We start from the raw sequence: 115,343 nt of genomic DNA, 5'->3' as shown, positions 1-115,343 counted from the left end.
TGAACTTGCCAAAGAAGCGGGTGCCCATCAGCTGCTGCTGACTCATTTTAGTTCCCGTTACAGCAACCCGGAAGCGCTCATTCCACTGCTTGAGGAAGCGCAAATGATCTTTCCTGAGACGTTGCTCGCTGAGGAATTTTGTGCCTTTCCCGTATATAGGAGAGTGCTGAGAAATTAATTATTTTCCGGGAAAGCGCAGGAAATGACAGTCTTATGCCAAAAAAAGCCTTCCCACACAGTAGTTCGATGAAGTTCGACGAAGTATGTTAAATTTAAAGGATTAGCTTGCTGAAATAGCTCCGAACAAATAGAGAATTTGCCGAAATGCAGTATACTTACGAGGAAGATCATCGTATGCGGCTTCAACATGAGGAGAAACATTAATATAGTTCATAGTATTATTAATTCATGATATTAATTAAAATCGGTTGAATTTTTGAGGTGAATTGCAATAGACACAATCAAAGGATTATTGATTGATCTGGACGGAACCTTATACCACGGACATCAAATGATTCCAGGTGCTGATCTGCTAATCAAGGCTCTACGCAAGGCGGGCATTCCCTTTTTGTTTGTCACTAACAACTCCTCGCGGACAGCGGGCGGTGTAGCGGAACATTTACAAGGAATGGGTATCGAAGCGAAAGCGGAGGAAGTATGCACCTCATCGCTGGCGGCTGCACGTTACATTGCGGAGGAATCACCAGGGGCGACGGTGGCGATACTTGGAGAAGCGGGACTGCATGAAGCCTGTGCTGACGCAGGCCTTACACTAGTAACAGAGTTCCCGCAGTATGTGGTACAGGGTATAGACCGCTCTTTTACATACGCTGCACTTACACAGGCATCTCGCTGGATTCGTGGCGGTGCAAAGTTTGTACTCACGAATCCAGATCTGATGCTCCCATCCGATGATGGTATTCTGCCGGGTGCGGGGACGATCGGCGCAGCGATTGAAGCGGCTAGCGGGGTAGCTCCCATCGTCATTGGCAAGCCCGAGTCTCATCTGATCACCTATGCAGCGTCTATACTCGGAATAGATTCCAACCAGGCTGTTATGGTTGGAGACAACATGCGTACAGACATTGCAGCAGGAGCAGGTGCTGGCTGTCAGACCATACTGGTGCTTACTGGATTGACCACAAAGGACAATCTTGATTACTATAAAAAAGTTACTGGAGTTACACCGGATAAAATTTGTAGTGATTTAACTGAACTAATGACGCTGCTCGGTGTATAATGGCAGAGGCTTAAATATAGATCAACTTAGAAGGGACGATTGTATATGCCGGAACTTCCGGAAATGGAGAATTACAGAAGGCTGCTAAGTCAGCATCTTATAAATGTGCCAATTACGGGTGTAACCGTAAATAGAGAGAAAACCATTAATATGGACACCGAGGCTTTTGCCAAAGCATTAATCGGCGCCCGTATTGTTTTTATTGAGCGGCGTGCCAAGCATATTTTGTTTCACTTACATGACGGGCGCAGGTTGTTGCTGCATTTAATGTTGGGTGGAATACTGTTCTACGGAACCGAAGAGGAACGTCCAGATCGTACGACACAAGTCGAACTCGCGTTTGGAGAACGGATTCTGTATTTTATGGGACTTCGACTGGGATATCTGCATTTGTTATCCGTGAAGGAAGCCGAGGCTGCGATGGGCAAGCTGGGACCAGAACTGTTGGATCACCGGATGAACCTAGAACGGTTCACTGGACTGCTTAAGGGACGTCGTGGAGCGCTCAAAAGTCTACTCGTTAACCAGCATGTGATTGCTGGAATCGGAAATTGTTACGCCGATGAAATTGCCTATGATGCCCGGTTGCTGCCTTCGACGCTTGTGCAGAATTTGACGCAGGAATCTATAGCAAGGCTGTATGAAAGTATTCGTAGGGTATTGACTGAAGCGACAGAAATTGGCGGTTATATGGAAATGCCATTTATGACTGGCGACACCATTACGGGTTCCTATAATGATCAGTGTAAAGTGTATGACCGTGAGGGAGAGCCTTGTCTACGCGGTGGGGGAACCATTGTCAAAATTGAGCTGACCGGACGCAAGGTGTTCTATTGTCCTGACTGTCAGCATGAGCAATAGTCCCAGAATTGGGGCTCATGTCAGTACTCGCGGTGGATACGGGAGAGCTGCCCGTTTCGCCTGGGAGAGCGGTGCGGCATGTTTTCAATATTTTCCAAAGAACCCGCGCAGTCTGAAGCTTAAACCAGTGGATGTCCAGGGCACCCTAGACTGTGCCTCCTTTTGTCGGGAGAAAGATATGGTGTCTATCGCGCATACTCCCTATCCAACCAATATGGCGGCGGGAGTCGATGATACTACCCCTAGGAAGGTTATTGTGGCATCACTGCGTAACGATCTGGAAATAGCAGAGGCTTGTGGCTCGCTGGGCATTGTGGTTCATTTTGGACAATTTGCTGGTATGGAGCCGTTACAAGGTTATCAAAATATTATACAATGTATGAATGAAACGCTGCTGAACTGGGAAGGTCAGGCCAAACTTCTGATCGAGAATCAGGCTGGCAATCATGGCAGTGCAGGTATGACACTCGAAGAATTGGTCAAGGTACGTGAATTGAGTCAGTTTCCGGAAAGAATAGGCTTTTGTTTGGACACCTGCCATGCATTCGCTGCGGGCATTTGGAATCCTGAACAGACAGTGGAGCTTCTGTTGCGGGGACAAGCACTGGACTACTGGCCTCATCTCGTTGCTATTCATCTGAATGATTCCAAATATCCGTATAATTCACGCCGGGACAGGCATGCCAGAATTGGGCAGGGTCACATTGGAGGTAAAGCATTAAGAGACCTGCTGACCTCGGAGCTGCTGTCAGGAGCGGCCGTCGTCATGGAAACGGAAAAAGGACCGGATGGCAGCCATCGGGAAGATATTGCAACCGTTCTTACTTGGTGGGAGACGAAACGTTATGAAGGAAATGAATGAACGGGAACTGCTTGATGTGCTGCAGAGTACAGGTGAACCTCTAGCCGTGTTATTTTATACACCGCTTTGTGGTACTTGCAAGGTTGCCCGGCGAATGCTGGAGGTGGCAGAACATTTGCTGCCTGCTGAGCTTGTGATTGCAACCGGAGATGTGAATAGGATGCAGGGCATTGTGAACCAGTACCGTATTTCGAGTGTGCCCGCACTGTTAGTGGCTACTGCGGATCGTATTGCTGAACCGGCCATTTATTATTCTATGGGCTCTGTAGAACGGATGCTGGATTACATAAGGAGTGTGACCTCATAATGATATCTTTACAACATCTTACCCTACGCAGGGAAGAAAGTTTAATTCTTGATGACGTCTCGCTTGAGATGAAGGATGGAGAGAATTGGGCCATTCTGGGGCGTAATGGTTCTGGCAAAACAACACTGTTAGAGATGATGACTGGTTACCTATTTCCTAGTAGTGGATCTGTTGAGGTACTGGGGTATAAATACGGCCAATGTGATTTGCGCGAGGTGCGTAAGGAGATTGGTTATATCGGTCCCTCTCTGATGGAAAAAATGTCGCTGACAGATCCCGTGTGGGAGGTTGTGGCAACCGGCGCTTATGCTTATCTGCGCTTCTACCAGGACATTCCGGCTAAAGTGAAGAAACAAGCAATAAACCTTCTTGAAGACATGAATCTGGGTTCCATGGCATACCATCCCTTTGGAACACTGTCGCAGGGTGAACGTAAAAAAGCAATGCTGGCCCGTTGTCTGATCGCCAATCCTAAACTGCTGATTATGGATGAGCCATGTGCGGGTCTTGATCTGTTCGAACGGGAAAAGATGCTGGCCGAAGTAGACAAGCTGAGACAGCGTAATGTTTCCGTCGTTTATGTTACTCATCATGTTGAGGAAATTGTGCCATTGTTCACACATGTGGCGCTAATCCGCGGTGGTAAGTTGGCCGGAGCTGGACCCAAAGCAGAGATATTGACCAAAGAAATGATCTTGGCTACCTATGATATTCCTGTTGATGTAGAATGGGATAGTGGTCGTCCCTGGATTAAAATAAGACCTGGAGGCAAATGATTTGAACGAAATTAGACAAGAAACCGCAGAGCAGACTCCTGCTCCGGAAGAAATAGTGTATTCACGATATATATGTACGGCTAATCACGGGTTTGCTCCGTATGCACAGGAGGAGCTCTTCCGCCTGTTTGGAGCCGTGAAGAGCACACAACTGCTGCCAGGTGAAGTGTTTATTGCAACGCTGCAGGTGGAGCCAGCAGAGGTATCACGGGCATTACTACAGAATCTGCCGATCTTTCTACGGCATATTCAGCCTATTCAGTTCCAAGATGAAGGTGACATGCCTGCGCTGCAGCGCTTGGCTGAGTATTTAAGCCAGCAAAGTGAGCTTGAAGGCAAGAAGGTCGCCCTGCATCTACGTAAGAGCGGGGATTACTTTTGGCAGGAGAGTGCAGGCGAACTGCGTGAGTGGCTGCAAGATCAGCTGCAATCTCTAAATGCTGAATTTACCGTGCAGGACCCGGACTGGGTCATTTCTGTCTATGCAGACGGTGAGGCTTTGTATGCCGGTGTATCCCTTCCTGAGGATAACCTATCCAGCTGGAACGGTGGGGCTATTCGCTTCCGTAAAGATGATGGACAGATCTCGCGTGCGAAGTTCAAGCTTATGGAGGCGGAAAAGGAATTTGATATTCCGTTTTCCAGTTTCCGGAATGCGGTCGATATTGGCGCGTCACCTGGCGGTTGGACTTCCTTTTTGCTGGAACGTGGAATGAAAGTAACGGCGGTTGACCCGGCGCTGATGCACGAGTCACTTCGGAACGCTCCTGGACTTAAAGTGCTCCGCAAAAATGCCGGAGAAGTCAAATTCAAGAATAATGAATTTGATCTGCTTGTCTGTGATATGAGCTGGAGTCCCAAGCTGATGGCCAAGCTGGTAACAGGCCTGTTGTACAGCCTTGCTCCTGGAGGAACGGCCATCGTAACCGTTAAGCTGATGCACAAGAAGCCACTGGCCATGATTAAGGAAATTGTGGGTATGTTCGAAGAAGAGCGGATGCAGATTCAGCGGGCTAAGCAGTTAGTTCATAACCGTGATGAAATCACGCTTTATATGATTAAGTACTGAGTAACTAACTACAGAATATTTTAAGGGAAAGCATCCCGTTATTAACACTTGCCGGCTCATTGCTGGTTGGTATGTTAATCGCGGGGCTTTCCCTTTTTTCATGCTGAAAAGGAGAGAATAATATGCAATTCATATCTAAGCTGGCTAAAGGACAGATCATCGGCGATCGGTATAGAATTATAGAATTGCTGGGAACAGGCGGGATGAGTTATGTGTATTTGGCTGAGGATTTGCGGCTGCCAGGTCAGCGCTGGGCGGTTAAAGAAAACGTGATTTCAGGAGAATTGTATCGAGATGTGATCGCAGAGGCAGAGCTGCTCATCTCATTGAACCATCACCGACTGCCGCGAATCGTTGATTTCTATCGTCCGGACGAGGACGGTTATGCTTATCTTATAATGGATTACATTGAGGGTGTAACCTTAAGCCAACTTATGACGGTTAATTCAGGACCTCCGCCAGCTGAACTAATCTTGTCTTTAGCTAGACAATTGCTAGAGGTGCTGCAATACCTGCATGGGCAGCATCCGCCGATTGTTTACCGTGATCTGAAGCCTGCCAACGTTATGCTGACCTATGAGGATGAGTTGGTATTGATCGATTTTGGGATTGCCCGCAGTTATCGGAAGGGAGCTAGTGAGGATACAGTCAAACTTGGAACGGTTGGTTTCGCGGCTCCGGAGCAATATGGCAGTGGACAAAGTCAGCCGGCTTCTGATTTATATGCGCTCGGAGCCTTACTGCTCTACATGGCTACCGGAGGCCAATGCAGCAGATGGGAGGCGGGAATGGAAGGCAGGTTGCGCGGGCATATTCCGGATAGATTGATTCCTGTTCTCCGACGGCTGTTGCGTCATCACCCCGAAGAACGATATCAGGATGCAGACACCGTTCAGCAGGTGCTTGAGCCTATAGCAGCTGAATTTGCAGCCAAAGGTAAAGACAAAGCTCAAGTTAAAGTTAAGACGAAACATATTGCGAAGACTAACATAAGTACTGGTGAAGCTGGAAGATCCTTTTTCTCAGATTCAGTTATACAAGCAAAAGGGTGTAACCCAGCAGTAGTTGCCCTGCTCGGAGTAGCTGCGGGTCTTGGAACAACACATACTTCGTTTGCTATTGCCCGTTACCTTTCACAGTTTGGTTCTACAGTGTGGCTGGACCTAAGACCAGATTCACCTATCTATGACCGGATTCGGAGTATGCTTGAGCTCCCTGAAGAAACAGGTTATGACGTTGAAAGCGAAAGTGGTATGCCCTTAATATGGAACGGGGTTCATTATTGGAAACGCCCCGCTCAAGGGAATATTGCAGAGATACTGAAGGGTGATTATCGATATATAGTATTGGATCTGGGTATAGGGGATTATGAGGGAGCCCTAGAGGCATTCGCGAGTAGTGCTGTGCCGATATTGGTGGCTTCAGGTGCTGACTGGAGGCTTGAAGAGACACTGCTCTGGATGCGCCGCAGCGGACTAGCACCCCACCCCAATTGGCGAATAGTTTTACCGATGTCTGGCCGCGCTGCGGTAACCCTTTTGCAGCTCCATTTCGGTGTGGGCAAGGTTTATGCACTTCCACTACAACGAGATCCATTTCTGCCTAAGGGAAAGCTTATTGAGGTTCTGCACGAACTACTGGGTGATATCACTGGATTGCAGATTCGCGGAAAAAGAAGACATTTTTTTCAGAAAAGAACATAATAAAGCTTTCATTGCTTGCAAAAGCCGACTATTCCGCTAAATACCTGTTCTGTGTTGAGCTCACTTGTGATAAAATAGATAATTGTATGTATAATATAATCTCGAAGATTTTAAATATAGATAGGAGCTTGCGGAGAATTTATGAGTTTACTTACAGTAGAAGACGTTTCCCATGATTTTGGGGGCCGTACGTTGTTCAAAGATGTAACCTTTCGTTTGCTGGCCGGCGAGCATGTAGGACTAGTGGGTGCAAATGGGGTCGGCAAGTCAACATTGATGAATATTTTAACAGGAACTCTGTTGAAAGATAGCGGTAAAGTAGAATGGACACCAAGAGTGCGTTTCGGATATCTTGATCAGCATACGTTGCTTACTCCAGGCAAAACCGTACGCGATGTACTTAAGGATGCGTTCTTGCCACTGCTGGACTTGGAGCAGGAAATGCTAGAAATCACGGAGAAAATGGGCGATGCTACGCCTGACGAGCTGGATTTACTGCTGGAGCAAATGGGTGATATTCAGGAACAGCTGGATATCGGCGATTTCTATATGATCGATGTCAAAGTAGAGGATATGGGCAACGGTCTGGGCCTCTCGGCTATAGGTTTGGATCGCGATGTATCTACACTCAGTGGTGGACAACGGACTAAGGTTCTGCTTGCGAAGCTGCTGCTGGAGAAACCAACAGTACTGCTGCTCGATGAGCCTACCAACTATTTGGATGTGGAGCATATCGATTGGCTGACCAACTATTTGAGACAGTACCCGTACGCGTTCATGCTGATCTCCCATGATACTGAATTCATGAATAAAGTTGTGGATATCATTTATCATTTGGAGTTTACGAAGCTGACACGCTACTCAGCCAACTATGAGAAATTCTTGGAAATGGCAGGAATGAACAAATCCGCGCACATTGATGCTTATGAGAAGCAGCAGGAATTTATTAAAAAGCAAGAGGACTTCATTCAGCGGAATAAAGCGCGTCTGTCCACTTCAAGCCGGGCGAAGAGCCGTGAGAAGCAGCTTGACCGGATGGAGCGGATCGATCGTCCTGAGGAAGCTGCGAAGCCGACATTCCAGTTCAAGGAAAGCCGGGCTAGTGCGAAAATGGTCTTCGAAGGCGTGGATTTCGAGATTGGGTATGACCGTCCGCTGCTGCCGAAGCTGAATATGACGATTGAACGCGGCGAGAAGATTGCCATCGTAGGCTGTAATGGTGTGGGTAAATCGACACTGCTGAAATCTATTCTGGGTGTAATTCCAGTTTACAGTGGTAAGACTTATCTCGGTGATTTACTGAATGCTTCGTACTTCGAGCAAGAGGTTAAGGCAGCCAATATTACACCTATTGATGATGTCTGGAATGAATTCTCCAGTCTAACACAGAATGAAGTGCGCTCTCACCTGGCACGCTGCGGACTGAAGAACGATCATATTACACGTCCACTAAGCATGCTCAGTGGGGGGGAACAGGCGAAGGTTCGTCTGTGTAAGCTGTTGATGCGCGAGAGCAACTGGGTTCTGTTTGATGAGCCGACGAATCACCTTGATATCGTGGCCAAGGCAGAGTTGAAACGAGCGTTGAAGGAGTATAAGGGCACGATTCTACTGGTATCCCATGAACCGGAATTTTATGAAGATTGGGTAACCAAAATTTGGGATGTTGAGCAGTGGTCACAACAGTCTGTATAAGTTAATCAGAATCCGGAGAGGAGCAGGTATTACTGCTGCTCTCCGGCTTTTACATATAGGGGGCCTCCAGAATGATCCATAATGAAGAAGGTAAAAAGGCAGCGCCAGCATCCGCAGAAGGACGGGATGGCCGCTATTCGCGGCAGGTTCGGTTTACACCGTTTGGTGCAGAAGGCCAGCTTGGGCTTGCTCGATCCAGTGTGCTAGTGGTAGGCGCTGGTGCGCTGGGCACAGGAATTGCTGAGACGTTGGCCCGTTGTGGTGTTGGGCGTATCATTATTGCGGACCGTGATTATGTGGAGTGGAGCAACTTGCAGCGTCAGCAGCTGTATACGGAGGAAGATGCCAGACAGCGTATGCCGAAGGCTGCTGCAGCCAAGGCAAGACTTCAGCAGATTAACTCTGATATAACGATAGAGGCCCATGTTCTGGATGTGCGTGCAGAAGAGCTGGAGAGCTTGCTGCCGGGAGTGGATCTCATTATGGATGGCACGGATAATTTTGATACCCGATTGATTATCAATGACATGGCCCAGAAGTACAAAATCCCTTGGATTTATGGAGCTTGTGTAGGCAGCTATGGCATCACTTACACGATTCTTCCAGGTGAGACTCCCTGCCTGAATTGTCTGCTCGGTACTGTGCCACTGGGTGGAGATACTTGTGACACGGTCGGCATCCTCCCGCAGGCTGTACAACTGGTCACAGCAAATGGTACGGCCGAGGCGCTTAAACTGTTAGGCGGACGCAGGGAACAGTTGAGAGGCAAACTGCTTACGTTCGACGTATGGCGCAACGAACATCAGGAGATCGGTGTGGGTGCAGCCAAGAAGGAGCATTGTCCTTCATGCGGTAGCCAGCCTATTTATCCGTACCTTACTGCGGCCAATACGGAGCGGAGCGATGTGCTCTGCGGGAGAGATACTGTACAGATCCGTCCAGCCCGGCGTCAGCAGATTAATCTGGAGGAGACGGCCAGCCGTTTATCCCGGATCGAAAATGCTAAGGTAGATAGTAATCCCTATCTGGTATCCTTTAGAGAAGGCGACTATCGTATGGTAATTTTCGCCGACGGTAGGGCATTAATTCATGGAACCAGTGATATTGCGGCTGCGCGCAGCTTTTATCACCGTTATTTTGGGTAATTGAAATCGAGGAGGAGAACAGTATGAACAACGGAACGATCAGACATATAGCTCTATTTACATTAAAATATTCGGCAGGTGCACCGGAGATCCAAGATTTCCTGAAGGATGGAGCAGACATTTTGAGTGTTATCCCGGTTGTGCAGAATTTCGAGGTGCTGCGTCAAGTAAGTGCGAAGTGTGAATATGATTTTGGCTTTTCGATGGAATTCGAGAATCAGGGAGCTTACGAGACATATAATAACCATCCCAGTCATCAGGCTTTTGTGAAGGGACGTTGGGATACAGAGGTTGTGAAATTTCAAGAGATCGATTTAACAAAGTAAATCTAGAGAATGTCTTGTCAGCATTGGGGGAATCCTAGCCTATCTGCGACGGTTTTGCCGGCGCAAGGCTGATCTGGATGCGGGGGATATCCGTGAATGAACGAGTGGTATGGTATGTGTCTGAGCACCGAGAGGAGGAGCATGTTGCTCTTGAACGGGTCTTAGAGGAGCTTGGACTGGAGGCAACAATGAGCGAAGATCTCGAGGATCTTCGCTCATTGCTATCCAGAGTAGAGCCTGTTTTACTGCTAACAGAGCTGCATAATGCAGGTGGATGGGAAGGATGGGACATCATATCCGCTATAAGAGAGGAAGGGATAGTGCTGCCGGTCATAGTTATTTCCGATAACCGTTCCGGTGAAGGGGCTGTGGCGGCTTTTGAAGCGGGAGGTAATGACTATCTGGCGAAACCTGTGCATCTTGGTGAATTCAAATGTAGAATTCTTAATGTATTAGGGCTCACCCGTCGAAGACTTGGACTTCATAATCTACTCAAAATCGATGGATTGATACTCGATCCCAGCCGCCGGCTTGTAAGCCGGGAGGGGAAAGAGATGACCATGACTCCCAAAGAATTTGATCTGCTCTATTATCTCGCAGAAAATCTTGAAGTAGTATGTCCACGGGATGAAATATTGAGGCATATATGGGGATATCACTTCCAAGCAGATACTAATGTTGTCGATGTCTATATCAGGCACCTTCGTCTGAAGGTTGATAAGGGCTACCGTAATAAACTGATTCATACGGTACGCGGGACCGGGTATGTAATGAGGGCGCCAGTAAGCAGCACCACATGCTGATCCCAAATCTCTAATATAGACATAACTCTATGATTAAGAGCTGTTACAGAACGCGGCGGGCCTTCAGGTATGTTCTTTTCCAATTGCCTGAGTTGAGGTCAGAGATAGTTACACCTGGAGATCCGTAGGTGTGCAGAATCTTACCATTGCCAGCATAAACGGCTACGTGCGTTACATTCTTGCCGTTTGCTCTGCTGCCACTGGAGAAAAAGACCAGATCGCCAACGCGAAGACTAGCTTTCGATACAGCTTTGCCAACTTTTGATTGTGCTACAGAAGAACGGGGCAGATTAACACCATATTTACTAAAAATATATTTCATGAACGAAGAGCAATCGAAAGATCGGGTTGTTGAAGTAGATGCCCCGAATACGTAGCGGACTCCCATATATTTTTTGCCGAGATTAACAATTGCTTGTCCTGTTGAAGAAGTAACGGATGCTGCTGCAACGGGTGCTGTGCCAGCTCCAGTTGCCATCAGAGTACTCATTCCAATCGTAGTACACATTCCTACTACAATTGCTTTTTTAAACCATTGGTGCTTTATCATGCTGTAATACCTCCCAGGTTTGTTAGTATGATTATCTGTCTATCTTGCTAGCTTGCCTGATTCGTAGTATAGCAGGTTCTCTATGCCCTAAATATTGGTTAAGAGGCTCCAAATGCAGGCTGAGCCTAGGTTGTAAGCGTTATATTAAAATTTCATTAAAAGTTACAAAATTTTAATATTTACATGATTCCGAAAAAAATAAAGCCGATAAATCCTTCAACAGCAAAGGATTACCGACTTTTTGAATTTTAAACAAAGGTTACAACGATGTATCCGAATGATTATGTACTTAGTCCTTACTCTGAATAATAAGCAGCAATCCACTCTCAATGGTGACTGTACCCACTGGCGCTGCTAGCTTATTGCTTACTCCGAGCGATTGTCCAAGTTTCAGGGTGGCGTCAGTCAGCGGATATTGAAAACCCTGAAGCGTAATTCCAGTCACTTCTGGAGTTAAGGGCAGTAGAGATACATAAGTATATCCCCGCTCTTCAACGAGGGCCTGTGAGCCTGTAAGGGTTACATAGTTATGGGAATCCATTACAGAGCAGCTAACTTGCCGTTGAAGTGCACGCGTCATCATTTGAATGCTCGCTAGCGTATGGTCAATTCTTGTCCCTGTTACACCCAACATTAATATGAATTCAGGCTGGGTATTCAACGCCAGATCAAGCGCCATCTCACTATCTGTTAAATCTTTGTTTACTGCATCGCAAGTAATGGTCTCTCTACTTCCAGATTGAATCTCTTCAAACGTACCCGGCGGGATGGAGTCAAAATCACCAACTGAAATATCAGGGGTATATCCGTGGGTAATCAGGAACAAGGCTCCCCGATCCGCACCGATAATAAAATCTTCTTCATCTAATAGGGTCAAATACTCCGGAGACAGTTCTCCGCCAGCAAAAATAACGACTCGTTTGGACGGCATAACAATCCTCTCCTTTACTTAGATCTATAGTTTGTCATCCTGTCCAAGTATAATGCAGATTGAAAAGTTGTACAATTGACTTAGACAGCGCTAAAATGATTAGTGTAAGAAAGTTATTGTAGAATATTGTAATCTTAATAGGGAAAAACGGCCTGGAGGTGAAAGAGATCGTAAGAGTGCTTTTTGTATGTCTCGGCAATATTTGTCGTTCGCCCATGGCTGAAGCTGTTCTGCGTCACAAAATTAATGAACGCGATCTATCGCAGGCAATTATCGTTGACTCTGCTGGGACTGGAGACTGGCATATTGGCAAAGTGCCACATGAGGGGACTCGGCATATCCTTGATCAAAATGGGATCGGATATAAAGATATGACGGCCCGCCTAGTGATTAGTGATGACTTTCAAAAGTTTGATTATATTGTCTGCATGGACAGATCAAATGGGGATAATGTACGCAAGCTCCCCGGCGGAGAGCAAGCCAAGCTGTTGTTCTTTATGGACTTGCTGCCCGAGGAAGAACTGCGGGAAGTACCGGACCCTTATTTTACAGGAAATTTCGAGCAAGTATATGATTTGATTAATGCTGGCTGTGATGTGCTTTTGGAGAAAATAATCAAAGAGAATTTGAAAGCGTGATCACTGGGAATAACGTACATACTGTTCTTAAGATGTTCACTTTTTCCTTCTATCAATGAGCCTTTAAGTGTTTAAGAAATAGAGTAATGATTCTGAGAGTTCATTCTGCCAGAAACCCCAGAGGTGGCGTCCGTCCTTTTCTCGGTAAGAAACAGTCGCTCCGCGTGACTCCAGCAAAGCCTTGGTTTCGCGGTTCATTTCAACAAAATTGTAGATTCCGGTATCGGTCTTGTAATCCGTTTCCTGCAATCCAACTACCATGTTGATGTTAAGCCAGGAGAGATCCTCTTCCTGAGCCAACATTTCACGGGATTCAGGATAAAATGCACCGGAAAGGCTCAGTATGCGATTGAAAATGGACGGATAAGCCAAGGCGAGATGAAGTGAAACACTGCCTCCGAGCGAATCTCCGGCAAGGATGCGTTCAGCAGGGGTGCGGCGCACTGGATAATTGTGTTCAATGTAGGGAATAATCTCTTCGCCAAAGCAAGAGAGGTACTGCTTGAACCGGCTGCCAAAAGGAGCATATTCTTGCGTCCTAACTGCAACGTCTACTTCAACACCTACAATAATAAAGGGTTCGATGTCTTCTTCGAGAATCAGGCGTCCTGCCAGCGTGGCTATACGGCCAAAGTTGAAGAACTCCTCACCGTCCTGGCAATAGACAACAGGATAACTAAGAACTTCGTTGTAGCCAGGCGGGAGGTAGATGCGTAGCTTTCGGTCCTCTTGTAGGTGTTCGCTCCAGATGGTTTGCTTAACAATTGTACGTTTCAGAAAAACAGGTTCGCTCATAGTTGTTTCCTCAGCTTTCTTGTCGATTTTTGCAATAGTTCTAGCATTACGTTAAAATTATTCCAGCGTCAAGTGTGTCATATGTCATTTACTCGTCGAGAAAAATGTTATCTGTTATACAATAATCATTCATCTGTTATACATACAAAATATATGGAAACATAAATTTTATACGTATTCCTTTGACGAAATGGACAAAACAGGTGTATAATAATATTATAACAGAGGCAGCTGATATTCAAATATTTTTATTGAGGTGAAGATAATGAGCAAAGTTCCTTATGAAGTGTATACAGAGGATGTGGAGGCTCTTTCGGTGCTTTCTCCGGAAGGTGAAATTATCAATAAAGATAAAATGCCTACACTTACTGACGATCAATTGAAAGAAATTATGTTCAGAATGGTGTTTACCCGTACTTGGGATGATCGCGCAGTTAATCTGGGTCGTCAAGGCCGTCTGGGTTTCTATGCACCGGTATCCGGTCAGGAAGCAACGATGGTGGGTAGTGAATTCGCTTTGGAGAAAGAAGATTTCGTCTGCCCGGGTTACCGCGACATTCCGCAGCTCGTCTGGCACGGACTTCCATTATACCAAGCTTTCTTGTATTCTCGCGGCCACCAGCATGGTGGAGAAATTCCTGAAGGTGTAAATGTGCTGATGCCTCAGATTATCATTGGTGCGCAGATTTTGCACGCTACAGGGATCGCAATGGGCTTCAAACTGAAGAAACAGAAGAGTGTTGCAATTGCCTATACAGGTGATGGCGGTTCCTCCGAAGGTGATTTCTATGAAGGTATGAACTTTGCAGGACGCTTCAAACTGCCAGTTATCTTCTTTGTTCAAAATAATGGTTATGCGATTACGACACCGTTTGCTAAACAAACGGCTGCCAAATCGATCGCTCACAAAGCTATTGCAGCGGGTATTCCCGGTGTCAAAGTTGATGGTATGGACATCTTTGCAGTTATCAGTGCAGTACAAGACGCTGCAGTACGCGCTCGTAATGGCGAAGGCGCAACACTGATTGAAGCTGTGACTTACCGTTTCCGCCCACATTCCCTTTCTGACGATGCCAGTAAATATCGTTCTAAAGAAGAAGAAGGACAATGGAACGAGAAGGACCCAATCGCCCGTCTTGCCAAGTACTTGGAGAAGAAAGGCCTTTGGACTGATGAAGATACAGCACGTGTGAGAGAAGAAGCAAAAGCAACTGTAAATGAGCAGATTAAAAAAGCAGAGCAAACACCGAAAATGACCATTTCCGGTCTGATTGATACGATGTACGAAACAACTCCACAGTATCTGGAAGAGCAAAAAGCCGATTTTGAATAAGGGGGATAACAGGCAATGGCACAAATGAATATGAAAGAAGCGATCCGCGACGCAATGCGCGTTGAACTGAATCGTGACCCTAACGTTCTTATCTTCGGAGAGGATGTAGGTAATGTAGGTGGCGTATTCCGTGTAACGGAAGGGCTGCAGAAGGAATTTGGCGAAGATCGTGTATTTGATACACCGCTGGCAGAATCCGCAATCGGCGGTTTGGCCGTGGGTCTTGGTATACAGGGTTTCCGTCCGATCGCCGAGATTCAGTTCGTAGGTTTCATTTTTGAAGCTCTTGATCAGATCGTCATCCAGGCCGCGCGCTTGCGCTGGCGTTCAGGCGGTAAATATAACGCACCAATCGTTTTCCGCACACCTTTTGGCGGTGGGGTTAAGGCTGCTGAACTACACACCGATTCCCTGGAAGGTTTGATTGCTCAAAGTCCAGGTATCAAAGTAGTCATTCCGTCCAATCCTTATGATGCAAAAGGACTGTTGATCGCGGCTATCCGTGACAATGATCCTGTATTCTTCATGGAGCATTTGAACTTGTACCATGCATTCCGCGCTGAAGTGCCGGAAGGCGAATATACCATTGAGCTTGGTAAAGCGAACATTGTTCGTGAAGGCACTGACGTCACCATTGTTACCTACGGCCTGATGGTACATACATCTACCAAAGCGGCCGAGCAGCTTGAAAAAGAGGGCATCAGTGTTGAGATCATTGATCTGCGCACGGTTAGTCCTATCGATATCGATACGATCATGACTTCTGTAAAGAAAACCAATCGTGTCATTGTTGTACAGGAAGCACAGAAGAGTGCAGGCGTAGCTGCTGAAGTTATCGCACAAATTAATGAAAAAGGCATACTCCATCTGGAAGCTCCAGTCCTTCGTATTGCAGGTCCTGATACCGTGTATCCGTTCGCGCAAATCGAAGATACCTGGCTCCCTAACCCTGCACGTATTATTGCAGGCGTGAAGAAAGTTATGGAATTTTAATAAACTATTAACATGAAGTGAATGCTTACAAAATTTTTGGGAGGTTTTCGAGTTGGCAAAATTTGAGTACCGGTTCCCTGAACTAGGTGAAGGCCTGCATGAAGGCGAAATCATCAAAATGCACATCAAGGCCGGAGATAAAGTAACTGACGATGATATTGTTATGGAAGTTCAGAATGATAAAGCAGTAGTAGAAGTACCTTGTCCGGTAAACGGCACGGTGCTAGAAGTATTGACTAAGGATGGACAGGTTTGCCGTGTTGGTGACGTAGTGGCTATTATTGATGCTGAGGGCGATGTTCCTGAACAGGAAGCTCCGGCTGGAGACCACGGTTCCCAAGAAGCGGATGCCGCAAAAGGAAGCGCAGATACCACTTCTTCCCCAGCAGCAACGAGTCCTGCAGACGCTAAAGAAGGCGGAGCAGCAGTTTCAGCCGTACCGGCGCCTGACCGTGATGTTCTGGCAACGCCAAGTGTCCGTAAATTTGCCCGCGATCAAAGTGTAGACATTTCGAAAGTGAATGGCAGCGGCAAAAATGGCAAAATCACTCACGAAGATGTTGAAGCCTTCTTGAGCGGTGGTTCAGCACCTGCTGCAGCAGTTACAGCAACTGAAGCAGCAGCTCCTAAAACAGAAACAAAAGCAGCAGTATCTGCACCAGCCGCTGGCAATGTGAGTCTTGAAGAAGAACGTGTACCGTTCAAGGGCATTCGCAAAGCTATCGCTAATGCTATGGTTAAATCGGCTTACACAGCACCACATGTTACCATCATGGATGAAGTAGACGTAACTGAACTGGTTGCTTTCCGTACCCGTATGAAACCAGTTGCTGAGAAAAAAGGCGTCAAGGTAACCTACCTTCCGTTTATCGTCAAAGCACTCGTGGCAGCTTCCCGTCAATTCCCTGCGCTTAATGCCATGATTGATGAAGAATCCAATGAAATTGTCTATAAGAAATATTACAATATCGGTATCGCTACCGATACAGATAACGGCTTGATTGTTCCAGTTATCAAGGATGCTGACCGTAAGAGCATCTGGATGATCGCCAGCAGCATCAGCGACCTGGCTTTGCGTGGACGCGATGGCAAGCTTGCTTCGCATGAAATGAAAGGCAGTACGATCTCGATCAGCAACATCGGCTCTGCCGGCGGTATGTTCTTCACCCCAATCATTAATTTCCCGGAAGTGGCTATCCTCGGAACCGGCCGCATCACGGAGAAACCAGTTGTGAAGAATGGCGAAATCGTAGCGGCTCCTGTAATGGCCTTGTCCCTGAGCTTTGATCACCGTATTATTGATGGCGCAACAGCACAGAACTTCATGAACTACATCAAAATGCTGCTTGCTAATCCTGATATGCTAGTTATGGAGGTGTAACATATGGTAGTTGGAGATGCTTCACTCGATATTGATACTTTGATTATTGGTGCAGGTCCTGGTGGGTATGTGGCAGCTATTCGTGCCGCACAGCTCGGTCAGAAAGTTATAATCGTGGATAAATCGGAAGTCGGCGGCGTGTGCTTAAACCGTGGTTGTATTCCTTCCAAAGCGCTGATTGCTGCAGCACATCAATACGAATCTGCTCAACATGGTGTAGTGTTCGGTGTTACTGCTGAGAACGTTAAGGTGGATTTCGCCAAGACTCAAGAATTTAAGAACAGCGTTGTCAAAAGAATGACCAGCGGTGTGTCCAGCCTCTTAAAAGGCAACAAAATAGAAGTGTTCAACGGTGAGTGCATGTTCATCAGCGACACGGAAGCACGTGTATTCAATGAACATGAATCCCCACGTTACCGTTTCAAGAACTGTATCATTGCGACCGGATCACGCCCGATCGAGCTTAAGCCTTTTCCATTCGGGGGCCGTATTCTTTCCTCGACCGAAGCGCTTGAACTTCCGGAAATTCCGAAGAGCATGATCGTTATCGGCGGCGGATATATCGGCGCTGAACTTGGCCAAATGTACTCCAAATTCGGCACTAAAGTAACAATTATTGAAGGTCTGGATACTGTTCTGCCAGGCTTCGATAAGGATATGACTCGTCTGGTTGCCAAGAACATGGCTAAGACTGGCATCGAAATCGTCACTAATGCCAAAGCTGAAAGTGCTGTACAGAATGACAAGGAAGTAACCGTGAAATACTCCGTTGGCGGCGAAGCCAAAGAAGTTACTGCGGAATACCTGCTTGTTACTGTCGGCCGTCGTCCGAATACAGATGGCGAGCTGGGTCTGGATTTGATCGGTCTGGAACTTGACGAACGTGGATTGATTAAGGTTGACCATCAGGGTCGCACTAGCATTCCACATATCTATGCTATCGGGGATATTGTTCCTGGTCTGGCATTGGCTCACAAAGCTTCTTACGAAGGTAAAATCGCTGCAGAAGCGATCTCTGGACACAAATCTGTGGTTGACTACAAAGTTATCCCGGCTGTCGTGTTCACCGATCCTGAATGCTCTAGCGTAGGCCTGACTGAGAAAGAAGCGAAGGACAAAGGCTTTAAAGTGAAGAGTGGCAAGTTCCCGTTCGCTGGTAACGGCCGCGCAGTTTCTTTAAACGCTCCTGATGGCTTTATCAGACTTGTAGCTAACGAAGAGAACAATCTGGTTCTCGGCGCGCAAATCGTCGGTATTGAAGCTTCCAATCTGATTGCTGAGCTGGGTCTGGCGATTGAAATGGGCGCAACGCTTGAAGATATCGCTTTGACTATCCATGCCCATCCAACCCTTGGCGAAATTGTCATGGAAGCAGCTGAGCTGGTAGAAGGCCATCCAATTCATGTGATGAAATAAATGCTTTAGTAAACTTTATGAGGTTGTCCCGATGCCAGTAGTGGCTAGGGGCAGCCTTTTTTTAAATATAAGAGTTTATAGGTTGCACACGACAATTTATCCTTATATTTCTCGAAGAAACGGATACCGTCTATTTAAAGGACGGCGATTCCGTTTCTTCTTAAGTGACTTACTGAGAGTTGATTCCTAATATTGTGATTGATATACTGTAAAGCAGCAATAAATGATCCTTAAACGCAAATTACATTTCTAAGGAAGGGGTGATATTGTGTTTATAATTCGTGCTACACAGAAGCTGCTTAAAGAACTAAATGTTGAACCGACAAAGGTGGATATCTCGGCACCTTTTAATAGTTGGCATGCGAATATCTTTCTGCATAAACGCAAGAAGAATATAGTTTTTATGAATGATCTCTCGCGAGTCAGTCTCTCTATATTTGGAATTAAAAAGGTGCAGTATAAGCACCTTCATGATATCTTTAGGCAAGAATTAAGGCTCTATTTATTAAGTGAAGGTATTAAAGCACAATGGATAGATTCCTATCTAGAAGAAGCGGAGAAGCTTGTTTATTCGACTACCAATAATCGAAGCGTAATAGGAACAATGGTTGAAATTACTTTTATAATATGTGGAGATTATAGTGATTTCTCTGATACTTTGGAACAAAATCAATGGAATAATCGCTTTATCTATAAAGCAAATGATTATCAACATCCTATAGAAGTATTTAAGGCGGAAATTGCGAGAAAGTACCAATGATGCTGTATAGGCTAAGCATCTTTTATAGATAATCTGCAATACATAGATTATATTAACAATATGGAATAGCGGCGTACAGAACAGAAGATGGAATTAAGCCAAACCACATAACATCAATAATAAATTAATGAAATGGAGTGTGCTGTTATGGGATCATGGGGTTATGGGATTTTTGAGAACGATGATGTATTGGATTGGAAAGCGGAATTATTGGAAACGAAGGGCTTAGATTTTATTGAAGCAACGCTTGATAATGTGATTAAAGCAGATTATATAGAAGCGGATTTATCATCAAATGGTCTAGGTGCAATCGAGATTGTCGCAGCTTTACAGGGTAAACCGGGCGTGGAAATCAGGAATAAAAACATATATGTGGAAGGTTTGGATGGATGGATTAAATTGTATGCAGGTCAAGGTGAGGGTCTAATCGAAGCCGCCAAAATAGCGGTTAAAAGAATTAAAACAGACTCTGAGTTAAAGGAATTATGGGAAGATTCGGATGAATTTGCTGAGTGGCTAAAAGTGGTTAGAGAACTGGAAGGTCGCCTGTCGACCATTTAAAGGAGGCCTAGTAATGTCTTCTATGTCACGAGAAAAAGTTCTAAGCTATGCCAAATATCGCTTGCCGTACTCGTCAAGTGCCTGTAAATACATTATTGATGCAACCGATGTCAGTCAAGGAGTTGTTGCTGATATTGGGGAGCGAATAATTCTGGTATGGAATCGCCTGAAGAGAATGAGGAATGGTTCGAATCTTTCCGCGATAAGCATAAAGAACGATTTGCTCTTCTGGAAAATAACGGTCTGATAACGGTAAAATACGCTACCGAAGTATGGTTGGGTCAGCCTAAGTATAATTGAGTACATTAGCCAACTTATGAATCAGCAGTATGCAGCACAAATGCATGCTGCTGATTTTTTGCGGATATGCTGAGTGTAAGGTTACACAGACTGCAAGGTCATGGTAAACTGATAAAAGAAAATAGGATAGAGGAGCGTTGCCCGTTGCGTAAATATTTAGAGTTACTTCAGGATATATTGGATCATGGCAGTGCAAAAAGTGACCGGACAGGAACTGGTACTTACTCTGTCTTTGGTCGCCAGCTTCGGTTTGATCTGGCTGAGGGTTTTCCACTAATGACTACTAAACGTATTCATCTGAAATCAGTTGTGCATGAGCTACTGTGGTTCCTGAAGGGTGAGACGAATACTGCTTATTTAAAGGCAAATGGTGTATCCATCTGGGATGAATGGGCTGACGAGAACGGTGAACTGGGACCGGTATACGGATCACAGTGGCGAGCTTGGGAGAGTGCCGACGGTCGCCATATCGACCAAATTACGAATGTGATCGAAGCCATCAAGAACAATCCGGATTCGCGGCGTCATATCGTCAGTGCCTGGAATGTTGGCGAGATTGACCAGATGAAGCTACCGCCTTGCCATTTTGTATTTCAGTTCTATGTAGCAGACGGCAAACTTTCCTGTATGCTGACAATGCGCTCCGTGGACTCCTTTTTGGGGTTGCCTTTCAACATTGCCAGTTATGCCCTACTGACCCATATGGTCGCGCAGCAAACCGGACTTGAGGTAGGTGAATTCATCTGGTCGGGTGGAGATGTGCACATTTATACCAATCATCTCGAGCAGGTGGCAACTCAATTAACGAGAGAGCCTTATGAACTGCCAAAGCTGGTTATAAGCCGAAAGCCTGATTCTATTTTTGACTACAACTTCGATGATTTTGCATTTACAGATTACGTCTATCATCCGGCGATCAAAGCGCCAGTAGCGATATAGTAAGACAGGATTATCTCTTGTGAAATGTGTATGGATAAATTTCGGAGAGAGTGGGCAATGAGATGAGTATAAGCTTGATTTGGGCGATGGGCTCTAATGGTGTGATTGGTAAAGATAATGATATGCCTTGGCATTTGCCTCGGGATTTTGCCTTCTTTAAAGCGGAGACATTAGGTAAAAGAATGCTGATGGGTCGCAAAACCTGGGACTCTCTCGGTGGGAAGCCCCTTAAGGGCAGGACGAGCCTGGTTATGACGCGGGATACGAGCTTTGCTCCTGAGGGTGCGGAGGTTATACACACGCTGCAGGAGGCTCTCAGTGAGGGGCAGAAAGCTGATGAACTGATGGTTATCGGTGGCGCGGAGATCTACAGGATGATGCTGCCTTATGCAGATAAGCTGATCGTGACTCAGATCGAGCAGGATTTTGCTGGAGATACGCTATTTCCTAATATTGACTGGAGTCAATGGCAGGAGATTTCCAATAAGATGGGGATTCGCGACGATAAAAACCCGTATGATTACCGTTTTCTCGTGTATAATCGTACGGAAAAGAGAACTTCTGACACAACATGTTAAATAGTACAAAAAATCAGTAGATTAATCCATTACTGTGCAAAAGTGATGAATGCTAATATAATTAAAATTAGAAATGATAATGCATTTAAAAGTATAGAATGTACAGGTACTTAATTGCGCTGTTCACGACATGATCCTGCCGCATTATGTTACAATGTACTATACATCACATGAAGAGAACGGATGGGGGATACGTAAATATGTCTACACCTACTGGATTTATGGAGTATAAACGACAGCTCCCAGGTGATCGGGATCCTGAGCAGCGCGTTAAGGATTGGGAAGAGTTCCACCATCACTTATCCGAAGAAGAGCTTCAAACACAGGGTGCGCGTTGTATGGATTGCGGAACTCCTTATTGCCATACCGGTATCGATATGGAAGGGGGCACCTCTGGCTGCCCGGTGCACAATCTGATCCCGGAATGGAACAATCTGGTTTATCGCGGATTGTGGAAGGAAGCGCTGGAGCGTCTGCATAAGACGAATAATTTTCCCGAATTCACGGGCAGTATCTGCCCAGCACCTTGTGAAGGCTCATGTACAGTGGGACTGATCGGTCAGCCAGTTACAATCAAGACGATTGAATTGGCTATCATAGATAAAGGTTTCGAAGAAGGTTGGGTCGTACCTGCACCGCCTGAGAAACGTACTGGCAAGACTATTGCGATTGTGGGTTCAGGTCCTGCAGGATTGGCAGCTGCAGCGCAATTGAACAAGGCTGGACATACTGTGACTGTATATGAACGCAGCGACCGTCTCGGCGGTTTATTGACTTACGGCATTCCAACTATGAAGCTGGACAAGAGAGTTGTGCAGCGGCGTGTGGATCTGCTGGCTGCAGAAGGTGTTAACTTTGTAGTGAACACGGAAATCGGCAAAGACATACCGGCTCAACAGCTGGTAGATCAATTCGATGCTGTCGTTCTGTGTGGTGGAGCAACGAAGGCGCGCCGCTTCAATGTAGAGGGTAGTGAACTTAAAGGTGTAACGTATGCTATGGACTACTTGACCGATACGATCAAGAGCTATCTGAATTCGAACCTTGAAGATGGAAACTATATAAATGCAGCAGGCAAGGATGTTATCGTTCTTGGTGGCGGAGATACGGGTTCTGACTGTGTGGCTACGGCGCTTCGTCATGGTTGCAGCAGCATCACACAGTTCGGGACACATGATAAAGCCCCCCTTGAGCGTGATCCTATTGCTAATCCTTGGCCGCAATTCCCTAATGTATACACGCTTGATTATGCACAACAAGAAGCCAAAGCTCTTTTTGGCGACGACCCGCGTGAATTCTCTATCATGACTACCAAGTTTGTCGGTGATGATGAGGGCAATTTGAAGGAGCTGCATACTGTGCAAATCCGTCGTATCGTGGATGAGACAGGCCGTAAGATCTATCAGCCCGTCCCTGGAACTGAAGCTGTGTACCCAGCCCAGTTGGCGCTGATCGCAATTGGCTTCGACGGACCGGAACAGGAAATTATTCAAGAGTTAAAGCTGGATACAAATCGTCGTACGAATGTGAAGGCGCGCTATGGCAAATTCAACACTAACGTAGACAAGGTATTTGCAGCTGGTGATATGCGGCGTGGACAAAGCCTTGTAGTGTGGGCAATCAATGAAGGACGCGAAGCTGCTCGTGAAGTGGACAAATTCCTGATGGGTTCGACTGTACTCATTTAGGTGTAGCTATAAATATAACCAAAAAATCCGTCTCAACAGCTGCTGCTGGTGAAACGGATTTTTTGTTTTTTAGATCTTGAACTTGGATAGTTTATCAAGCAGCTCTTGAACCATATGAGAAAGTGATTCCGAAGAGGAAGAAATCTCTTCCATGGTGGCCAACTGTTCTTCTGCTGCTGCGGCGACACTACTCGAGTTCTCCATCGCATCACTAGCGATTACGGTTAGTTGTTCAACGGATGTAGAGACCTGCTGAGAGCTAGCTGACATCTGCTCTGAAGCTGAGGATACTTCTTGAATTTGATCATTAACACGTTCAATTTCAACCATTATGGACTGAAATAGCTGTCCACTTTCTACAACGATATTCACACCTTTGTTCATTTCTTCGGTACCGACGCTCATATTGCGGATGGCATTGCCCGTTCCATCCTTAATTTCACTAATGAGCTCGGCTATTTGAGTGGCTGCTTGTTTCGTCTGATCTGCCAACTTCCGTACCTCGTCTGCAACCACACCGAAACCTCTGCCGTGTTCTCCAACCCGCGCTGCCTCAATGGCTGCATTGAGGGCCAACAGGTTTGTTTGTTGACTGATGGTTGTAATTAAGCCAACGATTCCACCGATTTCTTCCGACTTGGTTCCAAGTATGCGAAGCGCTTGTTCAGAATGGTCAGCGGCTTGCTTCATCGAGCCCATTTGAGTAATAGCTTGCTGAACCTTTACACTCCCTGTTCTTGTCTGACTCGAAGCGACATTTGCTGAAGCTGAAGCGGTCAGCGATGATTCAGCAATCCGTTTTATGCCTAATGTCATCTCCATGATTTCCTTAACAGTTTCACCGGAGTGTCGATATTGCGTTTCTGCACCCTGTGCAACATCTTGAATGGCTTCAGCAATCGACTCAGAGGCTTTGCCCGTCTGCTCCGAACTGGAGGTAAGCTGCTGGGAAGTTGCCCCAACGGTCAGTGCCAATTCATTTATGGAATGGAACATGGATTTCAATTTGGTGGTCATTTCATTGAAATGGCCTGCTAATTGGCTGAACTCATCTCTTCCTTTGACCTGTATGGTCTGTGTTAAGTCGCCATCAGCCATCAGCTTCATCTTCTCACCGAATTTTGCAAGTGGCCGCACTACCCACAAGCGGATTACTAGTGTGATTAATGCACTTAGCAGTAGTAACGCTCCAAGGGTGATCAGCAATGAGATCAAGCGGCTATCATTGTATGTTTGATTGATAAAACTTTCAGGAATGACAGTTTCTACATACCAATGTTCTCCGTTTGCTTCTAAGTCGAATGGTCTGATGGAGCGCATTACACGTTCACCATCTGGTTCCTGAGTATAAGCGCTGACTGGGTTCCCTACTTGAAGATCAGCCCAAAGTGCAGTTTTTTCAGGAGTGTCAACATAAGGTTTCGCTAACAAATCTGGATTAGCGGCGTTAGCAGCGTAGCTTCCATCTTGAGCAATTAGTGTTACATAACCGGCTTCCATCTTAAAGGCTTCTGCCTGTGTCTGCAAATCAGCTAATGGGAGCCCGGTGCCTATAATCCCTAGGAAATTCCCGTCCTTGTCCAGGATTGGAAATGTGACTGAGGAGAATAGAGATGGCGCATCTGCAGTTCCGTAGTTGGTCGGTTTAATGACATTGAACTTTTTGGTTTCTTTAGGTTTTAGATAGTAATCTGCTAACCCTGGCGTACTTAGATCACCAAGTGCTGTGATGGTGAACTGGTCTTTATCGATGTTAACTGATGCAATGAATCTTCCTGTGGCATCCGTGTAGGCATTACTTTTTGCCAAAGCCTTATCGTTTCCGTCAAATGCGTTAGGTTCCCAAGCCATATATAGTCCAGAGAGGTTAGTGTTTACCTTTAATGTACTCTGTAGTAAACCAACGACTTCATCTCGAGTTAGTGAATGTTGTGCTTGGACTTCCTGAAGTGTAGTTGAGAGTGTTTGCAAGGTGCCTCTTAAATTGACTAGTTTGTTCTGGAGACTTTCGGAATATTCATCACCAGCTGACCAGGATTGCAGCCCACTATTCTCGATACTAACTGACCGTAGTTGCTTTAAATTAAACAAGATGATAGAAGTGAACGTAACAATAAGCAACAGAACGACTATGGACACTAGTTTAGCGGATAAGGAAAGATTAGTTAGCTTTTTCATTAAGATCTACCTCCGATAGGGTATGTAGTGAGTTTTCACTTGTTATAGAGAAGCACCCAGCAAGTAGGCCAAACGGGATGGGCATCATTGATGAGATAATCAACAGTGGTTTCTGTGGTATTCGAAAGGATACGTGGTAGGCAGTAGTTTTTTTTAGATGGTTCATTTAAAGGTTCCCCCTAGTTGGCAATTCATTTCTTTTCTTTCTATATTCACAATAGTAAAATAGAAATATGGAAAAATTATATACATCATTAGCTTTAAATCTATAAAAATGAATACATTTTATATAGATTTGATAATTATCACGATCTAATCATGCCTTGACGTAATCAACAGAATCATATAGATTAAATACATTATTTATATTCAAAAAGCATTGACTAAGGATTTACCGTTCAAGAATCGCTAGGACAGAGAAGGGGCTCACCGGCTGAAAGGTCCCTCAGGAGCGAGTGAAGGGTACCCTGCCTTGGAAGCTGTAGCGCAAGAGAGTATAACCGCTACCGGTATCGGCCGTTATTCGATTGAGGACTGCCAATAATTATATTGGTGGTTGAACTAGGGTGGTATCACGACACATTCGTCCCTGACGAATGTGTCTTTTTGTGTTTTGAGTAATGGGTATGGATTCGTTGAAGGTTATGAACATAGGGGAGGTCGCTAATGATGCGCCAAAGTAAACTGTTGTTAAACACACTGCGTGAGGCTCCTGCGGAGGCAGAGACGATAAATCACCAGTTGCTGCTGCGAGCAGGGTATATCCGTCAGCTGGCTGCTGGAGTTTATACATACCTGCCGCTCGGTCGGCGTGTTCTACGGAAGATCGAAAGCCTTGTACGGGAGGAAATGGACAGGGCAGGGGCGCAGGAGATTCTCATGCCCACAATGCAGCCTGCTGAGCTGTGGAAAGAGTCGGGTCGCTATGAGGTATATGGCAAGGAGCTGATGAGCTTTCAAGACCGGCATGATCGGGAATTTATACTAGGGCCTACCCATGAAGAAGTAGTAACTTCTTTAGTGCGGGATGAGATAACCTCGTATCGAAAGTTGCCAGTTACTCTGTACCAAATTCAAACCAAGTTCCGCGACGAGCGGCGTCCACGTTCAGGACTGCTGCGGGGCAGAGAATTTTTGATGAAGGATGCCTATTCATTCGATACGTCCTGGGAAGGTCTTGATGAATCTTATTGGACAATGTTCAATGCCTATCGGCGGATATTCAGCCGTTGCGATTTGCAGTTTCGGTCCGTGTATGCGGACTCCGGGGCCATAGGGGGGGAAGGGGGAAGCCATGAATTTATGGCTCTAGCCGATATTGGAGAGGATACGATTGTTGCCTGTACCTCATGTGACTATGCGGCTAATTTGGAGCAGGCGGAGGCATTGGCCTATAGTACACAGGAGCCTAACCTTGAGCTGTTGCCAATCACTAAATTTCATACTCCAGGCCTGCGTACCATTGATCAACTGAAGCAGGAGTTACAGATTCAACCAGAGCAAGTGATCAAAACGTTAATTTATCAGGGTGGCGAGAAAATCTTTGCTGTTCTGGTTAGAGGGGATCATGAGGTAAATGAGCTTAAGGTGGGAAAATATCTTGGGGTTGCCGATATTAGCTTAGCCGATTATGAGTCAGTGAAACAGATGTCAGGGGTAGAGAGTGGATTTGTTGGTCCTGTCGGACTGGCACTAACGGTACTGGTAGATGCTGCAGTTGCGGCTTTGCCACACGGCATAGCCGGAGCCGGACAGAAAGATTATCATATCCGCAATGTTGTGCCTGGTCGGGATTTTGAGCTTTCGCATATAGGTGATTTTCGGAATGTAACAAAGGGTGAAGCCTGTCTACACTGTGGAGAAGGCCGTCTTGAATTCCATCTTGGCATTGAAATCGGGCATGTATTTAAACTAGGTACAAAATATAGTGAGAAGCTCGGAGCAACTTATTTGGATACCTCAGGTAAAAGCCAGCCAATGATTATGGGTTGTTATGGTATCGGCATCTCACGCCTGCTGGCGGCAGTTGTCGAACAGAACCATGATGATCATGGCATCATCTGGCCGGTGGCACTGGCACCTTATCAGGTGCACATTTTGCTTATGTCCACTAAGGACCTTGTTCAAGTAGAACTCGCGGAAGCTCTGTATCATCAGCTTAATGAATTGGGGATTGAGACGCTGCTTGATGATAGAGATGAACGAGCAGGGGTTAAATTTAAAGACTCTAGCCTGATTGGTATCCCATTATCTGTCATTGTAGGCAAGGACGCTGGAGAAGGCCGGGTTGAATATATTGAACGGAGGACCAACAATAAGGAGAATCTCGAACTTTCAGAAGCTATTTCGCGAATTGAGGGATATATTATGTAGTAGTCGATTCATTCAGCATAAAAAGAAGCTTTATCAACAGTTACTTTGCTGTTGATGAAGCTTCTTTTTATGGGTTGAATAGAAGTCAGTTTTTTAGTGAAATCCATTATTCCAGAATAAAGTGTTCAATCTTATGCTGTAGGTCTCCTGCCAACTGAGATAGCTCTGTAGAAGATGTGGAGATCTCTTCCATAGAGGCTAATTGCTGTTCGGTTGCCGCAGTTACACTTTGGAAGGATTCGGATGTGGCTTGTGAGATACTAGATATTTCTATTACCGAAGCAGCGATCTCTTCAGCGCCAGCTGACATTTGTTCTGTAACGGCAGAGATGTCATGGATCTGACCATTGATTTTGGTAGTCGAATGCTCAATTCTAATGAACGCTTCTTTGGCTTCGTCGGTCACTTTGATACCGAGTATCACATCTGCAGAAACCCCGTTATGGATAGCGTCATAGCTCTGATTAATTAGCGCTGTCATCTCCTCGATAGTATCTTGGATATTGCCGACAGTCTTCTTTGACTGATCGGCCAGCTTCCGGACTTCGCTTGCTACAACTGCAAATCCTTTACCATGCTCACCTGCACGTGCGGCCTCAATCCCTGCATTTAGGGATAATAGGTTAGTCTGTACAGCTATATTAGAAATAGATGTGCTCATTTGAGAAACTTTGGAGTTCAATGCATTTAATTGTCCAATCAGCTCTGATGAGTGAAGGGTGGATTTTTGAATAGCCTCCATTTGTTGACTGACAAGCTCTACCTTGCGGCTTCCGGACTTCACATCCAGCTCGGTCGCACCTGAAGACTCTACGATCATAGCAGCAGCTTCGGCAATTTTTTGGATTCCTGTGGACATTTCCTCCATAGCCCGTGATGTTTCGACCATGGCCGCCGTTTGGGTTTCGGCTCCATTTGAAGAATCTTGAACGAGCTCAGTAACGTAAACAACTGCGTTTGAGTTTTCTTCGGTTATAGAAGATAACTCCTGGCTTGAGGATGCGAGCATACTGGAGGTGTTTGAGATATCTACAACGATTTCACGGAGTGAATTCACCATGAGATTATAGTTCTCAGCTAGCTGTCCGATTTCATCGGTGCGGTTAATTTGTATGTGTTCATTCAGGAAGCCCTCAGTGACGCGGCGAGCGGAACGATTCAAGCTAATAATGGGTCTGGTAATGCCACGGATGTAGAAGAACATCAGAATCAGGGCCAATACAAGTGAAATACCTAGTACAACTAATCCATTAACCAAAATTGGAGCAGAGGCATCTGAGAATTCCTGTACAGAGAGGATTCCCACAATAGTAAATCCGCTAATAGCATCGGTGGTATAATACCCACGCATACTTTTGCCTGTATCAGGATCAGTATAGGAAACAGGACCATTTGTGCTAGTGCCAAGTGCGGAAATCACACTTCCAGGTACATCAACACCAGCTTTTTTATTAGGGTGAGAAACGTAATCGTGGTTTCGGTCTACTATAAATATATATCCGTCTTTACCTAATTTGATATTATTGATCGTTACTGCTAATTTGCTGAGATTTAAGCTGGTATTCATCGCACCGTTATTATCTGAAAATCTCTCGGAAATATACAAGTTGTAATTTCCAGTGGTGGTTGCTATATAGGGATCAATTACTGTGCCTTCTTTAGTATTGCTGAGGGAGGATATATACCAATCTCTTTTACGTGGATCATAGTCTTGTTTACCTGGATCGGGTGACTTCATCCATGCTCCATTCTCATTTCCTAAGGTAATAACTTCAAGCTCTGGATGCTCTTTCATGAATAAGTCAATAAGGTGCCTAGTCGCAGGATTTTTGGCGTCTATGTCTCCTGATGTTATTTGCTGGGTAAGCTGTTGTACATTACGAGCTGCCGCAGAAACTGTCTGATCAATGGTTATGCGTAGCAATTCGACACTTGAACGGGTAGACTCCTGCATTTTAAGTTCCAATTGCTTTTTGGAGCTGGAATAGGAAAAATAGCTCACTAGGACGACTGGAATGATGAGCATGATGGAGAAGATGATCATCATTTTTTTCTGCAGTGATTGAGATGCTAGAGCTTGAGTAAGGCGTTTGAATTTGTTATTCATGTTGATTTCCCCCTTGGTTGCATTAATTACTGAAAAATGTAATTGGATTATATTTCATTAATCTATTAGGTCAATCTGCTTATTTCAAATGATAATCTACAAAAATGAAGAAAATATATATAAAAAACGCTATAAATATATAAGAGTAATCATTTGTTTCTCATGCCAAACAGGCGATCATACAGTAACATGACTAGAAATTGAGCTTGCCTCTCTTGAGGAATACATTAGAAAATACAGAGGTTGATGGTATAATAGACTACTGGACGTATTTTGGACTTGAGAACGAAAAGGTAAGGAGCGATTGTTTTTGAAGATACTCATTATTGCGGAAAAGCCGGATATGGGGCGGAATATCGCCGCCGCAATAGAACCGCAGGCCAAGAATTACCGTTCCTATCTCGAAGGGGAGCAATACATTATCACCTGGGCTATCGGGCATCTGATCGGCCTGGCGGAGCCGGAAGCTTACGATGTTAAATACAAAAAGTGGAATATTAATGATCTGCCAATCATTCCCGAGACGTTCAAGCTGGTGCCTAATGCAAGGACAATAGACCAGCTTAAGGTCATCGGTGAGCTAGCTAAACGCAGTGATCTGCTGGTGAATTCCTGCGATGCCGGGCGGGAAGGACAACATATCTTTTCGCTCATTCAGCGGCATTTGCAGCTGGACCAGCCTGTGAAGCGGCTGTGGATCTCCGACTTGACGCCGGAGACGATCCGCAAAGGGTTTCAGGAACTGAAGGATGGGGCAGAGTACGAGAACCTGACCAAGGCCGCCAAAGCGCGTAGCGAAGCAGACTGGCTGATCGGAATGAATGGTTCACGTGCCTTCACCACGAAGCATAATGTGCTGCTGTCGGTGGGTAGAGTGCAGACCCCGGTGCTTGCCCTGATCTATGACCGCCAGAAGATCATTGAGGCGTTCTCGTCACTGAAATTTTTTGAAGTGGAAGGTCATTTCACGCAGAATGACATTACCTATAAAGGGATGTGGCAGGGAGATCGATTAACTGATGGGGCGAAGGCGGAGGCTGTAGCTGCTAAGGTAAAGGGGAAACCGGGGCGGATAGCCTCTTATGAGGTCAAAGAAACTAAGGAATATCCGAACAAGCTCTACGATTTGACGTTGCTGCAGCGGGAGGCGAATGGCAAGTACGCTTTTTCCGCCAAAAAAACGTTGGATATTGCGCAGGCGCTCTATGAGAAGCATAAGGCCATCTCGTACCCGCGGACGAACTCCAACTATGTGACGGAAGCCAATATTCCGGAAATGCACAAAACACTTTCGGCGCTGCAAGGAACGACTTATGACGAATGGGTGAAGGGCGCGAACCGGAATCTGGTCCATAAAGGCAACAAATTCATCTGCAACCCCACCAAGGTTGAGGATCACCATGCCATCATGCCTACGAACCGGAGACCTTCAGGCTTAAGTTCAGATGAACAAAAGCTGTACGATTTAATCGTGCGCCGCTTTCTGTCGCAGTTCTATCCAGCCGCAGAATATAAGGTGCATACCGTTATTACCGACGTAGAGGATGAGAAGTTCAAAACTACAGTGAAAGAATTGTTAAGCCTGGGCTGGAAAGTTATCTATGCGGACCAGAAGAAGGACAAGGTAAAGCCTGCTAAGGGGAAGTCGAAGGATGATGAAGAGGATGAGGAAATAGAGGTCAACGAGCCATTCTCCATCGCGCCGACGGAAGAAATCTTTTGTAGTGATGCTGTAGTCAAAGAGAAGGATACTCAACCTCCCAAACATTTTAATGAGGGAACCTTGCTAAAAGCGATGGAAAGTGCGGGCAAGCAGATTGAGGATGAAGAACTGCGCGATGCCATGAAGGACTCAGGACTGGGCACTCCTGCTACACGTGCAGCTACGATTGAACGGCTCAAAAATGTCGGTTACATCGAAATGCAGGGCAAAAAAATCGCGCTTACTCAAAAAGGCAGGATGGTTATCGAACTTATTCGCGGGGCCGGTATTGAGCTCCTGACTTCACCGGAGATGACCGGACAATGGGAGCGCCGCTTGAATGAAATTTCTAGAGGGACGGCCTCGGACGGACAATTTATGGAGAATGTCAAAAGGTTTGCCTCCATGATTGTAGATAAGGTCCGAGTGCAATCCCGAGCGGCCAAAACCTCCTTTGAAGGAGAAACACCCTCTACGAAAACCACTGCTAAAGGTGGAAGCAGTAGTGCTTCCCCCCGTAAAGCAGCGGATAAACCGGTAGCGCCGCGAAAGCGCAAAGTGGATGGGGAAGTTGGCACAGCTGCCCCATACCAAGGCCCAACCATCATCGGAAATTGTCCACGACCCGGCTGTGGCGGGATGATCTTTATGGGTCGCAAAGGCTACGGCTGCTCACATTATAAAGAAGGCTGTAAGTTTGTGATTTGGAAAGAGAATCATGGACGAATTCTTAGTGACACGCAGGTTAAAGCGTTAATTGAGAAAGGTCGTACGGGGAAACTTAAGCTTGCTGCTGAAGATGGATCGCCTCTGGAGGGCAAGCTTGTGCTGAACAATAAGGATACGGGCCAACTGATAGTTGAGTAAGTATAAACAAGCATAGCAACAAAAAAAGCAAGTCTCCAGTGTAGTGGAGACTTGCTTTTTACATGTGGGGTTCATCGCGAAAAAACAATTAATTTGCCGCCGCAGCCAGTTGGGCATCAATAGCCGCAGTCAAACCCTCGTAGGAGGAGTCCGGCAGCAAAACACCATTGACCATAAATTTAGGCGTACCATTGACGCCATAGGAACCAGCGATTTTGAAATCTTCTTTAACATCATACATATAGGTCTGGTTCTTGAGGTCTGTCTCGAACTGGTTATAATTAATGCCATCAATATTATTTTTAACGAATTTTAGAATGAACTTCTGCGTTGCCCAAATTTTGGTCTCATCACCCTGATTGGCGTACAGCTTGTGCATATATTCCCAGAACTTCTCATTGCTTTGCGTATAAATAGCCTCACCCGCACTTGCAGCAAGATAGGAGTCCCGGTCAATGAAGGCGAAGTTCATGAAGAAGAACTCAACCTTACCAGTGTCTACATAATCCTTAATAAAGGTGTCTTGATACTGCTCAGTCCATTTTTTGCAGGCAGGACATTTGAAATCTGCGAATTCGATAATCTTTACCTTGGCCTCAGTGTTGCCCAGATGGGGTTGCTTCTCATATTTCAGCCCATCCACAACAATAGTGCCCTTTACATCCGTGTAGTTAGGTAAACTATCCAGGTCGGAAGAATCGCTGTTTTTGGTGGGTGTGTTGGTGATGTTGAAGTAGAAAAATACCGCAATCAAGATAACAACAACGACTGCTGAAAGCATGAGCATCAAATTCTTGTTGTTCGAAACTCCCTTGGAATTTCTGTTCCGGTTCACATTCTTATTTGCTTTCTTATTCATTTGCATTCCTCCTGCGCCATATGAAAACTACTCAAATAGTATAAACATACCGGCGGCAGAAAGCCTATGTCATTTGTAACACTAAGCTTTGAATGCTTTATCCGTGACTTTTATTCTGCTGTTGAATGGCTGTACGTATAACTGGTGGAACCTCGTTGATGGATGAAATGGTCAAAATAGCTTGCTGTACTTCATGCTGCAGCTCAATTAGATTGTACAGCCATTCTTTTTGCTGCTTCAAATAGATGCTATTGATGCCGGCAGTCACTGCAGGCAGGATGTCCGTCCGCAAGGAGTTGCCAATCATCCAGGTCCGTTTACGGTCGAAACTGCGGGAGGAAAGTATGCTCTCAAGCGACTCCACATTTTTATGCTTGCGGATATAGATCCGATCATCGAAATAAATATCAAGTTTCATCTGTTCAATCTTGCGCTGCTGGATGGTATCGTCCCCGCCGGTATATAAATACAAGTCATGACCGTCTTGTTTCAAGGTATCGAGTGTTTCCACCATGCCTGGATAGGCTTCGATTTCCTGATCATAGACGCTAAGACCAAGCTTCATTAATTGCTGCTCCTGAAAAGATTCGGCCGGCCGGCCATATTTAGCGCAGAAATATCGGTAGGTAGCAATCAGGGATTTAGGGAAATTGTCGCTGGCCAATCCACTGGAGCTGACCGTTTCAACATCAATTTCGGTCTGTTTACTCCTGATCTCACTGGTGGTGGGTTCAAAGTCTTGAAACCAGTCAGTCATCATTTCTAAATATTGCCCCAGAATGAGATCGAAATATTTGTTGCAATGGACTAGGGTATCATCCAGATCAAAGATAACTTGTTGTGTTAAATATTTCATGTTGCTCACTCCTCCAATCTATATCTCTAAGTGCGTCTTTAGTTATTATAAACGAATATAGGATTCTAAGAACATCTGGAGCTCTGAAGCTCCGTCTGGACGGATACTGAAGCGTTCGTTATATTCTCCTCGCACATGGATGCGCAGCAGGCCGGCCACCCGCAGGATCATAAGGTGGTGCATCAGCATTTCCCTGGACTGGTTCAGATCGGACTGCATCTCCGATAACGTTTTGGGTTCGTGGGCGACATAACGCAGCAGCCTGAGCCGTGTTGGATCTGACAGTGCTTTGGTCATACGCAGCAGCATTGTAGGAGGCTCATCCTCGTTATCTAAAGGAACATCTACGGGGTACTGAACCATCACTAGTGTTTTGTAGAAGCAATAAGTATTAATGGGTCGATTATGTACCGTGGGCAGCAGTACAATGGTCTTAAGATCTGGAATATCTTCATAGATAACACCATTAGAGGCGTACTCGATTAAAGCCTCGGGGTCCATCTTGCTCTCAAGCATCTTCTTCTCTGAGGCATCGGCAATTAATAACGGCAGAATCTTGTTCTCCACATGACGGAAATATTGATCATGCCATAGTCGCAGGAGCGGAATATAGCCGGATTTAATTCGGTGGCATTCTTCAAGTGTGAAGTTAGGAAGAAACGGCAAAGTCTGCTGATAGCAATCTTCCAATGAGGCCGCATCCAGTTCGTCCAAGAATTGCAGCACCTTTATAGCTGGACCCCGGCTGTAAGTCCAAGCGTATAGCACATCATAATCGTCAAAAGGCCACTCGGATGCCTGCAGCAGTTCTGTTACTTTCTGGGGTGGGATTCGACTTTCCAGATCGCGTATCCAGTCTGGACCGAGATCCAGGTTCGACATCCATTTCTTGGTTACATATAACATGAAACTGTCCAGCAGTTCATAGACCGGTGATACATCAATTTTTAATTCATAGTTCATGTAAGCTTGCACCCCCTGAGAAATCCGTCACTTCTATATATTATCTCTTGTTTTGAAGAGGGTTGTCCACTATAATGTTCCGTGTTTGCCAATTGCGTAACTTATTATAACCATTGTAGATCATAGGGGGATTCATCCGTGTCAGACAGGCATTCAACATCAGTTCATCTCAATAGCAAACGGAATTACATGATTCTTATTACCGTAATTATCGCTGCAGGACTCAGCCAAGGGCTGCTGCTTCCTGTGTTGTCCATTCTTTTGGAGCAAAAAGGGGTCACTTCGTCCATCAACGGGCTGAATGCTGCAGCCTTATATATTGGCTCATTTGGCATGACTTTGGTCGCTGAGCGGACGCTTGGTGCCATCGGTTTCAAAAAACTGATTGCCGCGGGACTTAGCCTGGTATTCGTTAGTTTGCTTCTGTTTCCGCTGCTTCCGGGCGTTAAGGCATGGTTCTTGCTGCGCCTGCTAGTAGGGATCGGCGATGCTGCTATTAATTATGCTGCTCAGTTATGGGTGCTGCTTATGACACCATCCGAGCACCGCGGACGTAATATTTCTTTGTACGGGATGTCCTATGGTCTAGGCTTTAGCTTGGGGCCACTTGGAATCAGCCTGTTGCGTTTCGGCCAAGCGGCACCGTTTCTTGTGATTGCCTTTCTATTTCTGCTTGTACTGCTGCTAGTTGCCGCGAAGCTGCCAGATTCCCATCCGGAGAAAGTGGCAGGTGGAGAAGGGCAAGCCCGCCGATTTGGTCGCAGCTATAGTCTCGCATGGTATGCCTTAATTCCGGCACTTTTATACGGCTATATGGAGGCAAGTCTGAACAGTAATTTTCCGGTATATGGTCTGCGCATCGGCTATACTGCTGATCAGATTGCTGCATTGCTGCCTTTTGCAGGCATTGGAGGGCTGCTGCTGCAGCTTCCGCTCGGGATATGGAGTGATCGGTATGGGCGCCAAAAGATTCTGATTCTCTCCGGGGTCGGTGGAGGGTTGGCGTTTGCCCTGCTGCCGCTCGCAGCTGACAGATTCCTGCCGACATTAGTGCTGCTTATGTTCGCAGGTGGACTGGTAGGGTCGTTTTTCTCATTGGGTCTCAGCTTTGCTGCAGATATCTTACCGCGTAACTTGCTTCCTGCCGCCAATGTGGTATCCTCCTTTCATTATAGTATAGGCAGCATTCTAGGTCCGGGCGTCGGCGGCTTATTGCTGGAATATGGCTGGGGGAGTGGTGTATTTGCTTTAATGGGCCTTTTATATATCATGTTCGGACTAATGGGGTTATTATTCTCGCCACGGCAGCAAATTTGAGGTAAGATAAGAACGAATGATCGCATGGAATTTGATCTCGCTTTCAGAGTACACTATAGAAGTAACGATGAGGACAGGAGAGGCTGATAAATGATTACAGTTGAACATTTAGCCAAAGCAGTAGGGGAAGAAAAGAACCCGGTTCTGCAAGATATTGGCTTTCAATTAGAAACAGGTGAGCTTGTAGCCCTACTTGGAGGTAGCGGAAGCGGCAAAACCACGCTGCTGCGTTGTCTTGCACTGCGAGAGAAATGGGACAGAGGGAATTTCAGGGTTGATGGTACCAATATTCTGGGGAATATGTTCGGGGGTAAACGCAAGATTCGTCGGGAGTGGGCTTATCTGGAGCAGAATGCGGAGCTGAACCCCAACCGAACGGCATTGAAGAATGTGTTGATCGGCCAATCTGCTCAGACCCCATTGTGGCGTATGGTTACGGGTAGGGTGCGCTCAGACAATTATATGGGCGCGATGGATGAACTGGATGCGCTTGGTCTGCTCGATAAAGCGAAGATGAAGACGAGCCAGCTCAGCGGCGGAGAACGCCAGCGTGTAGCGATAGCTCGTGCATTGACTCATGGTGCCAAGGTGATATTGGCAGATGAGCCGGTAACAGGGCTTGATCCGAAATCAGCGGATAGCGTTATGGAAACCTTGCGCAAGCTATGTAAGGAGACAGGCCTTACCATAGTGACGGTATTGCCTATAGAATTGGCTGAACGTTATGCAACGCGTCTGTGGGTGCTGGAGGACGGCCGTATCAAACATGATGTTAAAGGACGTCGCCTAACCTCTCAGGAGCGTATCAATCTGTGAATTACGAACATGGAAAGAGTGATGAAATTGAATATACGAAGTCTGAGGCGCCTTGCGGTCGTATCCTTGACGCTAACCGTCCTGTCGGGTTGTACTTTCATCAGTGATCCTGTTTCCAAGATGAAATTGCCGCAGCTGTCTGCAGATAAAGCTACGCTTATGGCTGCTATTAATTCATTTAATCCACCAGGCTCTACACTGATCCGTCCGGCCAATGACGACGACAGTTCAATCTTCACTGAAGATCTGAATAAGGATGGAGTTATGGAGACTATAGTCTTTTACGAGACGCCGGACGAAGCTGTACAGATACATGGAATGATACTGGAGAAGAAAGGGGATTCCTGGGTAAAGAAGCTTGTCTTCGATGGTGACGGAACGGTACTGGAATCGGTTGATTTGAAAGATGTCACGGGCGATGGCAAGCTGGATATTATTACGGGGTATTCCCGCGGTGAAGAAAAAGGACTGGTAGTCTACAGTTATTCCAGCGGATCACTGGAAGAAGTGCTGACACTGCCTTATACGAAATATATAATGGATGATTTAAATGAAGACGGCATTGAAGATATTACGGTGGTCTCTTTTAAACGTAATGAATTTGCAACTATAACGACATATCAATATAACGATGGTTTCAATGTACTGGATAAGCTGGACGATCTAGACCCTTATTTTAATAATTATTACAATATTGTCGCAGGAAAAGTTGCCGAGGACAAAGAAGGTATCGTACTGGATGCCGCAGTAGATTCCCATTCTGCTTATACTTATATGGTAGTTATGGAGAATAACATGCTGCGTGTAGTAATCCCTGGTGATGCCCGTACCTTTAAGGATCAGCGTATCGACAGTGAAGATATTGATGGGGATGGCATCATTGAGATTGGCCTGCTTGAGCCACCGAAGGGTTGGGAGTATTTTGACCCAGAGACGATCCCTTATTTCAATTCCTATTACAAGTGGGATGGAAAAGACGGTCTGGTCTTTACATCGCAGCAATATCGTGATCCTGCGGACCGCTTCATTATCAAGTTCTCTCCGGAATGGCATGGGAATCTGACGGTGGATACCAAGTCCGTTCAGAATAAATCACTCAAGTTCATCATGTCAGATACTGGAGAGACGGTTGCTGAGGTTTCATTCTTTTCATCGCTGGAGTGGGAGCGGGTCAAAGGTGCAGGCTGGGAGATGTTGGGTCGTGACGCCGATAAAATCATTGGGTACCGCGGGAAGCTGGAACAGAGTACAAATGGGGGAAGCAGCAACAAGATTGCTTCACCTATCGAGAGGAAGGGAATAGATGAGTAAAGTTCTGATCCTAGAGGATGAGGAGTCCATCCGCAGTTTTATTGTAATTAACCTGAAACGAAATGGCTTTGAAGTATTAGAGGCGGCTGACGGCAATGAAGCATTGCACAAGCTGACCACAATCCCTGATATTGATATTGCTCTGCTGGATGTAATGGTTCCAGGTATTGACGGGTTTGAAGTGTGTCGACGGATACGGGAGACCAACGAACGGTTGGGTATTATTTTTCTAACGGCCAAGGTTCAGGAGCAAGATAAGGTCTATGCCTTGTCCGTAGGTGCTGATGACCACATCAGCAAACCTTTCAGTCCAACGGAACTGATCGCTCGTATTCAGTCACTGCTGCGCCGGGTTAATGTGCATCGGGAGCAGTCGGCCAAAGTTTCTTTTCATTCGGGACCCTTTACACTAGATCTTATTTCCAAGCAATTTAAACGCAACGGTGACGCGATCGAACTTACGCCTACTGAATTCTCACTTATCCAATTTTTCCTTGAAAAAGAAAACACACCGCTTAGCCGCGATCTGCTGCTTGATCATGTGTGGGGCAAGGAGTATATGGGCGATCCTAAGATTGTGGATGTTAACATCCGCCGTCTTCGCCAGAAGATAGAGAATAATCCGTCAGAGCCCGAATTCTTACAAACGGTATGGGGGCACGGTTACAAATGGAAAGGGCAAGGACAATGATAAAGAAGGGGATGCGCAGACAGATCGTACTGCACTATATACTTGTAGTCTCTTTAGCGCTTCTCCTGGTGGAAGTTATCTTTTTGCTTGCCATTCGAACGAATTATTATGACAGTGTATATAACAAAATCACGACACATATCAGTACGGCTGAATATTTCCAGAAATATCAGATTTTGGGTGAGCATGCGCCGTTTCAGCTGCAGGACCTGCTGGACAGGTTTTCGCTGAGCAATACGGAGCTGGAAGTGCTGACGTTAAAAGGTGATATGGTCACCAGTTCTACCGGTTTTCAACCAGACCGCACCATTACAACCAGCGATGTACCGGAAGCAGCAGGTGGCAGCATCGGTCGTTGGGTAGGCAAACAGCCTGGAACCAATGAGAGTGTGATGGCGGTTTCCAAAATACTGCAAATCCACGGCCGTGATGCTTATATCCTTCGGTACCTCACTTCAGTTGAAGGTATTAACGAAGACCTGCTGAATCTTACACTGCTGTCCATAGGTATCGGTGTTGCTGTACTGGCCATAGTTGTTCTTTTCAGTTTTGGACTGGCTAACTCTATAGTGAAGCCGCTCAATAATATTACGGCGGTTTCGGCGCAAATGGCAAAGGGCAGATTTAATACACGTATTAAAGGTAATTACAAATATGAGATCGCTGATTTGGCGGCTACGCTGAATTATATGGCCGAGGAAATTGTGCGAAGCAATCAGACTAAGGATGATTTTATTTCCTCGATCTCTCATGAACTTCGAACACCACTGACCAGTATCAAAGGCTGGAGTGAGACCTTAATCTCAGGTGGTTATGATCCGGAAGAAACTAAGCTTGGTATGGGAATTATCTCCAGAGAAAGCGATCGGTTGATTGGTCTGGTAGAAGAGATACTGGATTTCTCCAAGCTGCAACAGAATGAGATGAAGCTTTCAATCGGCATTGTGAATGTTAAGGTATTGCTGCAAGAGACGATACTTAACATTTGGGCCAAAGCAGAGAAAAAGCGGATTGTCTTGCTGCTTGAATGCGACGAAGCGATCTATGTCAAAGGTGATGCCAATCGACTGAAACAAGTATTTTTAAATCTGGTTGATAATGCTGTGAAGTTTTCCCACGAAGATTCCAGCATTGTACTTACCGCACAGCGCTTTTCAGCTAGCGAGACTGCCATTATTGTCCGTGATAGCGGAATTGGCATCAGTGACGATCATATTTCCAGAGTAAGAGACCGCTTTTTTCAAGTGGATGCTTTAAATGGGGGGACCGGACTTGGACTGGCGATCTCTCAGCAGCTTGTAGAGCTTCATCACGGCAAAATTGAGATGAACAGTGAGCTTGGCAAAGGAACGCAGGTCACTGTCATCTTGCCTCTAACGGATGAACTTCCCAGTTCAATGATAGTCACTGAAGGCCAATTATAACGTGAATTTTGTGAGGGAATTAGGAGGCGAAGAAATGAATGTGCAGGCTTCCGGAGACAGTCATTCTCCGCATAGCTCAATTAGCATAATTCGCGCAGATATCGATCGAGCGGGAGATGTCCTGAAGCTACTGCGAGAAGCAGCAATGTGGATGGAGAGCAAGGGGATTAAGCAATGGTCACCCACTCAATTTAATGAGCTGGATATTGCCGGATACTTTATGGATAGACATGTTTATATGGCTTTGGATGGTGAGAATGTAGCTGGAATGTTCACCTTGCAGTTCAGTGATCCACAGTACTGGGGCCCTAGAAATGATGAAGCATATGCCTATTTACACCGTTTGGCCGTAGCTGAGCCCTATCGTGGAGCAGGGCTTGGGCGGCAATTGCTGATGTATGCTGCGGATCTAGCTCAGGAGCTAGGGTATAAGTCGCTTCGATTTGATACCTTAGCTAGTAATATAAAGCTCAACCGTTTTTATCAGGGTCTGGGTTTTCACTATATGGGGATAAATGATGTTGGCGGGGGCCGTTTAGTTAATCTGTATGAGCATTTTAAAAAATCAGCTGATTCAGATGAACTACTTCTGCGCTATTTTGCTGAGGCTGATTTTGATTCTGTGAAAAGCTGGAGCATTTCGCCAGAGTTTCTCAAGCAGTGGGCAGGCCCTTCACTTTCGTTTCCTTTGGTCGATAAGCAGCTTAAAGAATATATGAATGGTGCTAACGATACCGGGCAATCCACTATATTAATCTACAGTGCAGTGCACAAAGAAACACAGCAAGTGGTCGGTCATTTAAGTCTTGCTGGAATTGATCGGGTTAATGGTTCCGCCCGGATCGGCCGGGTGGTGGTAGATCCACAGTATCAAGGGCGAGGATTTGGACAGCGTATGATTCAAGAAGTCCTGCGGATTGGCTTTGACAGCTTAGGTCTTCACCGCCTGTCGCTTGGTGCCTTCGCCTTTAATACCGCAGCATTGAAATGCTACGAAGCATCGGGTTTTGTGCGTGAAGGGATACAACGAGAAGCAGCATTGTTCGGCGAGCAATATGTGGATTGCATTGAGATGAGCCTGTTGGATCGAGAGTGGAGAGGTATATAGATAAACGAAGGGGCTACTGCATAGGTCTGGTACGACCGTTGCAGCAGCCCCTTTATATTTTTTGGAACTCAGATGTGTTGTGATTATTTATGATGGAAGGCCTTCGGCCCGCAGTCGTCCAGTTTTCTCATATACATCCTGAAGCAGACGGGAAGGTTGGGTACGGATGACCGGTTTAGCAGCTACGATCTCATGAGGCCCTACAACAACAATGTTGTCTGAACTGCCTTTGATAATGGCTCCATCTTTGATGACGGCGCCTTCGCCGATAATGGCATTTTCGATCTGTACACCACGGCCTATACGTACACCAGGCATAATCACGCTCTGTTTAATCTGGGACAGTTTACCAATCTCCACACCTCCGAAGATGACCGAACGGAATAGGCTGCCTTCCATGGTGCTGAATTCATTCACAAGGCAATCTGTAGCTGGAAGTTGAACACGTGCTTTATGAACGGCAAGCTTGGGACGGCGGGCCCGGCTATACATTGGCCAGCGTGTATTATCGATCTGAAAGCCGTTATCAGCCTGTAACAGATCCATGTGGGCCTCCCAGAGACTGCTCACAGTTCCTACATCTCTCCAGTAGCCTTCGAAGCGGTAGGCGAACAAGTCGTCATTACTGTCAAGCATACTTGGGATGATGTCTTTACCAAAATCATGGCTGGAAGCTGGATTTGCAGCATCGCGCAGCAAATATTCCTTCAGATAGTCCCAACGAAACAGATAGATGCCCATTGAAGCTAAATTGCTCTTTGGAACCTTTGGTTTTTCCGCAAATTCAGAGATTTTCAGTTCATCATTCACGTTCATTACACCAAAGCGGCTGGCTTCCTCCCATGGAACCTCCATGACGGAGATCGTAGCCTTCGCGCCTTTACTGTGATGATAATCAAGCATTGTGCGGTAATCCATATGGTAAATATGATCTGCCGACAGGATTAATACATGTTCTGGATTATGACTGTCGATAAATTCAAGGTTTTTATAAATGGCATCGGCGGTTCCCAAATAGTTCTCTCTACCTTCAATACCTGAAGGAAGCAAGGTGACTCCATGGTCTACATTGGAGTTGAGCCCCCACGGCTCACCTTCTCCAATATGTTGATGCAGGGATTCGGCTGCGTACTGTGTCAGTACGCCGACAGTATCAATATTGGAATTCACACAATTGCTTAGGGGAAAATCAATGATTCTATACTGTCCACCGAAAGGGACTGCAGGCTTAGCCATATTGGCGGTTAAAGGTGCCAATCTGCGACCCTCTCCACCTGCCAATAACATGGCGATACATTGTTTTTTACTCATTTGTTATCCCTCCCATTTTTTTGTCAATGCTTGTAATATAAACTTTCGACAAGCGCTTGAAACGGCATAGGTGAAATATATTGCTATGAATCAGAAAAAATTACAGGAACCTTTTTTTCAACCATAAAACATAGCTTTTCACCAGCAAATCATTTTCAAATGGATTAGATTCGGGTAATGTAATAGGTGCATCCTATATGAAAAGGTGGTGATGAATTGGCTGAGACACCAACAACAGAAACCCTCCCGTCATCTGATGATATTTTCTTGTTTCATGAAGGCACGAATTATCGCAGCTATTCAATGCTGGGCGCGCACACTGCCGCTGAAGAAGGCATTTCCGGCGTACGCTTTACCGTGTGGGCTCCTCATGCGACATATGTAGGACTAGCGGGCAACCATAATGGCTGGGACGGAACGCAGAACATGGACTCGTTATATAAGATACCCGATTCAGGATTTTGGAGTCGTTTTTTTCCGGGGATTGAGCCGGGAACTTTTTACAAATACAGGATTACGACCGCAGAGGGTACAAGCTTCCTAAAAGCTGATCCATTTGCCTTCAAAGCTGAGGTCCGTCCAGCTACTGCATCCGTTGTTGCAGAGCTTGGTGGCTACCAGTGGGGAGACGCAGCTTGGCGGCGCAAGAATAAGTCCCCGTACAATCAACCAGTGAATATTTACGAAATGCATTTTGGAACCTGGCGTCAGAAGGAAGACGGTGAATTCTACACTTATCAGGAACTTGCTGGACTGTTAATCCCCTATTTGGTGGAAATGGGCTATACCCACGTAGAATTCATGCCGCTCGCAGAGCATCCATACGACTTATCATGGGGCTATCAGGGAACAGGTTATTTTGCAGCAACAAGCCGTTATGGTGAGCCGCATGAACTAATGTATTTGATTGATCATCTTCATCAGGCAGGCATAGGTGTGATATTGGATTGGGTTCCGGCCCATTTTGCCAAGGACGCTCATGGTCTGCGAATGTTTGACGGTTCCGCGCTTTATGAATATGCCGATCCGATGTTAGCTGAGAAGCCAGGCTGGGGGACCCTTTCCTTTGATTTCAGCAAGCCTGAAATATCCTCATTTCTGATCTCCAATGCGCTATTTTGGTTTGATCTATACCATATTGACGGAATGCGTGTGGATGCTGTCACGAGTATGTTGCGCCTTGACTTTGAGAAGAAGAGCCATCAATATCGTCATAATGCGAATGGCGGTTTGGAGAATCTTGAAGCCATCAGCTTTATTCAGCGCCTGAACAAGGCTATCTTTCATTATTATCCTAAAGCATTGATGATGGCTGAGGAATCAAGTGCTTGGCCTGGGGTTACTGCCCCTGTTCATGAGGGTGGGTTAGGCTTTAACTACAAATGGAATATGGGCTGGATGAATGACACACTGGGTTACATAGAACATGAATTCAGCGCGCGTCCGCATCATCATAATCTGCTGACATTCCCGATTTGTTATGCGTACGCGGAGAATTATACCTTGCCTTTATCGCATGATGAGGTTGTGCATGGCAAGAAGTCTTTGTTGGACAAGATGCCAGGTTCCTATGAACAGAAATTCGCTGGATTACGGCAACTGCTTGGTTATCAGATGTCCCATCCCGGCAAAAAGCTGCTGTTCATGGGTAGTGAATTCGGCCAATTTATCGAGTGGAAGGATCAGGAGCAGTTGGATTGGCTGCTGCTTGAATATGAGAGCCATCAACGTATGCTAGCCTATACTAAAGAACTCAACAAGCTCTACCTCTCTGAAAAAGCATTATGGGAGCTGGATCATGATCTGGAGGGGTATCAGTGGATTGACGCGGACGATAGCGGACAAAGTATTGTCTCGTACATCCGTAGGGGCAAGAAGCCTGTGGATACGCTGATATTTATTATTAACTTCCAACCGATGCAACGTCTCAACTACCGTATTGGTGTTCCCCGTCCAGGGGCTTACGAAGAGATCTTCAGCTCTGAGAATACAGAGTTCGGCGGTTCAGGAGTGCATAATGCTCCAATACAGAGCAGCAAGCTGGAATGGCATAATCAGTTGAATAGTATCGAGCTAACACTACCGGCGTTAAGCTTTCTGGTGTTAAAGAAAGTTGGACGTAAAGGTAAATCATAGCTAGTTATTGACTTAGTTCAGAAACTGTAAATTTTAGGGGGATAACAAATGAAAGTGTTATTTGCTGCAGCTGAAGCACATCCATTTATCAAAACGGGCGGGCTGGCCGATGTCATTGGTGCCTTACCCAAGGCGCTGAAGAGCGCCGGAGTAGATGTACGGGTGATAATACCTAAATATCGTGGCATTCCAGAAAAATTCACCTCACAAATGGAGCATATCACTGAAGTCTATGTTCCCTTGGGCTGGCGCAATCAATACTGTGGTATCGAGCGTTTAGTGTATGAGGGTATACCGGTATATTTTGTTGACAATGAGTATTATTTCGGAAGAGATGGAATTTATGGCTATATGGACGATGGAGAACGTTTTGCGTTCTATAACCGGGCGGTGCTGGAATGCCTGGAGGCCATCGATTTCCAGCCTGATGTGCTCCACTGTCATGACTGGCATGCCGCGGTAATTCCAATGCTGCTGCAAGGACATTATCGCCACAATCCTTTTTACAGCAATATACGCACTGTATTCACTATACACAACCTGTTATACCAAGGGGTGTTCCCCTATGAGGTGCTGGGTGAGCTGCTTGGACTAAACAGCAGCTACTTTGGCGGAGTGGAATATTATGGGGGCATTAACTTCATGAAGGGTGGTATCGTGTATAGCGATCACGTAACCACAGTTAGTCCAACCTATGCGGAAGAAATCCGTACCCCGTATTATGGGTATGGACTGGAGGGGTTGCTGACCTCACGTGCGGATCATCTGACGGGTATTGTTAACGGCATCGATACTAAGAGCTATAACCCGGCAACGGACCCGCAAATCTTCTCACGCTACCGCTCCAATCTGGCGAAGAAGACAGAAAACAAATTGGGTCTGCAGCAAGAATTGGGCTTGCCTGTAGCTCCATATATACCAATGGTTGCGATGGTGACTCGACTGGTTGATTCCAAGGGACTCGATCTATTGACTCGCGTCTTGGATGAACTTCTGTACTATGATGATGTTCAGTTCGTGATGCTCGGAACAGGAGACGAAGTGTATGAGCGTTGGTTCCGTGAGGCCGCGTTGCGTTATCCAACAAAGCTGTCGGCACAAATCCTGTTTAACGATGCATTATCCCGCAAAATATATGCAGCCAGCGATCTGTTCCTGATGCCCTCGAAGTTCGAGCCTTGCGGCATCAGCCAGCTGCTTGCCCTGCGTTATGGCAGCATTCCGGTCGTGCGGGAGACGGGTGGACTTAATGATACCGTGCACGCGTACGATGAGGAGACGGGTACAGGCAACGGCTTTACGTTCAAAGACTACAACGCTCATGATATGATGTTCACACTTCGCCGTGCTCTATCTTTTTACAGCAAACCTGAACATTGGAAAAAGGTCACCAAAAATGCCTTCTCCGGTGATTACAGCTGGAACGTATCCGCACAGCAGTACATTGATATTTACGAGGATATTACGGAATGACGACAAATTTCAGAAAGTTCTGAATTATAGCTCAAAAAACAGCAAGCTTCCGAGAAATGGAAGCTTGCTGTTTGCTGTTTCGTTGCGAGTGTGAATCTACTCAAGAGAACGGCATAATATCTGGTAACCATACGGATCAAGGGATATATTCATCATTCCGTCTTGAGGGACAACAGGGTGACCCGTCATTGCATCCAGCCAATCATCTGTCTCCATCGGATGGCTAAGTGTGCGGGGCTCCGATCCATTGTTCATCCAGATCGTAAAATGACTGACTGTATCGGCCCGTTCATACACGATGCAGGAGTTGCTCTCATGGGCCTGCAGGATGCGGAAGCGACCTTCCCGCAGGGCTTTGTTCTTTTTGCGCAGAGCAATCATCCCCCGGTAGAAGTTATACAGCTCACGGTCCTGCTTCTCTTCCTCCCATTCCATACATTTACGGCAATCGGGATCTTGGTTCCCACTCAGGCCAATTTCATCGCCATAATAAATGCAGGGTGTTCCCATAAAGGTGAAGAGGAAGACAACAGCCAGCTTCAGACGGCGTTTATCTTCACCTACGCAGGTGAGCAGGCGAGGCGTATCATGGCTGCCCAGTAGATTAAAGACGACTTCATTCGTCTGTTGCGGGTATCGCATCAGCAGAGCCCCAATCCGGTGACCGAACGTAACTCCGTTCATGCCGCCGTTGAAGAACTCCAGCACCGTTCCAGAGAATGGATAATTCATCACGGAATCAAATTGGTCTCCGAGCAGCCAGGTCAAGGAATCACTCCAAACCTCGCCGACAATATAGGCTTCCGGATTGGCATTCTTCACGACTTTGCGGAAATCGCGCCAGAAATGATGGTCCACTTCATTAGCCACATCCAGCCGCCAGCCGTCCACTTTAATTTCCTTAATCCAATATTCGGCGACCTCCAGCAAATAAGATTTAACCTCGGGATTAGCGGTATTGAACTTGGGCATATTACCAAAAAAACCAAACGTGTCATACGTAGGAATACCGTCGATAATCTCGGCCGGAAAAGAGTTCATGTGAAACCAATCCTTATAAACGGAATATTCACCCTTCTCCAAAACATCCTGAAACGGCGGGAATTTATCGCTGCAATGATTGAATACGGCGTCCAGCATGACGCGGATTCCTTTTTTGTGGCACTCCGCTACAAGCTGCTTCAATAGTTGATTGCTCCCGAAGTGAGGGTCAACTTTTTTATAGTCTACGATGTCGTATTTGTGATTGGAGGGGGAGAGGAACAGGGGGGTGAAATAAATAGCGTTGATACCAAGCTCCTGCAGATCGTCCAGGTGGTTCAGAACTCCCAGCAGATCCCCGCCAAAAAAGTTATCCAGCTTTGGTATGCCACCCCACTCCTCCGTACCCTCCGGGTCAATAGTAGGATCACCTTTAGCGAACCGCTCAGTCATAATCTGATAAAAGACGGCGTCCTTAGCCCAATCAGGCACCGTGAACAAATCAATACTGTGTATGTAAGGGAATTCGTAGTAATGATTCGGCGGTTGTGGACATTCCTGGTGGACACCATTATCCAGTAAATAAATATTCTCAGAACCGGCGCTGATGCGAAAGGTATAGCACAAACGTTTGTATTTCGGACGGACCGCTGCTTCCCAATAATCGAACATATCGTCTGAAGCCGCTTTTTCCATCATAATCTCATAATAAGTAGGGTCCCAATCATATTTATCCCCAGTCAAGGCCACAACACAGTCTACATCATTCCGTTTGGTGCGAACGCGCAGGTGTATAGTTTCTGTATCGTAGGCGTAAGCCCACTTGTCACGGGGAACATGGTACAAAGCTTCCAAAAGCATGACAGCACCTCCAAAATGAATGTACGGAAAAGACATAAGGGGCTTAAGATGGCGTCCCGGCAACTGTCGCATTAGCAAGTTAATACCCTGGAGAGTCGCAGTATGAACCAAATGCGGATACTTCAATGAGGAATAAAAGGTTATGAAATCAGTATATACTTCTTTTAATAGTGTGTGCAAAATAGCTGTTTCAGCACAATTAAATTCCTTTCTCTGAATTTTTACTCAAAAACTGACAGAGGTTGTCACAAAAATGCCTTTGCATATTCATGCGTTGTGATTTATAATAAATCGGTCAATGCGACAACATAGAGAACTTAAGAGAATAGGGGAGATATAGAAATGAACAAATGGGGTAAACTATCATTAGGAATGTTATTGGCGGTAGGCCTGCTTTCCGGCTGTGGTTCTAATAAGAATGATAATGATTCTGCTGCAACTGGCAATACTAACACTGGAGCGACCAAGACGCTTACGATGGGTACAAGCGCAGATTTTCCACCCTATGAATTTCACAAAGTAGTAGATGGCAAGGATACAATCGTTGGTTTTGATATTGATATCGCCAAGGATATCGCTAAGGATATGGGTGCTGAGCTGGTAATCAAGGATTTGCCGTTTGATTCACTGTTGAATGAACTGTCGAGTGGACGAGTGGATATTGTTATTTCTGGACTGAGTCCAACCGAAGATCGTAGAAAAGCCGTTGAGCTTTCAGATATTTATTATAAAGCCGATCAAGCAGTTGTGGTGCGGGAAGCGGATAAAGATAAATTTGCGACGATGGATTCCTTGAAGAACGCCAAAATCGGTATTCAGACCGGTTCAATCCAGGAAGATATCGCCAAAGGGATTGAAGGTGCCAAACTGACATCTCTAGGCAAAATTTCCGAGATCATTCTGCAGCTCCAGTCTAACCGTGTAGATGCTTCTATTATGGAAGGACCTGTAGCAAAGGCTTTTGTGAAGAATGTTCCAGGACTTGTGATTACAGACGCTGTACCTGTCGTTGAAGACAACGGTTATGTTATTGGGATTAAGAAAGGCAATACAGAGTTGCTTGATAAAGTAAATGGGACGTTGACCCACCTGATATCGGAAGGTAAGATTGAGCAATATGTAACGGCAGCAAGCGAACTTTCTGTAAGCAAATAATTTGAGTTCAAATGATAGCAGCTTGCAGATAAGGGTTATACCATACAGAAAATAGCGGTGATCCGCTGTTTTCTATTTTTTTGGAGATAGGAGGTCACGCTGAAATCATGAATATATTTAATCTTGCTTATGAATACCGGAATTTCTTCTTATCCGGTCTGCAGTACACGCTGCTGCTGGCAGTCATTGGTGTCTTTTGTGGATTTGTATTGGGAATTGCTGTCGCTCTGTTGAGAATGTCACGTTTCTGGCCACTACGGTTCATAGCCACCGCCTGGGTGGAATTCCTGCGCGGTACACCAATGCTGGTGCAGCTGTTTCTCATTCACTACGGTTTGCCGGTGTTTGGTATTGAATTCTCCCCAATAGAATCCGGGGCCATTACTTTATCGATCAACAGCTCCGCTTATCTGGCTGAGACCTTTCGGGCAGGAATACAAGGGGTTGACCGTGGTCAAATGGAAGCCGCCCGTTCGCTCGGAATGAGACAAGGCATGACCATGCGTTATATTATCCTGCCACAAGCGCTGAAAAACGTCCTGCCAGCGATTGGCAACGAGTTTATTACCATTATTAAAGAATCATCCATCGTCTCCATGATTGGAGTGGCCGATCTGTTATTCCAGTCGAGAACGGTCACAACCATTACTTATGAAGCATTAACACCCTTACTCATTATCGCATTTATGTATTTTGTGATGACTTTTACTTTGTCCAAGATATTAGGCAGACTGGAAAGGAGGCTGAATACGGATGATCGCCGTTAAGAACCTGCATAAGTATTTCGGAAAGCTAGAAATATTGAAAGGTATTGATCTGGAGGTTAAAAAGGGTGAGGTTGTCGTAGTTATCGGCCCCAGTGGCTCTGGAAAGAGCACCTTGCTACGCTGCTTGAATCTGCTTGAGCAGCCTACAAGTGGTGAAATTGCCTTCGAAGGTCATTCCATTACAACCAAGAAGCATGATATCAATGTGACTCGTGAGAAAATGGGGATGGTCTTTCAGCAATTCAACCTGTTCCCACACAAAACCGTGCTGCAAAATATTATGCTGGCTCCGCTTAAAGTGAAAAAACAACAGCACAGTGAAGCAGAAAAAATTGCTGTTGAACTGCTACGCACCGTAGGTCTGGAGGATAAAAAGGATGTGTATCCAGCCCAATTGTCCGGTGGACAGAAGCAACGGATCGCTATCGCCCGGGCGCTGGCGATGCAGCCGCATGTGATGCTCTTTGATGAACCTACCTCGGCGCTGGACCCGGAAATGGTCGGCGAGGTGCTGGAAGTCATGAAGAAGCTGGCAGAGGCTGGTATGACTATGGTTATAGTCACCCATGAGATGGGCTTTGCACGCGAAGTGGGTGATCGTATCCTCTTCATGGATGACGGTGTGATCGTCGAGCAGGGAACACCGACAGAAGTATTCGGCAGCCCTAAGCATGTTCGCACAAAAGATTTTTTGAGCAAGGTTCTATAAATATAATTGAACGGCCTCGGAGATGGCTTCCGGCGGTCGTTTTATTTTTGGTTTATAGACCCAAACCATGTATAATTAGGGGTCAAACAACTTGTAAAGGAGTACATACGCATGAGAGATGATCTTTGCCGAATAGGCATTATCGATATTGGTTCCAACTCCATCCGCCTAGTGATCTATGATACGACCTCGGAAGGCGGTTACAAGATTATCAAGGAGTGTAAGTATTCTGCTCGCCTGAGTGAGAAGATTACGAAGGAGGGCAGGCTGGAGCAGCGTGACATGGAGACGATTATTCCGGTCCTGCGCCAGTTTAAGGAGATCTGTGATGAATTTGAAGTCGATAAAGTCCGTGCTGGAGCTACAGCGGCGATTCGCAATGCGGCAAACTCGGCGGAGATTATTACATTTTTATCTGAGGCAACCTCCATCCCCATCGAAGTAATCAGCGGACATCAGGAGGCCTATTTTGGTTTCCTTGGTGTTATCAATGCCTTTGATGTAGAAGATGGTTTCGTCATCGATATTGGCGGCGGCAGTACGGAGATTACGCTTTTTCGTGGACGGCGTTATCAGCATAGTATCTCATTCCCATTCGGAGCTGTGAACACTAATAGTATGTTCGGCCAAGGCGGCAATTGGACTGCTGAGCAAGTACATAAGCTTCAGGCTTATGTTATCGGCAGGCTGGTCGAGCATGAATGGTTGAGCACAGGTTCGGAACTACCTTTATTCGGTCTAGGAGGGACACTTCGTTCATTGGGTAAGCTGGATCAAAAAACACGGGATTATTCATTGCAGAATTCGCATGGGTATACCATGCCTACCGAGACCATTGAGCACTTTATGGCGACTTTGCCCTTAACACCTTTTGAGAAGCGCAAGGAGCTGGACGGGCTGTCCAAGAGCCGTGCCGATATCATCGTGTCGGGCCTAATTATTTTTCATACGGTATATCAGTATATAGGAGCCAGTTCTTCGGTGATCAGTGGGGAAGGTTTACGGGAGGGCATGCTGCATGATCTGCTGAAGCCAGAGGAGCCGGTAAGGGACAGTGCGCTGGAATATAGCCTAAATACTATCATCCGCTTTGATATCCGCACCTCAAAAAGGCATTTGGATCACATTTACAAGCTGGCTCATAGTCTGTTTGAAGCCTTTACGGTAGAGGGAGATAAGGTAGAACAGGATATGTTGATTTATGTGGCCACAATGCTTCATCGCACCGGAACCAATATTAATTATTATCAATCCAAGCGGCATACGCGGTACTGGTTGATGAATTCACCAATTCGCGGACTCACGCACCGCCAGCTCATCCTCTGCGCATTGATTGCTTCCTATAGCACAAAAAGCCGGAAGCAGAAAATGTCCAACTTGCATAAGGACATCTTGTTAGCTTCCGACGATGAGTTGATTCATAAGCTAGGTGCTCTTGTCCAACTAAGTATTGCACTGGACAGTAGCGAGATTGGTATTGTCAGCGACTTGAAGGCTGATCTGCACGGCAATAACCTTAGTCTTGAATTGCAGGGCGCTCCAGCACTTCTGATCGGTCTGGAAGACATTGAGAACGCTCTGAAGGCATTCAGGAGTGCTTGGTCGGTAAAGGTAAAGCTCGGCTTTCCTTCCAACGGGTAACATCCATGGCAACGAACTGGCTCCGGAATGGGGCCTTTTTGTCGTCCGCACGTACATAATATCCATTAGCCTGCAGGAAGCTGGATTTCACATTATCTTTGAGAGACAGTTCGAGAATCTTGACAATCTGTTTCCGAATGTTGGTGTCACGCACAGGGCACATCAGCTCGATCCGCCGGGTAAGGTTACGCGTCATCCAGTCAGCACTTGATAGATAAACCTCTGGGTTGCCACCATTCTCGAAATAATAAATACGCGAGTGTTCCAGAAAACGGTCAACGATACTGCGAACAGTAATTCGCTCGCTTAAGCCTTCGATCCCCGGACGCAGACAGCAAACGCCACGTACAATCAAATCTATGGACACACCAGCCTGAGCTGAGCTGTACAAATCATCAATAACCTGTTGATTCGACAGTGAATTCATCTTGGCAATGATGCGTGCAGGCCGACCCGCAGCAGCATGCTCAGCTTCTCGATGCATTAAGTTCTGCAAGGACTGGCTCATATTGGTTGGTGCAACGATGAAGGAATTCCAGTCATAATTAGCGGAATAACCGGTCATCTGATTGAACAATTCTGAAGCATCAAGTCCGATGTCTGCTTGGGCGGTGAACAAACTAATGTCGGTATAGGCCTTGGCCGTACTATCATTGTAGTTGCCTGTGCCTACATGCACGTAACGACGTAACTCATTGCCTTCTTGACGGACAATCAGCGTAATTTTGGCATGAGTTTTGAGACCGACCAGACCATAAACAACGTGACAGCCCGATTGCTCAAGCTTACGTGCCCAAGCAATGTTCCGTTCTTCATCAAAGCGGGCCTTCAGCTCTACTACTACCGTTACTTGCTTGCCTGATTCTGCGGCGTTCGCCAGAGCGGTGATTAGTGGAGATTTGCCGCTTACCCGATAGAGTGTCATTTTAATGGCCATTACCTGTTCATCCTCGGAAGCTTGAGTGATGAAGTCTGTCATGGCGTCAAACGATTCATAAGGGTGGTAGACCAACACATCACGTTCGCGCAGTACCTCGAAGAAATCCTCGTTCTCATCAAATTCAGCCGGATAGAGAGGCTCGATGGGCGGGTAATGCAAATAGCTGAAGCCTTTCAGACTTCCGGCAAAATTACGCAGGAAGCTCAGATCAAGCGGTCCTTCAATTTCAAAAACGAAGTCTTCGATTTCAAATTCGGCCTGCAGTTGTTCCAAGGCGTAGGGATGAATGCCTTTTTGTACCTCCAGACGGGCAGGAACGCCTCGCCGCCGTTTGCGCAGTTCTTTTTCGATTTCCTCCAGCAGATCCTCTGCACCTTCCTCATCGATGGTCAGGTCAGAGTTACGGGTCAGACGGAACTCATTAACAGCCACTGGCTCATAGCCGCTAAATAACGTCTGAATGTGCTGTCTGATTACATCCTCGATGAAGACAAACTGCCGTTTCTTGCTATTAGCGCGGTAGGGAAGAGGGATACACCTTGGCAAGTTGGACGGTATTTGCAAAATAGCAAAATATGGCTCCTCTTCATTGCTGTTCTTGCTTGTAAGAACAACTGCCAGATAAATGAATTGGCTGTGGACAAGCGGAAAAGGCCGGCTTTGATCGACAGCCATCGGCGTAAGCACTGGGTATATGATGTCTCGGTAATACTGTTCGATAGACTGCTCCTGGGCGTTGGTCATATCCGCGTAATTAACAAATACCACACCTTCTTTATGTAAACCCCGTGTGATGCCCTGGTACGTGCGGTATTGGTCGGCAATAATTTTGCTGACACGTTTGATCAAGCGTTTATGCAGTCCTGATGGCGTGTAACCCGTGAAATCTTTTTTCATGTAGCCCGCTCTGATCTGATCCTGAATTCCGGCTACACGGACACTGATGAATTCATCCAGGTTGCTGGATACGATCGCCAGAAACTTGGCCCGCTCCATAAGTGGATTGTCTGGGTCCTGTGCCTCCTGCAGCACGCGACGGTTAAATTCGATCCAGCTTAAATCCCTGTTGAGGTAAGCAGTAGCTGGACTACTCTGGTTGATTTTTATCTCTTCTGTATTCATGGACCCTCCAAGTATGATTCATTATCTAATATTCTCTATCGTATTCTATTATTCTACCTTTTGACAAAGGGGGAATTGTTAACGCTGTGTAAAATATTTAGGTACTTTATTTGAATTTTATAAATAAATTGATAATTAGTTGACATAATTAAAGTTATGTAACCTTTTTAGTGAGAAATCGCTGCGAAAAGGCTATTTATTTCAAAGTGGTAACAATTTCAAGTGCATAGGTTACAAAATTGTGATATATTGATTTTTGTAAGTTTTACACAGTTCTACACCTGAATGAAGCAGTACATAGATTCAAAGCGCATAGAAACTAGGAGGTAAGCATGAAAATTAAATTCAGAACGACGATTAAAGCTATAGCGGCTGTTGTGGGAATCAGTGCATTGCTGCACGCAGTTCCTGCTCAAGCAGACAGCATTCATATTGTAAAAGAAGGAAATACCTTTTACTCACTTTCTAAACAATACGGAGTCGGTACGAATGAATTGATGAAGGCTAACCCTAAGGTTGCATCCTTAAATATGTACCCTGGATTGAAAATAACAGTTCCTGGTCATCTGGCAGCCAAGGCGGTTGCATCTGCTCAAGTAATAACTAATAGTTCCTCAGCAATCTCAGCCAGCTTCAATGTAGAGCCTGATTCGAAGAAGGTTGAGGCATGGGGCAAGGTATTCAATTACGACAAAACCTTGCAGGTTAAAGCTTCAGCTTATTCCTCCGCAAGCAGCGAGAATGGAATATGGGGTGCGGTCGATTACTTTGGTAACGCACTGAAATTGGGAACAATCGCCGTTGATCCTAGTGTAATTCCAATGGGCACCAAGGTGTTAGTGACGGGTTATTCACACCCGGGTCTGCCTAAGCTTGCTTTCGTGGCCACAGCAACCGATCAAGGAAGCGCAATTAAGGGTAACCGTATTGATATCTTTATTCCTGGAAGCCAAAGCTTTGTGTCCGATTTCGGATTTCAGTATGTTCAACTATATGTAATTCAATAAAGAGACGTGAAATTCCTGCAAATTGTCGTATAAAGTTGCAAAAGAAACGGAGGATGCCCTTAGCGGCGTCTCCGTTTCTTTTATTTATTTTTGGATACTTGCAGCATTTGCGGTACTGTCACAAAAGTATATCCCCGTTTACGCATAATCGTGATCACTTCGGGGAGTGCTTGAATTGTCCCTCTGAGATTGCTCCCTTGTCCACCGCCACCATGCTGCAGGATGATTGATCCTTTTCCTGCATGTGCCAGAATATTGTTCCTTACCTGCGCTTTGGAGAGTCCCCTCCAATCCAGGGAGTCCACGTTCCAATTCACAAGCTTATAACCACGTGCTTTCGCCCACCTTAGCTGCTGCTCACTGATATCTCCATAGGGTGGCCGAATCAGCCGGGGCTTGTACCCGGCCAGCGCTTGCAGGATGTTCTCGGTTCGAATAATCTCGGATCTGAAATCATTCAGCGTAAGCTTAACGAACTGTGGATGGTTATAAGAATGGTTGCCGACAACATGACCTTCACGAATCATTCGTGATACCAGCTCAGGGTGTTTCTTCGCCCGACTGCCCACTACGAAAAAGGTCGCCTTAACGTGGTACTTCTGCAGAACGTCTAGCAGTTGTGGGGTAAACCTTGGGTCAGGCACATCATCAAAAGTAAGAGCGATTATTTTACTACGGGGGCCTTTGGTCATAATCGTCTCGGGATATTTACGCAGTAGCTGGCTTAGGGAGAGCCCTTTAGAATTTTTGCGGGATTGGACAGTCGATGCAGCAGCTGAGGTACCTGCCTGGACAGCCTGTTCTTCAGGAGAAGTAGAGAACTTATAATCCTGAGCTTCTCCAGATCCCTGCAAGGAGGCTGATGCTAGCCCTGAAGCAGATAATGGACAGAGTAGGATGATTATTATGCCCACTACGATGAAGTGCTTCCAACCTCTATGTCGGTTATCCATCTCCTAATGCCTCCCGTTAACCCTTAGTGCTGTAATTTTCTACCTTTGTTATCTCCATGGACGAAGGAATTTATGCTTGCTAGCAACCTTTTCGGTTAATATTTCTTCCTGTATACTAAATCTTAAGGAACAGTTGCCAGTACTACTAAATAAGGGACGGAAAGGATGGAGACAGGAATGACGGATTTGTTTACTCCTTATGAATTAAGAGGTCTAACCTTAAAGAATCGGATCGTTATGCCACCGATGTGCCAATATGCTGTGGAGACACAGGATGGTATGCCTAACGAGTGGCATTTTGTCCATTATGTCAGCCGTGCCGTTGGAGGTACCGGCTTTTTAATAGTGGAAATGACCGGTATACATCCGGATGGGCGTATCACGAAGAACGACACAGGAATCTGGAGTGATGACCATGTTGAGGCTTATCGAAAGATTACGGATAGCGTTCACGCCTCTGGCGCTAAGATCGCTGTTCAGTTGGGACATGCCGGTCGCAAAGCAATAGATGCCGAGCCGCCTGTCGCACCATCCTCAATTGCGTTCGATGCGAATTCCAAGACGCCGCAGGCTCTTTCCAAGAAAGAAATCGCCGAGTTGATCGAAGCTTATGCTGAGGGAGCGCGCAGAGCGGTACAAGCCGGATTTGATACTGTAGAAATCCACGGAGCTCATGGCTACTTAATTCACCAGTTCCATTCGCCGCTGACAAATATCAGAGAAGATGAATACGGAGCTGACCTTGCCCTTTTTGGTGAACAGGTTGTCAGAGCCGTTAGAGATGTTCTGCCTGCTGATATGCCTTTGCTGATGAGAATTTCTGCTAAGGAATATGTGGACGGAGGGTATGATGAGGGCTATGCTCTGGAAATCTGCCGCCGCTATAAAGATGCAGGTGTAGACATGTTCCATGTTTCCTCAGGAGGAGAAGGTCCGATTGGTTCGAATGGCGTTCCTAACGCTGGGACTGCTTACCAGGTGAATCTTGCAGAATATATCCGTAGCGGCTTACAGATACCTGTGATAGCGGTGGGTCGTCTGGATTCGTATCAGGTTGCCCAGTCTATTATCGCTGAAGAACAAGCAGAGCTTGTAGCTATTGGCCGCGGGATGCTCAGTGATCCTTATTGGGCGTTACATGCGGAAGAAGCGCTGGGAGGCGTACAAAGCGTCCCTAAGCCCTATGAACGTGGCATATGGAATAGAAGTAGACTCTAATTTGTGTGAAGTAAGTCACAGATTTTAAGTTCCTTCTAAGGCATGTTTATTAAGATTAAATTTGAAGGAGCTTGATAACGTGGCGACGGTTATAAGTAACGAGCGGCTAACAGACGGAGTATACCATCTCAGGGTAGCAGGGAATTACGGCGGTGAAATGGGTCAATTCTACATGTTGCGGGCATGGGGAGCCTATCCACTTCTGTCCAGACCGCTTAGCATACATCAAGTGCACGATGATGGTGTTGAATTTTTGTATCATGTTGTAGGTGAAGGAACGAAGCTCATGGCTGAATTAAACCCCGGAGATCCTATTGGGCTTGAAGGTCCATTTGGCAGTGGGTTCCCTCAGGTGGAAGGTAAAGTTGCACTCGTGGGTGGGGGGATCGGGATTGCCCCGCTTTATTATTGCGCTCAAGAACTACCCGGCTGTGATGTGTTTCTGGGCTTTAGCCGCCAAGCTTTTCGGGAGGAAGCTTTCCGTCCTCTGGCAGCTGAACTTATGGTGAATGTCGGTGGATTAATTTTGGATAGTGTTGATTTCACACAATATGATCACATATTTGTCTGCGGCCCACATCCGATGTTAAAGGCGGCACAGCTAAAAGCAATTGCTGCTGAAAGCGCAGGCAGCCAGACCAATGTCTATCTGTCGTTAGAGAACCGGATGGCCTGCGGGATTGGTGCTTGTCTTGTCTGCAGCGTGTCCTGTCGTGATGGTCAACGGAAGGCTTGTGCGGACGGCCCAGTCTTTCGGTCAGAGGAGGTAATATTCCATGACTAATATGAGCGCAAGCATTGGTAATGTTCATTTCAAGAATCCGATTGTGATGGCCTCCGGGACGTTCGGCTTTGGCCGGGAATATGGCAAGTTATATGATTTATCCTGCTTAGGCGGAATTTCCGGTAAAGGGCTTACACTAAATCCCAAGGCTGGGAATCCTGGTACACGTGTATATGAAACGGCATCAGGTATGCTGAATAGTGTCGGGCTGGAGAATCCGGGTGTGGCTGCATTTCTGGAAAAAGAGTGCCCGCACTGGGAGACTCTCGACACAGCGCGCATCGTTAACCTGGGTGGCAATACCCTTCAGGATTATGTCACGGGAGCAGAGATGATCCAGCGTGATGCTGATGCTCGTGAACGCTCAGGTAACGTTGCAGTAGATATGATCGAGCTGAATATTTCCTGTCCTAACGTAAAGGAAGGCGGCATCGCATTTGGTATTAAGACCGTGGCAGCACAAGAGGTAGTTCGGGCTGTGAGACGAGCTACGAAGCTGCCGCTTGCCGTGAAGCTTTCTCCAAATGCTGAGGATATTGCTGTGATGGCTCAGATGTGTCAGGAGGAGGGTGCAGACGCAGTTTCACTCATTAATACGATCTCCGGTATGAAGATTGATGTCCGCCGGCGCAGCAGCGTGTTTAATAATCTGTATGCTGGATTGTCTGGACCGGCTATTAAACCGGTGGCGTTGCGTATGGTGCATCAGGTTGCACAGCGAGTTACGATTCCGATCATCGGAATGGGTGGGATTACCTCTGCTACGGATATCATCGAATTTATTATGGCTGGAGCGACGGTTATTCAAGTAGGAACCTATAATTTCATGAATCTGCGAGCGGGTAGTTCACTAGTTGAAGAGCTGGAGCAGTTTATGATTCAAGAAAGCATTAGTTCATTGGACGAAATTCGCGGAATCATCTAAAGGACTAATATAGATGGAAGGGGGAAAGCTGCTTCATGATTCTTCCTGATGATATTGAATTGTCCGTAACAGTAGTTGGCCGGGATATTCTGCTGCTCATCACCGGAGGTGTTCGCCATATCGGTGCAGCTAGCACGGCCTATCTGGACGGGGAGAACGTCGAAGTATTAACCTCTGCCGTTCCTCACCACAAGGAACATACGATCAGCGAAGCCATCGCGCGCAAAGTTGCAGCAAAGCTGCGCAAAACAGTAACCGTTGTAATGGGAATTCACTATGATGATCTGACGAAGGAAGGCATCCTGGAAGTTGTGGAGATTGTAAATGCTAAAGTTGATCAATATTTAGGGCAATAATATGAAACGGTATTGAATTCCCTGCGTAAAAGATAACAAATGAGCTTTTAACTAAGCATTGACTTACAAAGCGAGGTCAGGAAAGTAACGCTCACCAAACTTAAGCGTATGCTTACAAAATTTTAGGAGGAATGTCAAGATGTCTATATTTAAACGATTACGCGATTTAACCATGTCCAATGTGAATGCGATTATTGACAAAGCAGAAGATCCTATAAAAATGACCGATCAGTATATCCGCGATATGGCAGAGGATTTAGAGGATGCTGAGAAAGCTGTAGCTGCCCAAATCGCTATTGAAAAGAAATTTAAGCAGCTCTATGAAGAACAGGAAGCCCTTGTTACTAAGCGCAACCAGCAGGCACATGCTGCTGCTCAGGCTGGTAACGCCGACCTTGCCCGTCGTGCCCTGGAAGAGAAGAAGTCTGCTGAAGTCAAGCTCGTTGAGTATAAGAGCAGCTTTGACCAGAACAAAGCGTCTGCAGATAATCTGCGTGGCAAACTGGATGAAATGCGTAAACAACTCACTCAGATGAAGAACAAACGTGAGACGCTTGTAGCGCGCTTCAACGCAGCCAAGGCCCAAACGGAAATCAATAAAGCAATGAGCGGATTTAGCTCCGATTCAGCATCGGCAGGACTTAAGCGTATGGAAGACAAAATGCTGCAGGCCGAAGCACAGGCTGAAGCCAGCAACGAAATGAGCTCCGGTAATAAATCGCTGGATGATGAATTTGAGAAGTTAAACAAGGATCAGGGAGTCGAAGACGAGCTGGCCGCACTGATGAAGCAATACGACAAACAATAATATACGACCTTAGCCAAGAGCACGGCTGATGTTCCATAGGCGAAGGGGAGACAGTAGTAACGTTTCTCCTTCGCTTTATCTATGCTTATCCTAGTATCTAAATTGAATATACGGGGGCAAAAAAATGGATCTCCATGTCCTGGTGTCCATGGTCGTATGGACGGTGAGCAGCGCTGTGCTGCTGTTTGTGCTGATGTACGTGGATTCACTGTTTACCCGATATAATGATTTGGAAGAGCTAAAAGCAGGCAATATGGCGGTTACTACAAGGTTTGTGCTGAAGCTCTTGGCGCAAGCATATATATTATCTTCTTCGATTGCTGCCGCAAGCAGTTTGGGAGAAGCTCTGCTTGTCTCCGTATTCTCCTTTCTGCTATTATTTGCTCTTGAAAAAACAATTCATCTCTTGCTTAGCAAATGGGGAAAGATTGAGCTGGATCACGGCACTCAGCTTGGCAAAATAGGGTATGGATTATTTTCAGGCTCATTGCATATTGTAGGAGCTTTATTAATTTCGGCTTTTTTGTAAGCCTACGCTCACAAACTTAAGTTAATGCTTACGAGGCAGTTTTGTACGAAGCTATTCATAGAGGACTATGCTTACAAAACTAAGGTCTATGCTTACGAAGCAAGTTTGTTTGAAGTAATTCAAGGAAGCTTACGCTCACAAACTTTTAGGAGGAACGAAATTGAGTATATGGAAACGTATTGGGAATCTATTTTCCAAGCCTGCGGCTTCGGGTATAACAAAGAGTATGTTAAACCTGGCTCCCGGAGACATTTGCGAGGTGTCGCTTGCTTCGTATGAGGTCACCGGACGGACCCATACCAATGGACGCAATGCAGTGGTTCTAACCTTGCGTGATGGAAGCCAGATTGCCTATTTGCATATTGAGGAGCGGGAGCGGCTGCGATATGCATTATATCGAGCGATCGACGGGCGGCTAGATGATCCGGCTGAGGTGCCGACTACGCTTCAATTGGATGATTATACTTATTTCTTAGAAGAAGAATATGAAGGATATGCTGAGGTAGTCGGTCAAACTCCTTTTATCAATGGTGGGGAGCAGCATGTATGGCAGTATCAGTCAGATGATTCCCGCCTCCTCCGGGTGGAATGGCAGAATGGACGATTTATGTTGTATGAAGGGGAGTCAGTCATTCCAGCCGATGTAAAGGTCATCCGTGCTTCTTAATATGACGTTTGAACACATAGTGAAGGGAAGAGGTGTAATCTGAGCGATTGCGCCTCTTTTTCATGATAAATTTGCGAACGTATATTCCTACATGGTAATATTATTGTATATTGTTGTCAGGAAGGGATGGATGAGATTGATGGATTTTGCATTGGATGAATTTGTAGGCTTTCTATTAACGGCTAAAAAGGCTACCTATGCATCCCAAGGAGATGAGGCGTCCGTCGAACCGCTGCTAGCAGGCTTCCGCCAGTTAGAATATCAAAAAGGAGAGTATTTCTATAGAGATTTGTACGTAGGGATGTCTTTTTTTGCGGGACAGGAGAGCGTTTACTTTCGTAATGAACCAATATGGACGATGACTTATGGAGGGGGAACGGGCAATGAACAGAGGGTATTTGAAGTCCGGGCCATCTATACCTTTCTGAGAGAAGCACTGAGTGTAGTTTCACAGGAGAGTCCTTATCGTGGTCCTTCCACCTATGTGCAAGCCGAATATCAATATCTGAATGACAACCAGGGTACTTTGGAGAGGTTTTTTGGGACGGAGAAGATTTTGCTGAAAGGTAAAGAGGTATATTCCTTGCAGTATTGTGGTGGATTTACCAGATGATGGATAAGAAATGAAACTTATCTTAAGCCGAATCGTAGTACGGAATAGTGAGAAAAAGGAGGAATTTGCAATGGATTCCAAGAAGGAGCAAGCGATAAGTCCTAAAGAGTTTGTTAAAAATATAATTAAAGGTGCGACATTTGGTTCGGTATTTGATCCGGATATGACGGAAGAGAAAGTAAAAGCTACACCGGAATTCTCCACCCAACAAGTCATAAATCATGTTACCGGGAAAGAACAACTGTCAGAACAAGAAATGGAAGAACTAAAGCGAGCTGCGAAATATAACAGATTTATTTAATAATTGTAAATTCGTGAAGGATATCGCCCTACCCTAGGGATGCTATCCTTTTTTTTTGTTTATAGTTAGAATAGTTCTGTTGAGACATCATGATTAGATGGAAAATGGAGGTGCTATATGAACGGAAATCAGGAATCAGTAGATCATAAATTTCAGAGAAGAGCACTTCAGGTTTCAGAGGCACAAGCTAGAATAACGGAGGTTGCCAATGTACTTGAATTTGAGGATGTGCCGCTTAATCAAAGCTGCGGACGTTATTTGGCAGAGCGGGTTATCGCACCACACCCCTTTCCGGCATTTAACCGCTCAGGTATGGACGGCTTTGCCTTACAGGCGGCAGATATTAAGAACTGTGGAAACGGAAATCGTGTTTGGCTAGAAATCGTGGACAATATTCCATGTGGTGCTGTATCCACAGTTGAGATCACAACGGGCACAGCTGCCAGAATTATGACGGGAGCTCAGGTGCCTGAGGGTGCAGATACTGTTGTGATGCTGGAAGTTACAGAGACTCGTGTGACCGCGGGAATTACATATGTTGGCATAAGTAAAAAACAGGATGCCAAGCGTAATATTACGCCGCGTGGTCAGGAGCTAAGTCAGGGTGATCTTGTACTCCCTGCTGGCGGGATGATTTCGGCTGGGGAAATTGCTGTTCTGGCAGCCTTTGGCATGGATATGGTCAAGGTACACCGACGGCCTAAGGTTGGTATTTTTGCAACGGGCACAGAACTGTTGGAGGTACATGAACCGCTGCAGCCTGGCAAAATCCGCAATAGCAACTCCCCCATGCTGGAAGCGCTGGTACGTGAGACTGGAGGAGAGCCAATCATGCTTGGAGCGATTGTGGATGACTTGGAGCTGGCTCGCGGTAAACTGAAGCTGGCAATGGAGAACTATGATTTTGTGATCACTACAGGCGGTGTTTCAGTAGGGGACTATGACATTATGGGTGATTTGGTGCGCGAGCAAAGTGGAGATATGCTATTTAACAAGGTGACGATGCGTCCGGGTAGTGTAACTACTGCTGCTGTTCGCGAAGGAAAGCTATTGCTGGCGTTATCGGGCAATCCTGGAGCCTGCTTTGTTGGCTTTCAATTGTTCGCCCGTCCGGTAATTGGCCTGATGCAAGGTGCAGCACAGCCTTTTCTGCCAGAATGGACCGCAACGTTAGGGGCGGATTATCCTAAAGTGAATAACTATACCCGGTTTGTGCGTGCACGACTGGAGATCCGTGAGGGGAGTTTGTATGCTTTTCCGGCCACATTGGATGAATCCTCTGTGATGGTAACGATCAAAGATAGTGATTGTCTGATCATTGTGCCACCCGAGGAGCGGGGCCTAACGGCTGGAGCGAAGGTAACAGTACTTAAGCTGCCCGGAGAAATACGGGGATAATTATTAGTAAGACTATTTTGAAGCCAGAACAGGGGGAGGTTCAGGATGAAACGTAGCAGAAGCAGTACAACCCGCAGTGGGAGCATCTATCGCAACAAACAACTGGGATTTCAACAACTAGGGGACCATCCATCGCCGATTTCTTCAGAGCAACCCGCTGTTCTTCAGATCGTAGGCTACAAAAATAGTGGCAAAACTACGCTGATCTGTGCACTTATTCCGCTGTTGCAGAAGAAAGGTTACACAGTAGCTGTAATTAAACATGATGCGCACAGCTTTGAAATCGATCACGAGGGTACGGATACCTGGCGGCAAAGGGAGGCGGGTTCCTCTGCGGTTGCTATCACAGGAGGAGCACGGACTGTGCGGATCGAAGAGCGCGGCAGCAGTTTAGCAGAACTGGTCGCATCCTTTTCCGGCTACGATTTCATACTAGTTGAAGGTTTCAAGAACGAAGCTTATCCCAAAATCGTACTGATTCAACAAGAAGAGGATTTAGAGCTACTGAAGAAGCTAAATAACATCTGGGCTGCCGGTATCTGGGCACCGATGAGGAATGCTGTAACCCTTGAGGTTCCAAAAGGCTTCATGCAATATGACATCAACGATGTTCCAACGATTGCAAGTCATTTGTGCCAACAACGTTCTTATTTTCAAAATTTCATCATATGAAAAATTCACAATAGAAAAGCCAAATTAATCACCTGCTGCAATCTAGCTCTGTTTCTATAGATCGGGTCATAAGGAACGGCGGCCGTGCCATTCCGGAATCCCAAAAAGCAAGCACCGCCGATTTTTATACAAAAATCTATTGAAACTATGATTCCAAGCGCCGTTCAATGGCTTCAGACATCGTTTTGTCCGTAAGGTGTGCATATATTTCTGTGGTCTCGGTAGAAGCGTGTCCAAGTTGCTCTTTGGTTTTATAAATATCATTCTGCAGATAATAATCAGTTGCAAAAGAGTGGCGAAGCTTGTGCACCGTTAGATAAGGTTTGCCAAAACGCTTGGCGTATTTAATAATCATTTCCTGGATGGCTCGTTTAGTCATCCGTTTACCTTCTTGCTGCCCGTTAGGTAGAGCGATAAACATTGCTTTTTCCCTTTTTGGTGTTTTATAACGGGACTGACGCAGATTTAGATAAAGGGCTATATCATCCTTGGCTTGCTCCCGGAAATAGACAGGGGTCTTGAACGTTTCATCATTGTTGCCCTTGCGAGTGACATACATCAGCTTATTATTGACATCCACATCATCTACGTTGAGATTGACAACCTCGGAGACGCGGAGACCGGAATTCAGGATTAGGCTGGCAATGCAGGCATCGCGTTCACGGTTTAACAAGAAGGAGTAATAGGCTTGTTTGTTAGCTTCGATATCACGTCCATAGCCTTCATAGATGTAGCCTACAAATTCCAGCAGTTCCTCATCCTCCAGAATTTTGCCCTTTAGCTTGGCTGCGGTATCCTTCGGCTTATGTAAACGTTTGATTTCAACCTTGGCCATGATGTTACGTTTGAGCAGCGGATAGAAGTTTTCATCCTCGGCAATCTGGCTCAAATAGTGAAACAAGGAGCGTAACGCAGACAGTTTGCGGGATACAGTCACCCGCGTGTTCGTTCCTACTGTTCGAGTAGTCAGATATAGCCGGTAACCAACAATATTGTCCATATGCAAAGTTTCGAGATCTAAGAGGGTTAGCTCTGTATTATTGGTGGCTACCGTCAAGCCCTCACCGCGCAGCCAACCGAAAAAAGACTCGTAGTCCCGAATATACTCCAGCAATGTAGATGGAGATAGATCCGGACGCTTGAAGTCTATAAACTGCTGCACAAACCAGGGTATGTGTGGCATCTTTAATTCTAGATTTCTACGATCGCTAATTTTCTGGATGCTCATGAGATTCACCTTTTTCGTAGTTTTCCTGTTAGTTCTTTCCTCTATCTTATCATGTTTTATTTCAGTTCGATCATTCCTCTATCTAATTTGGTTTATCTATTCTATAATTATATGGAAAAAATGAGAGAAAGGATGAATGTTATTGCGAAACTTCAAAATGGCATATGTAATCCTTTGTCATAAGAATCCTGAGCAGATAAATATGTTAATCCATAGCTTAACCGATGAGAATGTTGAGTTCTTTCTGCATGTGGACAAAAAAAGTAATATCCAGCATGAGATTTTACATCAGAACAATATTCATTTTGTGGAGCAGCGTATTAACGTGCATTGGGGGCATTATAGCCAGATTGAGTGTATTCTGAAATGTTTTGCCTTAATCCAAGAACATGGAGTATTCAGTTATATTCACGTCATTAGTGGGCAGGATCTGCCTCTCGTATCCAATGGGATTATTGTAGATTTCTTTAAGGAAAACCAAGGGAAACAGTATGTTAAGCATGTGGAATTACCGAATGCAGCGGAGATGTGGGGATGTTTGTACAGAGTATCCGTATATTATCCGAAATTTATATTATCACGGCACAAGCGGGTTACCGCGCTTAGAAACCGCTACATCAACCTGATCATGTCGGTTCCCAAGCTGAAGAGAAACTTAAGCAGTCTGCCTAACAAGCTGTATAAGGGCTCAAATTGGATGTCGATTACCGGTGAATGTATGGATTATATTCTGGAATTCACTAAGAATAACCCCGGATATGTGGATTTCTATAGACATTCCTTTTGTGGGGATGAAATATTTTTCCATTCGATTATTTTGAATAGCCACTTTAAGGAGCAGGTAGTGAATGAAGTAAAGAGATACACAGACTGGACATCAGGACCGGAATTTCCAAGAACCTTGACGGTGGAAGATAATGAACGGATTCAGAGTAAAGGAACGGAATGCTTCTGGGGACGGAAGTTTGACATTGAGGTGGATAGAACAATTATTAGGGAAATCCTGCAAAAAGTCTGATGATCTCAGCATTAGCATATGCGGAATGTGGTTTAGACTGATTATTATGATAAAATGTTCTTATTCACAAAATGTACAGAGGTGAACCTAATGGAGCTTGGGATTGAACTGGTTCCCAAAGAGCGGAAGCAGATAATCAGCAGACTAATGCAGTTCTATTTGTATGATTTTAGCCGTTATCTGGATCTTCATGTTGATCAGGATGGGGCTTATCCAGCGTATCCCGGACTTGAAGCCTACTGGTGCAGTGGGATTAATAAATGTCCATACGTTTTTAGAGTAGAGGGTGAAATCGCCGGATTTGCGCTCGTTGACCGCTTGCTGCGCAATCCTGAGGGGCAGTATTATATGACAGAATTTTTTGTGCTGCAGAAATACCGTCGAAGCGGTATAGGAACATGGGCTGCGCACAAGCTTTTTGATATGTATCCAGGAGACTGGAAGGTTTCACAGATTCGTGCTAATACACCTGCGCGTAATTTTTGGCATCGGGTAATTGAAGACTATACGGGTGGTACGTTTGAAGAGCGCTTTAATCCTAAACTGGGTAACCCCAGCCAGTACTTTAGTACTTTAAGTATCAATAAGGTCAAGTAAACTAAAGCTTCATCGGGAGGCATTACATATGGAGAAACGGAAATATGGCAGCACGGATATGGAAGTTAGCATACTGGGCTTTGGCGGCTCCGAGATTGGCGATCAGGATGAACAAACTGTAAATCGGCTGCTGAGTGGTGCACTCGAGGCCGGACTTAATCTTATTGATACGGCGGAATGTTACGGCCATAGTGAGGAATTGATCGGCAAAGTACTTGCGGGTCGCCGCGATGATTATTATTTGTTTACAAAATGTGGGCATGCCGCAGGTCTCGAATTTGCAGATTGGGACCATTGCTGCTTGAGCAAAGTATTGACCGCAGCTTGAAGCGGCTGAACACAGAGTATGTCGATGTAATCCATCTTCATAGCTGCAGCGAGGAAATCCTCCGCCGGGGTGAAGTTATTCAGGTGCTTGAGCGCGCGAAGCAAGCGGGGAAAACACGGTACATCGGGTATAGTGGCGATCGCAATGATGCTTTATATGCAGTACAGACTGGACTATTTGATAGTCTGGAAACTTCGGTGAATATAGCAGACCAGGAGGTTATCCAGCTGACTCTTGGTGAGGCGGCACGGCGCGGCATGGGCGTAACAGCCAAACGTCCAATCGCTAATGTTGCCTGGGCATTCGAGACCATGAAGCAAGAAGAGTACCCTTATACTTATTGGAAACGTCTACAAGAGCTAAATTACAGTTTCCTTGAGGATGTGCAAAAAGGGGTTGAGGTTGCTCTGCGCTTTGCGCTCAGCACAACCGGTGTTCATACGGCGATTGTAGGTACAAGAAATCCAGACCGCTGGGCCCAAAATGCTACCCTGCTTACGAAGGGCAACTTACCCCAAGAACAATATGACCAGATTCGCTCACGCTGGCAGGAAATCGCCGGCAGTGACTGGGTAGGCCAGACGTGAGTTGGCTGTAATCAGCAAGGGTACACGAAGAAGTACTGCGAAATAGCAGTACTTCTTTTAGTTTTTAACAACTTCTAAATTGATAATGAAATTTAAGTGTGCTATAATTCGCACATATAAATAAGTGAGAGAGGAACCTTGAGAACCCATGGCGGAACTAAAACGATTCGGATACGGTCTGCAGGCATTAGTTGTTCTGGCTTCACGTTCTGGGCAATACTCCAGTACAGAAATCGCTGAGCTTATTAACGGTGAGGCTACAGCTCTACGCAAAATCCTTTCCAGACTTACGGATGCCGGATTTATTGAAGTTAGTCAGGGTAGAGGGGGCGGGTATACGTTAGCCAGAAAACCGGAGGATATTACGTTAGCGGAGGTCTACCGAACACTTCAGGATGATGGGGCACAGTGGGAGCGGATGCTCGATACAACAGGCAACAATTTTTTTGGTAAAAAGGTGCGTGAATCCTTTGAACAGATCATTATGGATATTCATACACAGGTAGATCATGTGTTACTTTCATATACAATTGCGGATCTAATGGAGTAATTTTTTTGGTTAAAGTGTGCTGAATTTTGCACATATCATAAAATATGATCTTACTTAAGGAAGAGAATGGTTATAATGAAAATTAAATGGTTTGGTCAATCTGCATTTCTGCTTACTTCACAACAGGGTACTGTGATCTTAATTGATCCGTTTGGAAGACGTTTTCTAGGTTATCGTATACCTGAGCTTCAGGCGGATATTGTTGCTGTGACACATGATCACCGTGACCACAATCAAGTTAAGGTGGTTCAAGGTAAGGTAGAACTCGTGAATAAGCCAGAACATTACACAATTAAAGATGTAGAGATTCAGGGAATTCCAACGTTTCACGATAATGTAGGTGGGGCGAAGCGAGGCAAAAATATTGTTTTTGTGTTCACCGTAGATGGGCTGAGAATCTGCCATACCGGAGATCTGGGTCATATCCTGACCGCGGAGCAGGTACAGAGTATCGGTAAAGTGGATGTTCTTATGCTGCCTGTTGGCGGTGGGGGAAAGACCCTTGATGGAGTAGGAGCAGCAGAGGTGATGCGGCAGTTGCAGCCAACAGTTGCTATACCTATGCATTACAGTACAAAGGCCTTAGGCCTCTTCGGCAAAATACTTTTTGACCGTGAAGACAAATTTCTGAGAGCCGCCGGTTATCCCGGTACTGAGGTTAAAGAACTAAATATCTCCCAAGAGACACTCGAGGACTACCGAGGCGTAGTTACCTTTCAGTATAAATAATCAGCGGCAAGAGAAGAGGAACGGCAATGGCTTCTAAATTCACTTCATCCCGAAATTCTGTTAAAATCGCCTTCACTTTGCTCAGCGCACTGACTGGAGGTGCCTTGTTCATGCTCCTGCATCTGCCTATTCCTTGGTTGCTCGGACCGATGATTGCCACACTGATAGGCTCCAATATTGCCAAAAAGTATTATGTGTGGCCAGGCCCGATCAGAAATACAGGAATGATTATTGTAGGTTATACCATCGGCTTGTCACTTACAGCCTCAGCGCTAAGGGAGATGGCCAGGCAGCTACCCTCCATGCTTCTCATGACAGTTCTACTGCTGTTGTTCTGTGCAGGTATAGCGCTCGTAGTATCCAAAATATCCGGAATTAATTATAAAACAATTCTGCTAGGGAGTATTCCCGGTGGATTGACGCAGATGCTCGTCTTAGCGGAAGAAACAGAGGATATCAATCTTACAGTTGTGACCGTCATCCAGGTTGTTCGGCTGATGATGATCATTGTGTGTGTACCCTTGTTAATATTCAGTCCGCTATTTGGCAACAGTAGCGGAGCCACAGATGTCACACCGTTATTGTCGGCTACATCGGCCATTTGGAGTGACTTGTTTCCGAATATGATTCTATTTGCGATTGCTTGTACTCTTTGTGGGATACTAGGCCAAAAAATTAAGTTTCCCACGGCCTATTTACTGGGTCCGGCAATTATTACGGCCGTTATCCAAATAAGCGGTGTACATGGCCCTGCACTTCCGTTCTCTATGATTAATGCCGCTCAGCTGATGATCGGTGTATTCGTTGGGCTGCTCCTTGACCCTCGCAAGCTGCCCAATAAGCTACAGACTATATCCCTGGCCATAGGCAGTGGTATCCTGCTCATTGCGGGCTCATATGGACTTAGCTTACTTTTCTCTTATGTTGTAGCTGTTTCAGGTTCAACGGCTCTACTTAGTTTAGCACCTGGCGGAATGGACCAAATGAGCCTGATCGCCCATGAAGTGAATGCAGATTTGTCTACAGTGGCTGGGTATCAGTTATTTCGTACGTTTTTCATTTTCTTTGCGGTCCCACCGTTGTTTAAATTGATCTTCGGCATCAAAAAAAAACAGACCTCTACGATTAGTTAACATAACTAATATTATGTTAACTGAATGTGATAAATGAAAACCCCCTTAAATGGATTGACTTTCAACACCATAAAATGTATATTTAACACTGTTCAATAGTTGAACAGTGTTAAATTACGTTAAGGGGAGGTTTATCCATGACCAAGGAGGAAAGGCAAGAGCGGGAACGAGAGGAAATGCGGGTATTGATTCTCGATACTGCCAGCCAGCTGATTGCTGAGGGAGGGATAGAAAAACTGTCCATTCGCAAAATTGCTGACAAAATAGAGTACTCCCCAGGGATTATCTATCATTATTTCCAGGGCAAAGAGGATATTATCGAGCAGGTGCTGCAAAAAGGCTACCGTGATATGTTAACCGGATTGAATTCAGGGCCAGCCCGTGAGCAAATAGAACAATCGCCAGAAGAGCTATTGAAACAATCTTTACGGCAATTCATTAAGATGTCATTAGCTGAAGGATCACAATACAGGAATGTGATGCTTAATGACTCTCCTTCTATCTTGAGTCATACAGCGGTGCTCTTCAAGGGCGCTGCGCAGGAACGACAAGCGTTAGGGATGCTCTGCCAGTGTCTTCGACAATTTGAGCAGATGTCCACCCGCGAAGACATTTATGTGGAACGGACGGCACAGGTGATCTGGAGTGCAGCGTTTGGATTGATTTTGCGGATAACAATAGAGAAGGGTTTGCCGGAGGAGCAGAGGGAGGCGCTGATCGCTCACTACCTGGAGGCGATGCTGGCTATTGTTACGAAGTAAGGCATAGCATTTCGACTAAGGACGGAGGAGGCTAGTAATGAAACATATGAGAACAGTTACTATTCTATCTGTACTAATTAGTGTCCTTGCAGCGGTTGCTGCAGGTTATGGTCTCTTTTCAGGCAGCAGTGGCAGCGGGGATGAATATACCTTTACAACCCTATGGGGCGAAGCGGTGCAGATCTATGGAACGGGTGTATATAGTCACGAATCTGTATCTATGGCTGCCCAGGCCAAGGGTCAGGATGCTGTCACCCTATTAATGGCCATTCCTTTACTACTTATCTCACTCCTAATGACAGCTAAAGGATTGGTGAAGGGAAGGCTGCTGTTAGCTGGAACACTCGGTTATTTTTTATATACCTATGCTTCTTACAGCTTTCTGGCGATGTTCAACCCCTTGTTTTTGGTTTACGTAATGCTGCTTTCGGCTAGCTTCTTCGCCTTTATCTTAACACTGTTGTCCTTTGATAAAGATCGGCTGCATACCTATTTCAAGAAATCTTTTCCTGCCAAGGCTTTAGGCTCCTTTCTGCTATTTATAGCCTTTATGATTCTGATGCTGTGGCTAGGTAAAATAATAAATCCGCTGTTAAGCGGCACTGTACCGGAAGGATTGGAGCACTACAGCACGCTGGTTATTCAGGCGTTGGATCTAGCGATCGTAGTTCCAGTCGCCACTGTTACCGGAATTCTGCTTATCCGTAGACAACCGATTGGCTATCTGATGGCAGCTGTTGTCATCTTCAAAGCCGTAACATTGCTAACTGCAATTTCAGCTATGCTTGTGGCAATGGTTGTTGCAGGTGAGGAGGTTTCATCGGCAGAGCTGGTTATATTTCCGGTTTTTAATGTTGGCGTCATCGTCTGTATGATTATTTTATTGCGAAATGTGATTGAACCTGCAAGACAATAAACAAGGCCAACAGGCTGAAAAGGAGATTGTGTGATGAAGACAATTATCGTATATACCTCGAAATATGGATGTACTGAGAAGGCGGCTTACGAATTGAAGACCCGGCTGTCCGGAGAGACCGAGGTAGTCAATCTTATGCATGCCAAAGAGCCATCGCTTGCTCCATATGACACAGTTGTCTTGGGCGGGTCTATCTATTTCGGGAAAATTCAGAAGGAAATGTCTGCCTTTGCGAATAAGTATCAGCAGGAGCTTTTGACTAAAAGAGTAGGATTATTTATCTGTGCTGGAATGAAAGGGGAACAAGTGGCACAAGAATTAACTGCAGCTTATCCTGTAGAGGTGTACAATAGGGCACTTGCCAAGGAAACATTTGGGGATGAGGTTTATGCAGAGAAGCTAACCTTACTGGACAAATTCATCCTGCGAATGGTGAAAGGGAAGAAGCATGAAGCTGCGGGATTGTCGACGACAACCATAGAGACCTTTGCTAAGGTTATGTCCGATAAAGTAGGATAACGTACTTGACCAAGCAAAGTAGTGCCAACGAACTTAATTTTATAAAAATTCATTATATGAAAAATTCACAATAGAAAACTCAAATAAAAATCACCTCCTTATCCACTTTAATTCAAATATCAACTACACAGCTATCCATATCCTAAACCCAGTTTAAAAGATGAAATAACACATTCCATCAGACTAGTCTATGCTTTATTGCAATGGCTATTTCCAAAGCCAACATCGCGTTATGGAGAGATAAAGTGGATTCGCTACCCTCGCGCAAGCACTGAAGGGCATATTTGATACTCTGTTCGTACGGATTTGCCTTTTCTAAGATGATTGATTCTCTTCCGGATGAGGTATATTCGTATAATGTTGATTCAATAACGCCATTCATATCGTCACTTTCATGAAATATAAGCTTGGCATGCTCGAAGAACGCCTCATACCCAACCGTAAAGGGATAAGTCTCTGGCATTTGGGAAGAAACAAGGATCTCTGCGGACACATCCGATTGTTCAAAAAATACCCGCACCAGCGCTTCACCATCTGTACCCGCATTATTGCCCCAAACTGTAAATTTGTCTGCTGCTCCCAGCAGCCAGGTTAGAAAATCCAACTCATGGATCATCAGATTTGTAGTGATGGAGTCAAGTCCCAGGTCTCCCCACATCGGGGAGGTCTCTCTTTTTAAGGTGAAGGATAAGAGCTTTCCGTATTTCTGCTGCTGAACAGCCTCGTAAAGGTATTTATAGGCAGGATCGAATTTGATAAACTGGTTGACCAATATTTTTTTACCGTATTGTACTTCTGCTTGCTTCATGTCCAAGGCATCTGCTAATTCATAGCAAACCGGTGTCTCACAGAATACATGCTTCCCGTTCTTTAGTGCTTCAATGGCGTAGTGTTTATGTAGGGGAGTGGGCAAGCAAATATCAATAACATCAATGTCGGCATCAAACAAAATATCATCGATATCTGTAGTAACCTCAACTTTCAACTCTTCCTGCAGCTTCTGCAACTTAACTTCGTTCCTTCCGAAGACGACAACTCTGCCGATGTGCTCCATTTTACTTAGTAACTCGACATGATAGGCTCCAAAGCCGGTTCCCAATACACCAATGTTCATATCTATTCGCTCCTTCCATCTTATGTATATAATGATATACTTCTAATGTTGACAACAGATTGGCAACAATTATTTGAGGATTAGAAAGATATATCGCTGGACTACATTGGAGGGTTCCATAATGAGATTACATCGCTTAATTGCTATTTTGTTATTAATAGAATCCAGAGGGAGGATGAAGGCACACGAGCTGGCCCTTGCGCTGGAGACTTCTGTCCGTTCTATCTATAGGGATATTGATGTGCTGGCGGAAGCAGGGATTCCAATGGTCACAACACCAGGTCCTCAGGGTGGAATTTCATTAATGGAGGGTTATACGGTCAATCTCAAACAGTTGCACGGAGAAGAGGTCATCAATCTGTATTTAACAGGTATGGGGATGTATGCAGGAGGGGGGCATGAGTCAGCTGTGAAGCTCAATAATACTCTCCTAAAGCTGGAAAAGACGTTGCCTGCGAACTATCAAATAGATGTTGAGAAAGCCAAACACCGCTTTTATTATGATGATACGCCTTGGTGGACAGAACGTATTGCTATACCGTGTCTTGAAGCAGTGCGGACAGCAGTTTGGAACTCCCGAAAGATCATCATTCAGTACAGTAAGGTTAATGGAGACTCATCTTCTCGTACATTACATCCGTATGGTCTAGTGGTGAAGAAGATGGATTGGTATCTTGTGGCCTTTTGCGAGGGAGCAGGACAACTTCGGACCTTCAAATGCGAGCGAATCACTTCAGTAAAGCTCACGGATGAACACTATTTGATCCCTGCGGAGTTCACCTTAGAGGAACATTGGAAGGACCGGGAAAGGTCTTTTAAGCAGACGCGCAGTGAGGAAGAAGTGTACCCAGTAGTCCTGAGAACAGATAGAATGAATAAGGATTTGTTGAATAGATTGGAGGTTACAGAGACTGTAACTGATGGAGCGCAGCTCATTTTGACTGTGAATATGTATAGTTACGAAAGGGCCTGCTCCGATATTATGCATATCATAAGCCAAGCCGAAATTGTGGAACCACTGGAATTAAGGCAGTATATTGTGGGGAAACTAAGGGTGCTGCAAAAAGTGTATCGTTAGCTATATTTACTTCAAAAAAATAGTTTTTTAATTAGTTAACATATTATATATTATGTTAACTAATTAAGCATGCCGTATGATATATTCTAAGAAATGTACATATACAATAATTCCCTGGTATTCTCAGTGCTAATAAATAGTGCTTGCCTTAAAGTTAACTTTAAGGCGTATGCTCTTTTTAGAGCTTCTAAAATGCAGAAATGAGGAATTTCAAAATGAAAACTTCTTTAAGTAATGAAGAGACCCTTCAAGCCCCAATCTCCTCGGGCTTTGGTCCCCAGACAACGGCGCAGGAAGTAGTGGGTGATCTTGATCTGACAGGAAAGATAGTGATTGTTACAGGCGGTTATTCCGGCATTGGACTGGAGACATCGCGTGTACTGGCGGAGGCTGGCGCTACAGTTATTGTGCCGGCGAGAACGCCGGAGAAGGCTCGGGCGGCAGTGGCAAATATTCCACGGCTGGAACTGGAGGCATTGGATCTTATGGACCCGGCTTCGATTGATGGCTTTGCCCAGCGCTTCCTCGAGTCAGGGCGACCGCTACACATGCTAATTAATAGTGCCGGTATTATGGCTGCTCCACTCTCACGAGATGCACGAGGCTACGAATCTCAGTTTGCTACGAATCATCTGGGCCATTTCCAATTAACAGCCCGCCTCTGGCCCGCTTTAAGACAAGCTGGAAATGCAAGAGTCGTCTCCGTTTCCTCGCGTGCACATCGCATGGGTGGCGTAGACTTTAGTGACCCAAACTTTGAGCATAGAGAATACGATAAATGGCAGGCTTATGCCCAGTCTAAATCGGCAAATGTATTGTTCGCCGTTGCCCTGGATACAAAAGGTAGAGCACATGGCGTTCGTGCTTTCTCTGTGCACCCCGGACTGATCCCTTCATCAGATGTCGGCCGTTTCTTAACAGAAGAAGACGTAGCTCCTAAACCTGTCTTACAGAATGAACAGGTTAAGCCTGCTGTAGAGGGAAAGGGCGAGTATTTGAAGTCAACTTCGCAAGGAGCATCCACCAATGTCTGGTGTGCAGTAAGCCCACAGCTTGAAGGTCTAGGTGGTGTCTACTGCGAGGATGCTGATATTGCTGAAGCTGTTCCTGCTGACAGCCTGCAGGGTACTGGGGTACGTCCGTGGGCGATAAACTCCGAATATGCAGAGCAGCTCTGGCAGCTGAGCGAGAAACTTACAGGTGTGAAGTTCGATTTGTAAGCATAGCAACAATAGGAATAAGTTATCGTGTGAAAATTCTTATCTTTTTAAATAAAAATGGCGGCCCAATGGGTCGCCATTTCTCTGTACTATAAGGTGAATTCATTTAGCACTACAGCTTTATTGCCGACTCGCCTATAGATGAGCTTTTTTCTCTGGCAGTAAGCCTCCTATGAGCAGTAATGAGAAAAGGCAGGCCTAACGCCGTAGTTAAAGCCAACGGAATAAAGACAGCAGGGCCATTGCTAGCCCCGAATTGATCCAGCAGCAGCCCCCCGAATATAGGAGCCATCACGTTGCCAAAATTATTAAATCCAATCGTACCAAAGTACGTGCCTTTCCATTCCGGCTGGGCAATCCGATCGATCAGCATATCCATCATGGTAAAGAGCAATACCTCTCCAATGGTGAACAATACAACGCTAAACATCAGCAGAGCGACCCCTCCAGCCACTCCAAATAGCAATAGACTCAGAGCAACACAGGCATTCCCTAGAATTAAGGGAATTAGCGGTGGGAATTTACTGGCAGTACGGACAATGGGATACTGGACCACCAGCACGGTCACTGCATTTAACGACAGCATATAAGAGAATAACTGTCTGCCATCGGAAAAGTGAGTGTTCATTGCTAAATATTGCGCCAATGTTGAACTGAAATGGCCGTAACCCAGCACACAAAAGGTAGTGCCCAGCAGTACAGGCAAGAACACACGGTCACGTCCGGTCGTCGCCAGTGCTTCGCGTAAGCGTGGAGCTTGGACCACGGAACGGGCGGGCAGGCTCGAGTGGTGAACCGAGAACTGTAGGAACAGCACCAGCCCATAGGCGATATAGACGATTCCGGCAATCATAAAGGGGAAGGTAGACTTGGCAGAACCAAGCTGCAGGCCGATGATTGGACCAAAGACAACACCTAAATTAACGGCTGCATATCTCAGATTAAAGACCAGTAGCTTATGATCAGGTGGAGTAATATCAGACAGAAGTGCGCGTGAAGTAGGTTCGAAGACAGCCCGGCATAGCCCGTTCAGCGTATTTACCAGAAAGAACACCCACAAATGCTGAGCCGCAGAGAAACCGAAAAATACACCAGCCCAGCAGAATACAGAAATTAGCATAACGGTTTTACGACCAATAATATCGGAGATATAACCTCCGTAGAAGCTGATCATGACCCCAGCCAGTGAACTCACAGCGACTGTAAAACCGGTTTGTGTAGGCGTAGCGCCAAGCACTTGGGTCAAATAGATAGATAAGAAGGGTATGCTCATGGAAGTTACAAGCCGTCCGAACATCGTACCTAGAATGATGGTCCAGGCTAAAGGGTGAATATGGCGCAAGTGTTGATTCATAATAAAGGGGATCTCCTACTCTAAGACTATAATATGGGGACTGCAAATGTTGCGCTGCTTTAGGTATAATTGTAAAGGTAAAAGGGGGAAGTAAAAGTGTAAGGTTTACATCTTGTCTTTCACCTTTAAAGGAGCTAATACGAATGGACAATATTACCGCTCATTTTGTGCGATTGGCAGCTGCCATTAATATCCCTTCCAGAATACATGAGCCTATTTCAACAACCATTGAAGGACTAGCCGCCATTCTTTGCTGTACTCCGCGGAATGTGAAGTTTATTCTGCGAAAGCTGGAGGAACAAGCATTTATTGCGTGGCTGCCCGGACGTGGGAGGGGTCATACCTCTCAGCTAACTTTTTTACGGAGTGTTGAAGAAGTCCTTGAGGACAGCTTTCAGGAATTAATCAACAAAGGGAGAATTAAGGATGCGATCGAATTCATCGGAAACATTGACGTGAATGGAGCTTTGAAGGAGCGATTATTAACGGCATTAAACAAGCAGATGGGGTTTCGTGGGGAAGCCGAGTCCACCTCAGGATTGGATGTGTTGCGCATTACCCGCAATCGCCATATGGAGAAGCTGGACCCGGCTTTGGTATACACTGCTTTTGAATCGTATTTACTGGGACACATTTGTAGTACCTTAGTGTCCTATGATGCAGCCAGCCGTACGTTTCTTCCGGGTCTGGCTCATATGTGGGAATCGAATGAAGAGCATACTCGCTATACTTTTTATTTGCGCAAGGGTGTGCGCTTTCATCATGGCAGGAGCATGACCTCCCGGGATGTGAAAGAAACACTGCAGCGGTTGACCGACCTAAACAGTCCAGCCTTATGCCACTATCGGGATATTGCAGCGGTTGAGCTTGAGGGTGATCACCGTATCCGCTTCGAGCTGCACCGTCCAAATCTTTTTTTTCTGCATTTGTTCAGCTGTATTCATATGTCGATTGTTCCTTTTGATGTAGACTTCGCTCAAGGAGCGGTGGGGACAGGGCCATACCAGCTAACTGATCTTAATGAAGATGTCTTGGTTCTGACTGCATTTGATTATTACTATGGAATCCGTCCGCTTCTGGACCGGGTTGAGATTTGGTATTTACCAGAGCTCGGCACCAACGAACGCCAATATCAGCTGCCCGATGTCGACCAGCAGAATCTCCCGTCTAATGTGTGTGATAACAATAGTATTGACTATCCGGCCTTGGGTTGCCGATATTTGTTGTTCAATTTCCACAACAAAGGGGTTCATCACCATATTGCCTTTAGGCAAGTCATGCGTATCCTATACAATCAAGTGGCTCTGGTTAGGGAATTGGGTGGTAATCGGATCACGCCAGCTGACAGCCTATTGCCATGGAATAGTAGTCAACGACAGTGGACGGAGTCTTCTTTTGAGCAGGTAAAGGAACTGTTGCGGGTTAGCGGGTACGAAGGAGAGAGCATAACCATTGCTTTTATGGCCAAAAAGGAAGAACAAGAGGAAGCAGGATGGCTGCAAGCACGCGGAGCATTAGTTGGACTGCGAATAGAATTACACCCACTGAATGAATATAATCAGGAGACTATACAGAACAACGCTGATTTGTTAATTGCTGAAGAGGTGCTGGAGGATGATTGGCAGTGGGGAATGATCAATTACTTTAGGAATGAATCCAATTCCTTATGTTTTTTGCTGCGGGACACTCAACGGGCAGTTCTTTATCGCGAGCTGGAACATTTCTCACAATTACCTAGAGAGGAGAGGGGAGAACTACTCAATACAGCAGAAGGGGTACTGCGAGATAATTATTGGGTGCTGCATGGCTGTCATATTAACAAAAGAGCGCAGCTCAATCAAAGCCTGTTTGGCCTGCATGCCGGATCATTTGGTTTCCTAGATATTTCTAAGCTATGGATAAAAACAGGGCTGCAAAAAGATAACACAACAAATTGAGTCTTGTGGAGCTACTTAAATGGATATATACCATAAAAGAACCCTTAAGCCACTTGGAAGCAGGCTTAAGGGTTCTTTTGCATCGAGAGAGGGGCATTATAAGACAGGCGCTTTTTTCATAAACGAACTATCGAGTCTATCTACTAAAGGCCCGTTTAATTCTGACAAGCGTTTAACTTCAATCCATTCAGGGTCATTCTGGAAGTTTTCAAAGTTGCGATTTCTCGTCTCCAGGTCCGGATGCTCGACGACATAATAAAGACGGTTATTACTAGCATCTACGTCTTCCCAAAATTCTGTTATGTTCATCCCGTGGTTCGCAAACAGTTGAACCGTATGATCCTTGAACCTTGTCAGGATGTCCTGCATCTTGCCGGGATGGACGTGATAGGTCCGCAGCTCGTAAATCATAGGGGGTTTACCTTCCTTCTTGTCTCAAATGAATAGCTATGCTTATCATACATAATAAACTATGAAATTGTAAGTGGAAAAGCCGTAAATCAGGCACAAAAAAACAGCGTATAACTTAAATTATACGCTGTTTCGTGTCTAAGACATTTTTATAGGTCTAGTAGGGCAACTGGACATGATAATTCGTCTCTTTTTTTGCGAAAATTTACAAATAACGGACATCAATATCTCTAAACCGACCAGACAACATTTTGGGCATGCGGAGTTGTAATGAACCTTGCTTAAAAGTCGCTTTGCTCTGTTCCGGATTAACAGGAAATGGAAGCTGGATAATTTCACTCTGCTCTTTGCCCAGACCGTTGATCTTTATCTGCGTCCGGTTCAGCTGTACCCAAATATTCTCAGGATGGACTCGGCTGGGAATGGTGATTTTGGAAATCAGGAAGTTGTGGGTATCGACATGTTCATAGTGCAGGCCGCCCGATTCACCCTCATTGTTCAAGGAAGAGGAGGTAGCCTCTTTGATTATTTTTTCCACATAGCTGTCGATTTGGTTCGGGTCAAGCTTCCACTGTTCCTCTAGAGCTTTGAGAGATAATTGTTTTTTGAAAAAGGGATCCTCACTCAGCCAATCCAAAGGGTTCGACTTTTTTGAACTCATAGAGTCTATAGCCTCCTTCATTTTTATCCATTGTATGGGCGAGCGACTTTTTTAGTGACACTTGGGCTAATATCTACATAGAATGGCGTATCCTTCTGAAAGGAGGTGGAATCGTGGTTTCCATCATTGGCAACATTAAAATCAACAGCGTGGGCCCCAGTTCCACAGTCTTAGTAGGAAATACGGCATCCGTTATCTTAAGCAGCAACTCGAAAATCTATGCCGGTGCCAACTCTTTCTCTATTGGAGATTCCATCGGTACGAATATTACGAATAACGCGGCCAGCAGTACCAATACGATGGATTCAGATGTGGTGGATCAGGTATCGCCGCCTTAAGGGGTGTGGTGTAATGAATCTTTCGGTATATCAGTGTATATCGGTCCATAGTCTTAGCATCGGAACCCTCTCGGCCTCCTCCATTCTGCAGATTGGCACTTCCGGGAAAATCAACGCCTTGTCACATAGCTATCAGAACTCGGGGGCAGCAATGCCAGCTTTTTCTCCGGTAGCTAAAGACGACTCACCACCTCTTGTTCCTTTGCCGGCGCCGGCTGAACTATATCCCCGTTGAATTAGGCTCTCTGGCTTCGCATACAATAAACCATAGGAGGGGGTTGTATGCACCCGTATTACGTTCAACAGGTCTTTAATGAGTTAAGAACGCAAGCTCTGAAGCTGCAGCAGCTTGAGAAACAGCTTGAAGAGCTGCAAAAAGATGTGGAAATTCTAAAAAATAATAAATCTGCTGCTATCGGACCTATTAATTATCATTTTGAGCAGCTGAAGATTGAAAAATTGGAAGGTACCCTAAACATAGGAATAACACCGAATGAGGGGAATAATCTGGACGAGGCCGTAGTGAACGGTCAAACGATTGGATCACAGTCACAGGATGCGGAGAAACAGGCCTTATCTGAAAAAATCAGTCCGCCGCTTGCAGCTTATCTGCAGAATGAGGTTCCTGAACAGTTCGTTCGCCGGGCAAGAGAGCGGAATGCAAACATAAACCCGCAGTATCTCCAAATGGTTACTCAGGACCTTGAGCAGCAAATGGACGGGCGGATCGAGGAGTATCTGAGTCAGCTTCCTGTTGCACAGGAGGGCCGTGACAACATTGAAGAGGTCTGTGCATCGATCGTTGCCCAAATTAAACGGGATATAGACACAGCCGTGCAGCGGCATATGGAATTGGAAGATAAACGGAAGGCGGGATTAGTATGAAAATGCTTGTTGTGAACAAGGAACTAAACGTGGGGGCAGTAAAGGTGGTTTCGATTTCAGGCTCATCGGTATTTTTAGTTGGAGATACGCAGAATATTCACTGTTCTTCTATTGTTGACAGCATAACGGAGCAAGGAACAAAAGATCCAGCACAAAATGGTGTGATTGCGTCTGATTCCACTGTTCCCAATAAAGACTTTTAACCCATGCGCACTTTCAGTATTCAAAATATCTATATTAATGACCTGTCGAACAGCTCCCTATTTATTTGTGGGTCTGCGGGGAACATCAAATCGAGTTTTGCCGGGAGAAAAGAAACTGCCCAGTTTAGCGAACATTCAGTTGACAACGATGCCAGGGATGAAGCTTTTGATACTTTGTGTGCAAGGCCTTACTTAATTGGGCTTGTTGGTGAGTACGAGCAGGGGGAGGAAGCTGAATGTGAGATACTGAATTCCCCCTCGGAATCGATTGTGAGAATAGAGGGCATCAAAGTCTTGTCCATTTCCAGCGGGACTACCTTTCAGATCGGCGATTGTGATTCTATCGACCTGAAAAGTCGTACTCGGGAGATAAAACAGGCGAATTCTCCTAATGCATAATGATTTATCTTATTCGGCCTGAAATCTGATGATAGCGGAGTTGCATTTTATTCCAATTGAATTATTAGTTAACATAACTATAATTATGTTAACCAATAATTCAATTAAGCTGAAACAGGGTAATACAAGAATATAAATCATTTCAACTGGAGGTTACTTACATGGGATTTAACTTAGGTGGATTTAACTTAAAGGGTTTAATAGATACAGTAAAAGAAGGCGGGATTGGTGAGCTGTTGCAAAACCTTCCTCTAGATCAGCTTCCCCTGGACCAACTGTTGGAGAAACTGCCGCTTGACCAGCTGCTGTCCAGCTCTTTTTTGCAGGAATTCACATCATTTGAATCACTTCAGGATATGCTGCAACAAGGCGGATTCTCTGCTGCCTCTGTCGAGGATGTAAAGTCGCTGCCGCTGGACCAGTTAAATGAGCATGTTAACCAGTCGACATCATTTGGTTCGTTTAAAGACATGCTGTCAAAAGCCGCCGAATACTATACTCAGCGTAAATAAAACCGTGATAGGATTGATTATTAAGTTTAAAAATGACATTCATTAAAAAAAGGTAGCCATCTGGCTACCTTTTTTTGCATGTTCGATTTGAGATTCATTTGAGATTCGTTACTCAGGAACATCCTGTAACCACTCAGTAGCCAGCTTGATGGCACCTTTTTTGGCGTTGGTCTCAGCCAGCACGTTCAGCATCACAAAATCATGAATGATCCCTTGGAAACGTACAGCTTTTACAGGTACTCCTGCTTCAAGCAATTTGGCAGCATAGGCTTCGCCTTCGTCACGCAATACGTCAGCTTCGGCAGTAATGACCAAAGCTTCAGGCAAATCCCGCAGTTGGTCAAGGGTAGCACGAAGCGGAGAAGCGGTAATCTGTGCGCGTTGTTGTGGATCGGTTGTGTATTGATCCCAGAACCATTTCATCCCATCGCGCTGTAGGAAGTATCCTTCAGCGAACTGATGATAGGATTCGGTATCAAAAGAGGCATCGGTCACAGGATAGAACAACAGCTGTTTGGAGATTTTGGGACCGCTGCGTTCTTTAGCCATTAGGGTAATCGCTGCGGCCATATTCCCACCGACACTGTCTCCGCCAACAGTAAGTTTATTAGGGTCAAGACGATTCTCCGGTCCTTTTTCAGCAACCCACTCTAACACGGCATAGACTTCTTCGATAGCAGTCGGATATTTGGCTTCAGGCGATAGACTATAGTTGGGAAACACGACTGCTGCTTCAGCACCAACAGCCAATTCACGAATTAAGCGATCATGCGTATGGGCATTACCAAACACCCAGCCAGCACCATGGATATAGATGATAACTGGAAGAACTGATGATATAGAATTCTGCGGGCGGACAATCCGCACGGAAACCTCGCCGTTTGGACCACCAGGGATCATCATATCTTCGATTTCAGCCTCTGGTTTATTAATTTCACCGGACTGGACGGTATCAACGACTTCACGACCTTTAGCAGGACCTAGGTCAGACAGAAACGGGGGTTTAGCATTATCGTCGGCAAATTTCTGTGCTGCGTCTTCAAGCACTATCTTAATATTTTGGGGCATATTTATCGTCTCCTTTGTAATATCATAGTCAAGTTCCCTCTCTTCAAAACATAACCAACTGAGAGCAACCTGAAACGAATGATACAACATCGTTAAGAAGATCAGCCTATTTAGCCATATACATTGAAAGCGGGAATGAGTAAAATAATGGAAGTGAACAAACAATATCTACTGAGAATGCGGAGGGGTTTAATTTGAATTCTATTCAAGTATTAGATAAAGGATATGTCCGACTTGTAAATCACATGGGATCTGATCTAACCATAGCGAATGCAGCCAGAGTATCCTATGCAAAGGAATCCAATGAACTTACGGATCGGGATATAAAGTTAATCCAATTTCTTGCTCGTGAAGGGCATACTTCACCGTTTCGGCATGTGTTAGTACAATATGAAATCTATGCTCCTCTAATGGTCGCCAGACAGTGGTGGAAGTATGTCATTGGCTCTGCTCATTTTGAGGGGACTGGAGATAGCCTAGACGCATGGAATGAATCCAGTAGACGATATATAACGGAGGAACCTACTTTTTATATTCCTGCGGCTGAACAATGGAGGGGGAAACCTGCTAACAGTAAGCAAGGCAGTGGGGATATCGTAGAATGGGAAATAGGTCATAAGCACACAAAAGAATTAATGGACTACATAGAGCTTGGTGTAAAGAAATACGAAGCAGCATTAGAGGACGGAATTTGTGCCGAGCAAGCGAGATTATTTTTACCTTCGTATGGTTTATATGTTAGATGGTACTGGACAGCTTCCTTACAGTCGGTAAGTCATTTTCTCAATCAGCGTTTAGCCCATGATGCCCAGCGAGAAATACAAGATTATGCAAAAGCAATATTAGAGCTGACTAAACCTGTGTTTCCTTACGGGATTGATGAATTGTTAAATTAATTGCAAACATTATGCAAAAACCGCAGTAGCTCTTTAAAAAAGAGTCTACTGCGGTTATTTGGGTTTATTATGCTTTTCGTTTCACCTCATTTATTCCAATTATCTGAACCTCTTGTCCGGAGCTCCTTTGTTTGTTTTTGAAGTAGACGATCAATATAAATAATATGGTGATGAGCAGCGGATAACCAATCGCCCAGCCAGTAAAAGGAAACACGGCTGCTGTCGCCAGAAAAGAAATCCAACTGATCGTTACGCCTAAACGACTATCTTTTAATAATCGGATACCAGCTGCACAACCGCCCATATAGGTAAGAATGAATGTAGCGTTAGGGAACTGGATCAAGGTGGTGATGGAGAGAAGGCCGCTTCCATAGAGGAAAAGTACACTTACAAAACATACTAGCAGAAATCCGATTGCACCTGTTGGTGTATGATAGCGCTTGGACAGTTTGCCCATCCATTTCGGTGCATATTCTTGACGGGCTAAGGCAAAAGCGACACGTGAAGCAGCGCCCGTATAGGCAATAATGGTGGCTGTACAGATAAAGAGCCCAGTAACTCCGGCAATGAATCCGCCCCAGGCTCCGAGTGGTTGGCTGATAATCCAGACGAGCGAAGTGCTAGATCCGCCCTTCAGATAGCTTTGCGTTCCTACTGTAGCCAGAGCAGATAAGAAATACAGTATGCCCACAATGATGGCTGCAACGGTGACGCCTGTTACCGCTGCGCGCTGCGGGTCTTTGAACTCTTCAGAGAGGTGAGAGACCGCTTCCCAGCCAATAAAACACCAGAACAGAATCGCCGCTGCCCGACCGACACTCATCCAGCCGTGAGGTGCGAAAGGGGTGAAGTGTTGAACCTCCATCCGAGGAAGGGCTGCGGCAAACGAGAAGACCAGCACGGCAACGATCGCGATAACAACGGCAATCTGTACTTTGCCAGCGACCTGCATTCCGATCCAGTTCGTGAGGAGTCCAATAGCCAGCATAGCAGCAGCTATGGCAATTCTTGCACCATCGCCCCAGCCCATGGCGGCTGTCATATAACCTGCTCCGGTCAGTGCAGCCACGGGGCCACCAATAGGAACGGACATCAGAAAGAACCAGCCTACTAAAGCTCCAGCTCTTGGACCAAAAGCGAGGGTAACGAAATGCGAAACTCCTCCGGCATTCGGAAACTTGGCGGATAGCAGCCCCATCGATAAGGCCATCGGCAGGATCAGCAGCGTCATGAAGCCCCAAGCCAGCAGCGAAGCAGGGCCAGCCATTTCGGCAGCCAGACCGGGCACGATCAGCACCCCCGATCCGAGCACAGCCCCGATGTAGAGTGCAATGGCCTGTGGCAGACCAATATTTCTCTGTAGCGCATTTGTTTCCTTCATATATATGTAAACCAACTTTCCTTGTGTTTTATTATAGATTAACAGATAATAGACCCATTGGAAAAACGGAATTATCGAATCGCATCCATTCAAATTTCCGATGGTAGCGTATCGTCAGGAGGATCTTATGGAATCACGACATTTATTCACCTTTTTAGTGGTAGTTGAAGTAGGCAGCTTCACGCGTGCTGCGCAGAAGTTAGACTATGCCCAGTCAAGTATAACCGCACAGATTCAAGCTTTGGAGGCAGAGTTGGGCCAGCCTTTATTTGACCGGATCAGCAAAAAAATCACACTTACCGATGCCGGGCGGCGACTGCTGCCCTATGCCCAGGAAATTTCCAAGATGCATGCTTTGGCACAGGATGCTCTACGCTTTGACAGTGAGCTGTCCGGAACGCTGCGAATTGGAGCACCTGAATCTCTAGCCGCTTTTCGCTTGCCGGGGATTATTAAAGAATTCCGCGGGCGTTATCCGCAGGTGCAGATCATCCTCAAGCCAGGCGCTTGCTGGGAACTAACCGATTTCATTCGTTCTGGTGAACTGGATCTGGTGTTATTATTACAGCCGGAGACAGAATTCAAGGATATTCATATAGAAACACTCATTCACGAGGAAATGGCCCTGGTAGCACCGCTCCTACATCCACTGCATAACCTTATACAGGTCGAACCGCATCATCTCAAAGGTGAAACCATCTTGCATACGGAGACTGGTTGTTCCTATCGCATCTTATTCGAACGGCATCTAAATCATCATGGTGTGTTTCCAGACCCTAAGCTGGAATTCTGGAGTATTGAGGCGATTAAGCAATGTGTGATGGCTGGGCTCGGTATCTCATTCCTACCACTTGTCACCGTTAGAAATGAACTATCCGAAGGCAAGCTGGTTAAATTGAACTGGAATGATGAATCACAGCGGGTCGCCACGCAAGTAGCTTATCATCATAAGAAGTGGATGTCTCCAGCGCTTTCTGAATTTTTACTTACAGTACAAAAGCATGCAGTAGAGTGGAGGAAAGAACCGACGATCTGCTGAACAAGCTGATTGGGTTGAGTTTTCAAAGCTAATCTATGATACAATAGGTTGTCGAAAACCAAGGGGAGGCCAAAGCCGTGAATGACTGGATGGAAGACTACGAGGAAGAGCGTGAGGCCTTTCTAATCTGGATGAAGGATGCCGGCTACACCCCGTATACGCAGAAATCCTATCTCGCTGATGTCAGACAGTTTCTGGCTAGTCTGGGCGGCAAAAAGCTGGAGATAGTCAAAAAGCTGCATGTCGTTTCATACCTGACCTCAGTCCGTGAAAGCGGGGTAAGCGATGCAACTCGGAACCGGAAGCATGCTTCGGTCACCTGTTTTTTCAAGGCGTTGATTGAGCTTGAACTGTACTCCGTTAATCCAGCAGCTGGGATCAAGAAATCCAAAACAGATAAAAATCGTGAGCCAGTCTATTTGGATGAGAATGACCTGCAGCGGTTTTTGTCTGCTGTTGAGGGGAAATATAAAGGCCGGAATTTGGCAGTCTTTTTACTCATGTCCTACATGGGGCTAAGGGTTGGTGAAGTTCATACGCTGAATATGAATGATTATAATGTTGAAAGACGTTCGCTTCGCGTGTTCGGGAAGGGGCGTAAATGGCGGAATGTTCCGGTACCGGAGGACGTTGCTCCTTTTCTGGATCAGGCCTTGGAAGAACGTCTGGACCCCTGGCGTAGTAAAGAAGAAGCGATGTTCATTTCACAAAAAGGGCGCCGACTCTCTATTCGCGGGATTCAGCAGATTGCTGCGCAGACCTTTGAGCGCTTCCAAGCGCAAGTGCCTGTTGCTCATCGGCGTCCCTACTCCAGCCATAAGCTGCGCCATTCATTTGCCACGATGCTGCTGCGCAAAGGAGCGGATCTGCGCACGGTACAGGAGTTGCTGGGACATTCTTCAATTCAGACTACCACGGTATACACTCATATCACGAGTAGGGAGAAAGAAGAGGCTATGTCGAGGCTGCAAATTCGTATACCGGAGAATACCTTACAGCATTAATTGTAGTTTGAAATTCAGTTCCGAAGAGGATACTGACTAAGACTACTTTTTTAGAAATCAAATCCATTGGCAGGGTAAGTTGATCCATGTTATATTTATGTTAAGGAAACCCGGCCTTTTCGTAATGGTGGTAGCCCTCCATTCTACCTGAAGGGCGGTTTTTTTGGTCTGCTGTCCAGCAAGAAGAAACGGCTACGCTGTCCTGAATGGACGGCACCCGTTTCTTCGAGAAATGGTATTACAATTCTAGCGTGGCTATCTGCTCCTTTAGTTTCTCCGCGGATTGCTGGAACAGTGCTTGCTCATCCTTACTGAGTGGCAGATCTAGCACCTCGCGTACACCGGAGCGATCTACCACGCAGGGTGCACCAAGAAAGACATCTGAAACTCCATTATAGTTATTTAATAATGTGGAAACGTTTAGGACAGCCCCTTCATTGTTCAATATTGCAACAACGATTCGATCCAGGGCCAGCGCAATTGCATAAGAGGTAGAACCCTTGGCATCGATAATTTCATAAGCGGCCTTCTTGGTATCTTCAAAAATATCATTGCGCTCCGCTTCATCAAAGCCAAGGTCAATCCCGGCCACGTTAGCCAGGCTCCAGACCGGCAATTCCGAATCACCATGCTCGCCGATAATTTGTCCGTGAATGCTGCGCGGGTCAATTTCCTTATGAAGTCCAATCAAGTATCGGAAGCGGGCACTATCCAGCACCGTACCGGAACCGATGACGCGTCTGCGGTCGAAGCCGCTTATTTTTAAGGTAGCATAGGACAAAATATCAACTGGATTCGTTGCAATCAGCAGAATGGCATGATGATTATATTTGGTTATTTTCTGAATGATATCTTCAAAGATCGAAATATTCTTCTTCAGTAGATCAATCCGGGTTTCACCAGGCTTCTGGGAGGCGCCAGCGGTGACGATAATAATATCAGCATCCCGGCAATCTTCATAGCTACCTGCCCATAGCTTTACTCCACCAACAAAAGGCATGCCATGGTTCATATCCAGCGCTTCTCCCAGCGCCTTCTGATGGTTGACGTCTATTAACACTAACTCAGGCATGCGTTTGCGCAATAACAGAGTATAAGCTGTAGTTGCACCGACTGCACCAGTACCGATTACTACGACGCGGTTAGGCTTGAATGAGGGGGCCATAAGTAATATCTCCTCTAAATTTCGAATTTTTGGTAACCAATCTTATCCATCTTAGTTGCTATCCTTAGTGTTTTCATGCGGAGTCCTTTTAATCCATTACCCCGAAACAGACTAAGCGAACTATATTTCAGAAAGGTAATGTAAGATGTTAGCCTATCCGGTACTTTCTTGGTTAGAAGGCATCACTGTGAATATCCATAATAGTTAAGTCTTCGCTTATCCTGTTTATGATATTCAAATTTCTGGAGCAAATTATGAATATGGATAGATACCGCTGGATTGTTTGTGAAGCCTACGTGTTCAGAAGGGAGCTAATGTTGCTGCCAGCATTAACAACATCCCTTTAACAGATAGCAATACATAACTTTGACAGGAGAGAATTAAAGCATGGATTTATTTCGCAAAAAACCGCTCAGTGCCCCTATAAGCACTGAAGCAAACAATCTTAGCAAAACACTAGGTGCATTTGATCTAACGACACTAGGTGTTGGTGCCATTATCGGCACCGGAATTTTTGTAATGACAGGAGTTGCAGCTGCAGAGCATGCCGGACCAGGGCTTGTTCTTTCATTTGTTTTGGCTGGTTTTGCCTGTGTGCTCTCGGCGCTTTGTTATTCTGAGTTCGCCTCTACACTTCCAGTATCCGGCAGTGCGTATGCTTATAGCTATGTGGCCTTCGGCGAACTCTTGGCCTGGATACTCGGCTGGGACCTGGTGCTGGAATATGGAGTTGCGGCTGCTGCAGTAAGCAGTGGATGGTCCGGTTATTTCCAAGGCCTGCTGGACGGCTTTGGCGTTCATTTGCCCACAGCGCTGTCCGGGGCGTATAATGCGGACAAAGGCACTTTCATTAATTTGCCTGCAGTAATTATAATTTTACTTATTTCCTACTTACTGACCCGGGGAATCAAAGAAACGGCCCGATTTAATGCGATTATGGTTGTTATCAAGCTGTCTGTGGTCTTACTATTTATCATCACAGGTGTTTTCTATGTTAAACCGGAGAACTGGACACCTTTTATGCCCTTTGGTTTCCATGGTGTTGTTAACGGGGCGGCTACCGTATTTTTTGCCTATATAGGCTTTGATGCCATCTCTACTGCTGCTGAAGAGGTGAAGAGGCCTCAGCGCGACCTGCCGATTGGGATTATCTCTTCACTTGCGATTTGTACGGTGCTGTACATTGCTGTATCGCTCGTATTGACTGGTATTGTTCCTTATCAATTTTTAAATGTAAGTGATCCCGTATCATTTGCTCTCCGCTATGTAGATCAGAATATGATCGCTGGCCTTATCTCAGTTGGTGCAATTGCCGGAATGACTACGGTTTTACTGGTCTTGCTATTCGGACAGTCCCGTCTACTATTTGCGATCTCACGGGATGGACTGTTGCCGCAAGCCTTATCTAAGATAAGCGCTAAGACCCATACCCCAGTTCGAAGTACATGGATGGTAGGGGGGATTATTGCGCTATTGACCGGATTTGTGCCTCTGGATCGGCTGGCGAATCTCACTAGCATAGGCACTTTGTTTGCCTTTTTAGTAGTATCCTTGGGGATTATAGCCCTGCGATATACGCATCCGAACTTAAAAAGAGGTTTCACTGTACCTTGGGTTCCCTTTATCCCATTGCTTAGTGCGGCGGCTTGCGGGTATTTGATGTATAATCTGGGAAGTGAAACTTGGACGGGATTCTTTATCTGGCTGTTCATCGGACTCCTGATCTATGCACTTTATGGTTATCGCAGCAGTAAGCTGAATAAGAACAAATAAGAATCAACAATTATAGACGGGAGAGGAGAGAGAACATTGTCAACCGCAACTATAGGCTGGAAGGCTCTGAGAATTCTTTTTATGGTACTCTTAACCACACTGATACTCTCGGCTTGTTCCTCTCCTCCACCGGAGCCTTCTCAGCCGCCACAGCCAACTGAAGCTCCGGAGGTGGGGCAGACGATTACGGTAATTACTCCGGATGCCAAGAATGTGGACAGCAATAACGTAACGAAATACCAAATTCAGACCCGACTTACAGATTTTCAGCTTCTGAGCGCATCCGAAGGACTAGCTTGGGGAGTAACGAAAAATGAGCTTCGCATGTACATGACCCGGAATAACGGGAAGACCTGGACTAATATTTCTCCGGCTGCTAACGTGCAGTTTCTTTCAAATCCTGTGTATGGAAAAGAAATCTTTTTCACAGACCCCAGCAATGGGTGGATTATACGCAGTTCCTTCGGGTTGACGGAGACGATTGTGCTACGCACCAAAGATGGGGGACAAAGCTGGAAAATATCCTCATTAGCAGACGCGAATACGATCTCTTCCATATATTTTCTTTCACCAACACATGGATGGTTAATGACTTCTTGGGATTCTTCTTCTACTAAAGAGAGTAAAGCGCTCTATTCAACCATTGACGGTGGAGCGACCTGGAAAGCGGTTATGCAGAACGAACAATATAATCCAAACCTCCAGAACAAAGCGATTCCCATGGCGGGAGTTACTACTGGAATGGTGTTCAAGGATAGTACCCATGGCTTTGTATCGCTGCAGACTGGTGCTCTGCCCAAGGTCTATCTGACGAAAGACGGTGGTGTGACCTGGCGTTTAGGCCCTGCCTTTTTGGTGAATGAACGATTCGAGAGCTGTGATAGAGTCATCACCGGCAAGCCTGAATTCTTCGATGGTGGCAAGGTTACAGGCTGGATGGCTGTGGGCTGTCAAAAGGATAAGGATAACAGCATTAGGTATCATGGTTATTTTACGGCGGATGGGGGAGAGAATTGGCAATTCAGATCCTTTAATCTTACTAGCCGGACAGGCATCAATCGCCATATTGCTCCAACGTTCCTGAATTCCGAGACCGGTTGGACCTTGGATGGGAGTACACTTTACTACACAACTAACCAGGGGCTAATTTGGAAGGCACTCCCAGCCAGCAGTGTTCTGCAGTCCAAGTTACTCGAATATCCGGAAATTGTGAAGCTGCAATTTTTCTCTGCTAAGGTGGGCTGGCTTTTGATTGAGAAGAAAGAGGATAGACGGTCCATACTGCTGCAAACCACGAATGGTGGGCTCAGCTGGAAAGTGATGTGAAAGGCAATAAGAAGAAGCTGCCCTTTGTGGCGGCTTTTTTTGTTTTAAATACATCTAAAAAACTTATTTAAAATTTTTTTAAAAATGTGAAATAAATCACATGACAAATGGATTTTAGTGTGATATATTTAACACATGGAACAAGTACATTATTTCACAAACTAATATCCGAATGGGAGAGATTATGATGACAACTTTTGAAACGGATTATATGACTAAGAACTTGCTACAATTGTGCTACAACTGTGCTGACGCTCACCTGTGTGAAACTGAAGAACAATGTAAAGCTTGTTGGGCTGAAAATGGTATGATGCCAGAGCAAGATGAAACCAAACAGTTACTTGATCTTGTTCATGCTTAATCTGACTACTAAAATGTATGATTAGAGACCACATGTTTTCTTGAACCTAAGAAATCGTAGTGGTCTTTTTGCGTTCTATAAATTCCTTGAATATTCACTAGATTGTTTATTTTCGATGCTGTCTGGACGGAGAGAGGCATATACATGTACAGTAGTGTCCATATGTAAAATTGGGCTGAATAAAGGGTGATAAGGAGGGAAGTCATGGGAATGGGCCCGGATTCTTCATGGATGTTTGATTTTTCCGGAACAGTGCTCCCGATCTTTCTTGCTGTGATGATTGGTATTATCGCTGTATCTGCTGGCAGGGGCTTGCTTCAGTGGAGCCGTAACAACAGCTCGCCCATGCTAACTATTCCTGCCCGTATAGTCAGTAAACGCAGTGAAGTACAGCACCAGCAGCTTCAGGAAGAGGGAGGTTCAAGCCGTACAAGCACAACTTATTATCTGACGTTCGAAGTGGATAATGGTACTCGAGTCGAATTCAAAGTAGAAGGTAACGAGTATGGTATGAGTGCAGAAGGCGACCGAGGAATGCTGTCTTATCAAGGGACCCGGTATTATGGATTTCAGAGGCATCCCCATTATTCCTCTGCTGAGCAACTCTAATGACCTATATTTGCATTACAATATTTTGCTTGAAATATCCCCTTGATTCCAGTTAGTGGAACAAGGGGGTATTTATAATATTAGGAAGTATAAACTTAAACTGGGAGTGAGTTCATGATGATGGATAAACGAAGAACAGTGATTGTAACCGGTGCAGGAAGCGGAATAGGTAAGGCGATTGCCGAACCCTATGCGGTTAAAGGAGCAAATGTCGTGATTGCAGAGCTAAATGAAGAACAGGGAAAGCAAGTGGCGGCTGACATTATGCACAAGGGTGGATCAGTAGCTTTTATCGCTTGTGATGTCAGCAAGGAAGAACAAATCATCGCACTGATGGCTCACAGTTGAAAGGTACGAATGTCCGCAGCTGCTTCCTCGCCACCCGTGAGGCTGCTAAGGTAATGCGAAATAATAGGGATGGTGGGACAGTGGTGAATCTCTCTTCAACGCGTTCAAAGATGTCTGAGCCCAATACAGAAGCTTATGCAGCTAAGGGGGCCATCTCCGCGCTGACACATGCAATGGCAATCACTTTGGGGAAAGACGGAATAACCGTTAATAGTATCAGTCCAGGATGGATTGATACAGGGGACTATAATGAGCTTCGTGAAATTGACCATACACAACATCCGTCAGGACGTGTCGGTAAACCGCAGGATATTGCTCGTGCATGTCTTTATCTGACGGCCTCGGACAATCGTTTTGTAACAGGGACAGAATTAGTGATTGATGGGGGTATGACACGCAAAATGATTTACGAGCCCTAAAGTACGAATGAAATTTAAGTGAGGACTGTCACCACTTAGGCGAATGCACATACAATACAGCGTGCAGTAAAGAGCAGACTTACTTGTCAAGGAACAATTACAAGGAGGAGACAGTGTGGCCGTCATCAAAGCGAACTCGGAAGAAGTGAAGGTGCTTGCGCGGCTGATGAGGGCAGAAGCCGAAGAGGATGGACAATCTGGCATGCTGATGGTCGGCAATGTCGGCGTCAACCGTATTCTTGGCAATTGCCTGGATTTTAATAACATCCGCAATATGAACGATATGGTATTTCAAAGTCCAGGAGGCTTCGAAGCACCGCAGAAGGGATATTTCTATCAACGGGCTAGGGAGGCTGATATTCGTCTGGCTAAGCGGGCGATTGCGGGTGAGAGAACCTGGCCTGCATCCAATGCGCTTTGGTTCTTCCGACCCGTTGGAGACTGCCCAGCTACATGGTATGACCAGCAGAATACCGGACGCTTCAAAGCCCATTGCTTCTTTACTCCGACAGTTACAGATTGCCCGGCGGTATATTAGGCAATGTAGCTATTCAGTTATGCAGAGACAGACACTTCTTTCTAAAAAGAGTGTCTGTCATAAAAGTAATGTTTGTACAGTAAAGGCTTTAGGAGCAACTGCTTCACAATACTTTTAGGAGGTTTTAGTAAATGATAGCTCAACCTTATCGCCCCGTTACTTACACAATTGGTACAATGTCTTCAAATAATATGCCTGGAACGAGCGGCATGGGTGGAATGTCGGGAATGGGTGGAATGGGTGGAATGAGCGGCATGCCCGGGATGAGTGGAATGCCCGGAATGTCTGGGATGCCAGGGATGGGTAGTGTACCCCCTCAAGTGAGTAGTGGAGCTCCGATGACCCCAACCGGAACGGTGGTTCCAACAACAGCTCCCGTTTTTGAGCAATCTTACATTGAGAATATTTTTCGCCTGAATCTTGGCAAGGTAGGCACCTTCTATTTTACGTATGAGAATAATAAGGATTGGAATGCCAAAATCTATAAAGGGAAGCTAGAGGCTGCGGGTCGTGACCATATTATCATCAGTGATCCGGCAACTGGACAGCGCACTGTCTTACTTATGATTTATTTCGATTATGCTACCTTTGACGAACCCCTTACTTATCAGTACCCAGGTACAATCGGCAATCCTCCAACCCGGAATTTTCGCTAATTTCTTAAGTCTCCTGAACCTTTGAGGTACGGGGGACTTCTTTTTTATTTCCCGCCCTAAAAGGTTATGCTTCTTTAATAATGTTTACTATTTCAAACACTTCATCTTTAAGTGAAGTTAACAACGGGTATCTTTTAGCTACTGGGGTATAATTCCAATAGACGTAAACGTTATGCCGTTCTGATTTTTAAATAAGCCAGAATCTATTTGACCTTAAAGGTTGCTGGGGTTTTTGTGTTCAGGGAACTTTTCCTTACCAGTGATACAGAGTTAATATACATAATATTCCAAATGGGATATATTGAAATTAGTTATTTGAATTCAAAATCTGCGGTGTAAGCCTCCGTGAATGGAACCGATATATTCAACATTCGTATTCCTTTAAATTACGACGAAAGGTTGTGTGAGTGATGGATAACGGATATTTTGTGGGTTGGGGGACGCTGGCTCTAATTAATGCGGGGCTGGCGCAAGGAAAAAATAGAAGTGGACTAAATTGGTTTTTACTTTCTTTGCTTTGTGGTCCACTGGCTACATTTTTTCTTGTGATTTCGGATAAGGCCCGATTAGATTAGAATCAGAATATATTCAAGATAAACTGTCGTTCAAATTACAGAGTATGGCCTGGATAGCATTATAGATTCGGTGGACCGATCCAGTAGTACACGTCAGAAACGGTGAAGATCGCTGATACATACTATATTCGTAATGGATATGAATTTAGAGTGACCTACCTAAGAAGCACTGAGATAAGTATTATGCCAATCAGGAGGTGGGTGGATGAAGCGTTCAATTAACCTTTTTAACATAGCGCTAACCATGATCATTCTATATGTATTGGTTAGTGTTATTGCGGGTTTGATTGGAATGAATTTTAATAACCTATGAAGTATTACCCCATCAACCTTAATTGGTCGGTGGGGATTTTTCAATTTTTCGTATATTTTTTTAGACCCGCTAATTTTGAGCATAAAAAGATTTCGCGTTTGTTATCTGATTATACCCAAATCTAGCTCTATAACTTAAATTACGCCCTCTCCTCCAATAGCAGTTGCTGTGAATGATATTGGGCCAAATAGATTTATAGGCAAGTTGCTATCATTTTGAATTACCAATTCATAGTTGTGGATTCCCAGATAAGGACCATCAACCCATTGAACATTTAATTGAATATCGGTAGTTGTAGTAAAACGATAGAAGGATTGATAAATATCGACTCCAGCACGTCGGATTATAACAAGAAATTGACTATTAGCAAGTGCAGTAACACTAAAACTACCATTTAACTCGACTCTACTGGAGAAAGAGGAAGGATTAGCCGGACTAATATTTACTTGAGCTGTGGCTAGACCCGCTCCAGCTCCATTAATCCCCGCAACCGTTATAACACTACTAAACGGGTCTAACGGGATTTTTGCCTGTGAACCATAACTTATAACTGTTGCCATTTATCATCACTCCATTTCAAGGTATACATTATAATATTGTGAATTCGCAATAATAGATTGGACTTAATTCCTGATGATTATATACATTTGAGGTAGGTGAGTTGCTGAAAAACAACTTAAAAAAGGAATAACATATAAGAAATTCCCCGTCAGTGATTATACTGGCGGGGTTGTTTTGTCTTTGGGAGAACACTCGGTACTGTTGAGGTTTTTCCATGATGGAGAATCAATCCTAGTTTGTAAGGCAGGCGCAAGATCATGAATGGCAGCTTGATATGTAGCGTAAACAGGAGGTACTGAGGTTGACGGGGTGGCGCCAAAGATTTAACATAAACATATATAATAGAAGGAACACGTAAATACAAACTAATACAAAAAGAAAATCACCCAATATAATCACGTGAAAATCACATAATCTCTTTTCATTAGTTTGTTGCTGTTTCTACTATTGAGAGATATATGTCCATGAGCCGCAAAAATAGATCATATTTTCAATACTGTTTTAGACCTGTTTTTGTGGTCTCTGTAATAATATAATAAAGTATATATTTGTATCCGTGATTCTAGTCAGGAGCTGAAGGCATTGGGAAATTGATACTGAAAGGAATAGCTGATGAGTTACAAGCTGTCATTCTAAGTAAACGAAGGAGGTGGGCCTATCCGCCCGATGTGGAAAACGGTGGATAGGAGTATACATTGAGCGACCCTTTACCCGGTATATTAAACGTAAGTCTGATTATTTTATTGGTGCTTTTGAATGGATTTTTTGTTTCGGTCGAGTATGCGATGGTGAAGGTACGCAGCGGTCGTATTGATTCCCTGATTGAGGAAGGAAGTAAAAGAGCATTAGCGGCAAGAAATATCGTACATCATCTGGATGCCTATCTGTCCGCCTGCCAGCTTGGGATTACACTAGCTTCGCTTGCACTGGGTTGGCTGGGTGAGCCAGCCATTGCATCGATTGTAGGACCCATTATGGAAGGCATAGGGTTTGGCGAGAGCTCTGTTTATGTTATTTCCCTAATTATTGCTTTTATGTTTATTACAGTTCTGCATATTGTGCTCGGTGAACTTGCACCTAAGACTATTGCAGTGAACAAAGCTGAAGCGGTCCTTCTTCTAACAGCGGGTCCAATGAATGTGTTTTACAAGCTGATGTATCCTTTTATTTGGATCGTCAATAGTATGGCACGCGGGTTGCTTCGGATCTTCCATCTTGCGCCAGCTTCTGAGCTGGGAATCGCACACACGGAGGAAGAAATTCGTATTCTAATGCAGGAAAGCAACAAGAGCGGACTGATTGATAATACCGAAATGGCTTTGGTTGATAACATTTTTGAATTTGTAGATACAATGGCCAGAGAGATTATGATTCCGCGTACTGAAATGATTTGTCTCAATAATCATCTTTCTGCGGAGGAGAACCTGGAAATTGCGTATGAAGGAATGCGGACGCGTTACCCTGTCTGCGATGGCGATAAGGACCATATTTTGGGCTTTATTCATATCAAGGATTTAATTAGGGATAATGCACCGTTGTATATTGAATTACTGCGTCCTATTCTTACAGTTCCAGAATCGATTCAGATCAGTGCTCTGCTAAAAGTAATGCAGCGGGCTAAGACGCAGATTGCTATTCTGATTGACGAATATGGCGGAACCTCCGGCATGGTGACATTGGAAGATATTATGGAGGAAATTGTCGGCGAAATTCAAGACGAATTCGACGAGGAACGTGCGGGTGTGGAGAAGTTGGCAGAGGATGAATTCTCGATCGACGGTTTGATGCTGATTGAGGAAATTAATGATCTGCTGGGTTTAAATATGGAGACCGATGATTATGATACTTTAGGCGGCTGGCTGTATTCCAAACTGGAGGTCAATCCTCCACAAAAAGGCCAATCGGTAGAATTTGACAGTCATCTGTTCATCGTAGATGAAATGGACAGTAAACGGATTTCACGGATTAAACTGCTGAAGATTCAGATGTTAACTGAAGAAGCTGGTGCATAAGACAATAAGGTATGGTGCCTCGAATGGGCGCTATGCTTTTTTTTGCGCAGATTGGAAAAAGGTCCCAGGTTATATTCATCTGATTTGAGCCATATCTCCGATTCGTGTCGATTCACCTAGGGTAATGGGTAGATAAAGATATTTGTCTGCAAATATATCTATATTGAGAAGGGAGAGGAACACATGCAACCGTATCAAGGTCATTATAATGACCTGCTTGTTTTCCTTTCTATTATTATAGCGTTATTATCCTGTTTCACGGCTTTCGATTTGGCGGAACGCCTTGTCAGAGGGAGAAGAGGGCATCCCTATATTTTACTAACGTCCAGCATTCTCGGAATTGGTCTGTGGAGTATGCATTTTATGGGTATGCTAGCGATGGAAATGAATATGATGGTCTATTATCACCTTCCACTTTTGATCTTCACCCTCTTGATTCCTATTGCTGTGTCCTACGCACTCCTCACTTTAATAAATAATCCTCGTACTCGAAGCAAGCCTCATCTATTTATTGGAGGTCTGTTGTTTACTTCAGGCATTCTATTTATGCATTATAGTGGAATATTCGCTATGAAAATATCTGCACGTAACGAGCAAAATATTTCCTATGCGCTCCTTTCAACACTTTTCGCGCTTGTGGTGCCCCTAGGTATGGTGTTCTTTCAACAAAAATGGCTGAAGAATTCCTATAATATGTTTTCCTTCCAAAATATTCCGTTAGCTCTGTTGCTGACGGGTTCACTTACTGCAATGCATTATACCGCCATGACAGGGGCTTCCTTTGTGGTGACAGATAGTGTGAATTACAACGGAAGAGCCCCGCTATTGAATGATTCCTTATTGGGCTTACTGGTGGGTGGTGCCTTCTTGATCATAGTAGTAATTGTGTTGGGTCTCCTTTACAGAGAACGTCAACAGGTGCTGACCTCGGCCAGATTTAATGAACAACGTTATATGGCGCTTTTCGAATTCAGTCCGGATATGGTGATTTGTATTGATCCAGTTCACCGAAATATAGTGAGTGCAAATCCAACCGTACATGAGACAACGGGTTATAGTAGAGAGGATTTGCTGGGATCCAAGAATATCATAGACAGACAACAAGATATGCTGGCTATTAATGCTGCAATAGAGCAGGCTTTTCAAGGGCATTCCAGTAAATTGGACCATTCGATCAGAACGAAAGCGGGCAGAAGAATGTATTGTAGTTCAACCGTGTTTCCGCTAGTTACGGACAAACAACACCTTGTATATATAGTCTCAAAAGACGTGACTGAACTCATGCAGTTCCAGCAGGAGCTGGTTATTGCCAAGGATGCAGCAGAAAGCGCAGTCCGGATGAAAAGTGAGTTTCTGGCTACGATGAGTCACGAAATTCGCACCCCCCTAAATGGGATTCTTGGGATCAATCAGCTGCTTGCAGATGATTTAACAACCCCTGAGCATCTGGAAATGCTAAAAGTACAGGCTGAAAGCAGTGGAGTCTTACTTAATGTGATCAATGATATTTTGGACTTGTCCGGATTGGAAGCAGATTCATTGCGGCTGTACAGAGAGCCTTTTCAATTATCTCAGCTGATGCAGCAAAGTACCGAGATGTTCCAAGGGTTTGCACGAAATAAAGATTTGAGTCTGCTGCTATTTGTCGATCCTGTTATTCCTGATCTGCTGGTTGGTGATTGTGCACGCATTCGTCAGATCCTGGTTCATTTAATCGGGAATGCTGTTAAGTTTACCCCTTCCGGAGCTGTAACAATTACTGTGAAGCCCTATGGTACTGACAGTAAGTCTAGATGCCTGCAATTTCGAGTCAGTGATACAGGTATTGGAATTGATCCAGATAAGCTACATCTACTGTTTAAGCCGTTCTCCCAACTGGATGCTTCGCATAATCGCAAATATTCAGGAACCGGGTTGGGCTTGGCCATATGTAAAAAGCTGGTTGACCTGATGGATGGGGAGATTTGGGTGGAACCCGCAGCAGGAGGGGGCACCGAGTTTACATTTAGAATTATGCTTCAACCTATAGATGACTATATGGGCCCAATGTTGCGCAAGGAGACTGAACAGTCGGGAGAGCAGTTGAACTCTGAAGTTGTGAGGTTTGCCAAGAAGAGTCCTTTAACTATATAATTCAAATTAAAACTACGCCCGTCCTGCATAGGACAGAAAGGAATTTTCCTTGAGCAAACCCAAAAAACACAGCCCCCCGATTTCTCAATTAAGTAAACAGGAGAAGAACCGGAAAGAACAGGAACAACAGCAGCAAAAAACAAGGATTCTTATTGTTAGTGCAGTAGCTTTAGTAGTCATTATTTTTGTAGTATTATTTATGATTGCTTCTAACGATACCTCTTCAAAAGCGACAACTGCTGAACCAGTCAACTTTAATTACAGTGATCTGCCCAGACTCGGTGAAGAAGATGCTCCGGTGAAGATTGTGGAATTTGGAGATTTTAAATGTCCAGCATGTGCACAATTCTCCGGTGTTATTAAACCACAGATCGTTCAGGAATATGTGGAAACAGGTAAAGCAGCCTTATACTTCGTGAATATGGCCTTTATCGGGCCGGATTCGGAGACAGCGTCGTTAGCTGCATTATCTGTATATCATCAAAGTAATGATGAATTCTGGAAGTACTATGACGCTATTTATGCGAACCAAGGCAAGGAGGATATAGAGTGGGCGACCGCAGACTTCCTTGTAAGCTTGGCGGAGAAGGAAAAACTGGCGATTGATTATGATCTGCTGCGTAAGGACATTGAAGATCGTACGTATGCGGATGAATTGACCAGAGATATTAAGGTGGCAAGTGACTCTTCCGTCACAAATACACCGACCCTCTTTATTAATGGAGTTGTGTCAGAAGAGCCGTTTAATATTGAGGCTATTTCTGCAGATATTGATGCCGCAACTAAAGTGGTGGAAGCAAAGTGACGAGATTCTCTTCTTTTTGCCGTCGTAACTGTCTCTATCTGGCCTGGTTCGTTTCTTTAATTGCTGTTGCAGGTAGCCTCTACTTGAGTGAGGTCCTGAAATACGAGCCCTGCAAGCTCTGCTGGTTCCAGCGTATCTTTATGTATCCGCAGCTAATACTGCTTGGAATCGCTACTTTTCGGGGAGATAAAAAGATTATTCCTTATGTGCTGCCTCTAAGTCTAATTGGTGGGAGTATCTCTATTTATCATTACGCAGAGCAAAAGATTCCTGTACTCAGCAAAGTCATTCCTTGTACGATCGGAGTACCCTGCAATAAGGATTATTTGAATTTTTTCGGCTTCATTACAATCCCCTTGCTAGCTTTGATTGCCTTCGTTTTGATTGCTGTTTTACTGTGGACTGGACGGAAGAGTAATGAAGCGGAGACAGAAGAAGAGGTTGAAATCTCAACATACTAATTATTGCTTGATGAACTGTCACATATATTAGGGAAAACATCATAAACACACGGGACGTTGGGATAATCGAAGCTATTGAAAGAGAGTGTTATGTCAGATCTCATATTTGCGCAAATTGGATGTTTTTTCATTATTTTTTCATTTCTTTCACGACTTTACTGTAAGGTCTTTGTAGACTATTATTAGACCTTGTGAGAAGTTGAATATGCGCTGAATTTTCCGAAGGAAAAACGGGGGAACCAAACTTGACCCTTAGGGTCAAAGGGGTGAATCAGAAGAGGTCATCATGACCAATCTGTAGGGCTTTCCACAGCCCGAATCCGCCAGCTAACCTCGTAAGCAAAGGTGGGATAATGACCATGCATAAGCATGCGGATCATTTCCGTATGCTTATTTTTGTGCCTGCATTTATGAAATCCACCAAGAAAATAGCGCACGGTAATACCGATTCAACTCACAAAGAGAGGAACTGTTTCTACGATGGTAAGCAAGGTAAAACGACTATTGATCGGGCGTCCGATGAAGTCGAACGAACTCGATCATGAAAAGTTATCCAAGGTGAAAGCACTGGCTGTTCTGTCTTCAGATGCGCTATCGTCTGTGGCCTACGGAACGGAACAAATTTTGATTGTACTGGTGGCAGCAGGTTTCACAGCCATTTGGTACTCATTGCCAATTGCACTAGCCGTATTGGGTCTGCTGGCCATTCTGATTTTTTCTTACAAGCAGACAATCTTTGCTTATCCTCAAGGCGGTGGTGCCTACATCGTAGCTAAAAGTAATCTGGGCATTTCGACAGGACTGTTAGCTGGCGGCTCCCTGCTAGTAGATTACATCCTAACCGTTGCAGTAAGCGCCTCGGCCGGAACAGATGCGATTACATCAGCTTTTCCAAATCTGCATAATCACTCTGTTCTGATCGCAGTTACCGTTATTCTTCTACTAACTATAGTCAACTTACGCGGAGTGACAGAATCAGCATCATTTATTGCCATTCCGGTTTATTTGTTTGTAGTCTCCATTTTCGTACTAATTATTAGTGGCTTTATTAAATATGCTACAGGCGGTGCTCACGCCAATATTCCAGAGATGGGTACTGTCGTGTCTAATGTCAGCCTGTTTCTATTGCTCAAAGCTTTTAGCTCCGGTTGTTCAGCACTGACTGGGGTAGAGGCGGTATCGAATGCCATCCCCAATTTCAAAGCCCCGGCGGATAAGAATGCAGCCAAGACTTTGATGATGATGGGAATTATCTTGGGTGCTATGTTTACAGGGATTACACTCTTGGCTTATTGGTATGGCGTTATGCCGGACGAGAAAGCTACAGTTATTTCTCAAATTGCCGAATCAACCTTTGGTCGTGGCGGATTATACTTCTTCATTCAAGGCATAACAGCGGTAATCTTGTTCTTGGCTGCAAATACAGCATACTCTGCTTTTCCATTACTTGCCTTTATGTTCGCTAAAGATAAATACCTGCCGCATGCTTTTATGGTTCGCGGTGACCGCTTGGGCTTTTCCAATGGTATTATTTTTCTCGGTGTGTTGTCAGCCGTACTTGTAGCGGCATTTCACGGGGATACGGGGGGATTGATTCCTCTGTATGCGGTGGGGGTTTTTATTCCATTCACGTTATCACAGCTCGGTATGATGGTGCACTGGTTTAAGCTGAAGCCACAGGGTTGGCAGGGGAAGTTCGCTGTCAATACAGTCGGTATGTTGACCACTTTGACGATTACCCTTATATTTATCATCACTAAATTCACTAGTATATGGATGATCTTTCTTTTCTTACCTGCTGTTATGTTCGTGTTTTACCGAATTCATCAACATTATATGAATACTGCTGACCAGCTTCGTATTTGCATGGATACAGATAAACCTTGCATCAAAGGAAGCACAGTTGTAGTTCCAGTATCGGGTGTAACACGAGCTGTACTGCATTCACTCAGCTATGCCAAATCGTTAACAGATAATGTAGTAGCTGTTTATGTAGGTTTTGATGAAGAAGATATTCAGAAGATGGAGCTTAAATGGAAGGAATGGGACCCAGGTGTGCGTCTGATCGTTCTTCGTTCCCGTTACCGCAGCGTTATCCGTCCGCTGATCAAGTTTATTGATACAGTAGAATGGAAGACAGCAACGACCGATCATATTACGATCCTGATCCCTCAGTTCATTACAAAGCACTGGTGGCAGGCTATACTACACAATCAGACGAGTATCTTCATTCGCACTTATCTTATGAATCAAAAAGATATTGTTGTGGCCACAGTTCCTTATCATCTTAACAAATAATAAGCTTGTTCATCCCTAGCGGCTAGTTCCGGAAGTATCGGAACTAGCCGCTTTTTGCGTATGATTATGGTGGTAAGGGCTACTATTCTAATTCTCCAGCTTATTAACTTTGCTTGCGCTTACATTAGTTTATTTGGTTAAATTTCATTTAAGAAAAAATGTAATTATACACATAATTAAATATTTATGTTGACATAGAGAATGAGAATCAATATCATTTAAGAAAGTGAGGCGAAGGCAAACACACCTTTGACCAACAATGCAGATACATAACAGGAGGGGTATTTTAATGTTTTCGTTTAAGAAAAAGAGCTTGGGAAGCATGAAACTAGCAATGAGCGGACTAATGGTGATGGTATTGTTTTTATCCGCCTGCGGTAATAATAATGCTGGGAATTCAGCAAATAGTGGAGCAGAGGTTTCTGCAGCACCTACAGTAGAGGCTTCAACAGCCCCGGCAGAAACAACTGCACCAGCTGTAGAGAAGACTGTAACGGACTCCATGGGACATAAGGTTATTATTCCAGCTAACCCACAACGGGTTCTGGGATCGTATCTGGAAGATTATTTGGTAACACTCGGTGTGACACCGGTAGCGCAATGGTCAGTTCCTAACGGTATTCAGGATTATTTAGCTGCTGATTTGAAAGATGTCCCAAAGATCAGCTACGACCTTCCATTGGAGGCTGTAACGAGTTTTACCCCAGATTTAATTCTCATTCAATCGGAGTCTGAAGTTCAAAATGGGCTGTACGATCAATTGAACAAAATTGCCCCTACTTATGTTGTGGGAGACGCACTTAGCAAGGACTGGCGTAAAGCGCTGCTCACCATCGGTGAGATTCTGAATAAGACTCCAGAGGCAGAGCAAGCCATTAAAGATTACGATCAGAAAGCAGCTGACGCAAAAGAAAAGCTTGCTGGAGCTATTGGTAAAGAATCCGCAGCAATTCTCTGGCTGGTGCAGAAGAACTTCTATATTGTTGATGAAACCCGCAGCAGTGGCGCGGTGTTGTATACAGATCTTGGCGTAACGCTTCCTAACCTTGTAACAGAGATTCCTGAGGGAACAAGAGCTACCTGGAATCCTATTTCTCTGGAAAAACTCGCTGAGTTGACAGCAGATCATATCTTCCTGGTGAATAGTGATAAGACTGAGGGATCGGCTATTCTGGATAGTGCAATCTGGAAGGGCATTCCAGCCGTCAAAGCGGGAAAAGTACATGAGCTTAGCTCCACAGCCAGCTGGCTTTACAGCGGTGCGACTGCGGGCTCCCAGACTATAGATGATGTATTGGCCAGTCTTGTGAAATAAGAAATAATCATTCCATCAGCCGAAAGTGACTAGTTCATGAGGATACAAGATGTGTGCAGGTCAGTGTATCCCCGGATACACTGACCTGCACCTTTTTTTGAAAATTATAGACTTTAGTATACTTATACAGCAGAAATTCTGCATCTTCATTGTACATAATTGATATTTTTGCGATAATGAGAATGATAGTTGTTATCAATTGAAATTTTGTAACTCATTATAAGGAGACGACTCATGGTCCCATCCCCAGAATCCACACACAAAATTCAGAAAACTGTAGGAAACAAGCCTTTACGATCACATCCGGCGGCGGCAGTAAGCATCATTATATTCGGACTTGCCGCCATCGTCTTTGGTCTAGCGCTCTCTGTCTCTGTTGGTGCAGCAGATATTAAGCTGGCAACCGTATGGGAAGCCGTATTTCGCTTTAATCCTCAGCTTCAGCAGCACCAAGTGATTAGAGAACTGCGAATCCCACGCGCTGTAGCGGGGGCTCTAGTTGGCGCTTGCTTTGCTGTAGCAGGAGCTATTATGCAGGGGATGACCCGTAACCCGCTTGCCGATTCCGGTCTGCTTGGCTTGAATGCTGGAGCAGGGGTAGCGCTGGCAGTAGCTTTTGCATTTGCACCGTCGCTTTCTTTTATTTATATCATGCTGTACTGCTTCGTCGGTGCTGCTACAGCAGCCCTGATCGTCTTCGGTATCGGATCACTATCCTATAATGGTCTGACACCTTTACGTTTGACGCTTGCTGGCGCGGCAGTGAGTGCATTGTTGCTTGCTATTAGTCAGGGTGTAGCGATCCTCTTCAATCTTTCGCAAGACATAGCTTTTTGGTTAGCCGGTGGAATGGGAGGGACGAACTGGATTCAGTTAAAGATAATGTTTCCATTTGTTGTTGTGGCTCTTATCGCCGCAATGATGTTATCACGTTCCATTACTCTGCTTAGCTTAGGAAGGGATGTAGCAGCTGGGCTGGGGCAGCGAACACGGCTGGTACAAACCACCGGAATGCTTGTTGTCGTCATTCTTGCCGGAACAGCAGTATCTACAGTGGGTCCGGTTGCTTTTGTAGGACTCATCATTCCGCATGTGGTGCGTTACCTGGTCGGGGTTGACTATCGTTGGATCATTCCTTGCTCGGCAGTTCTCGGCAGTCTGTTAATTGTATTTGCAGATATTGCTGCCAGAATGATTAACGCGCCGTATGAAACACCTTTAGGAGCTTTAATAGCGTTGATCGGCGTTCCATTCTTCATTTATTTAGCGAGTAAACGCAAGGGAGAACTATCATGAGTAAAATAGTACTCTCTCCATATGAAAGGCAGCGCCGAACTCGGGGAATTACCGTATTATCGTCGCTTGGAATTCTTATCCTAGCTGTTTTTATCGTCAGTATGAATACCGGATTTATGCGATTGTCACCGCTGGACGTGCTACATACTTTAGCAGGCGAAGGAACTCATCAGCAGAAGCTTATTCTTTTTGAATTCCGACTGCCGAGGATAGTGATTTCATTGCTGGTAGGGGCGGGCTTTGCAGTTTCCGGCTGTATTCTGCAAAGCCTGTCGCGTAATGCTCTCGCTGAGCCTGGAACATTAGGAATAAACGCCGGTGCAGGATTTGCTGTTATTATCTATATCTCATTCTTTCCAGCGTCAACAACGGCCTCTGTATTCTTGCTGCCACTATTGGCACTGGCGGGTGCAGGTCTTACAGCGACCCTCATTTATTTCCTGTCCTATCGGAAGGAAGACGGCCTGTCTCCAACAAGACTTATTCTGATCGGGATTGCGGTATCCGCAGGAATCTATGCTTTTCAGCTAATCTTGTCACTCCGACTTGATCCGCGAAATTACCAGTTTGTTGCTACTTGGATTGCCGGCAAGATTTGGGGTGGTGATTGGAGATTTGTACTTGCTCTGCTGCCGTGGCTGTTAATTCTACTTCCATTTTCCTTCTACAAGGCTCGGGTACTCAATGTTCTGAATCTGGGGGACCAGACCTCGGCCGGACTCGGAGCGCCAGTAGAGAAGGAGCGGATTCTTCTGTTAGCAGCGGCAGTCGCGCTTGCAGGCTCCTGTGTCGCCGTAAGCGGTGGGATCGGCTTCGTCGGCCTGATCGCACCGCATCTGGCGCGCAGGCTGGTAGGCCCACGGCATCAAGTACTGCTGCCCGCCTGTGCCTTGATCGGCGCTTTGCTGCTTCTTACGGCCGATACGCTTGGACGCTGGGTCCTGCAGCCTGCAGAAATACCAACAGGCATCGTAGTAGCAATCATCGGGGCACCTTACTTTCTTTACCTACTGGCCAAATCCAAGGCTTAGCAGCAGTTCTATTAGAGGAGCAGAAGCTCCATAAAACTTAAGCGTATGCTTCCGAAGTAGTTTTATTGCGAAGTTAATTCATAGGAGCGGAAGCTCCATAAAACTTAAGCGTATGCTTCCGAAGTAGTTTTATTGCGATGATATATCAAGGAGCAAATGCTCCATAAAACTTTTAAGGAGTGAAGTCATGTCGGAACGATTGAATACAGAAGAGTTGAGTATTGGTTACGCGGAAGCCATGATAGTTAAAGGCCTTAATCTAACCCTCCCTACAGGGAAAATAACGGCACTTGTTGGTGCTAACGGTTCTGGGAAATCGACTATTCTTAAGACGATGGCGCGGATCATGAAACCAAAGAGCGGTACTGTTATGCTGGATGGGAAATCGATCCATTCGTTATCTACAAAAGAGGTCGCCCGCCAATTGGCGATTCTGCCGCAGAATCCCACGGCTCCTGATGGTCTGACTGTTTCTGAGCTGGTCAGCTATGGCCGCTACCCGCACCAAAAAGGCTTCGGAACAATGACTCCGGAAGACCGGAGTATCATTGCTTCTGCAATCACCGTTACCGGAATGGATGAATTCCATGACCGTCCGATTGACCGCCTCTCCGGAGGACAGCGGCAGCGTGCCTGGATTGCTATGGCTCTGGCCCAGCAGACTGATATTTTGTTCCTGGACGAGCCGACTACATTCCTGGATATGGCCCATCAACTGGAAGTGCTTCAACTGCTGCAGAAGCTGAATGAAGAGGAAAGCCGCACGATTATTATGGTTGTTCATGATTTGAATCACGCTTCCCGCTATGCACAGCATATGGTGGCGATTAAATCAGGCAATGTCATTAGTGAAGGCCCACCTGTTGAAGTAATGACTCCTGCGGTATTGCGGGAAGTGTTCGGAATCGAAGCTGATATTATCCCTGATCCGCGTACAGGCGTTCCGCTTTGTCTGCCTTACGAGCTTGCAGCCTATAAAGCTGTGGGAATGTAACTTAAGCTCTGACAGCTGCACCAGCCGGAGACAGGAGGTCCTGAGATGAATGAAACACAGCTGAAAGATATAAGCTCTAAATTTGATCTACAACCTACTCCACCTGAGGGAACACTGCATTGTTTCGTGGCTTTAGAGCTGACAAATGAAGAGAAGATGAGAGCTTTTGTGGGGATTTACGGACCCTTGATGAAGGCTTTGGACGATCGAGCGGTTGCTGCTTATTTTGCCAATTGGTTATCCATGCTGGCGCTTTCGGTGCAATACTCTGTCACTCTCTATGATTCTGTTCCGGATATAAATTTGTCTAATCTGCAAATTCATCTAATACCTGCTAATGGTTACTGCCGAGTTGCCTTTTCTTTGAAGGATTGGCAGATGACTGAAGCCCCTCTAGCTGATGAGTTGAGGCGGGAAACATGGAGGAATGAAACCCTTGTCCGCTTTTATCGTGATACGATGGCACCTTTATTGAATACAATGGCTGAGGTCAGCGGTTTGGTGGCAAGTGAGGTATGGGGCCAGTTGCCGACAAAGTTCAATTATTATGTTGAGATTTTGGTAAAAGAGATCGGGGACCCTACTGTGGTCCGCCGTTTACAAGAAGATTATCAATATCTGATCAATAATGTGCCAGCTGAAGTGTTCGGGATCTCAAGAAATCCCTTTCAGGTAACGGTTCGCACAATCGAAGATCTAGCTGATCCTGATAAAAATGTACAGATGCGCAACCGCTGCTGCTTGTACTACCGCACAGAGGGGGGAAGCTATTGCTATACTTGTCCCCGTCTGAAAGAAGAAGAGAGAATCGCTCGCAGAAGAGTGTATCGGGAAAAGGCAGCTTTGGCTAAAGAATAGATTTAATTTAAGCGGAAACTTTATATTAATATTTTTATTAATAATTGAATCACACCAACGAATAGGCTCCCGTCATTGACAAGGGAGCCTGTTCGTTGTTAAAGTTGTGGTTGCCTACAACTCATTTAAGCTGTAATGATTGCAGCATAAGCCACCGCGGACTGGCTCAGTTCTTCATCCGTGACTAACCTTGCACTATTGATAGCAAAGTAAGGCAGCATCTTCATACCAATTAGGTTAGCTGTAACTTTCATAGGTATTCGAATCTCTTCTAAAGTAAATTTATTACGACCACCCGGTTGATAAGCTTCTTGAGGGGCTCCGGTAGATCTAGCAACAAACTGCATTCCTTACCATACGGTTTGTTGTGATGATAACTAACGTTGCCATGCATTGAACTCCCTTTCAAGATTGAAGTAGAGTATGGATTATCAAGAATAGCATTTTCACATCATTAAAGGAGCATGAAAGATGAATATTAGCAAAATCCAAAGAGATCTACAGCATATTGTTACTGCGGGAACAGTGAAGATTCATGAAGTTCTTAAGGATCACGTGTTTACCAAAATGGGTGGGCAGGCTGATATTCTGGTAGCTCCCGCCACATATGAAGAATTACAACAAGTTGTTACCTATGCCCATCAGCAGCTTATTCCGCTTACGGTGCTTGGAAATGGTTCGAATGTGATTATTCGAGATGGGGGCATACGCGGGATTGTTCTGCAAACCTCCGACTTAATCGAGATGGGGGTCCGCGGAGATTACCTGTATGCTCAATGTGGTGCCACAATTATCGATGTCTCCCGGTATGCACTGGAGCAGGAGCTATCCGGGCTTGAGTTCGCCTGTGGTATCCCGGGAACAGTTGGCGGCGCTCTATACATGAATGCGGGTGCTTATGGCGGTGAAGTAAAGGATGTTCTGCATAGTGCGTTAGCTATTAATAAGTCGGGTCAAGTAGTCACGCTCCAAGGTGACGATCTGCAATGGGGATACAGACAAAGTGTATTTGCCAGCGGAGAGTTTATTGTCCTAGAAGCCCGTTTTGTCTTGAAGCCTGCGGCGGCGGCTGACATTAAGTCTGCTATGGATGATTTGACCTACAAGCGTGAATCGAAGCAACCGCTGGAGTATCCATCCTGTGGGAGTGTCTTTAAACGACCGCCGGGGCGATACGCAGGCCAATTAATTCAAGAAAGCGGTCTGCAAGGGACAAGATTGGGCGGAGCGGAAGTATCGAAGAAACATGCCGGATTTATCGTAAATATGGATAATGCAACAGCCAGCGATTATATCGGACTTATCCAGCATGTAAGAGCAACTGTTAAGGATAAATTTGATATTGAGCTGGAGACCGAAGTGGAAATCATTGGGGAAGAATAAATAAGCGAGGCTGCAGGTAACTTCATACCTACGGCCTCGATTATTTTATTATGCTTTGAAAGTTACGTTAATGAGAGAGCATATTTAGCTCTATCAGTCTTTAGCTCGACTTTATCCTCACGGATGCTCTCAATTTGCAGTCCCGCGACGGCAATTTCGTAATTATGCTGTGGTAGTGGCACCAACTCATTATCCCCATTCAGTGTACTGCCGGAACCTCTTAAGATCAGCGCACTGCCGAGATATTCATCGATAACAGCCTCTGCATTCCGATAATCAACAGATTCCAGGTTGAAATGGATCGTATCCAGATCATCGAGCTCCTGCTTTTCAAGTACAACGGTTTCGTTCACATGCTCATTAAGCCAATCCAAAAGTTGCTGTTCGGTTCGTTCCATATCATGATCCCATCCTTCTAGGAGATAAGTAGCTTTAAGTTACCTTACCCCTTTCCGTGAAATTGAATCCATATCATTGTAGGGATGATTCGCTATAGTCAGGAATATGCTTGAAGTGAGGTCATTGTCATCTATAAGCAAAGGTGGTTTAACCAATGATACAGCTCACAGAGGTTTCGAAATCTTTTCAGAAAAAGTTGGCGGTAGACCGGCTATCTTTTTCAGTCGGGAAGGGAGAGGTGTTTGGCTTCTTGGGTCCCAACGGCGCAGGCAAGACGACGACGCTCCGAATGATGACCGGCCTGCTGCAACCAACGAATGGTGAAATATTAATTAATGGCATGAATATTTCATTACATAAAAAGAATTTACACGCCCAGATTGGCGTTGTTTTTGAGCTTCCGAACCTATATGCCCGCAGTTCAGTCAGAGACAACCTGATATTGTTTGCAGACCTTTACGGAGTAACGTCAAATCGTGTAATTGAAGTTATGGATAGTCTTCAGTTGCTGGAACGACAGAGGGTAAGAGTAGACAGCTTGTCTAAAGGCTGGAAGCAGCGAGTCTTAATCGCCAGAGCATTGCTCCATAAACCTAAAGTGTTATTTCTGGATGAGCCGACCAGCGGTCTTGACCCCAATTCAGCAGCATTAATCAGGGAATATATCAAGATCATTAAGACCGAAGGAACCACAATCGTGTTGACAACTCATGATATGCATGAGGCTGAAGAACTGAGTGATAGAGTAGGAATTATGCATGCGGGCAGAATGGTGGCACTAGATAATCCCCAGAGCTTAAAGAATGATTATGGCAAGGCGGAGATCGAGACGGAGTATTGGCAGGATGGAGAGATCATTAAGACTTCTTGGCCCTTGGCTGACGAAGCTACCAAAGACCATATTTATCAGCTTATGACTAGCGGTCAGATGATTAGTCTCCATAGTAAGGAAGCCTCTCTGGCTGATGTGTTCGCTGTATTGACTGGAAGTGAACTGAGTTGAATAACGTACTAAAGCTCACTCAGCATGAGTTTAGAGATCTATTACGCAATCCGTCTATAATCATACTTGTTGTACTGCCAATCTTTATGTCCAAGGTGATCATTACTGTAATGGATCAAAGCGGACTTAATTTCATGTTGTTATCTACCTGGATATTATTCGCTCAGGTCATGGTTGGTATTATGATCACTGGTCCTGGATTAATCGAGGAGAGGGAGAGCAAAACATTTGATGCGTTGCTGATATCGCCACTGAGTAAGGGTCAGATTATTGTTGCTAAAGGATTAACGGTGTTAATCTTATCTTTGTTGTCCCAAACAATCGTCTTTTTGCTGAATTATGGGCTGTCATGGGCATTCTGGCCTTCCTTGCTATACATGATATTGGGTGGTATTGTGTTCGTGGAAATGGGTATCATCATTGGATTTCTAGTTAACTCCTCCCAAAATGGCTCAGCTGTCAGCTCCGCGGTGATGATCATTTTCTTCTTGGTAGTTACCGTTTATGAGGCACTGCCGAATTGGACATATCCCTTCTTCGTTGCATGGCCCAGTATTGAAATTTCCCAGAATCTGAACAGCATTCTGAAAGGAGATGGCTTGCTACTCATGGAGAGCCTACTCTTACCTTTGTGGATAGTCGGACTTTCTTTATGGATTTCTAGGATAGGTGAAGAATAAACAAGAGGATTCCAGGGGCTTAAGCTTGTCATGAGCCCTTCTGCCATGGTATAGTTCAAGACGCAATAGCTTTGTTTTTAACATACAGAAGTAAGAAGATTTCTGCGTGAAATCACGCAGGAGAGGTTCGCAAACTCCCTCTATAAAAAACTAAGACCGCTATTTTGCTATAGGGAGGTCTCCGGAAAGGGGATTCCAAGAAGTAGAGGCATCAGGCCTTTGCTTTATTTCCTATTTTGCTGCATCTAAAGAAATGCCGACCTTATAGGACGGTACTGCGGTTTTTAGTAGAGCCAGGTTTTCGAAATCTCGTTCTTCTTTCCAGTTCCGGCGATCAGCCGAAGGAAAAGAGAGGGGTTTTTTGTTATGTCAGACGGTAGATTGAAAGAGGAAATGCCAGAAGTTACTTTACTGGGCAACCAGGGAACGTCATACAAGTTCGGCTATGATCCGGAGATTCTGGAGGTCTTTGATAATAAACACCCCGGTCGGGATTATTTCGTTAAATTTAACTGCCCTGAATTTACAAGCTTATGCCCTGTAACAGGCCAACCGGATTTTGGAACTATGTATATCTCGTATATTCCGGAGCAAAAAATGGTCGAATCCAAATCGC

The 115,343-nt window shown here is 45.3% G+C and carries 112 protein-coding genes, 2 pseudogenes and 2 riboswitches (2 of these 116 cut by a window edge); of the genes and pseudogenes, 91 read left to right on the top strand and 23 right to left on the bottom strand.

The window, feature by feature from the left end; genetic code table 11:
• The 12 genes from rnz to GJB61_RS16270 form a co-directional block, all read left to right on the top strand.
• A protein-coding gene (gene rnz / locus GJB61_RS16325; RefSeq protein ID WP_154119779.1) for a ribonuclease Z crosses the window boundary here: on the top strand, positions 1 to 178 show its end. 761 nt of this gene lie to the left of the window's left edge; only the last 178 of its 939 coding nucleotides appear in the window; its start codon lies beyond the left edge, outside the window; its stop codon occupies positions 176 to 178.
• Between the two features lie 273 nt (positions 179 to 451).
• Positions 452 to 1,240, top strand: coding sequence for a TIGR01457 family HAD-type hydrolase (locus GJB61_RS16320; protein WP_338115894.1), 789 nt, complete (start codon positions 452 to 454; stop codon positions 1,238 to 1,240).
• A gap of 45 nt (positions 1,241 to 1,285) precedes the next feature.
• Entirely contained in the window at positions 1,286 to 2,101 is an 816-nt protein-coding gene (locus tag GJB61_RS16315) for an Fpg/Nei family DNA glycosylase (protein WP_154119775.1), read from the top strand.
• Positions 2,091 to 2,963, top strand: a complete 873-nt coding sequence (locus GJB61_RS16310) for a deoxyribonuclease IV (protein ID WP_154119773.1) — start codon at positions 2,091 to 2,093, stop codon at positions 2,961 to 2,963. Before GJB61_RS16315 ends, GJB61_RS16310 begins: the two co-directional genes overlap by 11 nt.
• On the top strand, positions 2,947 to 3,270 hold the full coding sequence (locus tag GJB61_RS16305) for a thioredoxin domain-containing protein (protein ID WP_154119771.1): 324 nt from the start codon (positions 2,947 to 2,949) through the stop codon (positions 3,268 to 3,270). The genes GJB61_RS16310 and GJB61_RS16305 overlap by 17 nt, the downstream gene beginning before the upstream one ends.
• Positions 3,270 to 4,046, top strand: coding sequence for an ABC transporter ATP-binding protein (locus GJB61_RS16300; protein WP_154119769.1), 777 nt, complete (start codon positions 3,270 to 3,272; stop codon positions 4,044 to 4,046). Before GJB61_RS16305 ends, GJB61_RS16300 begins: the two co-directional genes overlap by 1 nt.
• Position 4,047: 1 nt before the next feature.
• Positions 4,048 to 5,115, top strand: a complete 1,068-nt coding sequence (locus tag GJB61_RS16295) for an SAM-dependent methyltransferase (protein ID WP_154119767.1) — start codon at positions 4,048 to 4,050, stop codon at positions 5,113 to 5,115.
• A gap of 122 nt (positions 5,116 to 5,237) precedes the next feature.
• The gene (locus GJB61_RS16290) at positions 5,238 to 6,818 is read left to right on the top strand and encodes a serine/threonine protein kinase (RefSeq protein ID WP_154119764.1); all 1,581 of its coding nucleotides are present in this window, start codon (positions 5,238 to 5,240) and stop codon (positions 6,816 to 6,818) included.
• 141 nt (positions 6,819 to 6,959) lie between these two features.
• Positions 6,960 to 8,513, top strand: a complete 1,554-nt coding sequence (locus GJB61_RS16285) for an ABC-F family ATP-binding cassette domain-containing protein (RefSeq protein ID WP_154119762.1) — start codon at positions 6,960 to 6,962, stop codon at positions 8,511 to 8,513.
• Between the two features lie 71 nt (positions 8,514 to 8,584).
• The gene (locus GJB61_RS16280; protein ID WP_154119760.1) at positions 8,585 to 9,658 is read left to right on the top strand and encodes a ThiF family adenylyltransferase; all 1,074 of its coding nucleotides are present in this window, start codon (positions 8,585 to 8,587) and stop codon (positions 9,656 to 9,658) included.
• Between the two features lie 23 nt (positions 9,659 to 9,681).
• A complete protein-coding gene (locus GJB61_RS16275; RefSeq protein WP_154119759.1) occupies positions 9,682 to 9,984 on the top strand; it encodes a Dabb family protein in 303 nt (100 codons plus the stop codon).
• Between the two features lie 92 nt (positions 9,985 to 10,076).
• Positions 10,077 to 10,787, top strand: coding sequence for a winged helix-turn-helix domain-containing protein (locus GJB61_RS16270; protein WP_195724356.1), 711 nt, complete (start codon positions 10,077 to 10,079; stop codon positions 10,785 to 10,787).
• A gap of 43 nt (positions 10,788 to 10,830) precedes the next feature.
• Here the strand turns inward: GJB61_RS16270 and GJB61_RS16265 are convergent, their stop codons facing one another.
• Positions 10,831 to 11,337: a C40 family peptidase gene (locus tag GJB61_RS16265; RefSeq protein WP_154119755.1), complete on the bottom strand. Its 507-nt coding sequence runs from the start codon at positions 11,335 to 11,337 to the stop codon at positions 10,831 to 10,833.
• A gap of 289 nt (positions 11,338 to 11,626) precedes the next feature.
• Positions 11,627 to 12,268 carry a thiamine diphosphokinase gene (locus GJB61_RS16260; protein ID WP_154119753.1) on the bottom strand — a complete coding sequence of 214 codons (642 nt, stop codon included), beginning with the start codon at positions 12,266 to 12,268 and terminating at the stop codon, positions 11,627 to 11,629.
• 167 nt (positions 12,269 to 12,435) lie between these two features.
• Here GJB61_RS16260 and GJB61_RS16255 point away from each other — a divergent pair, with 167 nt between their 5' ends.
• Positions 12,436 to 12,906 carry a low molecular weight protein-tyrosine-phosphatase gene (locus GJB61_RS16255; RefSeq protein ID WP_338115893.1) on the top strand — a complete coding sequence of 157 codons (471 nt, stop codon included), beginning with the start codon at positions 12,436 to 12,438 and terminating at the stop codon, positions 12,904 to 12,906.
• 63 nt (positions 12,907 to 12,969) lie between these two features.
• Here the strand turns inward: GJB61_RS16255 and GJB61_RS16250 are convergent, their stop codons facing one another.
• Positions 12,970 to 13,701, bottom strand: coding sequence for an alpha/beta hydrolase (locus tag GJB61_RS16250; protein WP_154119751.1), 732 nt, complete (start codon positions 13,699 to 13,701; stop codon positions 12,970 to 12,972).
• A 265-nt stretch (positions 13,702 to 13,966) separates the two neighbouring features.
• Here GJB61_RS16250 and pdhA point away from each other — a divergent pair, with 265 nt between their 5' ends.
• The 10 genes from pdhA (at position 13,967) to GJB61_RS16200 (ending at position 23,650) form a co-directional block, all read left to right on the top strand.
• Positions 13,967 to 15,034 carry a pyruvate dehydrogenase (acetyl-transferring) E1 component subunit alpha gene (pdhA, locus tag GJB61_RS16245; protein ID WP_154119749.1) on the top strand — a complete coding sequence of 356 codons (1,068 nt, stop codon included), beginning with the start codon at positions 13,967 to 13,969 and terminating at the stop codon, positions 15,032 to 15,034.
• Between the two features lie 15 nt (positions 15,035 to 15,049).
• Positions 15,050 to 16,027, top strand: a complete 978-nt coding sequence (locus GJB61_RS16240; RefSeq protein ID WP_154119747.1) for an alpha-ketoacid dehydrogenase subunit beta — start codon at positions 15,050 to 15,052, stop codon at positions 16,025 to 16,027.
• 52 nt (positions 16,028 to 16,079) lie between these two features.
• Complete coding sequence (locus tag GJB61_RS16235) at positions 16,080 to 17,408, top strand: dihydrolipoamide acetyltransferase family protein (protein WP_154119745.1); 1,329 nt, start codon at positions 16,080 to 16,082, stop codon at positions 17,406 to 17,408.
• A gap of 3 nt (positions 17,409 to 17,411) precedes the next feature.
• On the top strand, positions 17,412 to 18,824 hold the full coding sequence (gene lpdA / locus GJB61_RS16230) for a dihydrolipoyl dehydrogenase (protein ID WP_154119743.1): 1,413 nt from the start codon (positions 17,412 to 17,414) through the stop codon (positions 18,822 to 18,824).
• Positions 18,825 to 19,092: 268 nt separating this feature from the next.
• Positions 19,093 to 19,584, top strand: a complete 492-nt coding sequence (locus tag GJB61_RS16225; RefSeq protein WP_338115878.1) for a DUF6933 domain-containing protein — start codon at positions 19,093 to 19,095, stop codon at positions 19,582 to 19,584.
• Positions 19,585 to 19,731: 147 nt separating this feature from the next.
• Positions 19,732 to 20,145, top strand: coding sequence for a DUF4259 domain-containing protein (locus tag GJB61_RS16220; RefSeq protein WP_195724355.1), 414 nt, complete (start codon positions 19,732 to 19,734; stop codon positions 20,143 to 20,145).
• 13 nt (positions 20,146 to 20,158) lie between these two features.
• Positions 20,159 to 20,392 carry a hypothetical protein gene (locus tag GJB61_RS16215; RefSeq protein WP_154119739.1) on the top strand — a complete coding sequence of 78 codons (234 nt, stop codon included), beginning with the start codon at positions 20,159 to 20,161 and terminating at the stop codon, positions 20,390 to 20,392.
• Positions 20,393 to 20,589: 197 nt separating this feature from the next.
• Positions 20,590 to 21,384: a thymidylate synthase gene (gene thyA / locus GJB61_RS16210; protein ID WP_154119737.1), complete on the top strand. Its 795-nt coding sequence runs from the start codon at positions 20,590 to 20,592 to the stop codon at positions 21,382 to 21,384.
• A 62-nt stretch (positions 21,385 to 21,446) separates the two neighbouring features.
• Positions 21,447 to 21,962 carry a dihydrofolate reductase gene (locus GJB61_RS16205; protein ID WP_154119735.1) on the top strand — a complete coding sequence of 172 codons (516 nt, stop codon included), beginning with the start codon at positions 21,447 to 21,449 and terminating at the stop codon, positions 21,960 to 21,962.
• 200 nt (positions 21,963 to 22,162) lie between these two features.
• A complete protein-coding gene (locus GJB61_RS16200) occupies positions 22,163 to 23,650 on the top strand; it encodes a glutamate synthase subunit beta (RefSeq protein WP_154119733.1) in 1,488 nt (495 codons plus the stop codon).
• A 69-nt stretch (positions 23,651 to 23,719) separates the two neighbouring features.
• Here the strand turns inward: GJB61_RS16200 and GJB61_RS16195 are convergent, their stop codons facing one another.
• Positions 23,720 to 25,828 carry a methyl-accepting chemotaxis protein gene (locus GJB61_RS16195; protein ID WP_154119731.1) on the bottom strand — a complete coding sequence of 703 codons (2,109 nt, stop codon included), beginning with the start codon at positions 25,826 to 25,828 and terminating at the stop codon, positions 23,720 to 23,722.
• A gap of 669 nt (positions 25,829 to 26,497) precedes the next feature.
• Between GJB61_RS16195 and GJB61_RS16190 the strand changes: the two genes are divergently transcribed.
• Entirely contained in the window at positions 26,498 to 28,201 is a 1,704-nt protein-coding gene (locus GJB61_RS16190; RefSeq protein ID WP_154120001.1) for a proline--tRNA ligase, read from the top strand.
• A gap of 106 nt (positions 28,202 to 28,307) precedes the next feature.
• Here the strand turns inward: GJB61_RS16190 and GJB61_RS16185 are convergent, their stop codons facing one another.
• Positions 28,308 to 30,308, bottom strand: coding sequence for a methyl-accepting chemotaxis protein (locus GJB61_RS16185; protein WP_154119729.1), 2,001 nt, complete (start codon positions 30,306 to 30,308; stop codon positions 28,308 to 28,310).
• Positions 30,309 to 30,618: 310 nt separating this feature from the next.
• Here GJB61_RS16185 and GJB61_RS16180 point away from each other — a divergent pair, with 310 nt between their 5' ends.
• Complete coding sequence (locus tag GJB61_RS16180; RefSeq protein WP_154119727.1) at positions 30,619 to 32,877, top strand: type IA DNA topoisomerase; 2,259 nt, start codon at positions 30,619 to 30,621, stop codon at positions 32,875 to 32,877.
• Positions 32,878 to 32,965: 88 nt separating this feature from the next.
• On the opposite strand, the gene GJB61_RS16175 is transcribed toward GJB61_RS16180, so the two are convergent.
• The 3 genes from GJB61_RS16175 to GJB61_RS16165 all read right to left on the bottom strand — a co-directional run bounded on the left by GJB61_RS16175 (position 32,966) and on the right by GJB61_RS16165 (position 35,555).
• The gene (locus GJB61_RS16175) at positions 32,966 to 33,736 is read right to left on the bottom strand and encodes a DsbA family protein (RefSeq protein ID WP_154119725.1); all 771 of its coding nucleotides are present in this window, start codon (positions 33,734 to 33,736) and stop codon (positions 32,966 to 32,968) included.
• Between the two features lie 97 nt (positions 33,737 to 33,833).
• Positions 33,834 to 34,592 carry an HAD family hydrolase gene (locus GJB61_RS16170; RefSeq protein ID WP_154119723.1) on the bottom strand — a complete coding sequence of 253 codons (759 nt, stop codon included), beginning with the start codon at positions 34,590 to 34,592 and terminating at the stop codon, positions 33,834 to 33,836.
• A gap of 45 nt (positions 34,593 to 34,637) precedes the next feature.
• Positions 34,638 to 35,555 (bottom strand): ArsR/SmtB family transcription factor, encoded by a 918-nt coding sequence (locus GJB61_RS16165; protein WP_154119722.1) that lies wholly within the window; start codon positions 35,553 to 35,555, stop codon positions 34,638 to 34,640.
• A gap of 138 nt (positions 35,556 to 35,693) precedes the next feature.
• On the opposite strand from GJB61_RS16165, the gene GJB61_RS16160 reads away from it, so the two are divergent.
• The 6 genes from GJB61_RS16160 (at position 35,694) to GJB61_RS16135 (ending at position 42,222) form a co-directional block, all read left to right on the top strand.
• Complete coding sequence (locus GJB61_RS16160; protein WP_338115876.1) at positions 35,694 to 36,872, top strand: MFS transporter; 1,179 nt, start codon at positions 35,694 to 35,696, stop codon at positions 36,870 to 36,872.
• Positions 36,873 to 36,962: 90 nt separating this feature from the next.
• Positions 36,963 to 37,688 carry a phosphonate ABC transporter ATP-binding protein gene (locus tag GJB61_RS16155; RefSeq protein WP_154119720.1) on the top strand — a complete coding sequence of 242 codons (726 nt, stop codon included), beginning with the start codon at positions 36,963 to 36,965 and terminating at the stop codon, positions 37,686 to 37,688.
• 21 nt (positions 37,689 to 37,709) lie between these two features.
• Positions 37,710 to 38,999: a hypothetical protein gene (locus GJB61_RS16150; protein ID WP_229521843.1), complete on the top strand. Its 1,290-nt coding sequence runs from the start codon at positions 37,710 to 37,712 to the stop codon at positions 38,997 to 38,999.
• The gene (locus GJB61_RS16145) at positions 38,992 to 39,690 is read left to right on the top strand and encodes a response regulator transcription factor (RefSeq protein WP_154119716.1); all 699 of its coding nucleotides are present in this window, start codon (positions 38,992 to 38,994) and stop codon (positions 39,688 to 39,690) included. Before GJB61_RS16150 ends, GJB61_RS16145 begins: the two co-directional genes overlap by 8 nt.
• Entirely contained in the window at positions 39,687 to 41,114 is a 1,428-nt protein-coding gene (locus tag GJB61_RS16140; RefSeq protein WP_195724354.1) for a sensor histidine kinase, read from the top strand. The genes GJB61_RS16145 and GJB61_RS16140 overlap by 4 nt, the downstream gene beginning before the upstream one ends.
• A 34-nt stretch (positions 41,115 to 41,148) precedes the next feature.
• Complete coding sequence (locus tag GJB61_RS16135; protein ID WP_154119712.1) at positions 41,149 to 42,222, top strand: GNAT family N-acetyltransferase; 1,074 nt, start codon at positions 41,149 to 41,151, stop codon at positions 42,220 to 42,222.
• Between the two features lie 87 nt (positions 42,223 to 42,309).
• Here the strand turns inward: GJB61_RS16135 and GJB61_RS16130 are convergent, their stop codons facing one another.
• Positions 42,310 to 43,533 carry a glucose-1-phosphate adenylyltransferase gene (locus GJB61_RS16130; RefSeq protein ID WP_154119710.1) on the bottom strand — a complete coding sequence of 408 codons (1,224 nt, stop codon included), beginning with the start codon at positions 43,531 to 43,533 and terminating at the stop codon, positions 42,310 to 42,312.
• Between the two features lie 216 nt (positions 43,534 to 43,749).
• On the opposite strand from GJB61_RS16130, the gene glgB reads away from it, so the two are divergent.
• Positions 43,750 to 45,669, top strand: coding sequence for a 1,4-alpha-glucan branching protein GlgB (glgB, locus tag GJB61_RS16125; RefSeq protein WP_154119708.1), 1,920 nt, complete (start codon positions 43,750 to 43,752; stop codon positions 45,667 to 45,669).
• 48 nt (positions 45,670 to 45,717) lie between these two features.
• Positions 45,718 to 47,142: a glycogen synthase GlgA gene (gene glgA / locus GJB61_RS16120; protein WP_154119706.1), complete on the top strand. Its 1,425-nt coding sequence runs from the start codon at positions 45,718 to 45,720 to the stop codon at positions 47,140 to 47,142.
• Between the two features lie 96 nt (positions 47,143 to 47,238).
• On the opposite strand, the gene GJB61_RS16115 is transcribed toward glgA, so the two are convergent.
• The gene (locus tag GJB61_RS16115; protein ID WP_154119705.1) at positions 47,239 to 48,984 is read right to left on the bottom strand and encodes an alpha-glycosidase; all 1,746 of its coding nucleotides are present in this window, start codon (positions 48,982 to 48,984) and stop codon (positions 47,239 to 47,241) included.
• Between the two features lie 342 nt (positions 48,985 to 49,326).
• Here GJB61_RS16115 and GJB61_RS16110 point away from each other — a divergent pair, with 342 nt between their 5' ends.
• The 4 genes from GJB61_RS16110 (at position 49,327) to GJB61_RS16095 (ending at position 53,256) form a co-directional block, all read left to right on the top strand.
• The gene (locus GJB61_RS16110; protein ID WP_154119702.1) at positions 49,327 to 50,139 is read left to right on the top strand and encodes a transporter substrate-binding domain-containing protein; all 813 of its coding nucleotides are present in this window, start codon (positions 49,327 to 49,329) and stop codon (positions 50,137 to 50,139) included.
• Positions 50,140 to 50,246: 107 nt separating this feature from the next.
• On the top strand, positions 50,247 to 50,906 hold the full coding sequence (locus GJB61_RS16105; RefSeq protein ID WP_154119701.1) for an amino acid ABC transporter permease: 660 nt from the start codon (positions 50,247 to 50,249) through the stop codon (positions 50,904 to 50,906).
• Positions 50,893 to 51,615: an amino acid ABC transporter ATP-binding protein gene (locus GJB61_RS16100; RefSeq protein ID WP_154119699.1), complete on the top strand. Its 723-nt coding sequence runs from the start codon at positions 50,893 to 50,895 to the stop codon at positions 51,613 to 51,615. Before GJB61_RS16105 ends, GJB61_RS16100 begins: the two co-directional genes overlap by 14 nt.
• 111 nt (positions 51,616 to 51,726) lie before the next feature.
• The gene (locus GJB61_RS16095) at positions 51,727 to 53,256 is read left to right on the top strand and encodes a Ppx/GppA phosphatase family protein (protein ID WP_154119697.1); all 1,530 of its coding nucleotides are present in this window, start codon (positions 51,727 to 51,729) and stop codon (positions 53,254 to 53,256) included.
• Here GJB61_RS16095 and ppk1 read toward each other — a convergent pair.
• Positions 53,204 to 55,318 carry a polyphosphate kinase 1 gene (gene ppk1 / locus GJB61_RS16090; RefSeq protein ID WP_154119696.1) on the bottom strand — a complete coding sequence of 705 codons (2,115 nt, stop codon included), beginning with the start codon at positions 55,316 to 55,318 and terminating at the stop codon, positions 53,204 to 53,206. The genes GJB61_RS16095 and ppk1 overlap by 53 nt on opposite strands.
• Positions 55,319 to 55,650: 332 nt before the next feature.
• Here ppk1 and GJB61_RS16085 point away from each other — a divergent pair, with 332 nt between their 5' ends.
• Positions 55,651 to 56,325: a 3D domain-containing protein gene (locus GJB61_RS16085; protein ID WP_154119694.1), complete on the top strand. Its 675-nt coding sequence runs from the start codon at positions 55,651 to 55,653 to the stop codon at positions 56,323 to 56,325.
• Positions 56,326 to 56,405: 80 nt separating this feature from the next.
• Here GJB61_RS16085 and GJB61_RS16080 read toward each other — a convergent pair whose 3' ends face one another.
• Complete coding sequence (locus tag GJB61_RS16080; protein WP_154119692.1) at positions 56,406 to 57,278, bottom strand: polysaccharide deacetylase family protein; 873 nt, start codon at positions 57,276 to 57,278, stop codon at positions 56,406 to 56,408.
• 177 nt (positions 57,279 to 57,455) lie between these two features.
• Here GJB61_RS16080 and GJB61_RS16075 point away from each other — a divergent pair, with 177 nt between their 5' ends.
• The 11 genes from GJB61_RS16075 to mobB all read left to right on the top strand — a co-directional run bounded on the left by GJB61_RS16075 (position 57,456) and on the right by mobB (position 65,549).
• Complete coding sequence (locus tag GJB61_RS16075) at positions 57,456 to 58,496, top strand: NADH:flavin oxidoreductase/NADH oxidase (protein WP_154119690.1); 1,041 nt, start codon at positions 57,456 to 57,458, stop codon at positions 58,494 to 58,496.
• Positions 58,497 to 58,575: 79 nt separating this feature from the next.
• Positions 58,576 to 59,280, top strand: a complete 705-nt coding sequence (locus tag GJB61_RS16070) for a dihydroorotate dehydrogenase electron transfer subunit (RefSeq protein ID WP_338115874.1) — start codon at positions 58,576 to 58,578, stop codon at positions 59,278 to 59,280.
• Entirely contained in the window at positions 59,273 to 60,205 is a 933-nt protein-coding gene (locus GJB61_RS16065; protein ID WP_154119686.1) for a dihydroorotate dehydrogenase, read from the top strand. The genes GJB61_RS16070 and GJB61_RS16065 overlap by 8 nt, the downstream gene beginning before the upstream one ends.
• Positions 60,206 to 60,240: 35 nt before the next feature.
• Positions 60,241 to 60,561 (top strand): prenylated flavin chaperone LpdD, encoded by a 321-nt coding sequence (gene lpdD, locus GJB61_RS16060; protein ID WP_154119685.1) that lies wholly within the window; start codon positions 60,241 to 60,243, stop codon positions 60,559 to 60,561.
• Between the two features lie 139 nt (positions 60,562 to 60,700).
• Entirely contained in the window at positions 60,701 to 61,369 is a 669-nt protein-coding gene (locus GJB61_RS16055) for a PspA/IM30 family protein (protein WP_154119683.1), read from the top strand.
• Positions 61,370 to 61,493: 124 nt separating this feature from the next.
• On the top strand, positions 61,494 to 61,898 hold the full coding sequence (locus tag GJB61_RS16050) for a DUF350 domain-containing protein (protein ID WP_154119681.1): 405 nt from the start codon (positions 61,494 to 61,496) through the stop codon (positions 61,896 to 61,898).
• Positions 61,899 to 62,058: 160 nt separating this feature from the next.
• Entirely contained in the window at positions 62,059 to 62,565 is a 507-nt protein-coding gene (locus GJB61_RS16045; RefSeq protein WP_154119679.1) for a DUF4178 domain-containing protein, read from the top strand.
• A 130-nt stretch (positions 62,566 to 62,695) separates the two neighbouring features.
• Entirely contained in the window at positions 62,696 to 63,178 is a 483-nt protein-coding gene (locus GJB61_RS16040; RefSeq protein WP_229521841.1) for a DUF5680 domain-containing protein, read from the top strand.
• A 70-nt stretch (positions 63,179 to 63,248) separates the two neighbouring features.
• A complete protein-coding gene (locus GJB61_RS16035) occupies positions 63,249 to 63,479 on the top strand; it encodes a hypothetical protein (RefSeq protein WP_154119677.1) in 231 nt (76 codons plus the stop codon).
• Positions 63,480 to 63,596: 117 nt separating this feature from the next.
• Positions 63,597 to 64,877, top strand: coding sequence for a molybdopterin molybdotransferase MoeA (locus GJB61_RS16030; protein ID WP_154119675.1), 1,281 nt, complete (start codon positions 63,597 to 63,599; stop codon positions 64,875 to 64,877).
• Positions 64,878 to 64,922: 45 nt separating this feature from the next.
• Positions 64,923 to 65,549, top strand: coding sequence for a molybdopterin-guanine dinucleotide biosynthesis protein B (gene mobB / locus GJB61_RS16025; RefSeq protein WP_154119673.1), 627 nt, complete (start codon positions 64,923 to 64,925; stop codon positions 65,547 to 65,549).
• Positions 65,550 to 65,694: 145 nt separating this feature from the next.
• Here mobB and xerS read toward each other — a convergent pair whose 3' ends face one another.
• The gene (gene xerS, locus GJB61_RS16020; RefSeq protein WP_154119671.1) at positions 65,695 to 66,777 is read right to left on the bottom strand and encodes a tyrosine recombinase XerS; all 1,083 of its coding nucleotides are present in this window, start codon (positions 66,775 to 66,777) and stop codon (positions 65,695 to 65,697) included.
• Between the two features lie 157 nt (positions 66,778 to 66,934).
• Between xerS and GJB61_RS16015 the strand changes: the two genes are divergently transcribed.
• From GJB61_RS16015 to GJB61_RS15975, 9 genes and pseudogenes are all read left to right on the top strand, one after another.
• Positions 66,935 to 67,795, top strand: coding sequence for a beta-1,6-N-acetylglucosaminyltransferase (locus tag GJB61_RS16015; protein WP_195724353.1), 861 nt, complete (start codon positions 66,935 to 66,937; stop codon positions 67,793 to 67,795).
• A 90-nt stretch (positions 67,796 to 67,885) separates the two neighbouring features.
• A complete protein-coding gene (locus GJB61_RS16010; protein ID WP_154119667.1) occupies positions 67,886 to 68,392 on the top strand; it encodes a GNAT family N-acetyltransferase in 507 nt (168 codons plus the stop codon).
• 28 nt (positions 68,393 to 68,420) lie between these two features.
• Positions 68,421 to 69,307, top strand: a pseudogene (locus GJB61_RS16005) (aldo/keto reductase).
• A gap of 148 nt (positions 69,308 to 69,455) precedes the next feature.
• Complete coding sequence (locus GJB61_RS16000; RefSeq protein WP_154119665.1) at positions 69,456 to 69,857, top strand: Rrf2 family transcriptional regulator; 402 nt, start codon at positions 69,456 to 69,458, stop codon at positions 69,855 to 69,857.
• A gap of 75 nt (positions 69,858 to 69,932) precedes the next feature.
• Entirely contained in the window at positions 69,933 to 70,586 is a 654-nt protein-coding gene (locus tag GJB61_RS15995) for an MBL fold metallo-hydrolase (RefSeq protein WP_154119663.1), read from the top strand.
• A gap of 26 nt (positions 70,587 to 70,612) precedes the next feature.
• Positions 70,613 to 71,719, top strand: coding sequence for an AbrB family transcriptional regulator (locus tag GJB61_RS15990; RefSeq protein ID WP_154119661.1), 1,107 nt, complete (start codon positions 70,613 to 70,615; stop codon positions 71,717 to 71,719).
• Positions 71,720 to 71,856: 137 nt separating this feature from the next.
• Positions 71,857 to 72,480: a TetR/AcrR family transcriptional regulator gene (locus GJB61_RS15985; protein WP_154119659.1), complete on the top strand. Its 624-nt coding sequence runs from the start codon at positions 71,857 to 71,859 to the stop codon at positions 72,478 to 72,480.
• A gap of 37 nt (positions 72,481 to 72,517) precedes the next feature.
• Complete coding sequence (locus GJB61_RS15980) at positions 72,518 to 73,396, top strand: hypothetical protein (RefSeq protein WP_154119657.1); 879 nt, start codon at positions 72,518 to 72,520, stop codon at positions 73,394 to 73,396.
• A 33-nt stretch (positions 73,397 to 73,429) separates the two neighbouring features.
• Complete coding sequence (locus GJB61_RS15975; protein WP_154119655.1) at positions 73,430 to 73,915, top strand: flavodoxin domain-containing protein; 486 nt, start codon at positions 73,430 to 73,432, stop codon at positions 73,913 to 73,915.
• A 178-nt stretch (positions 73,916 to 74,093) separates the two neighbouring features.
• On the opposite strand, the gene GJB61_RS15970 is transcribed toward GJB61_RS15975, so the two are convergent.
• Positions 74,094 to 75,029 (bottom strand): Gfo/Idh/MocA family protein, encoded by a 936-nt coding sequence (locus tag GJB61_RS15970; RefSeq protein WP_154119653.1) that lies wholly within the window; start codon positions 75,027 to 75,029, stop codon positions 74,094 to 74,096.
• Positions 75,030 to 75,150: 121 nt separating this feature from the next.
• On the opposite strand from GJB61_RS15970, the gene GJB61_RS15965 reads away from it, so the two are divergent.
• Both GJB61_RS15965 and GJB61_RS15960 read left to right on the top strand, forming a co-directional pair.
• Positions 75,151 to 76,107: a helix-turn-helix transcriptional regulator gene (locus tag GJB61_RS15965; protein ID WP_154119651.1), complete on the top strand. Its 957-nt coding sequence runs from the start codon at positions 75,151 to 75,153 to the stop codon at positions 76,105 to 76,107.
• Positions 76,108 to 76,322: 215 nt separating this feature from the next.
• Entirely contained in the window at positions 76,323 to 77,327 is a 1,005-nt protein-coding gene (locus GJB61_RS15960) for an SDR family NAD(P)-dependent oxidoreductase (protein WP_154119649.1), read from the top strand.
• A gap of 112 nt (positions 77,328 to 77,439) precedes the next feature.
• On the opposite strand, the gene GJB61_RS15955 is transcribed toward GJB61_RS15960, so the two are convergent.
• Positions 77,440 to 78,681 carry an MDR family MFS transporter gene (locus GJB61_RS15955; RefSeq protein ID WP_154119646.1) on the bottom strand — a complete coding sequence of 414 codons (1,242 nt, stop codon included), beginning with the start codon at positions 78,679 to 78,681 and terminating at the stop codon, positions 77,440 to 77,442.
• Between the two features lie 143 nt (positions 78,682 to 78,824).
• Here GJB61_RS15955 and GJB61_RS15950 point away from each other — a divergent pair, with 143 nt between their 5' ends.
• On the top strand, positions 78,825 to 80,618 hold the full coding sequence (locus GJB61_RS15950; RefSeq protein ID WP_154119644.1) for an ABC transporter substrate-binding protein: 1,794 nt from the start codon (positions 78,825 to 78,827) through the stop codon (positions 80,616 to 80,618).
• 96 nt (positions 80,619 to 80,714) lie between these two features.
• Here the strand turns inward: GJB61_RS15950 and GJB61_RS15945 are convergent, their stop codons facing one another.
• Entirely contained in the window at positions 80,715 to 81,029 is a 315-nt protein-coding gene (locus GJB61_RS15945) for an NIPSNAP family protein (protein ID WP_154119642.1), read from the bottom strand.
• 205 nt (positions 81,030 to 81,234) lie between these two features.
• Complete coding sequence (locus GJB61_RS15940; protein ID WP_154119641.1) at positions 81,235 to 81,690, bottom strand: Hsp20/alpha crystallin family protein; 456 nt, start codon at positions 81,688 to 81,690, stop codon at positions 81,235 to 81,237.
• A 113-nt stretch (positions 81,691 to 81,803) separates the two neighbouring features.
• Here GJB61_RS15940 and GJB61_RS15935 point away from each other — a divergent pair, with 113 nt between their 5' ends.
• From GJB61_RS15935 to GJB61_RS15915, 5 genes are all read left to right on the top strand, one after another.
• Positions 81,804 to 82,028: a spore germination protein gene (locus GJB61_RS15935; protein WP_036687577.1), complete on the top strand. Its 225-nt coding sequence runs from the start codon at positions 81,804 to 81,806 to the stop codon at positions 82,026 to 82,028.
• Positions 82,029 to 82,041: 13 nt separating this feature from the next.
• Positions 82,042 to 82,263, top strand: coding sequence for a spore germination protein GerPB (locus tag GJB61_RS15930; protein ID WP_154119637.1), 222 nt, complete (start codon positions 82,042 to 82,044; stop codon positions 82,261 to 82,263).
• Between the two features lie 47 nt (positions 82,264 to 82,310).
• The gene (gene gerPC / locus GJB61_RS15925) at positions 82,311 to 82,913 is read left to right on the top strand and encodes a spore germination protein GerPC (protein ID WP_154119635.1); all 603 of its coding nucleotides are present in this window, start codon (positions 82,311 to 82,313) and stop codon (positions 82,911 to 82,913) included.
• Positions 82,910 to 83,116 carry a spore gernimation protein GerPD gene (locus tag GJB61_RS15920; protein WP_195724352.1) on the top strand — a complete coding sequence of 69 codons (207 nt, stop codon included), beginning with the start codon at positions 82,910 to 82,912 and terminating at the stop codon, positions 83,114 to 83,116. Before gerPC ends, GJB61_RS15920 begins: the two co-directional genes overlap by 4 nt.
• A gap of 560 nt (positions 83,117 to 83,676) precedes the next feature.
• Positions 83,677 to 84,027: a hypothetical protein gene (locus tag GJB61_RS15915; protein WP_154119633.1), complete on the top strand. Its 351-nt coding sequence runs from the start codon at positions 83,677 to 83,679 to the stop codon at positions 84,025 to 84,027.
• Positions 84,028 to 84,135: 108 nt separating this feature from the next.
• Here GJB61_RS15915 and GJB61_RS15910 read toward each other — a convergent pair whose 3' ends face one another.
• A complete protein-coding gene (locus GJB61_RS15910; RefSeq protein ID WP_154119631.1) occupies positions 84,136 to 85,095 on the bottom strand; it encodes an alpha/beta hydrolase in 960 nt (319 codons plus the stop codon).
• 194 nt (positions 85,096 to 85,289) lie between these two features.
• Between GJB61_RS15910 and thyX the strand changes: the two genes are divergently transcribed.
• Positions 85,290 to 85,991: an FAD-dependent thymidylate synthase gene (gene thyX, locus GJB61_RS15905; RefSeq protein ID WP_154119629.1), complete on the top strand. Its 702-nt coding sequence runs from the start codon at positions 85,290 to 85,292 to the stop codon at positions 85,989 to 85,991.
• A 67-nt stretch (positions 85,992 to 86,058) separates the two neighbouring features.
• Here the strand turns inward: thyX and GJB61_RS15900 are convergent, their stop codons facing one another.
• On the bottom strand, positions 86,059 to 87,372 hold the full coding sequence (locus GJB61_RS15900) for an APC family permease (RefSeq protein WP_154119627.1): 1,314 nt from the start codon (positions 87,370 to 87,372) through the stop codon (positions 86,059 to 86,061).
• Positions 87,373 to 87,499: 127 nt separating this feature from the next.
• Between GJB61_RS15900 and GJB61_RS15895 the strand changes: the two genes are divergently transcribed.
• Positions 87,500 to 88,411 carry a LysR family transcriptional regulator gene (locus GJB61_RS15895; protein ID WP_154119625.1) on the top strand — a complete coding sequence of 304 codons (912 nt, stop codon included), beginning with the start codon at positions 87,500 to 87,502 and terminating at the stop codon, positions 88,409 to 88,411.
• A gap of 89 nt (positions 88,412 to 88,500) precedes the next feature.
• Positions 88,501 to 89,415 carry a tyrosine-type recombinase/integrase gene (locus tag GJB61_RS15890; RefSeq protein WP_154119996.1) on the top strand — a complete coding sequence of 305 codons (915 nt, stop codon included), beginning with the start codon at positions 88,501 to 88,503 and terminating at the stop codon, positions 89,413 to 89,415.
• A 238-nt stretch (positions 89,416 to 89,653) separates the two neighbouring features.
• Here the strand turns inward: GJB61_RS15890 and GJB61_RS15885 are convergent, their stop codons facing one another.
• Positions 89,654 to 90,580, bottom strand: coding sequence for an L-lactate dehydrogenase (locus tag GJB61_RS15885; RefSeq protein ID WP_154119623.1), 927 nt, complete (start codon positions 90,578 to 90,580; stop codon positions 89,654 to 89,656).
• A 387-nt stretch (positions 90,581 to 90,967) separates the two neighbouring features.
• On the opposite strand from GJB61_RS15885, the gene GJB61_RS15880 reads away from it, so the two are divergent.
• From GJB61_RS15880 to GJB61_RS31210, 8 genes and pseudogenes are all read left to right on the top strand, one after another.
• Positions 90,968 to 92,353: a branched-chain amino acid transporter BcaP gene (locus tag GJB61_RS15880; protein WP_154119621.1), complete on the top strand. Its 1,386-nt coding sequence runs from the start codon at positions 90,968 to 90,970 to the stop codon at positions 92,351 to 92,353.
• A 36-nt stretch (positions 92,354 to 92,389) separates the two neighbouring features.
• Positions 92,390 to 93,679: a beta propeller repeat protein gene (locus GJB61_RS15875; RefSeq protein ID WP_154119620.1), complete on the top strand. Its 1,290-nt coding sequence runs from the start codon at positions 92,390 to 92,392 to the stop codon at positions 93,677 to 93,679.
• 172 nt (positions 93,680 to 93,851) lie between these two features.
• Positions 93,852 to 94,040, top strand: coding sequence for a hypothetical protein (locus tag GJB61_RS15870; protein WP_195724365.1), 189 nt, complete (start codon positions 93,852 to 93,854; stop codon positions 94,038 to 94,040).
• A 210-nt stretch (positions 94,041 to 94,250) separates the two neighbouring features.
• On the top strand, positions 94,251 to 94,649 hold the full coding sequence (locus tag GJB61_RS15865) for a DUF2500 domain-containing protein (RefSeq protein ID WP_154119994.1): 399 nt from the start codon (positions 94,251 to 94,253) through the stop codon (positions 94,647 to 94,649).
• 117 nt (positions 94,650 to 94,766) lie between these two features.
• A pseudogene (locus GJB61_RS15860) lies at positions 94,767 to 95,416 on the top strand (SDR family NAD(P)-dependent oxidoreductase).
• 115 nt (positions 95,417 to 95,531) lie between these two features.
• A complete protein-coding gene (locus GJB61_RS15855) occupies positions 95,532 to 95,954 on the top strand; it encodes a cell wall hydrolase (protein ID WP_338115871.1) in 423 nt (140 codons plus the stop codon).
• A 131-nt stretch (positions 95,955 to 96,085) separates the two neighbouring features.
• Entirely contained in the window at positions 96,086 to 96,610 is a 525-nt protein-coding gene (gerQ, locus tag GJB61_RS15850; RefSeq protein ID WP_154119616.1) for a spore coat protein GerQ, read from the top strand.
• A gap of 410 nt (positions 96,611 to 97,020) precedes the next feature.
• Positions 97,021 to 97,185, top strand: a complete 165-nt coding sequence (locus tag GJB61_RS31210; RefSeq protein WP_195724350.1) for a hypothetical protein — start codon at positions 97,021 to 97,023, stop codon at positions 97,183 to 97,185.
• 447 nt (positions 97,186 to 97,632) lie between these two features.
• On the opposite strand, the gene GJB61_RS15845 is transcribed toward GJB61_RS31210, so the two are convergent.
• Entirely contained in the window at positions 97,633 to 98,058 is a 426-nt protein-coding gene (locus GJB61_RS15845; protein WP_154119614.1) for a hypothetical protein, read from the bottom strand.
• A gap of 696 nt (positions 98,059 to 98,754) precedes the next feature.
• Here GJB61_RS15845 and GJB61_RS15840 point away from each other — a divergent pair.
• The 10 genes from GJB61_RS15840 (at position 98,755) to GJB61_RS15795 (ending at position 111,262) form a co-directional block, all read left to right on the top strand.
• Positions 98,755 to 100,071 (top strand): hemolysin family protein, encoded by a 1,317-nt coding sequence (locus GJB61_RS15840; protein WP_154119612.1) that lies wholly within the window; start codon positions 98,755 to 98,757, stop codon positions 100,069 to 100,071.
• Between the two features lie 183 nt (positions 100,072 to 100,254).
• On the top strand, positions 100,255 to 102,204 hold the full coding sequence (locus GJB61_RS15835; protein ID WP_154119611.1) for an ATP-binding protein: 1,950 nt from the start codon (positions 100,255 to 100,257) through the stop codon (positions 102,202 to 102,204).
• 49 nt (positions 102,205 to 102,253) lie between these two features.
• Positions 102,254 to 103,009, top strand: a complete 756-nt coding sequence (locus GJB61_RS15830; protein WP_154119609.1) for a DsbA family protein — start codon at positions 102,254 to 102,256, stop codon at positions 103,007 to 103,009.
• On the top strand, positions 103,006 to 103,470 hold the full coding sequence (locus GJB61_RS15825) for a disulfide oxidoreductase (RefSeq protein WP_338115870.1): 465 nt from the start codon (positions 103,006 to 103,008) through the stop codon (positions 103,468 to 103,470). The genes GJB61_RS15830 and GJB61_RS15825 overlap by 4 nt, the downstream gene beginning before the upstream one ends.
• 198 nt (positions 103,471 to 103,668) lie before the next feature.
• A riboswitch (cyclic di-AMP (ydaO/yuaA leader) is annotated at positions 103,669 to 103,827 on the top strand.
• Positions 103,828 to 103,950: 123 nt separating this feature from the next.
• Positions 103,951 to 105,768, top strand: a complete 1,818-nt coding sequence (locus GJB61_RS15820) for an APC family permease (protein ID WP_154119608.1) — start codon at positions 103,951 to 103,953, stop codon at positions 105,766 to 105,768.
• Between the two features lie 289 nt (positions 105,769 to 106,057).
• The gene (locus tag GJB61_RS15815) at positions 106,058 to 107,083 is read left to right on the top strand and encodes an iron-hydroxamate ABC transporter substrate-binding protein (protein WP_154119606.1); all 1,026 of its coding nucleotides are present in this window, start codon (positions 106,058 to 106,060) and stop codon (positions 107,081 to 107,083) included.
• A 234-nt stretch (positions 107,084 to 107,317) separates the two neighbouring features.
• The gene (locus GJB61_RS15810; RefSeq protein ID WP_154119604.1) at positions 107,318 to 108,379 is read left to right on the top strand and encodes a FecCD family ABC transporter permease; all 1,062 of its coding nucleotides are present in this window, start codon (positions 107,318 to 107,320) and stop codon (positions 108,377 to 108,379) included.
• The gene (locus tag GJB61_RS15805) at positions 108,376 to 109,410 is read left to right on the top strand and encodes a FecCD family ABC transporter permease (protein WP_154119603.1); all 1,035 of its coding nucleotides are present in this window, start codon (positions 108,376 to 108,378) and stop codon (positions 109,408 to 109,410) included. Before GJB61_RS15810 ends, GJB61_RS15805 begins: the two co-directional genes overlap by 4 nt.
• Positions 109,411 to 109,597: 187 nt before the next feature.
• Entirely contained in the window at positions 109,598 to 110,404 is an 807-nt protein-coding gene (locus GJB61_RS15800; RefSeq protein WP_154119601.1) for an ABC transporter ATP-binding protein, read from the top strand.
• Between the two features lie 45 nt (positions 110,405 to 110,449).
• Positions 110,450 to 111,262 (top strand): (2Fe-2S)-binding protein, encoded by an 813-nt coding sequence (locus GJB61_RS15795; RefSeq protein ID WP_154119599.1) that lies wholly within the window; start codon positions 110,450 to 110,452, stop codon positions 111,260 to 111,262.
• Between the two features lie 125 nt (positions 111,263 to 111,387).
• Here the strand turns inward: GJB61_RS15795 and GJB61_RS15790 are convergent, their stop codons facing one another.
• Complete coding sequence (locus GJB61_RS15790) at positions 111,388 to 111,609, bottom strand: NAD(P)H-dependent oxidoreductase (RefSeq protein WP_154119597.1); 222 nt, start codon at positions 111,607 to 111,609, stop codon at positions 111,388 to 111,390.
• A 124-nt stretch (positions 111,610 to 111,733) separates the two neighbouring features.
• On the opposite strand from GJB61_RS15790, the gene murB reads away from it, so the two are divergent.
• A complete protein-coding gene (gene murB / locus GJB61_RS15785) occupies positions 111,734 to 112,645 on the top strand; it encodes a UDP-N-acetylmuramate dehydrogenase (RefSeq protein WP_154119595.1) in 912 nt (303 codons plus the stop codon).
• Positions 112,646 to 112,707: 62 nt separating this feature from the next.
• On the opposite strand, the gene ymzB is transcribed toward murB, so the two are convergent.
• On the bottom strand, positions 112,708 to 113,043 hold the full coding sequence (gene ymzB / locus GJB61_RS15780) for a protein YmzB (RefSeq protein ID WP_154119593.1): 336 nt from the start codon (positions 113,041 to 113,043) through the stop codon (positions 112,708 to 112,710).
• 155 nt (positions 113,044 to 113,198) lie between these two features.
• On the opposite strand from ymzB, the gene GJB61_RS15775 reads away from it, so the two are divergent.
• The 3 genes from GJB61_RS15775 to queF form a co-directional block, all read left to right on the top strand.
• On the top strand, positions 113,199 to 114,047 hold the full coding sequence (locus GJB61_RS15775; protein WP_154119591.1) for an ABC transporter ATP-binding protein: 849 nt from the start codon (positions 113,199 to 113,201) through the stop codon (positions 114,045 to 114,047).
• Complete coding sequence (locus GJB61_RS15770) at positions 114,044 to 114,727, top strand: ABC transporter permease (RefSeq protein ID WP_154119589.1); 684 nt, start codon at positions 114,044 to 114,046, stop codon at positions 114,725 to 114,727. The genes GJB61_RS15775 and GJB61_RS15770 overlap by 4 nt, the downstream gene beginning before the upstream one ends.
• A gap of 116 nt (positions 114,728 to 114,843) precedes the next feature.
• A riboswitch (PreQ1 riboswitch) is annotated at positions 114,844 to 114,887 on the top strand.
• 206 nt (positions 114,888 to 115,093) lie between these two features.
• On the top strand, positions 115,094 to 115,343 hold the 5' end (the start) of the coding sequence (gene queF, locus GJB61_RS15765) for a preQ(1) synthase (RefSeq protein ID WP_154119587.1). It continues 251 nt past the right edge of the window; 250 of the gene's 501 nt are visible here — the first part of the coding sequence; the start codon lies at positions 115,094 to 115,096; its stop codon lies beyond the right edge, outside the window.

It is taken from the genome of Paenibacillus monticola, from assembly GCF_009664975.1.
GTDB lineage: Bacteria > Bacillota > Bacilli > Paenibacillales > Paenibacillaceae > Paenibacillus_AQ > Paenibacillus_AQ monticola.
Note: the sequence above shows the minus strand (reverse complement) of the source record. Positions and strands in the feature narration are given on the sequence as shown.

Bases quoted from the DNA above. Each gene is read 5' to 3' on its own strand.
- GJB61_RS16105 (WP_154119701.1), top strand. From the start codon at position 50,247: ATGAATATATTTAATCTTGCTTATGAATACCGGAATTTCTTCTTATCC.
- GJB61_RS15915 (WP_154119633.1), top strand. From the start codon at position 83,677: ATGGGATTTAACTTAGGTGGATTTAACTTAAAGGGTTTAATAGATACA.
- GJB61_RS15985 (WP_154119659.1), top strand. From the start codon at position 71,857: ATGACCAAGGAGGAAAGGCAAGAGCGGGAACGAGAGGAAATGCGGGTA.
- GJB61_RS16170 (WP_154119723.1), bottom strand. From the start codon at position 34,592: ATGAAATATTTAACACAACAAGTTATCTTTGATCTGGATGATACCCTA.
- lpdD (WP_154119685.1), top strand. From the start codon at position 60,241: ATGATTCTTCCTGATGATATTGAATTGTCCGTAACAGTAGTTGGCCGG.
- ppk1 (WP_154119696.1), bottom strand. From the start codon at position 55,318: ATGAATACAGAAGAGATAAAAATCAACCAGAGTAGTCCAGCTACTGCT.
- GJB61_RS15790 (WP_154119597.1), bottom strand. From the start codon at position 111,609: ATGCAGTTTGTTGCTAGATCTACCGGAGCCCCTCAAGAAGCTTATCAA.
- GJB61_RS16065 (WP_154119686.1), top strand. From the start codon at position 59,273: ATGACTAATATGAGCGCAAGCATTGGTAATGTTCATTTCAAGAATCCG.
- gerQ (WP_154119616.1), top strand. From the start codon at position 96,086: ATGATAGCTCAACCTTATCGCCCCGTTACTTACACAATTGGTACAATG.
- GJB61_RS15885 (WP_154119623.1), bottom strand. From the start codon at position 90,580: ATGGCCCCCTCATTCAAGCCTAACCGCGTCGTAGTAATCGGTACTGGT.
- GJB61_RS16190 (WP_154120001.1), top strand. From the start codon at position 26,498: ATGCGCCAAAGTAAACTGTTGTTAAACACACTGCGTGAGGCTCCTGCG.
- GJB61_RS15820 (WP_154119608.1), top strand. From the start codon at position 103,951: ATGGTAAGCAAGGTAAAACGACTATTGATCGGGCGTCCGATGAAGTCG.
- GJB61_RS15990 (WP_154119661.1), top strand. From the start codon at position 70,613: ATGGCTTCTAAATTCACTTCATCCCGAAATTCTGTTAAAATCGCCTTC.
- GJB61_RS15880 (WP_154119621.1), top strand. From the start codon at position 90,968: ATGGATTTATTTCGCAAAAAACCGCTCAGTGCCCCTATAAGCACTGAA.
- GJB61_RS15900 (WP_154119627.1), bottom strand. From the start codon at position 87,372: ATGAAGGAAACAAATGCGCTACAGAGAAATATTGGTCTGCCACAGGCC.
- GJB61_RS15870 (WP_195724365.1), top strand. From the start codon at position 93,852: ATGGGAGAGATTATGATGACAACTTTTGAAACGGATTATATGACTAAG.
- GJB61_RS15835 (WP_154119611.1), top strand. From the start codon at position 100,255: ATGCAACCGTATCAAGGTCATTATAATGACCTGCTTGTTTTCCTTTCT.
- GJB61_RS16080 (WP_154119692.1), bottom strand. From the start codon at position 57,278: ATGGATAACCGACATAGAGGTTGGAAGCACTTCATCGTAGTGGGCATA.
- GJB61_RS16145 (WP_154119716.1), top strand. From the start codon at position 38,992: ATGAGTAAAGTTCTGATCCTAGAGGATGAGGAGTCCATCCGCAGTTTT.
- pdhA (WP_154119749.1), top strand. From the start codon at position 13,967: ATGAGCAAAGTTCCTTATGAAGTGTATACAGAGGATGTGGAGGCTCTT.
- GJB61_RS15805 (WP_154119603.1), top strand. From the start codon at position 108,376: ATGAGTAAAATAGTACTCTCTCCATATGAAAGGCAGCGCCGAACTCGG.
- GJB61_RS16185 (WP_154119729.1), bottom strand. From the start codon at position 30,308: ATGAATAACAAATTCAAACGCCTTACTCAAGCTCTAGCATCTCAATCA.
- GJB61_RS16015 (WP_195724353.1), top strand. From the start codon at position 66,935: ATGGCATATGTAATCCTTTGTCATAAGAATCCTGAGCAGATAAATATG.
- GJB61_RS15895 (WP_154119625.1), top strand. From the start codon at position 87,500: ATGGAATCACGACATTTATTCACCTTTTTAGTGGTAGTTGAAGTAGGC.
- GJB61_RS15800 (WP_154119601.1), top strand. From the start codon at position 109,598: ATGTCGGAACGATTGAATACAGAAGAGTTGAGTATTGGTTACGCGGAA.
- GJB61_RS15815 (WP_154119606.1), top strand. From the start codon at position 106,058: ATGTTTTCGTTTAAGAAAAAGAGCTTGGGAAGCATGAAACTAGCAATG.
- GJB61_RS16250 (WP_154119751.1), bottom strand. From the start codon at position 13,701: ATGAGCGAACCTGTTTTTCTGAAACGTACAATTGTTAAGCAAACCATC.
- GJB61_RS15865 (WP_154119994.1), top strand. From the start codon at position 94,251: ATGGGCCCGGATTCTTCATGGATGTTTGATTTTTCCGGAACAGTGCTC.
- GJB61_RS16310 (WP_154119773.1), top strand. From the start codon at position 2,091: ATGAGCAATAGTCCCAGAATTGGGGCTCATGTCAGTACTCGCGGTGGA.
- GJB61_RS15920 (WP_195724352.1), top strand. From the start codon at position 82,910: ATGAAAATGCTTGTTGTGAACAAGGAACTAAACGTGGGGGCAGTAAAG.
- GJB61_RS16095 (WP_154119697.1), top strand. From the start codon at position 51,727: ATGAGAGATGATCTTTGCCGAATAGGCATTATCGATATTGGTTCCAAC.
- GJB61_RS16140 (WP_195724354.1), top strand. From the start codon at position 39,687: ATGATAAAGAAGGGGATGCGCAGACAGATCGTACTGCACTATATACTT.
- lpdA (WP_154119743.1), top strand. From the start codon at position 17,412: ATGGTAGTTGGAGATGCTTCACTCGATATTGATACTTTGATTATTGGT.
- GJB61_RS16115 (WP_154119705.1), bottom strand. From the start codon at position 48,984: ATGCTTTTGGAAGCTTTGTACCATGTTCCCCGTGACAAGTGGGCTTAC.
- GJB61_RS15890 (WP_154119996.1), top strand. From the start codon at position 88,501: ATGGAAGACTACGAGGAAGAGCGTGAGGCCTTTCTAATCTGGATGAAG.
- GJB61_RS16300 (WP_154119769.1), top strand. From the start codon at position 3,270: ATGATATCTTTACAACATCTTACCCTACGCAGGGAAGAAAGTTTAATT.
- GJB61_RS16075 (WP_154119690.1), top strand. From the start codon at position 57,456: ATGACGGATTTGTTTACTCCTTATGAATTAAGAGGTCTAACCTTAAAG.
- GJB61_RS16200 (WP_154119733.1), top strand. From the start codon at position 22,163: ATGTCTACACCTACTGGATTTATGGAGTATAAACGACAGCTCCCAGGT.
- GJB61_RS15945 (WP_154119642.1), bottom strand. From the start codon at position 81,029: ATGATTTACGAGCTGCGGACCTATCACGTCCATCCCGGCAAGATGCAG.
- GJB61_RS15960 (WP_154119649.1), top strand. From the start codon at position 76,323: ATGAAAACTTCTTTAAGTAATGAAGAGACCCTTCAAGCCCCAATCTCC.
- GJB61_RS15995 (WP_154119663.1), top strand. From the start codon at position 69,933: ATGAAAATTAAATGGTTTGGTCAATCTGCATTTCTGCTTACTTCACAA.
- GJB61_RS16285 (WP_154119762.1), top strand. From the start codon at position 6,960: ATGAGTTTACTTACAGTAGAAGACGTTTCCCATGATTTTGGGGGCCGT.
- murB (WP_154119595.1), top strand. From the start codon at position 111,734: ATGAATATTAGCAAAATCCAAAGAGATCTACAGCATATTGTTACTGCG.
- GJB61_RS16165 (WP_154119722.1), bottom strand. From the start codon at position 35,555: ATGAACTATGAATTAAAAATTGATGTATCACCGGTCTATGAACTGCTG.
- GJB61_RS16260 (WP_154119753.1), bottom strand. From the start codon at position 12,268: ATGCCGTCCAAACGAGTCGTTATTTTTGCTGGCGGAGAACTGTCTCCG.
- GJB61_RS16195 (WP_154119731.1), bottom strand. From the start codon at position 25,828: ATGAAAAAGCTAACTAATCTTTCCTTATCCGCTAAACTAGTGTCCATA.
- GJB61_RS16110 (WP_154119702.1), top strand. From the start codon at position 49,327: ATGAACAAATGGGGTAAACTATCATTAGGAATGTTATTGGCGGTAGGC.
- glgA (WP_154119706.1), top strand. From the start codon at position 45,718: ATGAAAGTGTTATTTGCTGCAGCTGAAGCACATCCATTTATCAAAACG.
- GJB61_RS16265 (WP_154119755.1), bottom strand. From the start codon at position 11,337: ATGATAAAGCACCAATGGTTTAAAAAAGCAATTGTAGTAGGAATGTGT.
- GJB61_RS16085 (WP_154119694.1), top strand. From the start codon at position 55,651: ATGAAAATTAAATTCAGAACGACGATTAAAGCTATAGCGGCTGTTGTG.
- GJB61_RS15795 (WP_154119599.1), top strand. From the start codon at position 110,450: ATGAATGAAACACAGCTGAAAGATATAAGCTCTAAATTTGATCTACAA.
- GJB61_RS15910 (WP_154119631.1), bottom strand. From the start codon at position 85,095: ATGCCCCAAAATATTAAGATAGTGCTTGAAGACGCAGCACAGAAATTT.
- GJB61_RS16030 (WP_154119675.1), top strand. From the start codon at position 63,597: ATGAACGGAAATCAGGAATCAGTAGATCATAAATTTCAGAGAAGAGCA.
- GJB61_RS15955 (WP_154119646.1), bottom strand. From the start codon at position 78,681: ATGAATCAACACTTGCGCCATATTCACCCTTTAGCCTGGACCATCATT.
- GJB61_RS15940 (WP_154119641.1), bottom strand. From the start codon at position 81,690: ATGAGTTCAAAAAAGTCGAACCCTTTGGATTGGCTGAGTGAGGATCCC.
- GJB61_RS16010 (WP_154119667.1), top strand. From the start codon at position 67,886: ATGGAGCTTGGGATTGAACTGGTTCCCAAAGAGCGGAAGCAGATAATC.
- GJB61_RS16205 (WP_154119735.1), top strand. From the start codon at position 21,447: ATGAGTATAAGCTTGATTTGGGCGATGGGCTCTAATGGTGTGATTGGT.
- GJB61_RS16130 (WP_154119710.1), bottom strand. From the start codon at position 43,533: ATGAGTAAAAAACAATGTATCGCCATGTTATTGGCAGGTGGAGAGGGT.
- gerPC (WP_154119635.1), top strand. From the start codon at position 82,311: ATGCACCCGTATTACGTTCAACAGGTCTTTAATGAGTTAAGAACGCAA.
- GJB61_RS16055 (WP_154119683.1), top strand. From the start codon at position 60,701: ATGTCTATATTTAAACGATTACGCGATTTAACCATGTCCAATGTGAAT.
- GJB61_RS16135 (WP_154119712.1), top strand. From the start codon at position 41,149: ATGAATGTGCAGGCTTCCGGAGACAGTCATTCTCCGCATAGCTCAATT.
- GJB61_RS15930 (WP_154119637.1), top strand. From the start codon at position 82,042: ATGAATCTTTCGGTATATCAGTGTATATCGGTCCATAGTCTTAGCATC.
- GJB61_RS15845 (WP_154119614.1), bottom strand. From the start codon at position 98,058: ATGGCAACAGTTATAAGTTATGGTTCACAGGCAAAAATCCCGTTAGAC.
- GJB61_RS16035 (WP_154119677.1), top strand. From the start codon at position 63,249: ATGGATTCCAAGAAGGAGCAAGCGATAAGTCCTAAAGAGTTTGTTAAA.
- GJB61_RS16150 (WP_229521843.1), top strand. From the start codon at position 37,710: ATGAAATTGAATATACGAAGTCTGAGGCGCCTTGCGGTCGTATCCTTG.
- GJB61_RS16290 (WP_154119764.1), top strand. From the start codon at position 5,238: ATGCAATTCATATCTAAGCTGGCTAAAGGACAGATCATCGGCGATCGG.
- GJB61_RS31210 (WP_195724350.1), top strand. From the start codon at position 97,021: ATGGATAACGGATATTTTGTGGGTTGGGGGACGCTGGCTCTAATTAAT.
- GJB61_RS15775 (WP_154119591.1), top strand. From the start codon at position 113,199: ATGATACAGCTCACAGAGGTTTCGAAATCTTTTCAGAAAAAGTTGGCG.
- GJB61_RS16220 (WP_195724355.1), top strand. From the start codon at position 19,732: ATGGGATCATGGGGTTATGGGATTTTTGAGAACGATGATGTATTGGAT.
- xerS (WP_154119671.1), bottom strand. From the start codon at position 66,777: ATGAGCATCCAGAAAATTAGCGATCGTAGAAATCTAGAATTAAAGATG.
- GJB61_RS16315 (WP_154119775.1), top strand. From the start codon at position 1,286: ATGCCGGAACTTCCGGAAATGGAGAATTACAGAAGGCTGCTAAGTCAG.
- GJB61_RS16240 (WP_154119747.1), top strand. From the start codon at position 15,050: ATGGCACAAATGAATATGAAAGAAGCGATCCGCGACGCAATGCGCGTT.
- GJB61_RS16000 (WP_154119665.1), top strand. From the start codon at position 69,456: ATGGCGGAACTAAAACGATTCGGATACGGTCTGCAGGCATTAGTTGTT.
- GJB61_RS15965 (WP_154119651.1), top strand. From the start codon at position 75,151: ATGAGATTACATCGCTTAATTGCTATTTTGTTATTAATAGAATCCAGA.
- GJB61_RS16275 (WP_154119759.1), top strand. From the start codon at position 9,682: ATGAACAACGGAACGATCAGACATATAGCTCTATTTACATTAAAATAT.
- GJB61_RS15970 (WP_154119653.1), bottom strand. From the start codon at position 75,029: ATGAACATTGGTGTATTGGGAACCGGCTTTGGAGCCTATCATGTCGAG.
- GJB61_RS16050 (WP_154119681.1), top strand. From the start codon at position 61,494: ATGGATCTCCATGTCCTGGTGTCCATGGTCGTATGGACGGTGAGCAGC.
- GJB61_RS15810 (WP_154119604.1), top strand. From the start codon at position 107,318: ATGGTCCCATCCCCAGAATCCACACACAAAATTCAGAAAACTGTAGGA.
- GJB61_RS16155 (WP_154119720.1), top strand. From the start codon at position 36,963: ATGATTACAGTTGAACATTTAGCCAAAGCAGTAGGGGAAGAAAAGAAC.
- GJB61_RS16040 (WP_229521841.1), top strand. From the start codon at position 62,696: ATGAGATTGATGGATTTTGCATTGGATGAATTTGTAGGCTTTCTATTA.
- GJB61_RS15950 (WP_154119644.1), top strand. From the start codon at position 78,825: ATGGACAATATTACCGCTCATTTTGTGCGATTGGCAGCTGCCATTAAT.
- GJB61_RS15975 (WP_154119655.1), top strand. From the start codon at position 73,430: ATGAAGACAATTATCGTATATACCTCGAAATATGGATGTACTGAGAAG.
- GJB61_RS16215 (WP_154119739.1), top strand. From the start codon at position 20,159: ATGTCTTCTATGTCACGAGAAAAAGTTCTAAGCTATGCCAAATATCGC.
- ymzB (WP_154119593.1), bottom strand. From the start codon at position 113,043: ATGGAACGAACCGAACAGCAACTTTTGGATTGGCTTAATGAGCATGTG.
- GJB61_RS16305 (WP_154119771.1), top strand. From the start codon at position 2,947: ATGAAGGAAATGAATGAACGGGAACTGCTTGATGTGCTGCAGAGTACA.
- GJB61_RS16100 (WP_154119699.1), top strand. From the start codon at position 50,893: ATGATCGCCGTTAAGAACCTGCATAAGTATTTCGGAAAGCTAGAAATA.
- mobB (WP_154119673.1), top strand. From the start codon at position 64,923: ATGAAACGTAGCAGAAGCAGTACAACCCGCAGTGGGAGCATCTATCGC.
- GJB61_RS15980 (WP_154119657.1), top strand. From the start codon at position 72,518: ATGAAACATATGAGAACAGTTACTATTCTATCTGTACTAATTAGTGTC.
- GJB61_RS16175 (WP_154119725.1), bottom strand. From the start codon at position 33,736: ATGAATAAGAAAGCAAATAAGAATGTGAACCGGAACAGAAATTCCAAG.
- GJB61_RS16280 (WP_154119760.1), top strand. From the start codon at position 8,585: ATGATCCATAATGAAGAAGGTAAAAAGGCAGCGCCAGCATCCGCAGAA.